Annotated in this window: 72 protein-coding genes, 1 tRNA gene, 1 rRNA gene, 4 pseudogenes and 1 riboswitch (1 of these 79 running past the window's edge); of the genes and pseudogenes, 25 read left to right on the plus strand and 53 right to left on the minus strand. The window is 39.9% G+C overall.

Annotation, left to right across the window (positions count from 1 at the left end; all coding sequences use genetic code 11):
• On the minus strand, nucleotides 1-432 hold the 5' portion of the coding sequence (locus D0T85_RS17290) for a translocation/assembly module TamB domain-containing protein (protein ID WP_203558517.1). Its footprint begins 3,882 nt before the window's first position; only the first 432 of its 4,314 coding nucleotides appear in the window; it begins with the start codon at nucleotides 430-432; its stop codon lies beyond the left edge, outside the window.
• A 191-nt stretch (nucleotides 433-623) separates the two neighbouring features.
• A pseudogene (locus D0T85_RS17295) lies at nucleotides 624-752 on the minus strand (transcriptional regulator); the annotation flags it as partial.
• Nucleotides 753-1,161: 409 nt separating this feature from the next.
• Here D0T85_RS17295 and D0T85_RS17305 point away from each other — a divergent pair.
• Nucleotides 1,162-1,686, plus strand: coding sequence for a hypothetical protein (locus tag D0T85_RS17305; protein WP_163214781.1), 525 nt, complete (start codon nucleotides 1,162-1,164; stop codon nucleotides 1,684-1,686).
• 34 nt (nucleotides 1,687-1,720) lie between these two features.
• Here the strand turns inward: D0T85_RS17305 and D0T85_RS17310 are convergent, their stop codons facing one another.
• The 8 genes from D0T85_RS17310 to thiD all read right to left on the minus strand — a co-directional run bounded on the left by D0T85_RS17310 (nucleotide 1,721) and on the right by thiD (nucleotide 8,669).
• Entirely contained in the window at nucleotides 1,721-2,419 is a 699-nt protein-coding gene (locus D0T85_RS17310; protein ID WP_163214782.1) for a HesA/MoeB/ThiF family protein, read from the minus strand.
• Complete coding sequence (thiH, locus tag D0T85_RS17315) at nucleotides 2,403-3,521, minus strand: 2-iminoacetate synthase ThiH (RefSeq protein ID WP_163214783.1); 1,119 nt, start codon at nucleotides 3,519-3,521, stop codon at nucleotides 2,403-2,405. Before thiH ends, D0T85_RS17310 begins: the two co-directional genes overlap by 17 nt.
• A gap of 93 nt (nucleotides 3,522-3,614) precedes the next feature.
• Nucleotides 3,615-5,321 carry a phosphomethylpyrimidine synthase ThiC gene (gene thiC / locus D0T85_RS17320; protein ID WP_163214784.1) on the minus strand — a complete coding sequence of 569 codons (1,707 nt, stop codon included), beginning with the start codon at nucleotides 5,319-5,321 and terminating at the stop codon, nucleotides 3,615-3,617.
• A 100-nt stretch (nucleotides 5,322-5,421) separates the two neighbouring features.
• Nucleotides 5,422-6,189, minus strand: coding sequence for a thiazole synthase (locus D0T85_RS17325; RefSeq protein WP_163214785.1), 768 nt, complete (start codon nucleotides 6,187-6,189; stop codon nucleotides 5,422-5,424).
• Nucleotides 6,190-6,406: 217 nt separating this feature from the next.
• Nucleotides 6,407-7,024 carry a thiamine phosphate synthase gene (locus D0T85_RS17330; protein ID WP_163214786.1) on the minus strand — a complete coding sequence of 206 codons (618 nt, stop codon included), beginning with the start codon at nucleotides 7,022-7,024 and terminating at the stop codon, nucleotides 6,407-6,409.
• A 13-nt stretch (nucleotides 7,025-7,037) separates the two neighbouring features.
• The gene (locus tag D0T85_RS17335) at nucleotides 7,038-7,658 is read right to left on the minus strand and encodes a thiamine phosphate synthase (protein ID WP_163214787.1); all 621 of its coding nucleotides are present in this window, start codon (nucleotides 7,656-7,658) and stop codon (nucleotides 7,038-7,040) included.
• Complete coding sequence (gene thiS / locus D0T85_RS17340) at nucleotides 7,639-7,839, minus strand: sulfur carrier protein ThiS (protein WP_163214788.1); 201 nt, start codon at nucleotides 7,837-7,839, stop codon at nucleotides 7,639-7,641. The genes D0T85_RS17335 and thiS overlap by 20 nt, the downstream gene beginning before the upstream one ends.
• Nucleotides 7,836-8,669 carry a bifunctional hydroxymethylpyrimidine kinase/phosphomethylpyrimidine kinase gene (gene thiD, locus D0T85_RS17345; protein WP_163214789.1) on the minus strand — a complete coding sequence of 278 codons (834 nt, stop codon included), beginning with the start codon at nucleotides 8,667-8,669 and terminating at the stop codon, nucleotides 7,836-7,838. Before thiD ends, thiS begins: the two co-directional genes overlap by 4 nt.
• Nucleotides 8,660-8,752: riboswitch (TPP riboswitch) on the minus strand. It overlaps the preceding gene by 10 nt.
• A gap of 116 nt (nucleotides 8,753-8,868) precedes the next feature.
• Here thiD and D0T85_RS17350 point away from each other — a divergent pair.
• Nucleotides 8,869-10,011: pseudogene (locus D0T85_RS17350) on the plus strand (AAA family ATPase); the annotation flags it as partial.
• Nucleotides 10,012-10,074: 63 nt separating this feature from the next.
• Here the strand turns inward: D0T85_RS17350 and asnS are convergent.
• The 3 genes from asnS to purB form a co-directional block, all read right to left on the minus strand.
• Entirely contained in the window at nucleotides 10,075-11,478 is a 1,404-nt protein-coding gene (gene asnS, locus D0T85_RS17355; protein ID WP_163214791.1) for an asparagine--tRNA ligase, read from the minus strand.
• Nucleotides 11,479-11,633: 155 nt separating this feature from the next.
• A complete protein-coding gene (locus D0T85_RS17360; protein ID WP_163214792.1) occupies nucleotides 11,634-13,304 on the minus strand; it encodes a pseudouridine synthase in 1,671 nt (556 codons plus the stop codon).
• Nucleotides 13,305-13,356: 52 nt separating this feature from the next.
• Nucleotides 13,357-14,703: an adenylosuccinate lyase gene (gene purB / locus D0T85_RS17365; RefSeq protein WP_163214793.1), complete on the minus strand. Its 1,347-nt coding sequence runs from the start codon at nucleotides 14,701-14,703 to the stop codon at nucleotides 13,357-13,359.
• 108 nt (nucleotides 14,704-14,811) lie between these two features.
• Between purB and D0T85_RS17370 the strand changes: the two genes are divergently transcribed.
• A complete protein-coding gene (locus D0T85_RS17370; RefSeq protein WP_163214794.1) occupies nucleotides 14,812-15,606 on the plus strand; it encodes a triacylglycerol lipase in 795 nt (264 codons plus the stop codon).
• A gap of 312 nt (nucleotides 15,607-15,918) precedes the next feature.
• Here the strand turns inward: D0T85_RS17370 and D0T85_RS17375 are convergent.
• Together D0T85_RS17375 and D0T85_RS22555 are read right to left on the minus strand one after the other, a co-directional pair.
• Nucleotides 15,919-15,991: transfer RNA gene (locus tag D0T85_RS17375), tRNA-Met, on the minus strand.
• A gap of 125 nt (nucleotides 15,992-16,116) precedes the next feature.
• Nucleotides 16,117-16,284, minus strand: coding sequence for a hypothetical protein (locus tag D0T85_RS22555; protein ID WP_203558518.1), 168 nt, complete (start codon nucleotides 16,282-16,284; stop codon nucleotides 16,117-16,119).
• Nucleotides 16,285-16,461: 177 nt separating this feature from the next.
• On the opposite strand from D0T85_RS22555, the gene D0T85_RS17380 reads away from it, so the two are divergent.
• From D0T85_RS17380 to D0T85_RS17390, 3 genes are all read left to right on the plus strand, one after another.
• The gene (locus tag D0T85_RS17380) at nucleotides 16,462-17,055 is read left to right on the plus strand and encodes a TetR/AcrR family transcriptional regulator (RefSeq protein WP_163214795.1); all 594 of its coding nucleotides are present in this window, start codon (nucleotides 16,462-16,464) and stop codon (nucleotides 17,053-17,055) included.
• Between the two features lie 96 nt (nucleotides 17,056-17,151).
• Nucleotides 17,152-17,898, plus strand: a complete 747-nt coding sequence (gene fabG, locus D0T85_RS17385) for a 3-oxoacyl-[acyl-carrier-protein] reductase (protein ID WP_163214796.1) — start codon at nucleotides 17,152-17,154, stop codon at nucleotides 17,896-17,898.
• A gap of 1 nt (nucleotide 17,899) precedes the next feature.
• Complete coding sequence (locus D0T85_RS17390) at nucleotides 17,900-18,562, plus strand: RluA family pseudouridine synthase (protein WP_163214797.1); 663 nt, start codon at nucleotides 17,900-17,902, stop codon at nucleotides 18,560-18,562.
• A 557-nt stretch (nucleotides 18,563-19,119) separates the two neighbouring features.
• Here the strand turns inward: D0T85_RS17390 and D0T85_RS17395 are convergent.
• Entirely contained in the window at nucleotides 19,120-20,472 is a 1,353-nt protein-coding gene (locus D0T85_RS17395) for a sigma-54 dependent transcriptional regulator (RefSeq protein WP_163214798.1), read from the minus strand.
• 88 nt (nucleotides 20,473-20,560) lie between these two features.
• Here D0T85_RS17395 and D0T85_RS17400 point away from each other — a divergent pair, with 88 nt between their 5' ends.
• The 4 genes from D0T85_RS17400 to D0T85_RS17415 all read left to right on the plus strand — a co-directional run bounded on the left by D0T85_RS17400 (nucleotide 20,561) and on the right by D0T85_RS17415 (nucleotide 26,503).
• Nucleotides 20,561-21,388 carry a peptidylprolyl isomerase gene (locus D0T85_RS17400; protein WP_163214799.1) on the plus strand — a complete coding sequence of 276 codons (828 nt, stop codon included), beginning with the start codon at nucleotides 20,561-20,563 and terminating at the stop codon, nucleotides 21,386-21,388.
• Entirely contained in the window at nucleotides 21,385-22,626 is a 1,242-nt protein-coding gene (locus tag D0T85_RS17405) for a pitrilysin family protein (protein WP_163214800.1), read from the plus strand. Before D0T85_RS17400 ends, D0T85_RS17405 begins: the two co-directional genes overlap by 4 nt.
• Nucleotides 22,610-23,956 (plus strand): MATE family efflux transporter, encoded by a 1,347-nt coding sequence (locus tag D0T85_RS17410; protein ID WP_163214801.1) that lies wholly within the window; start codon nucleotides 22,610-22,612, stop codon nucleotides 23,954-23,956. Before D0T85_RS17405 ends, D0T85_RS17410 begins: the two co-directional genes overlap by 17 nt.
• A 258-nt stretch (nucleotides 23,957-24,214) precedes the next feature.
• The gene (locus D0T85_RS17415; RefSeq protein ID WP_163214802.1) at nucleotides 24,215-26,503 is read left to right on the plus strand and encodes an ATP-binding protein; all 2,289 of its coding nucleotides are present in this window, start codon (nucleotides 24,215-24,217) and stop codon (nucleotides 26,501-26,503) included.
• A gap of 25 nt (nucleotides 26,504-26,528) precedes the next feature.
• Here D0T85_RS17415 and D0T85_RS17420 read toward each other — a convergent pair whose 3' ends face one another.
• Complete coding sequence (locus D0T85_RS17420) at nucleotides 26,529-27,428, minus strand: YeiH family protein (RefSeq protein ID WP_163214803.1); 900 nt, start codon at nucleotides 27,426-27,428, stop codon at nucleotides 26,529-26,531.
• Between the two features lie 77 nt (nucleotides 27,429-27,505).
• On the opposite strand from D0T85_RS17420, the gene D0T85_RS17425 reads away from it, so the two are divergent.
• Nucleotides 27,506-27,943, plus strand: coding sequence for a DUF6078 family protein (locus tag D0T85_RS17425; protein ID WP_163214804.1), 438 nt, complete (start codon nucleotides 27,506-27,508; stop codon nucleotides 27,941-27,943).
• 333 nt (nucleotides 27,944-28,276) lie between these two features.
• Nucleotides 28,277-29,725, plus strand: a pseudogene (locus D0T85_RS17430) (BT4734/BF3469 family protein); the annotation flags it as partial.
• 30 nt (nucleotides 29,726-29,755) lie between these two features.
• Here the strand turns inward: D0T85_RS17430 and D0T85_RS17435 are convergent.
• The 7 genes from D0T85_RS17435 to D0T85_RS17465 form a co-directional block, all read right to left on the minus strand.
• Nucleotides 29,756-32,728, minus strand: a complete 2,973-nt coding sequence (locus D0T85_RS17435; RefSeq protein WP_163214805.1) for a glycoside hydrolase family 3 N-terminal domain-containing protein — start codon at nucleotides 32,726-32,728, stop codon at nucleotides 29,756-29,758.
• Between the two features lie 75 nt (nucleotides 32,729-32,803).
• Nucleotides 32,804-35,797, minus strand: a complete 2,994-nt coding sequence (locus D0T85_RS17440; protein ID WP_163214806.1) for a glycoside hydrolase family 3 N-terminal domain-containing protein — start codon at nucleotides 35,795-35,797, stop codon at nucleotides 32,804-32,806.
• A 132-nt stretch (nucleotides 35,798-35,929) separates the two neighbouring features.
• The gene (locus D0T85_RS17445) at nucleotides 35,930-36,787 is read right to left on the minus strand and encodes a bifunctional UDP-sugar hydrolase/5'-nucleotidase (RefSeq protein ID WP_163214807.1); all 858 of its coding nucleotides are present in this window, start codon (nucleotides 36,785-36,787) and stop codon (nucleotides 35,930-35,932) included.
• 21 nt (nucleotides 36,788-36,808) lie between these two features.
• Entirely contained in the window at nucleotides 36,809-37,576 is a 768-nt protein-coding gene (locus tag D0T85_RS17450) for a 5'-nucleotidase C-terminal domain-containing protein (RefSeq protein ID WP_163214808.1), read from the minus strand.
• A gap of 256 nt (nucleotides 37,577-37,832) precedes the next feature.
• A complete protein-coding gene (locus tag D0T85_RS17455) occupies nucleotides 37,833-38,735 on the minus strand; it encodes a sugar phosphate nucleotidyltransferase (RefSeq protein ID WP_163214809.1) in 903 nt (300 codons plus the stop codon).
• A 95-nt stretch (nucleotides 38,736-38,830) separates the two neighbouring features.
• On the minus strand, nucleotides 38,831-39,604 hold the full coding sequence (locus D0T85_RS17460; protein WP_163214810.1) for a hypothetical protein: 774 nt from the start codon (nucleotides 39,602-39,604) through the stop codon (nucleotides 38,831-38,833).
• 133 nt (nucleotides 39,605-39,737) lie between these two features.
• Nucleotides 39,738-40,652 (minus strand): endonuclease/exonuclease/phosphatase family protein, encoded by a 915-nt coding sequence (locus D0T85_RS17465; protein WP_163214811.1) that lies wholly within the window; start codon nucleotides 40,650-40,652, stop codon nucleotides 39,738-39,740.
• A 186-nt stretch (nucleotides 40,653-40,838) separates the two neighbouring features.
• Between D0T85_RS17465 and D0T85_RS17470 the strand changes: the two genes are divergently transcribed.
• The 4 genes from D0T85_RS17470 to D0T85_RS17485 are packed head-to-tail and all read left to right on the plus strand — an operon-like array spanning nucleotide 40,839 to nucleotide 43,680.
• The gene (locus tag D0T85_RS17470; protein ID WP_163214812.1) at nucleotides 40,839-41,498 is read left to right on the plus strand and encodes a redox-sensing transcriptional repressor Rex; all 660 of its coding nucleotides are present in this window, start codon (nucleotides 40,839-40,841) and stop codon (nucleotides 41,496-41,498) included.
• A complete protein-coding gene (locus D0T85_RS17475) occupies nucleotides 41,495-42,136 on the plus strand; it encodes a fumarylacetoacetate hydrolase family protein (protein ID WP_163214813.1) in 642 nt (213 codons plus the stop codon). The genes D0T85_RS17470 and D0T85_RS17475 overlap by 4 nt, the downstream gene beginning before the upstream one ends.
• Before the next feature lie 37 nt (nucleotides 42,137-42,173).
• Complete coding sequence (gene ispF, locus D0T85_RS17480; protein ID WP_163214814.1) at nucleotides 42,174-42,653, plus strand: 2-C-methyl-D-erythritol 2,4-cyclodiphosphate synthase; 480 nt, start codon at nucleotides 42,174-42,176, stop codon at nucleotides 42,651-42,653.
• 25 nt (nucleotides 42,654-42,678) lie between these two features.
• On the plus strand, nucleotides 42,679-43,680 hold the full coding sequence (locus tag D0T85_RS17485; RefSeq protein WP_163214815.1) for a metallophosphoesterase family protein: 1,002 nt from the start codon (nucleotides 42,679-42,681) through the stop codon (nucleotides 43,678-43,680).
• 303 nt (nucleotides 43,681-43,983) lie between these two features.
• Here the strand turns inward: D0T85_RS17485 and D0T85_RS17490 are convergent, their stop codons facing one another.
• Together D0T85_RS17490 and D0T85_RS17495 are read right to left on the minus strand one after the other, a co-directional pair.
• Nucleotides 43,984-44,643, minus strand: coding sequence for a DUF4276 family protein (locus D0T85_RS17490; RefSeq protein WP_163214816.1), 660 nt, complete (start codon nucleotides 44,641-44,643; stop codon nucleotides 43,984-43,986).
• Nucleotides 44,640-45,734 (minus strand): AAA family ATPase, encoded by a 1,095-nt coding sequence (locus D0T85_RS17495; protein WP_163214817.1) that lies wholly within the window; start codon nucleotides 45,732-45,734, stop codon nucleotides 44,640-44,642. The genes D0T85_RS17490 and D0T85_RS17495 overlap by 4 nt, the downstream gene beginning before the upstream one ends.
• Nucleotides 45,735-45,919: 185 nt before the next feature.
• Between D0T85_RS17495 and metF the strand changes: the two genes are divergently transcribed.
• From metF to D0T85_RS17515, 4 genes and pseudogenes are all read left to right on the plus strand, one after another.
• On the plus strand, nucleotides 45,920-46,873 hold the full coding sequence (gene metF / locus D0T85_RS17500; RefSeq protein ID WP_163214818.1) for a methylenetetrahydrofolate reductase [NAD(P)H]: 954 nt from the start codon (nucleotides 45,920-45,922) through the stop codon (nucleotides 46,871-46,873).
• 1 nt (nucleotide 46,874) lies between these two features.
• On the plus strand, nucleotides 46,875-47,999 hold the full coding sequence (locus D0T85_RS17505; protein ID WP_163214819.1) for a DNA polymerase III subunit: 1,125 nt from the start codon (nucleotides 46,875-46,877) through the stop codon (nucleotides 47,997-47,999).
• An 83-nt stretch (nucleotides 48,000-48,082) separates the two neighbouring features.
• Nucleotides 48,083-49,387: pseudogene (locus D0T85_RS17510) on the plus strand (stage 0 sporulation family protein); the annotation flags it as partial.
• 5 nt (nucleotides 49,388-49,392) lie between these two features.
• Nucleotides 49,393-49,881, plus strand: coding sequence for a gliding motility lipoprotein GldH (locus D0T85_RS17515; RefSeq protein WP_163214821.1), 489 nt, complete (start codon nucleotides 49,393-49,395; stop codon nucleotides 49,879-49,881).
• A gap of 2 nt (nucleotides 49,882-49,883) precedes the next feature.
• Here the strand turns inward: D0T85_RS17515 and D0T85_RS17520 are convergent, their stop codons facing one another.
• Nucleotides 49,884-53,906, minus strand: a complete 4,023-nt coding sequence (locus tag D0T85_RS17520; protein WP_163214822.1) for a two-component regulator propeller domain-containing protein — start codon at nucleotides 53,904-53,906, stop codon at nucleotides 49,884-49,886.
• A gap of 286 nt (nucleotides 53,907-54,192) precedes the next feature.
• Between D0T85_RS17520 and D0T85_RS17525 the strand changes: the two genes are divergently transcribed.
• Nucleotides 54,193-56,451, plus strand: a complete 2,259-nt coding sequence (locus tag D0T85_RS17525; protein ID WP_239060760.1) for a GH92 family glycosyl hydrolase — start codon at nucleotides 54,193-54,195, stop codon at nucleotides 56,449-56,451.
• 99 nt (nucleotides 56,452-56,550) lie between these two features.
• Here the strand turns inward: D0T85_RS17525 and rodA are convergent, their stop codons facing one another.
• The 7 genes from rodA to D0T85_RS17560 all read right to left on the minus strand — a co-directional run bounded on the left by rodA (nucleotide 56,551) and on the right by D0T85_RS17560 (nucleotide 66,913).
• Complete coding sequence (gene rodA, locus D0T85_RS17530) at nucleotides 56,551-58,008, minus strand: rod shape-determining protein RodA (RefSeq protein WP_163214824.1); 1,458 nt, start codon at nucleotides 58,006-58,008, stop codon at nucleotides 56,551-56,553.
• Nucleotides 57,989-59,887: a penicillin-binding protein 2 gene (mrdA, locus tag D0T85_RS17535; RefSeq protein WP_163214825.1), complete on the minus strand. Its 1,899-nt coding sequence runs from the start codon at nucleotides 59,885-59,887 to the stop codon at nucleotides 57,989-57,991. The genes rodA and mrdA overlap by 20 nt, the downstream gene beginning before the upstream one ends.
• Nucleotides 59,888-59,889: 2 nt before the next feature.
• Complete coding sequence (mreD, locus tag D0T85_RS17540; protein ID WP_163214826.1) at nucleotides 59,890-60,387, minus strand: rod shape-determining protein MreD; 498 nt, start codon at nucleotides 60,385-60,387, stop codon at nucleotides 59,890-59,892.
• Nucleotides 60,384-61,250 (minus strand): rod shape-determining protein MreC, encoded by an 867-nt coding sequence (mreC, locus tag D0T85_RS17545; protein WP_163214827.1) that lies wholly within the window; start codon nucleotides 61,248-61,250, stop codon nucleotides 60,384-60,386. Before mreC ends, mreD begins: the two co-directional genes overlap by 4 nt.
• A gap of 8 nt (nucleotides 61,251-61,258) precedes the next feature.
• The gene (locus D0T85_RS17550) at nucleotides 61,259-62,281 is read right to left on the minus strand and encodes a rod shape-determining protein (RefSeq protein WP_163214828.1); all 1,023 of its coding nucleotides are present in this window, start codon (nucleotides 62,279-62,281) and stop codon (nucleotides 61,259-61,261) included.
• Between the two features lie 116 nt (nucleotides 62,282-62,397).
• Complete coding sequence (purH, locus tag D0T85_RS17555; RefSeq protein WP_163214829.1) at nucleotides 62,398-63,921, minus strand: bifunctional phosphoribosylaminoimidazolecarboxamide formyltransferase/IMP cyclohydrolase; 1,524 nt, start codon at nucleotides 63,919-63,921, stop codon at nucleotides 62,398-62,400.
• Between the two features lie 1,042 nt (nucleotides 63,922-64,963).
• Nucleotides 64,964-66,913, minus strand: coding sequence for an ABC-F family ATP-binding cassette domain-containing protein (locus tag D0T85_RS17560; RefSeq protein WP_163214830.1), 1,950 nt, complete (start codon nucleotides 66,911-66,913; stop codon nucleotides 64,964-64,966).
• Nucleotides 66,914-67,081: 168 nt separating this feature from the next.
• Between D0T85_RS17560 and D0T85_RS17565 the strand changes: the two genes are divergently transcribed.
• Nucleotides 67,082-67,834, plus strand: coding sequence for a CDGSH iron-sulfur domain-containing protein (locus D0T85_RS17565; protein ID WP_203558519.1), 753 nt, complete (start codon nucleotides 67,082-67,084; stop codon nucleotides 67,832-67,834).
• 17 nt (nucleotides 67,835-67,851) lie between these two features.
• On the opposite strand, the gene mutL is transcribed toward D0T85_RS17565, so the two are convergent.
• From mutL to tig, 11 genes are all read right to left on the minus strand, one after another.
• Nucleotides 67,852-69,711 (minus strand): DNA mismatch repair endonuclease MutL, encoded by a 1,860-nt coding sequence (gene mutL, locus D0T85_RS17570; protein WP_163214831.1) that lies wholly within the window; start codon nucleotides 69,709-69,711, stop codon nucleotides 67,852-67,854.
• 21 nt (nucleotides 69,712-69,732) lie between these two features.
• Complete coding sequence (locus D0T85_RS17575) at nucleotides 69,733-70,029, minus strand: hypothetical protein (protein ID WP_163214832.1); 297 nt, start codon at nucleotides 70,027-70,029, stop codon at nucleotides 69,733-69,735.
• 2 nt (nucleotides 70,030-70,031) lie between these two features.
• Nucleotides 70,032-71,654 carry an OstA-like protein gene (locus tag D0T85_RS17580; RefSeq protein ID WP_163214833.1) on the minus strand — a complete coding sequence of 541 codons (1,623 nt, stop codon included), beginning with the start codon at nucleotides 71,652-71,654 and terminating at the stop codon, nucleotides 70,032-70,034.
• A gap of 19 nt (nucleotides 71,655-71,673) precedes the next feature.
• Nucleotides 71,674-73,038 (minus strand): peptidylprolyl isomerase, encoded by a 1,365-nt coding sequence (locus tag D0T85_RS17585; protein WP_163214834.1) that lies wholly within the window; start codon nucleotides 73,036-73,038, stop codon nucleotides 71,674-71,676.
• A 3-nt stretch (nucleotides 73,039-73,041) separates the two neighbouring features.
• Nucleotides 73,042-73,893, minus strand: a complete 852-nt coding sequence (locus D0T85_RS17590) for a peptidylprolyl isomerase (RefSeq protein ID WP_163214835.1) — start codon at nucleotides 73,891-73,893, stop codon at nucleotides 73,042-73,044.
• An 80-nt stretch (nucleotides 73,894-73,973) separates the two neighbouring features.
• Nucleotides 73,974-75,422 (minus strand): peptidylprolyl isomerase, encoded by a 1,449-nt coding sequence (locus tag D0T85_RS17595; protein ID WP_163214836.1) that lies wholly within the window; start codon nucleotides 75,420-75,422, stop codon nucleotides 73,974-73,976.
• A 168-nt stretch (nucleotides 75,423-75,590) separates the two neighbouring features.
• Nucleotides 75,591-77,066: an IMP dehydrogenase gene (guaB, locus tag D0T85_RS17600; protein ID WP_163214837.1), complete on the minus strand. Its 1,476-nt coding sequence runs from the start codon at nucleotides 77,064-77,066 to the stop codon at nucleotides 75,591-75,593.
• Between the two features lie 111 nt (nucleotides 77,067-77,177).
• Nucleotides 77,178-79,358: a DNA helicase RecQ gene (gene recQ, locus D0T85_RS17605; RefSeq protein ID WP_163214838.1), complete on the minus strand. Its 2,181-nt coding sequence runs from the start codon at nucleotides 79,356-79,358 to the stop codon at nucleotides 77,178-77,180.
• A 158-nt stretch (nucleotides 79,359-79,516) separates the two neighbouring features.
• On the minus strand, nucleotides 79,517-80,782 hold the full coding sequence (gene clpX, locus D0T85_RS17610; protein WP_163214839.1) for an ATP-dependent Clp protease ATP-binding subunit ClpX: 1,266 nt from the start codon (nucleotides 80,780-80,782) through the stop codon (nucleotides 79,517-79,519).
• 89 nt (nucleotides 80,783-80,871) lie between these two features.
• Nucleotides 80,872-81,546, minus strand: coding sequence for an ATP-dependent Clp endopeptidase proteolytic subunit ClpP (gene clpP / locus D0T85_RS17615; protein WP_163214840.1), 675 nt, complete (start codon nucleotides 81,544-81,546; stop codon nucleotides 80,872-80,874).
• A 277-nt stretch (nucleotides 81,547-81,823) separates the two neighbouring features.
• Nucleotides 81,824-83,185 (minus strand): trigger factor, encoded by a 1,362-nt coding sequence (gene tig / locus D0T85_RS17620; protein ID WP_163214841.1) that lies wholly within the window; start codon nucleotides 83,183-83,185, stop codon nucleotides 81,824-81,826.
• Nucleotides 83,186-83,538: 353 nt separating this feature from the next.
• On the opposite strand from tig, the gene D0T85_RS17625 reads away from it, so the two are divergent.
• Complete coding sequence (locus D0T85_RS17625) at nucleotides 83,539-83,784, plus strand: RNA-binding protein (protein ID WP_163214842.1); 246 nt, start codon at nucleotides 83,539-83,541, stop codon at nucleotides 83,782-83,784.
• A 221-nt stretch (nucleotides 83,785-84,005) separates the two neighbouring features.
• Here D0T85_RS17625 and lptB read toward each other — a convergent pair whose 3' ends face one another.
• Nucleotides 84,006-84,767: an LPS export ABC transporter ATP-binding protein gene (gene lptB / locus D0T85_RS17630; protein ID WP_163214843.1), complete on the minus strand. Its 762-nt coding sequence runs from the start codon at nucleotides 84,765-84,767 to the stop codon at nucleotides 84,006-84,008.
• A gap of 103 nt (nucleotides 84,768-84,870) precedes the next feature.
• Here lptB and D0T85_RS17635 point away from each other — a divergent pair, with 103 nt between their 5' ends.
• Together D0T85_RS17635 and D0T85_RS17640 are read left to right on the plus strand one after the other, a co-directional pair.
• Nucleotides 84,871-85,614: an ABC transporter permease gene (locus D0T85_RS17635; RefSeq protein WP_163214844.1), complete on the plus strand. Its 744-nt coding sequence runs from the start codon at nucleotides 84,871-84,873 to the stop codon at nucleotides 85,612-85,614.
• A complete protein-coding gene (locus D0T85_RS17640; RefSeq protein ID WP_163214845.1) occupies nucleotides 85,611-86,381 on the plus strand; it encodes an ABC transporter ATP-binding protein in 771 nt (256 codons plus the stop codon). The genes D0T85_RS17635 and D0T85_RS17640 overlap by 4 nt, the downstream gene beginning before the upstream one ends.
• A 66-nt stretch (nucleotides 86,382-86,447) precedes the next feature.
• Here the strand turns inward: D0T85_RS17640 and der are convergent, their stop codons facing one another.
• From der to rrf, 7 genes are all read right to left on the minus strand, one after another.
• Nucleotides 86,448-87,761 (minus strand): ribosome biogenesis GTPase Der, encoded by a 1,314-nt coding sequence (der, locus tag D0T85_RS17645; RefSeq protein WP_163214846.1) that lies wholly within the window; start codon nucleotides 87,759-87,761, stop codon nucleotides 86,448-86,450.
• A gap of 93 nt (nucleotides 87,762-87,854) precedes the next feature.
• Nucleotides 87,855-88,739, minus strand: coding sequence for a GTPase Era (era, locus tag D0T85_RS17650; protein WP_163214847.1), 885 nt, complete (start codon nucleotides 88,737-88,739; stop codon nucleotides 87,855-87,857).
• An 84-nt stretch (nucleotides 88,740-88,823) separates the two neighbouring features.
• A complete protein-coding gene (locus D0T85_RS17655; protein ID WP_163214848.1) occupies nucleotides 88,824-89,834 on the minus strand; it encodes a beta-ketoacyl-ACP synthase III in 1,011 nt (336 codons plus the stop codon).
• Nucleotides 89,835-89,941: 107 nt separating this feature from the next.
• Nucleotides 89,942-90,127: a 50S ribosomal protein L32 gene (gene rpmF / locus D0T85_RS17660; protein WP_163214849.1), complete on the minus strand. Its 186-nt coding sequence runs from the start codon at nucleotides 90,125-90,127 to the stop codon at nucleotides 89,942-89,944.
• Between the two features lie 12 nt (nucleotides 90,128-90,139).
• Complete coding sequence (locus tag D0T85_RS17665; RefSeq protein WP_163214850.1) at nucleotides 90,140-90,712, minus strand: DUF177 domain-containing protein; 573 nt, start codon at nucleotides 90,710-90,712, stop codon at nucleotides 90,140-90,142.
• 146 nt (nucleotides 90,713-90,858) lie between these two features.
• Nucleotides 90,859-91,932 (minus strand): hypothetical protein, encoded by a 1,074-nt coding sequence (locus D0T85_RS17670; protein ID WP_163214851.1) that lies wholly within the window; start codon nucleotides 91,930-91,932, stop codon nucleotides 90,859-90,861.
• 65 nt (nucleotides 91,933-91,997) lie between these two features.
• Nucleotides 91,998-92,108: ribosomal RNA gene (rrf, locus tag D0T85_RS17675) — 5S ribosomal RNA — on the minus strand.
• Nucleotides 92,109-92,254: the final 146 nt, after the last annotated feature.

The raw sequence follows: 92,254 nt of genomic DNA on the forward strand, positions 1-92,254 counted from the left end.
ATCTACCAGTTGTTGTGACAGGTTTATTACCCGTGTATCGAGGTAAAAGCGTCCAAGGGTCCCTTTGAGTTGCATTGTTGGTAGCATGTTTGCTGTATTTACATGTACATTTTCAAGAAATACACCATGAGCTTCGATATTACCACTCATTAAAGGACGTAGTTTTACTTTTAACCCAAGACTTTCGAGGGCAAGTATAGTGTCGGGTGCCTGTATAATTCTTACGTTTTTGGCAACAAGGTCAAGCGGAAAGCGAAGATTAACACGATCAATGCTTATGTCCATCCCAGTAGTTTGGGATACATAAGCTGTGACTTTTCTCTGCAAAAAGTTCTGTACGGCAGGTATGTATAATAGAATAATGATTATTAAAAGAATAGCTATTGGGGTTGATAAACCAATAACTATTCTCTTTATCCACTTTTTAGTCATGTTAAATTGTTGCTAATGATGTTATACAAAAGAAACAAAATTTAGGCTGAAAAGATCGGTGTTATTCTATAATAACTAAAAAAGCCACTAAAAAGTGGCTCAGGCTATCCAAGAAAGGATAGCGGGTCTTTAATTATAGTATAAATATAATATGTTTCTGCAATGTATGCAAGTTATTCTTTAATTATCTCTTCTTTTTTTGCTTCAAGGAGTATTTGTTCAGTATAGAAAGCATATGCCTCTTCATTAAATTTTTCTCGCTCTGGTGTGGCATGTGCACCAAATTCTTTTTCAAGTTCTGCACTTATATCAGTTAGCATGTTCTTTTTTATATAACAAAAGTAATATTAAATTCTGTTTTAGACAAATCAAGAAACAAAATAGACAAATCAAGAAATCATTTAACTTATCTGTATATACTTTTGATGCATAATTCCCAAGATAGTAAATCTTTTATTAAACATTTAAATTTAGAATTATGAGACAAAGAAAAAGGCAATTATTTCTATCCATGGTCCAGATCCCTCTGAGATGTCTTATATATATACACATGAAGAGTTTCAGTATTCATCAGAAAGATTCCACATGAATTGGGGTTGGAATGGAACTAATGATGGTTTTTATTCTGATGGAAGTCTAGGACTTTACCTTGATAATAAATATTACAATTTTGATAATGACAGGCAGGAAATTATAAATATATATCCTCCAAGATAATTATATGGTATAATGAAAACTCAAATTATTCTAGTTGCTATCCTAGCTATTTTATCGGTTAACCCAATAAAAGCACAAATCAAAGAGAAAGGTTTTCTCATAGAAGGAACAGTCTCTTATGCTGATACTCATAATGGTAATTATATTATTATTACACCAACTATTGGTTATCAATTTAATAAGTATATAATAGGAGGATTTAAGGTGGGTTTTGAAACTCGTGACTATCCATACACAATGTATACGCCATTTGTACGTTATAACTATTTGACTATTTCAAAATTTCAGTTATTTATTGAAGCACAGTTCAATATTGCAGAACGAGATGTATCTGGAGGACAAAGTGGCTACAGCGAAGGGGGCTTTACTTTTGGAGCAACATATCCTATCTGTAAAAACGTTAAAATATCAGGGCAATACTTGTTTTTGGGCTGGAGTGAAAATAATAGAAAAGAGGGAGCTTGGCTTAATAAGAGTAAATTTGGCTTGGATGCTAATATACAACGGCTTCATCTGGGAATACAGATTATTATTTAAGTAATTATTAAAGGCTGATTCCTCATATCAGCCTTTACTCTTTCCTAACCCTCAGCATTTGAAACCCCATTGTCCTCCCATCAACAATAAGCAAGCGATTAACAAGTAATTCTCCTATCCCTGTTATATACTTAATAGCTTCTGTTGCCTGAATAGAACCAACTATTCCGGCAACAGCACCCAATATTCCCACTTGTGAGGAAGTAATCGCTTCGGCATCATCGGGTGGCGAACCAAACACATCCCGGTAACACGCATTACCGGGAATATATGTCATTACTTCGCCCTGCATGGCTACTACCGAGGCATGACAATAGGGTTTATGCAATTGTACACAGATATCATCAATCAGGAACTTGGTAGCATAATTATCAGCACAATCTAATATAAAATCGTAAGGTTCAATGAGCGCTTCTGCATTGTTGTTGCAAAAACGTTCGTTATGGGTTATGATATTGATATCCGGATTCAATGCCTGTAGCTTTTCCCGGATAGATACTACTTTAGGTTTTCCTACATCTTCGGTAAAATGAATAATCTGGCGTTGCAGATTGGTGATATCAACAGTATCGTAGTCAATAACTCCTATTGTACCTATTCCTGCGGCAGCAAGGTAGTACAAGGCGGGTGAGCCTAATCCACCGCCACCGATAACCAGAACTTTAGATGCTTTCAATAAGGCCTGACCTTCCTGGCCAAGACCATCTATAACTATATTACGGTTGTATCGCATGATCCCAATCTTTCCAGATTACTTCATATCCCTGACCTTTAACTGCCGAGAATACCTCTGCCGGAGAACGATCATCGTTCACAGCAAACTGTTCCAGTTCTTGTTTATACACCGCATAACCTCCCGGGTCTGTTTTAGACCCCGCACTGAGCGAAGTAACCCCAAGCGTTGTCATATTATCTCTGAACAACTGATTCTCTCTTGTAGATAGCGCAATCTCAATATCATGATCGAACAACCGATAAGCAAATATTATCTGTGCCAGTTCCTTATCCGACATAATAACATTGGGCTGAAACCCTGCACCCACATGCGGACGCATACGGGGGAAGGAGATGGAATACTTTGTTTGCCAGTATGTTTTTTGCAGGTAACGAAGATGCAGAGCCATAAAGGTTGCATCCGTGCGCCAGTCTTCCAACCCGATTAATACACCCAGACCTATTTTATGAACCCCAGCCTTTCCCATACGGTCGAAGCCATCTAAACGCCAGTCGAACTTAGACTTCATACCTTTTGGATGGTAAATTTTGTAACGTTCGCGGTTGTATGTTTCCTGATAACAGTACACAGCATTCATGCCGGCCTTTGTTAATAGGGTGTATTCGGGTTCTTTCAAAGGCTGTACCTCGATAGATATGGATGCAAAATAAGGCTTTACCAGGTTTATAGCATTCTCTATATAATCCGCTCCTGCAGCACGCGGATTCTCACCAGTAACCAGAAGAATGTGCTGGAAGTCGCCAATCTTCTTGATGGCCTCTACTTCCTGCAATATCTGATCGTCGGTAAGAATGATGCGGTGTATATCGTTGTTATGATTGAAACCACAATACACACAGTGGTTTACACATGAGTTTGTAAGATAGAGAGGTACATAAAACTGAATGGTTTTACCGAAGCGTTGCTGTGTGTACATACGGCTTAACCTTGCCATCTGTTCCAGATATGGTAGGGCGGCAGGCGATAGTAATGCCATAAAGTCCTCAATATCGAGTCGTTTGCCAGAGAGGGCAAGTTCAACATCGGCCGAGGTTTTGGCGTATATCCGGGATCTGATATCATCCCAGTTATATTGGTTTATTTGTTCTGTAAATAGCATAAATTTTTCTTTTAAGGAGGTAAAGGAGGTAGAGGTGAGGTAAAGGAGGTAAAGAAGCGATGCCGCAGGAAAACTTTACCTCCTTTACCTCCTTTACCTCACTTTACCTCCTTCACAATCATTCATTTCCTTCGTTAACTTCATCGCGCAAAAATTCGGCCCACACATGGTACAATGCCCGCTTTCATCATCCAGCCTTCCGGCTTTGTAGTACTCCAAAGCTCTTTCCGGGTCTAAAGACAGATTAAACTGATCCTTCCAACGGAAGTCGAAGCGTGCCTTGCTCAACGCATTATCTCTTACCTGCGCTCCCGGATGGCCTTTCGCCAGATCGGCCGCATGAGCCGCAATTTTGTAAGCAACCACACCGGTGCGCACATCTTCCTTATCCGGTAAAGCCAGATGCTCCTTAGGCGTTACATAACAAATCATAGCTGTACCATAGCGGGCAATCTGTGCCGCACCAATGGCCGAGGTAATATGATCGTACCCCGGTGCAATATCCGTAGTTAAAGGACCTAATGTATAAAAAGGGGCACCGTGGCAATGTTTGAGCTGCTCATCTATATTCGGCTTGATTTTGTGCATAGGTACATGACCCGGCCCTTCAATCAACACCTGTACATGATGCTTCCAGGCAATCTCTGTAAGTTCACCCAGAACCGACAGTTCGGCAAACTGGGCAGCGTCGTTAGCATCGGCAATAGAACCCGGACGCAAACCATCTCCCAACGAAACCGCCACATCGTATTGCTTCAAAATGAGGCATATCTCTTCAAAATGGGTATAGAAAAGATTCTCTTCGTTGTGTTGAGTCATCCAGTTGGCAATGATTGAACCTCCCCGCGAAACGATTCCCGTTACACGGTCTTTCACCAGTGGCAGATGGGCACGCAACAGCCCTGCATGAATAGTAAAATAATCAACTCCCTGTTCGCACTGTTCTATCAGGGTGTCGCGGTATATCTCCCAGTTCAGTGCAGCGATTTGGCCGTTCACTTTCTCCAATGTTTGATACAATGGAACAGTACCCACCGGAACAGGTGTGTTACGGATAATCCATTCGCGTGTTTCGTGAATGTGATCGCCGGTAGAGAGGTCCATCAGCGTATCTCCACCCCATTTGCAACTCCAGAGTGCCTTCTCTACTTCCTCGTCAATACCGGATAACAAGGCCGAGTTACCAATATTGGTGTTAATCTTTACTAGGAAGTTTGTGCCGATAATCATCGGTTCGGCTTCGGGATGGTTAATGTTAGCCGGGATAATGGCTCGTCCGCTTGCCACTTCTTCACGCACAAACCCGGGCGTAATATGGCTTTCTATGCCCAGTTCCTCGTTTTGAAGATTCTCGCGGATAGCTACATATTCCATCTCCGGGGTAATAATTCCCTGTTGAGCATAGTACATTTGCGATACGGTCTTGCCCGGTTTTGCCCTTCGGGGATAGTTGATAAGTGGGAAGCGAATACTATCCAGAGAAGAATTTTGTAGTCGCTCGTTGCTGTAACAGGATGTAAATTCGGTAAGTTGCACTGTATCCTCCCTGTTTTCAATCCATTGTTCGCGCAAGCGGGGCAAACCTTTGCTGATATCTATTTCTATATCCGGGTCGGAGTAAGGGCCGCTTGTATCATAAATGGTTACGGTAGGATTCTCTTCTACCAACCTTTTTCCGTTTTCTATTTTAATGGTATCCAGTTGCGAAACGGCACGCATGCCAACAGCCACCGGATGTATTTTCCCCTTCACATAGATTTTATTAGAAGAAGGATATGTTATACGTTGATTTAATTTCATAAATGATAATGTGTTAATGTGCCAATATGCCAATGTGCCAATTAACAATGCGCAGCCAATTGGCATATTGTCGCATTGGCATATTGTCGGATTAGTTAGGTTACATCAGAAATGAAGTTAACGGACTACTCGCATCGGCCACCGGTGTTTTCCCCGCCAATCGTGCCTCATGAGCCATTCGACCAGCCTCAACGGCAAGGCAGAAAGCACGGGCCATGGCTACCGGATCTCCCGCTATAGCTATAGCTGTATTTACCAATACTGCATCAGCACCCATCTCCAGTGCTTCGGCTGCATGCGATGGAGCACCTATGCCCGCATCTACAACCACTGGTATATTGCTTTGCTCAATAATGATTTCCAGCAGATCGCGCGTAAGCAATCCCCGATTTGTTCCTATGGGAGCGCCCAGCGGCATTACCGTAGCCGCCCCGGCACCTTCAAGCAATTTGCACAATACCGGATCGGCTTGTATGTATGGTAAAACCACAAAACCAAGTTTGGCAAGTTCTTCAGTGGCTTTAAGTGTCTCTATCGGGTCGGGCAGCAAATAGCGCGGATCGGGATGAATTTCTAGTTTCAGCCAGTTTGTTTCAAAGGCTTCGCGTGCCAGTTGAGCAGCAAAAACAGCCTCTTTAGCATTCCGAACGCCCGAAGTATTGGGTAATAATTGAATGCCGGGCTTTTGAATATGCACCAACATATCGTCTTCTTTGTTCTCTAAGTCGAGGCGTTTCATGGCTACAGTAACCATTTGAGTTTGTGATACCGCAATGGCTTCACGCATTACGGTATTGGAACTGAATTTCCCAGTTCCTAAAAAGAGCCGTGAATCGAACTCTTTTCCTGCAATAATTAACTTCTTCATATCTTTTATACTATAAGTTTAGTGTTTATAAAGCATTGCATTTGGCTTATGAACACCCGGGTGTTCACTCTTTGTACACCCGGATGTACGGTGCTTGTACACCTGGGTGTACAGACCGTGTACACCCGGGTGTTAGCATGTCGTACACCCGGGTGTTCCGAAACAAAATGCAATAGCATTCAAAAGGAATACCATTATGTATTGAACGTGATGCTACTTATATGAAAGTTAAAATCCGGTTTGTTTCCATTATCGGGTCATCAGCTTGTAATATGGTTGATGATAAAGCAATACCGGCAATACCAGTGCGCATCAATACTGGGATATCGTTCAATGTAATTCCGCCAATAGCCAGAATGGGGATATCTATGCTGTGCAGCCTGCATTGGGCTATTATCTCCTGATAACCGGATAGTCCGAGAACGGGACTAAGATTCTTTTTGGTGGTTGTGAAACGGAATGGTCCCAGCCCAATGTAATCTACTCCCTGCGAAACAAGGTGCCGGATATCTTCGAAAGTATTGGCTGTTCCACCAATCACAAAATTGTTTCCCAGTATTTTTCTGGCTTCGGCAGGTGGCATATCCAGCTTACCAAGGTGAACGCCGGTAGCTTTTACATTCAGGCAAACCTGTACATGATCGTCAATGTAAAGTTGGGCACCGTAAGCATCGCACAATTCTTTGGTTTTGATGGCTGTTTGTTCTACTTCGGCAACTGGTGAGTCTTTCATCCGGAGCTGTATATTTTTGCAACCTCCTTTCAATGCAATTTCTGCCGATTGCAGATAGGTATATCTATCAGTACAATGGGTGATAAATAATAATCCGTTCATATTGTGTTCTTTTTCATAACTTGTTTTGTAATCTATAAAACCGGGTAAGCAGTGCATCTATATCCCCATCCAGGTGAAAATTACCCCAAAGTGAACCCAGAACAGCCACCCCTCCAAAACCATAACCGGCTACCAGCGGAATTTTATCTATTGATATTCCGCCTAATGCGTATATCCGGTGATTAATAATCCCTTTATCCCTTGCAGCAATTAACTCGCTGTTTGTGAATGCTTTATTATATCCTGTTTTAGAGATACTATCGAATATAGGACTCAGAAAGCCATACTCCCAGTTGTCCGTATCGGTTAATTCACTCAAGGAATGAAACGATTTACTAATCGTTAGAGACTCTTTTTGCGGAGGCTCCGGGTTTCTTCGGTTAAGATGTACTCCTTTTATTGTATATTCTCCGGCAAGCGAAAAATGATCGTGCAGCATAATCCGGGTACGATACTCCGGTTTAATTTCTTCCAGAATAGCGGCCAGTTGTTGTTGGGTGGAGTAAGGTTTCCGCAGATGCAAAGTCTCTAACCCTTCTTTAAACAACAGGTTTATGATGGCCGCTTCATTATACAACTCCTTTTCGGGCGTAATAACAATTAGTTTCATCTGGCTATCCTCCCGATACGGCATGGATTAGCATCAGTTCTACTCCATCAGTCAGTAGTACTTCTGTCCATCGGGCTTTGGGTATTACTTCATAATCAATAGCTACGGCAATTCCAAGTAGTTTAATGCCTGTACTCTCCATAAAATCGGCAAGGGATATGCCTTCTTTAACCTCGTACGGTTTTTGGTTTACATAAACAGTCATATCTTTTTTGTTTTTAGTGGTTGCGGCGAAAAGAAGTGATTTAGCGGTCCGTTTCCTTGTCCGGTGGTGATATCTTTTCCGGCTTCAATGGCAGCAGTTATGTAACTCTTTGCCATCTCCACCGATTTAATCAGCTCGTACCCTTGCGCCAAACAGGCCGTTATGGCCGATGCATACGTACAACCGGTACCGTGCAGATTGTTCGACTTTACAAACGGTACAGAAAAAGAAACGGGAGATTGATTGGGGGTAAAAAGAATATCGGTAGATTGTTTGCCTGCCCGATGGCCTCCTTTAATTAAAAGAGCACAACATCCCTCGGCCAGCAATACATCGGCTGCCCGGTGTATATCGTTTTCGTTGTTTATCTCAATGCCCGATAGCCTGGCTGCTTCGGGGATATTGGGAGTTATCAGCGTTGCTCGCTTGTATAATAATGAGCGAAAGGCAGAGATAGCCTTATCCGAAGTCAGTTGCGAGCCGCTGGTTGAAACCAGTACGGGATCAACAACCAGATTCGGCAGCTTGTACTGGTCTATGGTTTGGGCAACTACCTCAATGATTTCGGCATTGGGCAACATTCCGGTTTTAACGGCATCAATAGTGATGTCGCTTAATACAGTTTGCAGTTGTGTGCGTATAATTTGGGGGGATAATACTTCTACCGAACGGACTTCGTGCGTATTTTGAGCGGTAATAGCTGTTATTACAGATGTTCCGAATATGCCCAGAGCGGCAAAGGTTTTCAGATCAGCCTGAATGCCTGCCCCACCTCCACTATCGGAGCCGGCAATAGTTAATGCGGTAAAATATCTTTGTTTTGGTTCCATAATCTCATTCCTACGGCGGCATTATCCGCATCAGGTTATAAGGGTTTAATCTCAGCCATAAGTAGGCACCCCTTGATGATGGTGGCAAAGGTAAGTATTTTAGTTGAAAGATGAAAGATGAGTATTGAAAGTTAACTCTAAATGATTACATTTGTGTTTTAGAGTAAACTGTAATGCTCGAATAACTGTTATAGATAGTATGAATAATTCAGCCGATACCCGTTTCCCCCGTCGTTATCCCATAGGTATACAAAGTTTTGAAAAACTTCGTAGCGAGGGCTATCTGTATGTAGATAAAACATCACAGATGTATAAACTGATTCAGATGGGCAACCCTTATTTCCTGAGCCGTCCTCGTCGGTTTGGTAAAAGTTTGATGCTTTCTACTTTAGAGGCTTACTTTCTGGGAAAGAAAGAACTTTTCAAAGGGCTCTTTATTGAAACAGTAGAAAAAGACTGGAAAACATATCCTGTAATTAAGCTCAGTTTGAATGCGGAAAGGTATGAAAACCGACAAAGCTTGTATGATATACTTGAGCGGAAACTCCTTGAATGGGAAGAGTTGTACGAAACCGGTGGTAAAGGAATTACTCATTCCGGACGCTTTATGGAAGTAATTAAAAGTGCTTATGAAAAGACAGGGCTTCGTGTTGTGGTACTAATTGATGAATATGATAAACCTCTCTTGCGTAGTTTCCATGATGAAAAACTTCAAGATGATTTCCGTGAGATACTAACTGCTTTTTACACAGTACTTAAAGATGCTGATGAATGGATTCAATTTGTTTTTATTACTGGGGTTACTAAATTTGCTCAGGTAGGGATATTCAGTAATCTTAATCAATTAATGGATATCAGTTTCGATCCGCGCTTTGCCGATCTTTGTGGATTAACACAACAGGAAATAGAAGACAATTTTGCACCTGGATTAGAAACGCTTGCCCAAAACAATAACATATCTCGTGAGATGGCTGTACAAAGGCTTACCCGCATGTACGATGGTTATCATTTCAGTTACAACAATATGGTAGGAATGTTTAACCCGTTCAGTGTGTTGAATTGTTTGTCTTCGGGTATGTTTGAGCATTATTGGTTTGCCAGCGGTACACCTACTTTTCTGGTCGAAATGTTGAAGAAAACCGATATGGATTTGCGTGGACTTGAAGATATTGAAGTGTCAACTGTATTTTTAGCTTATGACCAGACAAATTGGGGAAATACTACACAAATGCTTTATCGAATGGGATATCTAACAATTAAATCGTATGATGAACGGTTTCGTATGTGTAAATTGGGATATCCGAATGAAGAAGTAAAATCAGGTTTATTACATTATACTACACACATAGCATAAAAAAGGGATACCCCCAAGAGTATCCCTCACATATATATTCAATACTTTTACTTAGAATTCCGCATTATTCGGTGTACGTGGGAAAGGAATCACATCACGAATATTGCTCATGCCTGTAACAAACAGTAATAAGCGTTCAAACCCAAGTCCGAAGCCAGAGTGGGGTGCAGTACCGTAACGGCGTGTATCCATGTACCACCAGATATCTTTTTCGGGTACTCCCATTTCTTTGGCACGACGCGACAGTTTCTCGTAATCCTCTTCACGTTGCGAACCACCAATAATTTCGCCAATCTTAGGGAACAGTACATCCATGGCACGAACTGTTTTACCATCTTCATTCTGTTTCATGTAGAATGATTTGATTTCTTTTGGGTAATCAGTCAAAATAACCGGCTTCTTGAAGTGGTTTTCCACCAGGTAACGTTCGTGTTCCGAAGCTAAATCGGCACCCCAGAATATTGGGAATTCAAACTTATGACCATCGGCTACAGCCTTTTCGAGTATTTCTACCCCTTCGGTATAAGTAAGACGTACAAATTCGTTTGAAAGAACAAAGTTCAAACGGTCAATCAATTCTTTGTCGAACATGTTGTTCAAGAACTGAATATCATCCATACAGTTATCTAATGCCCACTGCAAACAGTACTTGATGAAATCTTCGGCCAGTTGCATGTTGTCCTCAATTTCATTGAAAGCAACTTCCGGCTCAATCATCCAGAACTCTGCCAGGTGGCGTGGAGTATTTGAGTTTTCGGCACGGAATGTAGGACCAAATGTGTAAATCGCTCCCAATGACATTGCAGCCAACTCTCCTTCCAACTGACCGGATACTGTCAGGCTGGTTTGTTTTCCAAAGAAATCGTTCTTATAATCTATTGCTCCTGTTTCGTCGTGTTTCAGATCGTACAGGTTCATGGTAGTAACCTGAAACATTTGTCCGGCGCCTTCACAATCCGATCCTGTAACGATAGGAGTATGGAAATAGAAGAATCCCCTGTCGTGAAAGAACTTATGTATGGCAATAGCCATGTGGTGACGAATACGGAAGATAGCTCCAAATGTGTTGGTACGTGGGCGCAAGTGAGCCACTTCGCGTAGAAATTCCATCGAGTGACCTTTCTTTTGCAAAGGATAAGTGTTATCGGCTGCACCAAGAACTTCGATTTCGGTAGCTTGTACCTCAGCGCTTTGACCAGAGCCTACCGACTCTGTCAATGTACCATTTACACTAATACATGCACCAGTAGTAATAAGTTTCAGCATCTCTTCGTCGAAGTTTGCCAAATCAACAACTACCTGTATATTATTTATTGTAGAACCGTCATTTAATGCGATGAAATTCACTTGTTTACTTCCTCTACGGGTGCGTACCCAACCTTTCACATTGATTGTTGTTCCAAATTTATCGGAAGCCAACAAATCGATAATCTTTGTTCTACTAATCTTTTCCATAAAATTTTTAATTTACGATTTACAAATTTACGATTTACGATTGAAATTACATTGTAAAATCAATTGTAAACCGTAAATCTGCAAATCTGCTCTTGTTATAATTGGTGATTCACGATGTTATTTTGATCGTAAATCGTAAATCGTCAAATTGTAAATCAAGTAAACGATCCCATTCTGAGGTAGCTTACTTCATTTTCGGTTAAATAACGCCAGTCGCCACGTCTTAGTCCCTTTTTAGTGAGTCCGGCAAAATAAACGCGGTCGAGCTTGATAACTCTGTAACCTAATGATTCGAATATACGACGAACAATACGATTTTGACCGGAGTGGATTTCGATTCCTACCATATCACGTTTGATATCGTCGACATAACTAATAGCATCAGCTTTTATTTCGGTTTCTTCGTCCAACTTAATACCGGCAAGTACTTGCTCCATATCAGCTTTGGTTACGTTCTTATCAGTTGTTACCTGGTATATTTTCTTTTTCAGGTATTGAGGGTGAGTAAGTTTTGATGCCAAGTCACCATCATTTGTTAACAACAGAACACCTGTAGTATTACGGTCGAGACGTCCAACAGGATAAATACGTTCAGTACAGGCTCCTTTTACAAAGTCCATTACTGTGCTACGTTCTTGTGGATCATCTGATGTTGTTACACAGTTCTTAGGTTTATTTAAAAGGATATATACCTTACGTTCAATACTTACAGCCTCATTGTGAAACTTAACAAGGTCTGTACGTTTGATTTTTGTTCCTAATTCTGTTACTACTTCATCATTTACAGTTACTACTCCTGAGGTGATAAATTCATCGGCCTCACGACGCGAACATACTCCGGCATTAGCCAGGAATTTATTTAAGCGGATTGGCTCATTAGGATCGGTGAACTGCTCCTTATATTCAATTCGTTTCTTTTGACTGTATTTAGCATTCGGATCATAATCTCCGGTACGGCGAACCGGACGCGAATATCCTCCTCCTTGCTGTCTGTAACCACCGCCGTTGTTATAACCACCGTTGTTGTAACCACCGCCATTGTTGTAATTGTTGCTTCCTCCGTTTGGAGTAAATCTAGGCCGGCGTGGACGATCGCTGGAGTTTCTGTTTCCATAACCACCGCTGTTTCCATAGCCACTATTGTTACCATAGTTGCTGTTTCCGTAACCGCCTCTGCTATTTCCATAGCTATTACCACTGTTTCCGTATGAATCACCGCTACTGTTAGGGTTGTATGAATTGCTTGTGATTTTACGTCTTGGCTTTTCAGTACCATCAGTGCTTTCGGCATTATTAGTACGGCTGTAGTTAGATGAACCTCTGTTGTAATCTGAATTCCTGTTATAATTGGAATTATAAGAACGTTGTGGACGATCACCTGTGTTGCGGTTGTATCCGCTACGGTTGTCGCTACCTTCTTCACGATTAAAACGTGGGCGATACTGACGTTCTCCACCTTCCCGGTTATATCCCGAGTTGTTGTCGTCCCTGTTATAGGAAGATCTTTGTGGACGATCGCCACTATTGCGGTTGTAGTTCGAAGAACGGTCGTTGCTACCATACCTATTGTACGAAGTGCGTTGTGGTCTGTCGCCATACGATGATCTTTCGCCATACGATGATCTTTCACCATACGGTCTGCTTGGGCGGCTTTCACGGTTATAGCTACTGTTATTGTCGCGATTATAGCTACTACTGTCTCGGTTATAGGAACGGTTGTTGTCATCCCGACGGTTGTACCCGTCTCTGTTGTAAACTCTGTTACCATCACGGCTGGCGTCTTCTTCATTGGAATTTTCGCGCCAAGATTCATTTTCTGTATTCATGCCTTTATTCGAATAAAATTATAACTAGTGGCCTCACGGCCTTTAATTCAGACTAGATTCCCGTATAATTGCGGGGATTTATAGCTCTCAATTCTTTTTTAATATCTTCATTTACGTTTAATCCCTCAATAAATTCTTTTATCGACTTTTCGTTGATAGCTTCGTTTGTACGGGTTAACGCTTTTAATGCTTCGTAAGGGTTAGGATAGGCTTCTCTACGTAAAATGGTTTGAATTGCTTCGGCAACAACGCTCCAGCAATTATCCAAATCGTTGTAAATGGCAGCCTCGTTCAACAATAATTTACGCAATCCTTTCAGCGAGCTTTGTATAGCTATCGAAATATGGCCTAATGGCACGCCTACGTTGCGCAACACAGTTGAGTCTGTAAGGTCGCGTTGTAAACGGGATATGGGTAATTTAGCCGATAGATGTTCCAGTAATGCACTGGCTATTCCCAGATTACCTTCGGCATTTTCAAAGTCAATAGGGTTAACCTTATGAGGCATGGCACTTGAACCTACTTCGCCTGCTTTGATTTTTTGCTTGAAGTACTCCATTGAGATATATTGCCAGAAATCCCTGTTCATATCAATCATAATGGTGTTGATGCGTTTCAGTGCATCAAAAACAGCCGACAGATTGTCGTAATTGGATATCTGGGTAGTATATTCTTCGCGTTCTAAGCCAAGGTTTTCTTTCACAAACCGATTGCCAAAAGCTTTCCAGTCAATTCCGGGATAGGCCACATTGTGTGCATTGAAGTTACCTGTTGCGCCTCCAAATTTGGCTGTAAACGGAATGTTGTTCAGTATTTCCATTTGCTTTTCCATGCGGTATGCAAATACCATCACTTCCTTGCCTAAGCGGGTTGGTGATGCTGGCTGACCGTGGGTTTTTGCAAGCATAGGAATATCTTTCCACTCATTAGCATATTGCTTAAGTTGGTCGATAAGTTCGTTCATCAACGGATTGTACACTTCTTGAATTGCATCTTTTACCGAAAGCGGTACAGAAGTATTATTGATATCCTGCGATGTAAGTCCGAAGTGTATAAACTCTTTATACGCATCCAGTCCACCCAGTTTGTCGAATTCCTCTTTCAGGAAATATTCTACAGCTTTTACATCGTGATTGGTTACACTCTCTATGTTCTTAACACGTTGAGCATCTTCTTCTGTAAAATTGCGATAGATGTTTCGGAGTGATTCGTATGTTTCGGGTTTGAGCCCGGTTAATTGCGGCAAGGGAAGATTGCATAGTGCAATAAAGTATTCCACTTCTACCTGTACCCTGTATTTAATAAGAGCAAATTCAGAGAAATAATTAGCAAAAGCTTCAGTTTTGCCTCTATATCGACCGTCAATAGGAGATATTGCGGTAAGTTGATCCAGTTTCATAGTTTGATTGATGTATTATCAGACTGCAAAAATAACTATTTTTATTGACTCTGGGGATATGTTCGACATAAAGTTTGTATCTTGCCCCTTAAAATAATAAAAATAACTTTGAAAAGTTTATTCTATTACATGAGTGTTACACTAAAATATCCTTTAATTCTTGTACATGGTATTGCAGCGAAAGACAATACTCTTTTTTGGGGACGGATTCCCTCTGTATTGAAACGTAGTGGAGTTAATGTGTTTTGGGGAAATATGGATTCGTGGGGAAATATTGAAACGAATGCGCAGTCTCTTCAAAAGTCTGTTGATGCAGTTTTAAATCAAACAGGAGCTTCTAAAGTAAATATTATTGCACATTCAAAAGGCGGAATTGATGCACGGTATCTTATCAGTAGTTTAGGATATGCAAACAAGATAGCAAGTTTAACAACAGTTTCTACTCCTCATCGGGGAGTAGAAATTGTAGATTATATTCTTGGATTTAAGCAAATACAGACACCTCTGGCGCGCAAGATAGCAGAGTTTCTTGCGAAACTGTATGGCGATAAAGCTCCCAATCCATATGGAGCAACTATCGATTTATCGACAAAAAGCATGAAAGAGTTTAATTTGAAAAATCCGGATAGTACAGACGTTTATTACTGCAGTTGTTGTGCTGTATTGAAGAATAGTTTTGATGATCTCTCTTATTTTCTTACCTATAATTATATAAAGAAGGTTGCCGGACACAATGATGGTATCATAAGTGCCCAATCGGCCGAGTGGGGCGAGAATTTCTATCTGATACATGGTGCCTCGCATGCAGAAATTGTCGATATTAAAAGAAAAAGCATTTCGGGTTTAAATATTCCGGGAGAATATATGAAAATGGTGGAAGATTTAATATCGAAGGGATTCTGATTACGCAACGAATGGTGTTGTAAAAGCCAGACCTCCCAGTAAATATTTTATTTTCATGATAATAGGTTGTCGATATCACCAACGTTAATATAAAAAAAAGGTAGACGAATACAACCGTATGTCAAATTTCATCCATTCATAAATCAGTACTAATTTTTATGCTGCAAATCGTGATTTCAAAATGCTGCATTTCACACTTTCAAAATGCAGCATTTCGATTGAACGAAATGCAGCATTTTAGCATCTGGGGTCAGCCCCATAACCCTATTAACTAAAAAAGCGCTTAAGGATTCCTTAAGCGCTTTTTCTAAGTTGCGGAGGCAAGACTCGAACTTACGACCTTTGGGTTATGAGCCCAACGAGCTACCAACTGCTCCACTCCGCGATGTTTTGTGAGTGCAAAGGTACTGCTTTTTTTATAAGAAACAAATAATTCGATAATTATTTTTATTTATTTCTGGTCGACAATTCGTAATTTGCTGATATATAGTATTGTATTAAGTTGTTTTTTTAATCATTATTATCGTCCTCATCAACGAAATTATTTAAGTCGAAGGATAATTGCACATATTCATCTTCCAGAATCTTCTTAATATTTGTCGGAGTATCTGCCGGCATATTTTCCAACCGTTCTTTGGCCAGTTGTACTTCTTGTTCTAATCTATCTCTATTACTCATAATTATATGTTTTATAAATTAAACACCTGTGTTGGCAAAGTTGTTCATACGTAACTTAATGCAACTTGGCGTTTCAACTGTTGTTAAGTTTTAAATGTTAATAATAACCCTGTTTTTTTTGTATTGTATAAAATAAAAAAGTATTTTTGCTCACATTATTAAGCAATGTGCAATTTTATGCCTGTATCAAAAACAAGAGCCAAGTTAGTAGATATTGCCCGTCAGCTTTTTGCTAAGACGGGAGTAGAAGGTACTACCATGAATGACATCGCCGTTGCTTCAAAAAAAGGAAGAAGAACACTCTATACCTATTTTAAAAGCAAAGACGAGGTTTATCTTGCTGTAGTACAGTCTGAACTGGAAATCCTTTCCGAAACATTGACGCGTGTTGTGGAACGAAGCATATCGCCCGAACGCAAAATTGTGGAACTGATTTATACACGTTTGGACGTAGTGAAAGAAGTAGTGTATCGTAATGGTACATTAAGAGCCGATTTTTTCCGCGATATATGGCGTGTGGAAAATGTGCGTAAGAGATTTGATTGCAAAGAACGACAATTGTTCCGCAAAGTATTGCAAGAAGGACAGGAAAAAGGCGTTTTCCATGTTGACGATGTGGATATGACTGCCGACCTGATACATTATTGCCTGAAAGGAATTGAAGTTCCTTATATCCGCGGACGTATTGGCGAAGGACTTGATTTATCAACTAAAAAGAAATATGTGGCCAACATAGTGTTTGGTGCACTGCATGCAACGAAAAAACAATAATTAGAGTACTGAGTTTTAAGTTGTGAGTTTTGAGTTCTATGCAGCATCAAAACTCATTACTCAAAACTCATTACTCAAAACTTTAAAACTTAAATTATGGGATTATTAGAAGGAAAAACTGCAATCGTAACCGGTGCTGCTCGTGGCATTGGTAAAGCTATCGCTTTGAAATTTGCTTCGGAAGGAGCTAATATTGCATTCACAGATTTGGCAATAGACGAAAATGCGTTGAATACAGAAAAAGAAATTGCCGCTTATGGTGTAAAAGCAAAAGGATATGCATCGAATGCAGCTGATTTTGAAGATACAGCTAAGGTAGTAGCTGAAATACATAAAGAATTTGGTCGCATAGATATCCTGGTAAACAATGCAGGTATCACCCGCGATGGTTTAATGATGCGTATGAGCGAGCAACAATGGGATATGGTTATCAATGTAAACCTCAAATCGGCATTTAACTTTATCCATGCTTGTACACCTGTAATGATGCGTCAGAAGGGTGGTAGCATTATCAATATGTCGTCGGTTGTGGGTGTATCGGGTAATGCCGGACAATGTAACTATTCGGCATCAAAAGCTGGTATGATTGGTTTGGCTAAATCTATAGCAAAAGAATTAGGCTCACGCGGAATCCGTGCCAATGCTATTGCTCCCGGATTTATTATCACTGAAATGACCGACCAACTTACCGATGAAGTAAAAGCCGAATGGGCAAAAACAATTCCTTTACGTCGTGGAGGTACTCCCGAGGATGTTGCAAATGTAGCAACGTTCCTTGCATCTGATATGTCGTCGTATGTTTCGGGCCAGGTATTGCTTTGCGATGGCGGTATGAATATGTAATATGACTGTTGTTTACGAAGACAACCATATAGTAGTTGTAAATAAAGCACCCTCGGAAATAGTTCAGGGTGATAAAACAGGAGATATTCCTTTATCGGAAACGGTAAAGGAATATTTGAAAGAGAAATATCAGAAACCGGGAAATGTGTTTCTTGGAGTTACCCATCGGTTAGACAGGCCTGTTAGCGGATTAGTGATCTTTGCCAAAACCAGCAAAGCGCTTTCGCGCCTCAACGAAATGTTTAGAACCGGTGACGTTAAAAAGACCTATTGGGCCATTGTTAAAAACGCTCCCGAGCATACCGAGGGTGAGTTGGTGCACTATCTGGTGCGAAACGAAAAGCAAAACAAAAGCTATGCTTATCCTAAAGAGGTACCCAACTCTAAAAAAGCTATCCTTGATTATAAACTGATTGCCCGATCGGATAATTACTATCTGCTTGAAATTGATTTGAAAACAGGACGGCATCATCAGATACGTTGCCAACTTGCTAAAATGGGGTGTCCCATTAAAGGAGATTTGAAGTATGGGTTTCCACGCTCAAATCCGGATGGCAGTATCAGTTTGCATGCGCGAACAGTAAGTTTCATTCATCCGGTTTCGAAAGAAAAGATAGAACTTGAAGCACCTGTGCCTGAAGATAATCTTTGGAAGGGTTTCTAATGTGTCAATGTGCAAATATGCCAATATGCCAATTGGCTGCGCATTAAAATTGGCACATTAGAAATTGGCACATTGACATATTAGCATATTGGCACATTAAAAAAGCTGCTCCCAGAATAGACAAGGGGGAACAGCTTTCTTAAATGTGCTTAATACATTCAGCAAAATTGGCCGCTAGGTACCACACCCAGCGGCTCAACTGCCAATTCTCTGTCTCAAGGCTCTCTAGCCGTAGATTTTGGGGTCACACTTCATCTCCATTTTTATGCACTCTGTTTTCTCTCTCTTATTGATCAACCATTTGGGGTTTCGAGATAAAAGTGTGTAACCACCGACACAAACATTCACAATGTAGTTAACAGCTTTTTTATAGTTAAGGTTTATTATTATGTCTGTTAACCGAAGTTTTTCACACTTAATATATGCCAAAGCTTGTGCCAAACTGGGCGGAAAAAGTTTGTTCGTTGATATTCAGTGGGTTAGGTAGAGTGGGGAAGTGTGCCAAAGTGTGGACCTGTGTGGAAACTGTGGAAACAACTGTGGAATTTTTCCACAGTTTACACATCAAGACCGTATAGCTTTATTTTATTGTAGAGGGTTTTTCTGTCTATATTCAAAAGTTGCGCAGCTTTACTTTTATTATATCCGGTGCGCTTTAATACTTCCAGAATATGTTCTTTCTCAGTATTTTCGTCGTGTAAAGCCAGGTTATTGGTAGCAGGAGCAGTAACGGTAGGAGTGGAGGTAGCCGTTAACTCATCATCTAAATCGTTGGTAGTGATGTATTCGCCCTGTGCCAACAATGTTGCCCGCTTTATAATATTCTTCATTTGGCGCAGGTTGCCTGGCCAGTGATATTCTAAAATAGTTGATGAGGCTTTATCATCGAAACCTTTTATGTCTTTGTGGAACTCTTCTTTTGCATGTTCAAGAAACAAGTTTGCAAATAACAGAATATCTTCTTTTCTCTCCTTCAGTGCAGGTATATGAAGCGTAAACTCATTGATACGGTGATATAAATCTTCCCTGAAGTTCCCTTTCTCAATGGCCTGTTCCAGATTCTCGTTAGTGGCCGATATCAACCGGATGTCAACCTCTACTTCTTTGTTCGATCCAATTGGACGAATTCTTCGTTCTTGCAATGCCCGCAACAATTGTATCTGGATTTCGTATCCCAGATTACCAATCTCGTCGAGAAAGATAGTGCCGCCGTTTGCTTCAATAAATGCACCGGTTTTATCGGCTAAAGCACCAGTGAACGAACCTTTCATGTGGCCAAAAAATTCGGATGCAGCCAATTCCTTTGGAATAGCTCCACAGTCAATAGGGATAAAAGGTTTGTCTTTGCGATTGCTGAGTTCGTGTATTCTGCGTGCCACATATTCTTTACCTGTTCCACTTGCTCCGTTTATAAGCACAGACATATTGGTGGGTGCAACCAGTGCCACATAATTGTATAGCTTTTGTGCTGCCTCACTATCGCCTTCCAGATAAACAGTTGAACGTGGCGGACTTGTTACTCCTGTTGTTACAATTGGTTTCTTTTCGGTAGGAACAGACAATGCTTCGTTAATTTTATTCAGAAGTTCTTCGGGGTTTACTGGCTTGGCTATGTAATCGTTAGCGCCCAGCTTCATTGCTTGAACAGCCGATTGAATATCGGCATAGCTTGTCATAATGATAATTGGAATCTGCATTCCATTATCACCAATCCATTTCAGAAGAGATATACCATCACCATCCGGTAAACGTAAATCGGATAGTATAATATCAATCTTCTTCTTTTCAATACATTTCCTTGCGCGGGCAATATTACTTGCTGATGATACTTGAAAACCTTTTTTACTCAACCATGTTTCCAACATCATACCAAAAGTAATATCATCTTCGACAATCAGCAGAGATCTCATTGGCAGGTTTTTACTACTTTTACCACACAAAGGTAAAACTTTTATAATTAAATCGTACTTTTGCTGCAAATTATTAAAGAATTACGCAATGAAAACGAAATTATTCACACTATTATTTATTGCGGCTGCTGTATTTACAGCATGCCAATCAAACAAAAAACATAACTATATGGTAACGATTGAAACTACTATGGGTAATATCGTAGTGAAACTATACGATGAAACCCCTAAACACAGAGATAATTTTGTCAAATTGGCAAAAGAAGGAACTTACGAAGGCACCTTGTTTCACCGGGTTATAAAAGATTTCATGATTCAGGCCGGCGATCCGGATTCCAGAACAGCTACAAAGGGACAGATGCTAGGCAGTGGTGATGTTGGCTACACTATTCCTGCCGAGTTTGTGTATCCACAACTTTTTCATAAAAAAGGAGCACTGTCGGCTGCCCGTATGGGTGATAATGTAAATCCTGACAAAGAATCATCGGGCTGTCAATTTTATATTGTAACCGGTAAAGTGTACGATGAGGAAACTTTGTTGTCAATGGAAGCCAATAAGAATAACATGAATGCAAAGATTAACTCGTTATTCTATTCGTTGGCAGGCGAACACAGGGACGAAATCCAAAAGATGCAGCAGGCTAACGACACTGCCGGCTTGCAGAAACTGCAGGATAAACTGGAAGCAGAAGCTAAAAAGAAAGCTGCTAAAATGCCTGAATTCAAATTTACTCCCGAACAGATTAAAGCATATACTACAGTAGGAGGAACCCCTCATCTGGATAACGAATACACTGTGTTTGGCGAAATAGTAGAAGGCATGGATGTAGTAGAAAAGATTCAGGAGGTAGAAACCAACTCGCAGGATCGTCCGGAAGAAGATGTAAAAATCATCAAAGTAACTGTTTCAGAATGAAGATAAAGAAGCATACTCTGTCCAACGGATTGAGGCTTGTACATTCAGAGGATTTGAGCACACAAATGGTTGCCCTTAACATTTTATACAATGTGGGCGCCCGTGATGAAGACCCGGAGCATACCGGGTTTGCTCACCTTTTTGAGCACCTGATGTTCGAAGGGTCGGCTCATATACCCGATTATGATGAACCATTGCAGCTAGCCGGAGGAGAGAATAATGCATGGACCAATAACGACATCACCAACTACTACCTCACCATCCCCCATCAGAATGTAGAAACTGGCTTTTGGCTGGAGTCCGACCGCATGTTAAGTCTCGACTTCAACCTTAAAGGCCTTGATGTTCAAAAAGGAGTAGTGATGGAAGAGTTTAAGCAAAGATGTTTGAATCAGCCTTATGGCGATGTTGACCATCTAACCCGGGCGCAGGCATACAGTGTGCATCCTTATCAGTGGCCAACAATCGGAAAAGAATTATCGCATATTGCGAATGCTACACTCGATGAAGTAAAAGATTTCTTTTTCCGCTTCTATGCTCCCAACAATGCAATAATTGCTGTTACCGGAAATATATCTTTCGAAAAAGCTGTGGCACTAACCGAAAAATGGTTTGGACCCATTTCGCAGCGCGAGATTGCCAAAAGGAAACTACCACAAGAACCCCGGCAAACCGAACAAAAACGTATGGAAGTGTTGCGCGATGTTCCTGTCGACTCTTTGTTTATGAACTTTCACATGAGCGATAGGTTAAGCCCCGATTATTATGCTTTCGATATTCTATCGGATATATTAAGCAATGGTCAATCGAGCAGGTTGCAACAGCACTTGGTAAGAGATAAACGGATATTCTCGAGTATCGATGCCTATATATCGGGCAGTATAGATCCCGGTTTGTTTCAAATTAGCGGAAAACCCAACACAGGCATATCGCTGGAGCAGGCCGAACAAGCAGTTTGGGATGAATTGCAGATACTTCAAACCGAATTAATAAACAATCAGGAACTGGAAAAAGTAAAAAATAAGTTTGAATCGGGCCACATTTTCGGAAACATAAACTACCAGAGTGTTGCAACAAATCTGGCATGGTTCGAGTTGATTGGCAAAGCCGAAGATTTGGAGAAAGAAGTCGATAACTACCGTTCGGTAACCGTTTCCCATCTCAGGGATTTGGCCGGAAGAGCTTTCCAACCATCAAGCAGTTGTATATTATATTATAAAAATGGTAAGGTTAACTGAATATAAAGGACACTATAAAGCCCTTTTTGTTTTAGGAGTACCCATCGTGATTGGACAACTGGGGATGATTATCCTCGGCTTTGCCGATACACTTATGATTGGGCAACACAGCACAAACGGACTGGCAGCTGCCTCTTTTGTGAACAATCTTTTTAATCTCGCAATTATTTTCAGTACAGGTTTCTCCTATGGATTAACTCCCATAGTGGGTGGCATGTATGGACAAAAAAAACTAACCTCGGCCGGGCAGGCATTAAAAAACAGTATATTGGCAAACATGCTGATAGCATTGTTGCTCACATTAATAATGTTTTTGCTTTATCTTTTTATTGATAAACTAAGGCAACCCGAAGAACTTCTTCCTTTAATTAGACCATACTACATAATTCTTTTAATATCACTGGTGTTTGTAATGCTCTTTAATTCTTTCAAGCAATTTGCCGATGGCATAACAGATACCCAAACAGCCATGTGGATATTACTGGGAGGCAATACCTTGAATATTATTGGTAACTATGTGTTGATTTACGGTAAACTGGGTTTCCCCGAACTAGGATTGGTAGGTGCAGGAGTCAGCACATTGATTTCGCGCATTCTAATGGTAATGGTTTTTGCTTTCATCTTTTTTACAGCAAAAAGATTCGCCGAATATCGTGTAGGATTTAAACGTTTGAGCATCTCAAAAGCACTGTTTAAACAACTAAATAGCCTGGGATGGCCCATTGGCTTGCAGATGGGGATGGAAACAGCCTCTTTCAGCCTCAGTACCATAATGATTGGGTGGTTGGGAACAATTGCATTAGCCTCTCATCAGGTAATGCTTACCATATCTACCTTTGCTTTTATGATGTATTACGGTATGGGAGCCGCAATAGCCGTAAGAGTAAGTCATTTCCATGGGCAGAACGATTGGAAAAACGTTCGGCGGTCGGCCTTTGCCGGTTTCCACATCATCATGTTAATGGCATTGGTTTTTTCTACATTGTTGTTTTTGTTACGTTATCAATTAGGCACCTGGTTTACCGAGAGTGACGATGTTGTACTTACTGTAGTTTCGTTAACAGTGCCGTTATTACTCTATCAGTTTGGAGACGGTTTGCAAATTACCTTCGCAAATGCTCTGCGTGGAATTTCGGATGTAAAACCAATGATGTTGTTTGCGTTTATTTCTTATTTTCTTATATCATTGCCAGCCGGCTATTTCTTCGGATTTGTACTTGAATGGGGAACCTTGGGCGTTTGGATGGCATTTCCTTTTGGCTTAACCACAGCCGGCGTTTTATTCTGGCTCAGATTTAATAAAAAAACATTGAAGAAATTCAAACGCTAAGTTGCGCTAAGTTACGCAGAGTTTTTATTTCGATGCCGCAGGAAAACTAAAACTCCGCGTAACTTAGCGTAACTCAGCGTTTCAAAATTTCAACCACTAACTGAACCAGACAAGGTGTTCAATCTATCGACAATAAATATAATACGAACTAATTATGAACACTTAAAAAATAAATTATTATATTAGCGCATTGGAATATTTGACACATTAAATCACATTTTCGTATCGGCACATTGGCCGTATTCACATTAGAACCCTATGAGCAAACCTACCCGTTTTACGAAATTCAAAGTAGCTATTGGCTACTTAGTGTTATTAGGAATCATCTTTTATTCTTTACGCTATATCGAAAGAGAGTTGAATAATATGTCGGTTGTGGATAACAACCAATTGCTGCAAACCGATAGCTTATTGAATTTAATACGGGCAAAAGACGAAAATGCCCTGAGCATGTTACAGGATATTACTATTATAAATGATAGTATGATAACTGTAACAGAGAAAGAAGAAACAATTGCCATAAGAGATTCCATCATAGAACTGCAACGTGTACAACATAATGTAGTTGAAAGTCGCGACTCTATTGTAACCACACGAGCCAAAAAAGGATTCTTTAAAAGAGTAGCCGAAGTATTTGTACCATCGAACGATACCACCGTAACTGTAAAAAGCCAGGTGCAACAATCAACAGATACGCTGTTAAGCGATTATAAACCCCAAATAGCCCCTCAGCTGGTAAAAAGAGTTACCCGAACAAGAGAAGACACTCCTTTAAAAGCACTGAGACGAGGAAACGCCCGGTTGCGTCAAATTAACAATGTGATAAACGTTCAGATTGATAGTTTGATAAACGATTATAAAGAAGAAGTGTTTTTGCAAGCCAGGCGAGAAGCCGAAAAGCAACAAGAAGTACGCTTGCGTTCAACTAAAACAGTAACAGCAATAGCAGTAGGTGCCATTATGCTTGCTGCAATATTCCTGATAATTATTTGGTTTGATTTGCAACGCAACGCCAGATACAGACGAGAACTGGAAATTGCCAATAAACGAGCATCCGATTTGTTGAAAGCACGCGAAAACTTAATGCTTACCATAACACACGACTTTAAAGCTCCGCTTGGGTCTATTATTGGTTATATTGATTTGCTGGGCGATTCTATGGATGCCAACAATCAGCAACAGCTTTTCCTGAGCAATATGAAAAGCTCGTCCGACCATTTATTGAAGCTGGTGAACGATCTGCTTGATTTCCATCGATTGGATTTAAACAAGGTTCAGATTAATAAAACAACATTTAATCCGGCAGAGCTATTCGATGAAGTACGCATCAGTTTCGAGCCATTAACCACAAGCAAAGGGCTATACTTTAAATACGATATCGACCCACAACTAAACGGATATTATAACAGCGACCCATTGCGAATACGGCAGATAGTAACCAATCTGCTATCTAATGCAGTAAAGTTCACACCCAAAGGGAGTGTAGCTTTAACAGCTCAGTATCAGGCATCGTATGTAACAATAACTGTTTCGGATACCGGAAAAGGTATGAAACAGGAAGATAAAGAACGAATTTTTCAGGAATTTACCCGTTTGCCGGGTGCACAAGGCGAAGAAGGATTTGGGCTTGGTTTGTCTATTGTGCATAAACTGATTTATTTGCTTGGAGGTACCATTAAGGTTGAAAGCGAAATAGGAAAAGGTAGTAGCTTTACTGTTAGATTACCACTGGAAACGGCTCAATCTAAAGTACAGCAAAAGAACAGCAAACAACTTCCGGCTGAAAAAAGTATCCAATCTTTAAAAGTATTATTGATTGATGATGATAAACTTCAGTTAGACATGACCACTGCCATGTTGAAAAACAAAGGAATTACCGCCGTTGGTTGTGATCAACTGGATGATTTAACCGATTATTTGCGCAAAGAAAGATTCGATTTATTGCTAACCGATGTGCAAATGCCGGCAATGAATGGATTCGATTTGCTAAAATTGCTTCGTAATTCTAACATACCTCAGGCACAAACCATTCCGGTTATTGCAGTAACTGCCCGTAGCGAAATGAGTGGAGAAGACTACTGCAAACATGGCTTTAGTGGGTTTTTAAACAAACCATTCTCGGTAAACGATCTTCTGCAAGTTGTTGGATTAGGAAAGAAGGAGAGTAATAAAAAAGCTTCGCGAAAATCCAATAAACTAAACTTTGAAGCCTTAACAGCCTTCTCGGTCGACGATGAGAAAGCCGGAAAAGAAATAATCGAAAGCTTCATTACAGAAACAAGAAAGAATACCGAGAAAATGTGGCAAGCGCTTGTGGCAAAAGATGTAAATGGTGTAGCTGCTATGGCACATAAAATTGTTCCCTTGTTTACATTGGTAGGATCGAAAGATACAACCGATATTCTACTGGTGTTGGAAGGTAAAAAGGATACCAGTTTTACACCTGCAATAAAGCAACAAACAGAGGATGTTATACAAATGATCTACTCTGTTGTTAATCAGGCAGAACAATATCTTATACAGTTAAAAGAAAAAGGAAAGAGTTAATTATAGGAGTTAAAGCTAATTTTAATTACACAACAAATAAAGTTGTTACCGATATAATAATCCATAACACAACCCCCATAACCACTGGCTTTACACCAACAGCTTTTATAGCTTGTATAGAAAGTGAACTACCAATGAGGAATAGAGTCATTGACAGAAACTTATGCGATGCTATTGATATTATACTCAGTAGTGTTTGCGGAATACTTAGGTAGGTATTGGCAATCATTGCCCCTATAAACAAAAAGATAAACCAGGGAATTGATATCTTTTTATTGCCGTTTTTGCGAAATAACACCATTGTAACAAATAATAGTGGTATAATCCAGAGGGCACGCGTAAGTTTAACTGTAGTGGCAAGTGCCAGCGCCTCGGGCCCGTAAGCAAACCCGGCCCCAACAACAGAACTAGTGTCGTGTATGGCAATGGCAGCCCAGATACCAAATTGTTCTTGCGAGAGTCCCAAGAGATGTCCTAAAGGGGGAAAAATAAAAAGAGCAAGTGCATTAAGAGTGAAAATAACAGCTAACGATATAGACGTTTCGTTATCATCAGCCTCAATAACCGGCGCAACAGCTGCAATGGCGCTTCCGCCACAAATTGCAGTTCCAGAAGAGATGAGGTATCCCAATTTATGTGGTATTTTAAGCCAACGTCCCAGAAAATATCCAATAACTAATACACCCACTACAGAAACAATGGTAAAAAGCATTCCATCCCGTCCGGTGGCAAGTGATTGGTGAAGATTCATGCCGAATCCAAGTCCTACAACAGCAACCTGCAAAAGATATTTGGATACCTTTTTACTTGCTTTGGAGTAAGGATTAGCAAATAAAAGTGCAAAGACTATTCCTGCAAATAGTGATATGGCAGGGGCAACAAAAGCAGAACCAATGAAAAGGAGAATAAAAAGGAATTGAATCATTTTGATTGTTATTTTTGTACAAAGATAGGATGTAAGGTTGATAAAACTCTTATATTTGTATTACTAATTACAGACTTATGGAAAACAAATTCGACTATCAATCAGTACCCGCCAATTATAACCATTGTTTCAATGAACAATGTAGTCGTAAAAACCAATGCATGCGCTATCTGGTTGCGCAAAACAGCACATCGCAATACCCTAGCCTGCACATTGTAAACCCAAAGTGCATCCCCAATGATGTTGCCAATTGTCCTTTTTTCAAGAGCTTTAGTAAAGTGCGGCTGGCCTGGGGCATCAAGCACCTATTAGATAATGTGCCCTACAAAGACGGTAGCATTATGCGAAAACAACTAATTAGCTACTTTGGAAGAAACATCTATTACCGCATCTACCGATCCGAACGTGGGCTGCTCCCCGAAGAGCAGGAGTACATCCGGCAATTATTTCATAAGAACGGTATTGAGAAGGGGCCGGAGTTTGAAAGATACACTGACGAATATTATTTTGGATAAGAACCCTCTACACAAGTTTTAATTTTCGTATTTTACTCGTCATTCAACACGGAGCGTGGTTATTCGCTTGATTGCAAGCATGTTAGGGCGTGACGAAAACCCGTGTTGAATGCGTGACGACAAAATTTTCGTCACGCGCAAATCTCGGTAGAAAGCCGACAGTTTCATGGTAGAAAGTCAACCGTTTCACGGTAGGAAACCAATTGTTTCTCGGTAGGAAACGAGTTGTTTCCTATGTAGAATACCAGTTGTTTTCTATGTAGAAAACAAGTAGTTTCCTATATAGAAAACAACTTGTTTCATTGGTAAAAAATTATATAAAACTAATATGTTATGAAGATCACTCAACAGAGATATACTGATACAGGTACAATACTAAGCACAATGGATATCAATACCTTTGTGTAAAAAATAGAGACAGAAGCCAAGGCACAGCCCGTTTCCGGTTTTCGCGAACAACTAAAAGGTATATTACCCGATATGTCTATTGATGAGGAACACAAGCCGCCCCGGATATTGCCTGCGGCAGAATTTCGCAAAGTAAATAACCAAAAACAGTTGAAGGCATATAATGGTATAATAGAGTTAACTGTTGGTCCCTTATCAGGTAAAGCAGAAATTGCACTTGTAAAGCGTATTGCATGGGATCAGCCGCAAACACGGTTGGTATTTACTGGTTCGAGCGGACGAACAGTGAAGATATGGACAACTTTTACCCGCCCCGATAATTCGCTTCCAACCACCTATGAATCGGCAGAAACCTTTCATGCACATGCTTACCGATTGGCGGTGAAATGTTATCAACCCCAAATACCTTTCGATATATTGCTTAAGGAGCCCAAACTGGAACAATATTCGCGACTTTCTTTCGATCCCGAACCAATGTATCGTCCGGATTCTATTCAGTTTTATTTGGCACAACCAGTTTCAATGCCCGATGAACAAACGCATCGGGAAGCAAAACTGGCCGAAAAGTCGCCTCTGGAACGTGCCGTTCCGGGGTATGAAACCGAAGAAGCCTGCATAATGCTGTTCGAAGCCGCCGTGCAGAAAACATATACCGAACTAACCGCAGCCGAGAACAGTGGGGCAATTCCTATGGGCCAAGATCTGCAACCCATAGTTACCCGTTTGGCCGAGAACTGTTTCCTTTCCGGTATTCCTGAGGAAGAAACGGTTAAACGCATAAGTTATCATTATTACATGCGGCTAAAAAGCGATGTTATCCGTCAGATAGTGCGTAGTGTTTATCAGGAATACAAGGGTTTTGGTACACAAGACTCCATGAGCAAAGAACAGCGATTGGCTTTGCAAATAGACGAATTTATGAAGCGCCGTTACGATTTTCGTTACAACACACAAGTGGGCGATGTAGAGTATCGCGAACGGCATTCTTTCCGTTTTCGCTTTTCGCCTATCGACAAACGTGCCATGAATAGCATTGCAATCGATGCCCAACACGAAGGTATCCCGCTGTGGGACAGGGATGTAAATCGGTATATTTACTCCAACCGGGTGCCGGTATTCAATCCGCTAACAGATTATCTCTATAACCTTTCGCGTTGGGATGGAGTAGATCGCATAGGTCCGCTGGCACAAACAGTTCTTTGTGCCAATCCACATTGGCCTGCGCTGTTTCATCGTTGGTTTCTTAACGCGTGGTACGAAAACGAAAAGACAAGGAAAGCCTTTCAACGAAGCACTGCATATCAGGTCATTAGCAGTAACGATCAAAAGATCAAAAAATCTGAGTTAAGATATTCGCTGGAAATACCAGAAATAGGGAAATAGGAAATAGGAAGATTCGGAGAGTTACTTCATCGCCTTATAAATAACCTCTTGTATCTGCCCCCGGATATTCATCTGCCCCAGCTTATTGTTCCATGGTTCGGGATATGTGCGGTTACTAACAAAAACATATACAATCTTGTTATCCGGATCAACCCAGGCTCCGGTACCAGTAAATCCGGTATGGCCATAAGCCGACCATGGGGTGGAAGAACTGCATGGGCTTTTGGCCGGATTCTTTCTGTCGGGTTTATTATACCCTAATCCCCGGTGACTGAGTTTAGACTTATCGGTAGTAAATACATGGCAGGTTTCTTTGCTCAGGTAGCGTCTGCCATTGTATTCGCCTCCGTCCAATATCATTTGATGGATAGCAGCAATATCTCTGGCGGTTGAAAATAATCCGGCATTTCCGGATACCCCACCTTGGAATGCAGCAGTTTCATCATGAACATATCCCTGCAAAGTTGTTTTCCGGATAAAGTTATCGGTTGCCGACGGAACAATATCATCTTTCTTAAAGTACCTCAATGGCAGGAAAGCGGTGTGAGTTAGCTTCATGGGGTTATAGAATTCTTTCATCAGGTAATCGTCTAACGACATTCCGCTAAGTTTTTCTACCAATTTCTGCAAAACAACAAAACCTACACAACTGTATCTGTAGCGCTTGTCACCCAGTTTAGCCTCCTTAATGGTGTTGACAACCGTATCGCTAAATGCTTTACTCAACCAAAGGTTTTCGGATACCTGAAGCGGGTGTTCATTATCCGGTTTGGATGAAGTAAGCCCTTTGATAAACTTAAAATTGGGCTGCCCATACATCTTGGCATCAATCTGGGCAGTGTGTAATTCGTCACTGCCTTGGCGAAGCAAACGCCCCGGATAGCTGCTCTTATCAATTGCGCGTTGGTAAAAAGCAATCGAAGAAGGTAGTCCGGATTGATGATACAACAGTTCCCGTATTGTAATATCTTCCTTATCTGTACCTGTAAAATACTCAAGATGCTTGGATATCTTATCCGAAAGGTTAAACAATCCCTTATCGTATAGTTTCATTACAGCCAGCAAAGTAGCACTTGTTTTGGTTAACGAAGCAATATCGTAAATGCTTTCGGGGGTAACAGCAGTGCTTTTACTATCCGTGGTAAATGTACCAAATGCTTTATCGTACATTGCTTTACCGTTTTTCAGGATAACCACCTGAGCACCCGGAAACGCTCCTTCTTTAATCCCTTTACTAACAATAGAGTCGATATTTTGCAGCACTTTCGAACTTAATCCATACTCTTCCGGAATGTACACCTGCGGCTTGGTTGGAATGGTATATCCTACCCCTGCCTTAAATGCATTGCCTATGCTGGCAGATAACCGTCCGTTGATGGTAGCTTCGCCAAACACTGCATTGGCGGTGTACTCTTGAATATCCCTGTCGTTAACATGACAAAGAATAACACCGGCAGCATTATACAAAGGAACTTCAATCTGTGTAAGTTGTTTCATGGGGATGAAACACACATAAATCACTTGCGCTTCTTTAGCAAATTCGGCAAAGAAAGCCTGATAAGGTGCTAGCTGGCGCTCGTTGATGTTAACAATAATCCGTTTAAATGCAGCCAGTTTACTATGCAATGCTTTCCGTTCGGCAGCAGGCATATTGGCTTTTAAGTCGAATATTGTAGGAGTAGCATGTTTCTTCAAAGTCTGGTTAAAGGTGCTTCCGTTTCCTACATTTATTACTGCTACCTCTTTTACATCCTTGTCGATAGGCAATACACCATTCTTGTTGCTTAACACAGTTAGGGCACCTACTTTTAAACGAATGGCCAGTTCGCGGGCGTTTTGTGTATTGATGCGGTTGCTCAACCCCGATATTTGTATCTTACCCTGATCGGCAACCCCCAGAATGTATTTGTAGGTTAGTACCTTTTTACACTTCTGATCTATATCTGTTTCGGTGATTTCTCCTTTTTTAACTGCTTCGAGTACTGCGTCGATTTCGGCCTTCAGGTTACGTCGGGCCAGTACCATGTGGTGTCCGGCCTTGAGTGCATCTAACGATACATTCTTGAACGAGGCTACACCCTTCATTTCCAAAGCATCGGTAAAGATAAGCCCCTGAAAGCCGAGTTCTTCGACCAACAAATTGTGTGTTATGGCTCTTGATAGTGAAGCCGGAACGCCTTTGGTTGATTCTAATGCAGGAACTTCTAAGTGTCCTACCATCATACCGCTTACCCCGGCGTTGATTGCTTCCTTAAAAGGATAGAGTTCAACAGTATCCAAACGCGCGCGTGGAAAAGATAATACCGGAAGCGCATGATGCGAATCTACATCCGTATCACCGTGTCCTGGAAAGTGTTTGGATACGGATAATACGCCGCCACTTTCCAAACCGAGTGAATAGGAGATTACTTTATCGGCTACATCCTTGGGAATCTCGCCAAACGAGCGGGTGTTAATAACCGGGTTCCGTGGATTGATATTCACATCGGCCACAGGCGCAAAGTTAACATGTACGCCCAGCTCGCGACATTGACGGGCTATTTCTTGTCCGTACTCGTAGATCAGTTTATCATCCTGAATACAACCCAACACCATATTGCGTGGATAGACCGGAGTATCTTTCAGGCGCATAGAGAGCCCCCACTCACCATCAAAAGTAATCATTAATGGTACTTTGGCTTCTTCTTGGGCCAGGTTAATAAGCCGGGCCTGATTCTCTAATACCCCACCCGAGAACAAAAGTCCGCCAACTTTATTGGTCGACACGGCATTCTTCAGGTTATTAATATTGGCCTGACTTTCCAGCGGTGCAATGGTATGGATAAATAACTGCCCAACCTTTTCTTTTAAAGATAGCTTGTTGAACACCGAGTCTACCCATTGTTTGCACTCTACATCCTGCGAGGCTTTATAAAGCAGTAGAGGCTCGGTTTGCGCATTAAGGTTTAAAAGACATAATAGTAAGCTCAGGCTAATTAAAAATTTTCTGATCATTATTGCTTTGGTTTAATTTTACATCTGGAAAGTGTGCTAGTTACTAACTACTAGCTACTAACTACTAGCTACTAACTACTGAATTGATTTATACAACTGTTCTTGAATATTTTGCAAGAGATTCATTTGAATAATCTTATCATTCCAAACATCAGGGCATACCCGGTTGCTCAGGAAGATATAAATCAGATTGTTTGTAGGATCTACCCATGTGCAAGTGCCTGTAAATCCGGTAATACCATAAGTTTCTAATGGAGCTGATGGTGAGCACGGATTGGCTATTGGTGCTGCCGGATCAAAAATACTGGGCTTATCGAATCCCAATCCCCGGCGACTGATAGTAGATTTCAAACTTGTAAACAGCTCACAGGTTTCTGCACTGAGATAGCGTTTGCCATCCAGTTCGCCCCCATTCAATAACATCTGGTAGATGCGGCCTACCTCATGAGCAGTAGAGAATAAACCGGCATTACCCGAAATACCTCCCTGGCAGGCGGCCAGTTCATCGTGAACATATCCACACAAATCCTGACGGCGGAAATATTCATTGCTTGCAGTTGGCATAATTTCTTCTTTGGTAAAATAACGTAGCGGCAGATATTTTGTTCTGTCAAGCTGCATAGGAGTAAAGAATTCCATTTCAAGATATTCGTCCAAAGGTTTTTGGGTAATTGCCTCAACCACCAGTTGTAGCAATATAAAACCTGCCGGACTGTATATGTAACGTTTGTTATCCATTGGCGATTGGTTAATAACCTGCAACATGGTATTTTTAAACGAGTTAGTAAGCCACATATTATCGGCCACATGCAATTGGTGGGTAGCAGTCTGGGTTTCGGAGAATAAGCCTGTCTTAAATTTGAAATCGGAACATGCCCATGTAAACTCTCCGATACGTGTGTAATGCCACTCGTCAATCCATCCTTGGGTAAAAGGACCGTTTACACTATTGTCGTCAATTGTTTCGCGATGGAAACGTACATTGGGGGCTAAGCCCGATTCATGAAAAAGCAAATCCTGAATGGTGATGTCTTTTTTATTGCCCGACCGGAAGTAAGGTACATATTGAGACATTTTATCGGTAAGCTTCAGTTTACCTGTATCGTATAACCGCATGATGGCAAGCAATGTTCCTGTTGTTTGAGACAAGTCGGCAAGGTCAAATAAATCAGTTGAACGTACCGGGGTCATGTCTTTATCAGAATGTACGCCGAATACCTTATCGTATATGGGTTTGCCGTCTTTCAGGATAAGTACCTGGCAACCCGGGAATGCTGCTACCTGTAAGCCAACGTTTACAATAGAGTCTATTCCACGATCGAAGACATACGATTTCATTCCGAAATCTTCGCCAACAAAGCCGATAGGTGTTTGCGGTGTAATAGCAACACCATCGCCAACAGCAAACAGTTCGCCAACAGGCATAGACATCTTACCTGTGGCAGATGCTTTGCTGTACATTATATCGGCAACTTGTTGCTGTAATTCATCATGAGCCGAATGCGCCAATATAATAGCCGAGGCTTTTCTTAAAGGAACAGCAGCAGGCAACAACTCTCTGTAGGGAGACAAGAAAGCATACACAACAGGAGCCTTGGTGTCTATCATTTCCAGAAAATCAATGTAATGTTCAATATCCAGGTTATCGGTAGTAACACTGATAATTGCTCTGCGACAATTCTTTAACTCGGACGCAATGCGTTTTTGTTCGCTTTCGCTGGCATCTATTGGCAAGTGTAATTTAGTGATTGATGCATATTTACCCAAAGCAGCAAGGAAAGCATCATCTTTTCCGGACTCGCCAATACTAACTACAGTAATATCCGATGTGTGGTTTGTTAACGGAAGCACATTACCGTAATTAGATAATACAGTAACCGATGCTTTGCGCAGGTCGGATACTAATTGTGTAGCTTCGGGAGTATTGATGCGTGTATCCAAACCGTTAACCGATACATTCATCGGCCTACTGTTAAGGCCGAACATATATTTATAAGCCAGTACTTTGCGGCATTTGTCTTCAATATCTTTTTCGGATATCTCTCCGCTTCTTACGGCTTGCATTACTTCTCTTTGAATTCTTTCAAGATCGCCATTAACCAGAATCATATCGTTTCCGGCTTTCAGTGCTTTTATTTCAAGTCTGATGGTTCCTATTACATTTCTTTTGTAAAGAGCTTCGCTGAAAATAAGTCCTTTAAAGTTGAGTTCGTCTTTCAATAATCCGGTGATAATGTTGGACGAGAAAGAAGCTCCGTTCCTTCTTTCGGGATCAAGAGCAGGAAACTTTAAATGGCCAACCATGATTCCACCAATCCCTGCATCTATTGCTTTTTTGAACGGATATAACTCTACAGTATCCAGATGTGCGCGTGGGTAAGGAATAATCGGCATGGTAATATCAGCATCGGCTTTGGTATCTCCCTGGCCGGGGAAATGTTTCAATACGGGTAGAACACCTCCTGTTTGTAAGCCCCGACTGTAAGCCAGTACTTTATCGGTAACAAGTTTGGTTTCTGCTCCAAAAGATCTTACGTTGATAGATGGGTTTTCGGGGTTGCGTTTAATATCGGCTACGGGAGCAAAGTTTACATGTACACCCAGTTCGCGAAGTTCGCGTGCTACTTCTCGCCCGTAGGCTTCAATCAGGTGATTGTCTTCAATACATCCCAAAGCTGAATTCTTTGGAAACTCCGGAGTTCCCGGTAATTGGGCTGCTATTCCCCATTCTCCTTCAAAGCAGATCAGTGCCGGCATGGCAGAGATGGATTGAATATAATTGGTAAGATTTGCCTGACTGCTAAGGGTTCCTTCGGAGAATAGTATTCCACCAGGCATAACCTTCTTTATTGTTTTAGCTATCAACTTTTTGTTGTCCGAACTGTTGTTAGCCTCAACAGAATAAACAAGCAATTGTCCAATCTGCTCCTTAAGCCCCATACCCATCATAACATTGTTTACCCATTGCTGGCATTGACTATCATCCGGATTGGGCAGGAATGATTTTTGCTGGCCATACATAAGAGCTGCACAGCAGAAAGATAGAATGGAAACGATTAGTTTTTTCATTATTGTTTTGTTGTTAGTTTTAGTAGTTAGTAGATAGTAGTTAGTAGTTAGTAGTTAGTAGATAGTAGTTAGTAGATAGTAGAACGATGCCGCATGGCTACTAGCTACTAGCTACTAACTACTATCTACTATTTACTTTTCAAAAGTTAAATCAATACGGCCTACATAGATTCCGCTTTTTCCCATTTGCGAGATGTACACTTCCTTGCCATCAAGGTTCTTATACACATGTAGTTCTTCGAGTAATGTATGTGAGTGACCTCCCAATATAACATCAATATTGCGGGTATTTTTTACCAGTTCTGTATCGCTGATTGGGTTTTTGGTTGAAGAATACATGCCCAGATGCGAAAGGCAGATAACAACATTGCAACCTTTCTGGCGAAGCAAAGCAGCTGTTTCGTTGGCCTTTTCATACGGGTTTAAGAACTTTACTCCTTCATAGTTAGATGCTTGCACCAAGCCATCGGGATCGGGGCTTAAGCCAAACACACCAATTTTCAATCCTGCTTTCTTAATGATTGTGTAGGGTTTAACAATGCCTTCAAGAACGGTTTCTGTAAAATCGTAGTTAGCACATACAACAGGGAAATTGGCCATTTTACATAACCGCATCAGGTTATCCATGCCAAAGTCGAACTCATGATTTCCTATTGCACCTGCATTGTAACCAATGGTGTTCATCAGGCTTATTTCTACATCTCCCTGAAAAAGATTGTAGTAAGGTGTGCCTTGCGAGAAATCGCCACAATCGAACACCAATAAGTTTGAAGTTTCTTTTCTTACTTCATTAACATAAGAAGCGATTCGTAAGAAACCTCCGTTTCCGGCTGATACCGGATTTTCCAGTTCCGGACTAAGTGCCTCAATACGACTATGCACATCGTTAGTGTGCAATATTGTTAATGTTTTGGTTTTCTGTGCCTGCACCGAAACAGACATGCACAACATCAGGACTAATATTTTTCCGGATAATATAGAATATTGCATAGCTAATTTTCAACTTTCAATTTACTCAATGATGATTCTTCCTTCTACTGCCGAGGTAATTTCTTTTCCCTGTTTGGTTTGCTCCACTACATAATCTAAAAAGATTTGCCGGATGGTAGCTTCGGGAATAAACTGTTTGCTTTCGGTTTTTTTAAAAGCAACCAGTCTGTCGTTGCCTTCGGCCAGATAGTCTATAGTAGCAACTTTGTAGGTCCGGTTGCGGTCGAGCGGTTCGCCACCAATGGTACAACTTATAATTTGTCCATCGTTGGTTGCGTGTAGCTTTACATTGCTAATGCCTTCGCCCTTTACGGAAACAATATTCTGCATTAATTCTTCTACCAGATCTCCTTTCATTGTTACCATACAGAGTGCGTTCAGAAAAGGAAGTATTTCGTAAATATCACCATAAGTAATATCTCCCTTTTTCAGGCTATTACGCAATCCGCCAATATTCATTACTGCTATATCGGCCGTTTCATTGAGGTAGTGGGTTGTAGATTCTCTTAAAACATCTGCTACAAGATTCGACAGTAAACTTTCCGGTCGCAAAGCGGGCATATCCATAGCACTTTTACCCACTACGGGAGTCATGATACTATCAATCTTTGCTTTGTAAGGAGCCAGTACTGCAATGGCTTTAGTATCGGGTTTGCTATCCCAGGAAGCGTTTGTTACTGTTTTTTCTCCTGTTATTGTTGTTAGTTTATAAGGTGAATTGCAGGAGGATACAATCATCAAAGACACAACACACATTCCTCTTACAACCCTTGAATATATTTGATTCATGTTTGTAACGTTACTTATATGATACAAAGATACTTTTTTTTACGCGTAATAAAAAAATCCCCGATATAAAGAGTCAATTTATATTTTAACCGCAGAGTTTCGCGGATTAACGCGGAGTTTTTAATTTCTATGCAGCATTGAATCTTAAACTCTGCGAAACTCCGCGTACTCTGCGGTTAAAAAAGAATAACCAAAAAGCCCGGACAACAAATTAATGTTGTTCCGGGCTCTATTTCTTTTTATTCAATCTTTTTATTTAGAACAATTTCTCTGGATACTCACCAGCATCAACCAGCGCCTGAATCTTATCAACTACACCTTGACGGTCGGCAGCGTAAGTTACGCCAAACCATTTAGAAGTAGTATCCAACACTTTTACGCGGGCAGTGCCATTGTTTACAAGTTTGTTTACCATCAATGGAATGAAGTATTCGCTTTTCAGGTTGTCTTTGTTTTCTTTCAGGAATTCGATGAAATCTTTTTCCGAATATTCGAAATAGTCGGGAGTGAAGCCCCACATATTCATAGATACCGGAGTGTTATCGTCGATAGTAATCAGGGTACCATTTTCGTCGGTGAACGATACTTTACCGTCGATGCGCTCAATGGCAGTACGTTCAACAACACCGGTTAAGTAACCATCGGCATCGGTTTCGCATACACCACGGGCAACAGATCCGCTTTCGCTTAAGGTGTTACCTACACGGTAGCCAATCATGCAATAATCGTTTTGCTTACCAGTCATTTCGGCAAGAGCTTTGCCTAATACAGCGAAGCTATCACGACCATAAAAATCGTCGGCATTGATTACAGCAAACGGTTCTTTAATAACATCTTTTCCCATAAGTACGGCATGGTTAGTACCCCATGGTTTTACACGGCCTTCGGGTACAGTAAAACCTGCCGGAAGAGTATCTAATGCTTGGAATACAACTTCTACAGGAATATGGTTTTCATATTTACTTATGATTTTTTCGCGGAAATCCTGTTCAAAGTCCTTACGGATAACAAAAACTACTTTACCAAATCCTCCACGGATAGCATCGAATATAGAGTAGTCCATTATTGTTTCGCCATTAGGGCCAAGTCCATCTAATTGTTTAAGACCTCCATAACGGCTGCCCATTCCGGCAGCAAGTACAAATAAAGTTGGCTTCATAATCAGGTAATTAAAGATTAGTGTTTATGATAAGGTTTGTTTACGGGGGCAAAAGTACAAAATAATAGATAAACCAGACACCTCCTGGCAACAAATTATTCTTCGGGTGCTGTCTCTGTTGTTTCGCGCGTGCTTACATATTCGCTCTCATTGAGCTCGCGTTCTTTGATAGCACGGCTTTCGCAACGGTTACACAAACTGGTAATGTTTTTATGCTCGTGTGCACCAGCAACAGTACCTTCAAATATCTCGTCGGTACGCGAGGTGTTAATATACGAACAGTCGTTATACAGGTGATATACTTTTCCCGATTTGGTCCAGTACACATTGTCTACACCTCCGTTTAGCCATTCTACACGGTTGGCTTCTTCGGTATATTGTTCTACCGAGGGCGGATTGAAATCTGTTCCTACCACTCCGGCAATAAGTAGTGCTACACCGGCAATTGCACCCAGAATACCTTTTTGTTTACCATCCAGATTTTTGCTGGTTAATATCACAACCACTAGTGGTAAAAACGCAATTACTGCTATTACCATTCCTAACTGGCTTTGCATAAAGAACTTAAATTTATTCTTCTCCAAAGCCGGATCTAGTCGGTTTGATTTTTTCCATAGGATACCACCGGTTATTGCCAGAATTAAATCAATAACAATCAGTACAATAACCCACAACATTACAACAGGTGGTCTTAACACCATAATAATAGCACCTACTTGTGCTGCTATTGCTAAAAACCATAAAACACCTGCTATTACACGCAAATTAGTAGCTTTACTTTTTGCTTCGGCCGTTGGCACAAATGTTTTTGTGGATTTAGGAAAATCTTCACTACCCTCTATACGGGTTACTTTCTTTTTTGTTGTCATAGTCACTCTTTCTCTCTATTAAATGAAACTTAATTTAATACAAATATAGTGTTTCATTTCTAAAAAAACATAGAACCTGTTTAAAAGCATATTGGAGAGGGGTATATGTTCCGATTACTCTGGAAACTCATCATCACCTATAATTCAACAAAACCTTTACCGGGTAATGATCCGATGGCATTCGAACATCAGCTTCCATAGAGAATACCTCTTTTGGAAAATCACCCACCTGTAATTGCACCGAACTATCTTTAGGTGTGCGATAGCTATCGGTAAGTATACCATAGCGGTCAACAACAAACTTATCCGAAACAAAAATATGATCAATCCGGCTGTTTGTCATCTGGTTTGCTTTAAAGGCATTGAATGTGCCATTTAATTCGTAGCGTATACGAGCTTTGACATAAGAGTCGGATAGGATATCCGAGTTTGCAAGCAATTCATAGCTTTTGTGGGTTTGATCTACATTAAAATCGCCAGTTAATATTACAGCATCTTTGCCACACATCTCTTTAATTTTCTGTAATACAAGTTTGGCACTCTGTCTGCGAGCCTCTACTCCTACATGATCCATGTGTAGATTGAAGAACCATATCTTTTTCTTCTTTTTCTTATCCCGGAACTGTGCCCAGGTACATATACGAGGCAGGGCAGCATCCCATCCTTTATTGGGATGATCGGTTTGTTCGGCCAGCCAGAAATGGCCCGAGCTTAACAGTTTAAAACGATCTTTTTTATAAAATATCGGTGCATACTCTCCTTCTGTTTTTCCATCGTCGCGGCCTACTCCAACATGCATGTATTCGGGCAATCCGTTTAATAAATCTCCCAGCTGATTGTGTAGAACCTCTTGTGCACCAACAATATCAAAGTCGTTAAATTGTATGAGGTTTACTATTACTGGGCATCGCTTGTTCCAACCGTTGCCTTTCTGGGCATCATCCTGGTTGTTGTAGCGTACATTATAACTCCCTACAGTAAGATCTTGCGCATTGATTGCACCAACACATAGCATTATACATGCTACAAGTAACATTGCTTTTTTCATTTCAAAAATCTGTTTTTGTATTTGTTTGTGAAATAATGGTGGAAAGTTAATATAAAAGTTTTATGCAAACAAAAAAAAGGGTAGACGTTTTCAGGTACAGAAAATCAAATTATAAAACTGCATTTCCAAAAAAAAAGATGTACATTTGTCAGCAATTAAAATCACTAATCCAACCATCAGGCTGCCATGAGTAATGAGATACGACATAAAGCCGACACGAAAGTACCGGAACCTACTTTACGCAGGCTCCCCTGGTATTTATCGAATGTAAAGCTGCTAAAGAAAAGGGGCGAGAAGTTCGTATCTTCCACACAAATTTCTAAAGAAATCAATATCGATGCTTCGCAAATAGCTAAAGACTTATCGTACGTAAATGTATCCGGACGCACACGCGTGGGCTACGAAGTGGATTCGTTGATTCGGGTTCTGGAAGATTTTCTAGGCTTTACCAACATTCATAAAGCCTTTCTTTTTGGTGTGGGTAGTTTGGGAGGCGCTTTACTGGGCGACTCTGGTTTGGCGCATTTTGGTTTGGAAATAGTAGCAGCATTCGATGTTAATCCATCAAAAGTAGGAACCAGTATAAATGGTATCCCTATTTTTCATTCGGATGAGTTTGCCGAGAAAATGAAAGAATACAATGTAAACATCGGAGTGCTGACTGTGCCTATTGAGATTGCCCAACAGATAACAGATACAATGATTGCAGGTGGCGTTAAGGCGGTTTGGAATTTTACTCCTTTCCGTATTCGTGTACCCGAGAATATTGTAGTGCAAAACACTTCTCTATATGCGCATCTGGCTGTGATGTTTAACCGTTTAAATTTTAATCAGGACGATAAATGAAAATTATTGCCGTTGGAATGAATTATGACCTTCACAACAAAGAACTGGGTCATACATTAGTTAACGAAGAACCTGTTATTTTCATGAAACCCGATTCGGCCATCCTGAAAGATGGAAAGCCGTTTTATATTCCGGATTTCTCCCAAATAGGCGCTTATGTGGGTAAAGACGAAGTTATTCACTACGAAACAGAACTGGTAGTACGCATAAACCGTTTAGGAAAAAACATTGCCGAACGTTATGCCAGTCGCTACTATGATGCTGTTACTGTGGGCATTGACTTTACAGCCCGCGAACGACAAACAGAGTTGCGCAGTCAGGGCAAACCTTGGGAACTGTCTAAAGCGTTCGATAATTCGGCTGTACTGGGTAAATTTGTATCAGTTAGTAATTATCCGGATCTTCAGCAATTAAACTTCAGTTTAACAATTGATGAAAAAGAAGTACAACGCGGCTATACAGGCGATATGCTTTTTAAGATTGATTACATTATTCACTACGTAAGCCGGTTTGTTACACTGAAAATAGGTGATTTAATTTTTACCGGTACACCTGCCGGAGTTGGTCCGGTTTCGAAAGGACAACATTTGAAGGGATATCTGGAAGAACAAAAACTTCTTGATTTTTATATTAGGTAAAGGAGGTAGAGTGAGGTAAAGTTAAAAAGTAAATGTTATGAATATACGTGTAGGATTTGGGTTTGATGTGCACAAGTTTGCTGAAGAACGCGATTTGTGGCTGGGTGGCATAAAGATAGACTATGAAAAGGGCTTACTGGGGCACTCGGATGCCGATGTACTGATACATGCCATTTGTGATGCTTTGCTTGGAGCTGCCAACATGCGCGATATTGGTTATCATTTCCCCGATACAGCTGGCGCTTTTAAAAACATCGACAGTAAAATACTGCTTAAAGATGTTGTTAAATTACTCACAGAAAAAGGCTATGGTATTGGTAACATTGACTCGACCATCTGTGCCGAACAACCCAAATTAAACCCACACATCCCTGCAATGCAATCTGCTTTAGCCGAGGTTATGGGTATCGATACCGAAGATATTTCCATAAAAGCAACTACAACCGAGAAACTTGGATTTACCGGCCGGCAAGAAGGTATAGCTGCTTACGCAACTGTATTAATTGAAAAAAGATAAGATATAACCCTTAAACAAATCTCTTATGAACAGATCATTAAAAGCTGCATGGATCGCATTTTCCATGCTTTTTGTTGTTGCATTCAATGCATCAGCACAAACACCCAAAACATTGAAGTTTACTAAAGAGGGTAAATTCAAAATTGTACAATTTACCGATGTACATTTTAAATACAAAAATCCGGCTTCGGATATTGCTTTAGAACGCATTAACGAAGTGCTGGAAGCAGAGAAACCCAATCTGGTTATCTTTACCGGAGATGTAATTTATGCTCCACCTGCCGATACAGCCATGCGTGTTGTGCTGCAACAAGTGGCCAACCACAAAATACCTTATGTGGTTACTTTTGGAAACCACGATGACGAACACAATATGAGCCGTCGGCAGCTATACGATGTGATAAGAACTGTACCGTATAACCTGATGCCCGAATACATTGATACCTTCGATTTTGTATTGCCTCTTCAGGCATCCGATAGTAAACAGGATGCGGCTTTACTTTATTGCCTCGATTCAAACTCGTATGCTCAACCCAAAGAGATAGGTGGCTATGGCTGGTTTTCGTTCAATCAGGTAAACTGGTATTTAAACCAAAGTAAACAATATACCGAAAAAAACAACAATACTCCATTGCCGGCACTGGCATTTTTCCATATTCCTGTACCCGAATACAACGAGGCCATGACCCAAGACAATGTTATTATGGTTGGTAAAAAAATGGAGAGAGAATGTTCTCCTAAAATAAATACCGGCATATTTGCAGCCATGAGGCTATCGGGTGATGTTATGGGTATTTTTGTTGGACACGATCACGACAACGATTATGCAGTAATGTGGAAAGACGTCTTGCTTGCCTACGGCAGATACTCGGGTGGCAATACGGTTTACAATAATATTCCGAATGGTGCGCGAGTAATCGAAATGTACGAGGGAACCCGGACTTTTAAATCATGGATACGGCAGGCAAATAACGAAATTGTTTATCCAGTTACTTACCCGGATAGTTTCAGAAAGAAGAAAGACTGATGAATATGTAAATTTTCATCCATTCATAAATCACTACTGTTTTTTATGCTGCATTTCGTGATTTCAAAATGCTGCATTTCACTCTTTCGAAATGCAGCATTTTGATTAAACGAAATGCAGCATTTCGCAAATGTAAAATGCAGCATTTTGAAAATTGCCTATAAAATAGGCTCCACAGCGCGTATAACGAGGGGTAGCTGAGTTGTTTTTCTTTTTTTGATACATTTGACGGTCGTGAAATAAGTATACAGAAAGGATGCTGATGGAAAGTTTTTTTATTTTCGTGTGGTGAAGGCTATGACACTACGATTTACATTCGATAATTAACTTATCAACCCAAGCACTAAATCTTGTGCATTTATTCATAATATTCTGAATCCCTATTTCCAAAGCTATTAAATTTCCTTCAATAACCTTATTGTAGTTGTTATTTATTGCCAGAAGCCGCTTTGATGGTGCACCTTCTGGTGTAGTATTTATTTCTTCCGGATTACAAAAACTATTTACTATTTTTTCAGTCTCAATCCACACTATTTCATTATAATAATATTCAAATCCTTTGTTATGCGAAAAAAGTAACGCCTCAAATTCATGGAGCTGTATATAGGGAATGAATCTTCTGTCGTTTATTTTTGCTGCCATACAATGTTCCAAAGCAGCAATTTGCTCTTCTCTTGTTTTCTTTGACATACACAACTCATAATCAGGCATATTATTAGGGATACGGAAGAAATCAACAAAAGTTGTTACTAAGAAATCATTCTTCTCAGATGGTTTTAATAAACCATTTATTGTTTTCTCCAGATGCAGAAAGTTTACAAATCCCCCTTTACCAGTTTTACTTGTATTAATAAGAATAGGAATAACACTGTATATATTATGAGTCTGTAAGTACGGTGCCAAAGTTTCATTTATAAATTCCTGCTCGGTTTGTCCTTCAACAACAATATATAATCTTCTCATAATTGCCCTCCTATAAGGTTCTTCTCCCAGATTTCGCCAAGTGAGTATTCATAATCATTTATCCAAACAGACAAATCTTCAATAGAAAGGTGTTTAAATACAGATTGATTATTTTCTCTGTTTACAACAATTACATCATTTGCCTCAAAACAGTTAACAAGATTGGTTGATTGAGTTGAAATTATAACCTGACTGGTTTGAGATGCCTTTTTTACTAAAGCTGAAAATTTGTTGATCGCAACTGGATGAAGTCCTAATTCGGGCTCATCAATAATTATAATTTCGGGTAAATTGGGTTGCAACAACAATGTAGCCAGAGCTATAAAGCGTATGGTACCATCAGAAAAGCTATAACCATTAAGATACATATCAGAATCGACTTCTTCCCACTCAAGATTTATTTTATTGGGAGTTATTGGGTCTGGCTTCAAATTAAATTTTTTGAAATAAGGAGCAATAGAACGAGTTACCCCTTCAATTAATCTAAATGCTTTTTCATCTGTTTTCTCTAATTTATAAAGATATGCGGCTAAATTTGATCCATTGCTCCTTAAATACTCATTATCGTCTATTTCACTGCTTCCTCTCATCGGAGATGAAAAACTGGTGTCATGAAAATGATATACAGTAAAACTACTCAAATATTTCTTCAAGTAGGATGCCCGCCATTTGGAACTATTAATCAGATTGGATTCCTCGACAGCGTTATCCCATTGAGTTCGATCCCAAGAAGAATAATCTTTCTCTTTATTATGATCATAGTTAAAAAAGTCTCCGGTTTCTTCTATATAACCCTTATTTGATTGCGTAGGCTTCAATTGAAAAAAGAACGCATTGTTATTATCGAAATCAATTAATCCCTGAATGTTTTCAGATATTTTACGCCCATGATACAACAAACTGTCAATACCACCTTTTGTTAATGTGTAACTGCCAAAACGTTGTTCGTATATTGCTTTTGTTAACTCAAAGAATGAAATGAAATTACTTTTACCTACCCCATTAGCACCAATCAAAACATTTAATTTATTGAGAGGAAGCCTCAGTTCTCGTATGGATTTATAGTTTCGTATAATAACTTGTTCTATCATATTGAATTATTTATAAAACACCTGTTACAAACTTAGATAAAAATATTCGATTATGTGTCTAACAAAAATAATAATTATAAAAAGCAATAGTAACCACCAACTTTAAACGGAAATTAAAAGCTTTTTTTGTACTTTTGTTGCATTATGCCCGTAGTTTACAACAAAAGTGGGCAACATAAAGCAATATGAAGGTAATTGATTTAATAAACAACACCAATAAAACAGCTTTTTCATACGAAATATTGCCTCCCCTGAAAGGAACAGGGATTGAGAAATTATACAAAACCATTGATGCACTGCAAGAGTTTGATCCGAAATACATCAATATCACTACTCACCGCAGCGAATATGTGTATAACGACCTTGGTAACGGAATATTTCAGCGAAACAGGCTTCGGCGGCGTCCCGGCACGGTAGCTGTGGCAGCTGCAATTCAGAATAAATATAATATTACGGTAGTACCGCATTTATTATGTAGTGGTTTCTCGGAAGAAGAAACAGAATATGTATTGCTCGATCTTCAGTTTCTTGGAATAACTGATTTACTTGTTCTTCGTGGCGATAAGGCAAAACATGAGTCTGCCTTTACACCAGAGAAAGATGGGCATCGCAATGCTATTGATCTGCAAAAACAAATCAATAATTTTAATAACGGAATATTTGTTGACGGATCGGAAATGCAGGTAACCAATACGCCCTTCTCGTATGGAGTGGCTTGTTACCCCGAAAAGCATGAAGAATCGCCCAACATTGATACCGATATTCATTGGCTGAAGCAAAAAATAGAGTTGGGGGCCGAATATGCAGTTACCCAATTGTTTTACGACAATCAAAAGTATTTTGATTTTGTGAACAAAGCACGCAATGCAGGGATTACCGTACCCATTATACCTGGGATTAAACCTTTCAAGAGGCTTTCGCATTTAACCATGCTTCCGAAAACTTTTAAAGTTGATTTACCGGAAGAGCTTACGCGGGAAGTAATGAAATGCAAAACCGATGAGGATTGCAAACAGGTTGGCATTGAATGGTGTATCCAGCAGTGTAAAGACCTGATGGCACATGGAGTACCAAGTATTCACTTCTATTCCATATCGGCTGTTGACAGTATTAAAGAAGTAGCTAAAGCAATCTATTGATATGTTTTTCAGGGATGTAATTGGACAAGACACAGTAAAGCAACGGCTTATTCAGGAAGTTCGCGAAGGCCGTATTCCGCATGCACAACTAATCTGCGGACCCGAGGGGATTGGCAAATTGCCTGTTGCCATAGCTTATGCGCGTTATATTAACTGCCAAAACCGGGGCGAAACAGATGCTTGCGGACAATGTCCATCGTGTACAAAGTTCAACAAGCTGGTGCACCCTGATGTACATTTTGTTTTCCCAATTATTAAAAGTGCCAAAGGTAAGAAAGAGGTTTGCGACGATTATATTGCCGAGTGGCGGCCTTTTGTTATCAACAATCCTTATTTTAACCTGGGGCATTGGCTAAACGAAATTGATGCCGAAAACTCACAGGCCATTATTTATGCCAAAGAGAGTGATGAGATTATTCGCAAACTCAATCTTAAATCGAGCGAGGGAGACTATAAGTTTGTAATTGTATGGCTGGCCGAGAAAATGCATCCGGTTTGTGCCAACAAACTTTTGAAATTGCTGGAAGAGCCACCCGCAAAAACTATTTTTCTTCTGATTGCAGAGGCGCCGGATATGATTCTGACAACCATACTGAGCCGTACACAACGCCTCAACATGAAGAAAATTGATGATGAAAGCATTGCACAGATTATGCAAAACAAATATGGAATAGACGCAAAGGAAAGCTATTCTATTGCTCATCTGGCAAATGGAAACTTCATCAAAGCGATGGAAACCATCCATCTGAACGAAGAGAAACAACTTTTCTTCGATCTTTTTGTAAGCCTTATGCGCTTATCGTATCAACGGAAAATAAGGGAGATGAAACTGTGGAGCGAACAGGTAGCCGGCATGGGCCGTGAACGGCAAAAGAATTTGCTCGACTACTGCCAGCGCATGATAAGGGAGAACTTCATCTTCAACCTGCATAAACCCGAATTAGTTTACATGACAACAGACGAGAACAACTTTGCAACCCGCTTTGCCCCGTTTATTAACGAACGGAATGTTATGCAACTAATGGAGGAACTTAGCGAAGCCGAAAAACATATTCAACAGAACGTGAATGCCAAAATGGTGTTTTTTGATTTCGCACTAAAAATGATTGTATTGTTAAAACAGTAGCTAGTAGTTAGTAGTTAGTAGTTAGTAGATTCTGTTCTTCTAGCTACTAGCTACTAGCTACTAACTACTAACTACTATAATATATGGAATATAAACTACATAACGGAAGTGGTAGCCTTTGTTGCAAAGGTTGCTCGCGACAAGATAAGAAACTGAATACGTACGACTGGCTGGCGGATATCCCCGGTAATGCCGAGGAAAGCGATATGGTAGAAGTACAATTCAAAAATACCCGCAAAGGATATTTTCGCAACAGTAACCGTATACCGTTGGAGAAAGGGGATATTGTTGCTGTAGAAGCTACACCAGGACACGATATTGGTGAAATAACCCTTACCGGAAGATTGGTTCCGCTACAGATGCGAAAAGCAAATCTGAAACCGGATGTTGAAATTAAACGTATTTACCGCAAAGCAAAACCGGTAGATATGGAAAAATACGACGAGGCAAAAGCTAAGGAACACGAAACTATGATTCGTTCCCGCCAAATTGCTGCAAGTCTTAATCTGGCCATGAAGATTGGTGACGTTGAATATCAGGGAGACGGCAATAAAGCTATCTTTTATTATATTGCGGATGAGCGTGTAGACTTTCGCCAACTGATTAAGGTACTGGCAGAGGTGTTCAAGGTACGTATTGAGATGAAACAAATCGGAGCACGCCAGGAAGCAGGACGTATTGGTGGTATTGGTCCTTGTGGACGCGAGCTTTGTTGTGCTGCCTGGATGACCAGCTTTGTATCTGTATCCACCAGTGCAGCAAGGTATCAAGATATATCACTGAATCCCCAAAAGCTGGCCGGACAGTGCGCTAAACTGAAATGTTGCCTCAACTACGAGATTGATTGCTATGTGGAAGCTCAGAAAAGATTGCCTTCGCGCGAGATTGAACTGGAAACAAAAGATGGTTCGTTCTATTTCTTCAAGGCAGATATTCTGGCTAACCAAATAACATATTCTACTGATAAACAAATTCCTGCTAACCTTGTTACCATCAGTGGTAAACGGGCTTTCGAAATAATCGGACTGAACCGCAAAGGAATCAGACCCGATAGCTTGCTGGAAGCCGAAAGAAAACCGGAACCCAAACAGCCTATTGACCTGCTGGAACAGGAAAGTCTTACCCGCTTTGATAAACGAAACAAGCCGGGTGGCGAAAATGGAAACGGAAATAAAAAGAAGAAAAAGAAAAGAACCAATCCGAATGGCCAAAACCAACAGCAAGAGGCTCGTCAGCAAGAGCCACGACAGGAAAGGCGCCAACAGGAATCTCGCCAACAGGAACCTCGTCAGCAAAATGGACAACAAAAGCATAGAAACGACCGGAACCGGAACAGGCAAAACAATAATAATAACAATAACAGAAATAAACCAGAGAATAAGGATCGTAAGGAATGAGTTTAGTAAAGAAAATCTGTTTACTCTTTCTTTGTGTTTTCATGGTTGCCTGTGAAAATCATATAATGTATCACTCTTATCACCACTTTACACGAGATGGTTGGAAGAAGAGTGATACTCTTTTATTTCATCTGGCTGTAAACGATTCGTTAGTTAACGATTCTACCCCAGGGTTATATGTTTTTGATATTCTGGTAAGAAACCGTACAGAGTATAATTACCAAAACCTGCTGATAGCTGTTAAGCATAACTTTCCGGATAGTATGGTGTGGAAAACCGACACACTGCAATTTCAAATTGCCGACGAAAACGGCAGATGGTTAGGAAATGGCATAAGTGGATTATATGAGAGTTCGCTGACTTTGGATGCTTCTCCGCTTGTTAACCCGCACAGGTTTACTTTTAAAGTAGTTTCGCTAATGCAAGATAGTGTGTTGGTGGGGCTGAACGATTTGGGAGTTATTGCACATAAACATAAAGAATAGAACTAAAACTTATTTTGCTCTCTATACTCCCCCGGTGTACAACCATATACCTTAGCAAAGGCTTTATAAAAACTCACCTTGTTAGCAAACCCCGATTTAAAAGCTATTTCATCAACAGTAAGTTTTGACTTTGTTAATAAATCCTTGGTTATATGTAACCTACAATCCCGAATCATATCTGCAATACTTTTATCACTTATCTCTTTCATTTTACGGTATAAGCTTCGCGAACTGATATTCATCTCATTTGCAATAAAATCTACATTCAAATCCTTATTCTGAATATTTTTATTGATAATATCAAGAATCTCCTTGATTAGTTTTTTGTGTTCTTTGTGCTTCAATTTTCCGTTGTTAAGATCATAAGCACTTTTAGGAGACGCAAAATAATCCTTGAGTGTTTTTCTCCTAGAAAGAAGCTGTTTGACAGACGTTTTCAGAAACTCTGTATTAAACGGTTTGGTGATATATAATTCGGCTCCGGCATCCATTCCTTCAATCTGTTTTTCCATTTCGTGCTTTGCCGAGATAAGTACTAAAGGAATATGTGCTGTTTCCGGGTTGTTCTTTATGTGTTTGGTAAAAGTTATTCCGTCCATGGTAGTCATCATAATATCGCATATTATAATATCCGGATAAATGTCTTTCAAAAAGCCGAAGGCGTTAGTCGTATTTTCGGCAGTGATAACATTAAAATCATCATTAAAAATGTCTCTGATCAACCATAAAATTTCAGGCTCATCATCAATAATTAATAATGTAGGTTTTATCTCATTAATACTTGACGGAACAATTGTATCTTTAGTTTCGGAAATGATATGTTTAATATCAGGAAATGTTTGGGCTTTTATTTCTCTTTGTTCACTTTGTTCGTTATGAACAAAAGGCAGTTTAACAATAAAATGAGTATATTCGTTCAAAGTACTCTTTATTTCTATTTTTCCACCTAACAAGCCAACCATGTTGTTGGAAATAGCTAAACCCAGTCCATTACGCGATGATAAATTAGATTGTTCCTGGTTTTCGAAATTCTCCAATACAGTGTAACGGTCAAATATTTTAGAAATATCTTCCTGTCTGATACCTTTTCCGGAGTTCGATACGATTATTCGCATTTCTTTCTCGTTTTTTTCAACATTGATATAAATGTTACCATTGTTGGGTGTATACTTAAAGGCATTAGATAACAGGTTTGTAATAATAGTAGTCAAGAATTCTTTATCGGAATTCCAGGAAATATCCGGGCTGGCATAACATTCCATCTGTATATTTCTGGATTCGGCCAAGTGGGTAAAGGCATTTTTTATATACTCAATCAGTTTACTGATTTCTATTTTCTCCACACAGATGTTTTTGTGACCGGTTTCAATCCGCCGGAATTCAATCAAATCCTGTATCAGCTGATTCAATCGTTCGGCATTCTGTTGTATAATTTGCGTGTATTTCACAACCGATTTATCTGTGTTTTTCAGGCTTAATATTCTGTTACAGGGCCCATATATTAATGTAAGTGGTGTACAAAACTCGTGCGCAATGTTGGTAAAGAAACGCAATTTAGATTCATATACATCTTCTTTGTGCTTCTGTTCTATAATTCTTAATGCTTTAACCTTTTTCTTCTTTTCGCGAATAACAATAAATCTAACTCCCAGAGCAACCAAACATACCACCAAGAGCCAATAGAAAGTATAAGCCAGAGTGGTTTTATACCAGGGTGGAAGTATTTTGATTTGAATTTGATGAACAGGGCTTTCCTTACCAATAGCCATGTTATGATACTTCACCAACAAGGTGTATTCGCCCGGAGTAAAGTTAGTAAGTGATATAGAACCTGAATTTCCGTTATTTACCCACTGTGAACTGATTTGGGTAAACTTATACTGATAGTTGTAGTTGCCTCCGTTCAAAAAATCGATGGCATTGAATGTTATGGAAAAGAAATTCTGATTGTGGTTAAGTGTTAATACCTCAATGTTGTTTTGCACAGAAAGATAGTCTGAAATGATGTGCTCTTGTCCGAAAATTGTAAGACCTGTAAAATAAATAGGAGGAGTATATTCATTAGCTCTGTAATCAGTGTTTTCGATAATTGAAAGAAAACCATTTGTTCCTCCGAAGTATAAACAGTGATTTTCAGAAAAACAAGCTCCATCAGCAAATTCAAAAACTTCCAATCCGTCCAGATGATTGTATTTCCGGAAAGAATCATCTTTACTGTTATAATTAACAACTCCGTTATTTGTACTTAACCAAAAAGTATCATTTTCCTCTGCCAAAATACAATGAATAATATTGCTGGAAAACCCAAAGAAATTGTTTATAATCTTGTAATCGCTCTTGCTTCTGTATTTAATGAGGCCCGCACTTGTTCCTATCAAATAATTATTCTCACTATCTTTGGTTATTGAATAAATCTCGTTCAGGGTGTTAGTATTGAATGTAATATTTTCCAGTTCATCTGTGCGGGTGTTCAGTATAAAAACTCCCGACCCTCTGTTGGCAATCCACAGTTTTTCACCATCAACAAAGAAAGAGAAAAAATAATTCGATGAAATATCGCCATCATTTATCAGAAATCGTTTTATTACTTTTAAGACAGGTGTATTTCCCTGCCAGTTTATTTTTGCTTTTATAATTCCCATACCCACACTTGCCACCCACAAAACAGAATCTTGTTCATATATATGGTGTATGTATTTAACAGGTGTATCCTGGTCTATAAGCATTGCTCTTTTTACTTGCTTTTCTGTTGAAGAATAGTAATTCAAACCTTCTTCAGTGCCAATCCATAGAATTTTTTTCTGGCTTTCGGCAAAAGAATAAACAGCATTATCCCATAAAACACTGTTATTTACCGTAATCTGTTCTGTTTTGCAATCGGAAATGTTTTTGTCAACATTGTGATTAAACACTTTGGTAATGCCATCTCCTTTGCTGCCCAGCCAAAGGGTGTTTTCTTTATCTTTATAAATAGCTCGTACCGGACGATTTATCCGGGATGTGAAACTACTGAACAGGGTAGAACGGATTGAGTAGGTGTCGTTGAAATACGAGTAAACTCCTTGTCCATCGGTTCCAATCCAAACAATGTTCTGAAACCGGTCCTTAAGCAGGCAAAAAACTCCACTGTTAATCTGTATTTTTTCTGTTGTATATCCATAAATATTACTTTTTAGCCGGTATAGGCCATCCGTGGTAAATCCGATAAAATAATCATCATGAAATTTAATAACCGATGATATTGAACCATTTCCGGCACAAAGTTCCTTTATGTTTATAACAAAGTTTACTTTTTGTTTTTCTGTATTATATTCATATAAATTATAGATGTTATCAATAAATAGGCTTCCATCTTCATTGCTGAAAGCATAAGAAATAGAGGAGGTATGCTGATATCCTTTTACGGCATTCAATACAATATTACCTTCATTGTTTGTTTGTGTACCATAATTGAGCGAAGTACCATCTTTATTAATAATCCGGATAATATTGTTTGTATCAATAAAAAAGGAGAGAATATTATTAAAAACAAGATTGGGTACAGGCTGTTGGGTAAACGAATCATCAGAAGGATTATTTATAAAAATACAACTGTCTTTTTGAATGATATAGAAATAATTACGGTTGTCTTTTTCAGTGAATAGTCTTTTAGTAAAACTACTATATTTTTCAATACTTTGTTGCTGCATATTAAATTTGTCTACTCCATAGTAAGTTTGCAGCCACAATGTGTGATTTTCGGTATTGGTTATTTTATCGATCAATGTGCCCGATAAAGCCTGATCTGGGTTAGCCGACTGATAAGGTGAAACTTTGTAGCCATTATACATGTTTAATCCATCGCATGTTCCTATCCAAAGATTTCCTTTCTTGTCCTGACACAAAGATGTAACAGAGTTGTTAGAAAGGTTTTCCATATTGGTTATCTTGCGTAAATTGTAGCTATACACAGGATGGCACAATGTGGCAAGCAGCAATACTAAAAAGTAGTAGTGTTTACGGCTGGTGGCGGAAATGTTTATCATGGAACCAGATGTTTTTGTTATCAACAAGATTTTTTCAGGAAACAATTAATGTGGTAAATGTACATAAAATCTTTTGCCCAAGAGTAAACAATAGTGCCAATACAGTAAACATTACCGCCACAGAACAAATAACAATACTGGTTTATTTTAGTTTCTTAATCTTTCCTCTACATTTGCTTACACTAATATACTTCCTTATGAGCAAGAAATTGAAAACAATGAATAACAATTAAGACAAACTGTTTTTGTATAAAATTTAATAGAAATCATGATTAACAAAAAGAAGATGCTTTTGTTTGGGTTTTCTATGCTGGCATTAGCAGCAGTTGCACAAACAAATTTAGAACCGGTAGATTATGTAAACCCACTCACCGGAACCCTTTCCAAGTTCGAACTATCCACAGGAAACAATTATCCTGTAATAGCTCGGCCCTGGGGAATGAACTTTTGGTCGCCACAAACAGGAAAAATGGGCGACGGATGGATGTACACGTATACAGCCGATAAAATCAGAGGGTTTAAACAAACCCATCAGCCAAGTCCCTGGATGAACGATTATGGTCAGTTCTCTATTATGCCTATAAGTGGAGCAATTGCATACGACCAGGATACCCGTGCCAGCTGGTTCTCGCACAAGGCCGAGGTAGCCAAACCATATTATTATAAAGTTTATCTGGCCGATCATGATGTAACTACAGAGATAACTCCTACACAGCGAGCAGCCATGTTTCGTTTTACCTTTCCGGAAAACGATTCGTATGTTATAGTCGATGCTTTTGACAGGGGATCGTATATTAAGATAGTTCCCGAAGAAAACAAAATTATTGGTTATACCACTCGTAATAGTGGTGGTGTACCGCAAAATTTCAGAAACTATTTTGTGGTAGAGTTTGATAAACCATTTACTTATAAAGCAATTGTTGGTGATAATAAGATTATAATGAATAGTAATGAAGAACAGAGAGATCATACTATTGCAATTATCGGTTTCCAAACCCAAAGAGGAGAAGTTGTTCATGCACGGGTAGCTTCATCATTTATCAGTCACGAACAGGCAGAATTAAATTTAAAAGAGTTAGGTACAGATACTTTTGACAAGTTGACACAAAAAGGCAGGAATGAATGGAATCAGGTATTAGGTAAAATTACGGTAGAAGATGACAATGTGGATAATCTCCGTACATTCTATTCCTGCCTGTATCGCTCGGTACAATTTCCACGCAGTTTCTACGAGATTGATGCCAAAGGCGAAGTGGTGCATTACAGTCCGTTTAATGGACAGGTATTGCCGGGCTATATGTTTACCGATACTGGTTTCTGGGATACTTTCAGGTGTTTATTCCCCTTCCTGAATTTGGTATATCCTTCAATGAACGAGAAAATTCAGGCCGGTTTGGTGAATGCTTACAAAGAAAGTGACTTTTTACCAGAATGGGGAAGTCCCGGTCACCGCAATATTATGATTGGTCAGAATTCTGCATCCGTAGTAACCGACGCATTTATTAAAGGATTAAAAGGATACGAAATAGAAGAACTCTGGAAAGCCGTAACCCGTGGGGCCAACGATCATCTTAAAGGCACAGCCTCGGGAAGAGTTGGATACGAGTATTATAACAAACTAGGCTATATCCCCAATAATGTAGGAGTGGGACAAAATGTGGCTCGCACACTTGAGTATGCATATAACGATTGGGCCATCTATAAACTGGGGCAGGCACTAGGAAAATCCGAAGCCGAACTGGCGCAGTACAAAAAACATGCTTTCAACTATAAGAACGTATATAATCCCAAACATAAATTGATGGGCGGACGTGAAGATAACGGAACCTTTAATCCTACCTTTAAACCCGAAGACTGGAGCGGTGAGTTCTGCGAAGGCAATAGCTGGCATTGGAGTTTTTGTGTATTCCACGATCCTCAGGGGTTGATTAACACCATGGGCGGACAACAAGATTTTAATCAGATGATGGATTCCGTATTTGTGATTCCCAGCCACCTGGGGCTTAACAGCCGTGGGGTAATACACGAAATGCGCGAAATGCAGGTAATGGATATGGGGCAGTATGCACATGGCAATCAGCCAATACAACACATGATTTATATGTATAACTATTCCGGTCAGCCCTGGAAAGCACAATACTGGGCACGCGAGATTATGGAAAAACTGTACAATCCTAATCCTGATGCATATTGCGGCGATGAGGATAACGGACAAACATCGGCCTGGTATGTATTCTCTTCTATGGGATTCTATCCGGTATGTCCCGGTACAAACGAGTATATACTAGGATCGCCACTATTTAAAAGTATGAAAGTACAATTAGAAAACGGTAAATCCATTACAATAAAATCTTTAAATAACAACAAAGCAAACCGGTATGTAAAATCGGTTAAACTAAATGGAAAGAATCATTCTAAAAACTACTTTACACACGAAGATTTATTGAAAGGGGCTAATATCGTTTACGAAATGTCACCCACACCAAATACAATAAGAGGCACACAAGCGGCAGATACCCCATATTCTTTCTCAACAGAGAAATAGAAATATCACCACCACATATATAAATACATCATCATATCCCCCAGTCGAGCACAAAAGCAAAAGCAGCTGGGGGATCAACTACTTAATCGTTTAGCTTCATTAAAACCTTCGACCTCTTCCCGCATCAATCCTGAGGAATACAAATAGCAATATTGTAAAGCCCCACAGCGAAGAGCCACCATAACTAAAGAACGGTAGCGGTATACCAATAACCGGAGTAAGCCCCAAAACCATACCAATATTTATAAACAGGTGGAAAAAGAATATACTTAGTACCGAATAGCCGTACACACGCCCAAATGTATGACTCTGCCTCTCGGCTAGCATAATAAGCCGCACAATCAACATGCCATACAGAATCAGCACCGCAACCGAACCGGCAAAACCTTGTTCCTCGCCAATGGTGCAGAAAATAAAGTCGGTATCCTGTTCGGGTACATATTTCAGTTTGGTTTGGGTACCATTCAGAAAACCTTTGCCTGTTAAGCCACCCGAACCAATTGCTATTTTAGACTGGTTTACATTGTATCCTGCTCCTGCAAGATCTTCTTCCATGCCTAAAACAACCTTTATTCTCACCCGTTGATGCGGTTCAAGTATCTTATCAAAAACATAATCGCTGGAATAAAGAAATATGGCCGACCCGATTGTAAACACAGCAATCCAAAAGAATGTCCATTTACGGTCTTTGATTGCCATGAAAGCAAGATATCCAACTACTAATATGGTAAGTCCCCATAATACCTTCGATACATCGAACACCTCAACATTCTTTAGTACAAACACAGATATTGTTAGCACTGATACACATACCAGAAGAAGATTCCGGGTAACATCCCATCTTCGCATGTATGTCCACACAAACATAATTGTGAACAACAATATTAAGCAGAAAACAGTAAAAACACCAACCGAAGTTGGTGATTCCATAAACGGAACCTCGTCGTACTTAATACCAACAATGAAATAAACAACTGCACACACACCCAAGAAAAGTACTATACCCGACATTCCTTCTCTATATAATACCAGAAAAAAAGCCAGATACACCAAGGCCGAACCGGTTTCTTTTTGAAGTATAATAAGCATCATCGGCACAATGAAAATAAGCACTGTGGGAACAAGGAATTTCAGTTGCTTTATATCGTAGGAGTATGAATTCATGTACTTTGCCAAGGCCAAGGCTGTAGCAAACTTGGCAAACTCTGCCGGCTGAATACTCACAGGACCCATTTGAAGCCAGGAGCGGGAGCCTTTAACATCGGGAGCAATAAATATGGTGACTATTAAAAGCAGAATCATCCCAATGTAGATGATATATGAAAACATATCGTACATTGTATCTTCCAGCATCATCAGGATAAATGCCAAACCAAACGAACAAACTATCCATATAAACTGCTTACCCGAGCGGGTTGAGAAGTCCAGAAAATCTCTTTCGCCGTAATCGTAACTGGCACCACACACGGTGAACCATCCTGCAACAATAAGTATCAGATAGATACAGATTGTTATCCAGTCAATATTCTTCCAAAGTTTAGCGGTTCTGGAGCTCATGAGGTAAAAAGTTTGGTTTCAGATTAGGCATAAGATTTGCATTACTAATCTGATCAATTAAATATTGTCTTTCGGGGGCTACACTACCCTTCTGGTATTTCTCAATTAAGAGTGCACCAATAGGCACCCCGTATGTTGCACCAAAACCACCATTTTCTACATATACACAAATGGCTATATCAGGATTGTTCATTGGGGCAAAGCCCATAAATATGGAGTGGTCTTTTCCGGTATTCTGGGCTGTTCCGGTTTTACCGCAAATCTCCAGCCCCGGTATATTAGCTCTTCTACAGGTTGATCCAAAAGGGCTACCGATAACTGCCCCACGCATTCCTTCAACTACATATTCGTAGTATTTAGGATCAACCATTGTATGCCGCCAGGTTGTGTACAAGCTATCCAGTTGGTCGTTTTCAATCTCTTTCACAATATGTGGAGTAATAAAACGCCCCCGGTTACCGATAGTCGCAGCCAGATTTGCTATTTGCATGGGGGTTAATAAAACTTCACCCTGCCCGATAGCGGTAGATATAATACGCAAGGCTCCCCAGTTTTCTGTTTTGAATGCTTTGGTATAATATTCTGAATTAGGAATCAGGCCTCTCTTTTCACCAGGCAAGTCTACTCCCAATGGATAACCAAAACCTTGCGAAACCATGTAGTCCTTCCATCTGTCTAATGCCACATGCGAGGAGCCGTATTTCTTTTTATTATCAATCATCCTATATAAGCCCCAACAATAATAGGCATTACAAGAGGTTGAGATAGATGGGATGAAAGGTACAGGTGAACCATGTGGATGGCATCCAACGCGCAAACCGGCATGAACAAAACCACCATAGCAAGGGAATGATGTGGTTACATCAATGATCCCTTCCTGTAAAAAAGTCAGTCCTTGTGCGGTTTTGAATGTTGATCCCGGAGGATATGCACTCATTATAGCACGATTAAATAAAGGAGTAAACGGATCTTGATTTAATAACATTTGGTTTGCTCCACGCTGTCTCCCTACCATTAAAGCAGGGTCGTAGGATGGTGCAGATACAAAACAAAGTATTTCTCCGGTTCTTGGATCAATCGCCACAATCGCTCCTCGTTTATTCTGCATCAACTGTTCTGCCAGCATTTGCAGCTCAATGTCCAATCCTAATGTCAGGTTTTTGCCTGGGATTGGTTTCTTATCAAGAGCACCATCCATGTATTTCCCTTGAATACGACCATGTGCATCGCGCAACAACACTTCTACACCTTTTTCACCACGAAGTTGCTTTTCGTACGAATGTTCTACACCCAGTTTGCCAACATATTCGCCTTGGGTATAATAACCTTCTTCATCTTGTTCCAACTCTTTTTTTGAAATTTCGGCAATATCACCTAATGCATGGGCAGCAGAGTTATAAGAATACTTTCGTATGGTAGCTCTTTCTACTTTAAAGCCGGGAAACTTAAAAAGCTTTTCCTGAAACACACCTACCTCTTCGGGCCGGAGTTGACTCATAAAACTTTGTGGGGTATACCGGGAATAACCTGGATTGGTACGTTTGTTTTTAATTTCCTCCATGCGTCTGCGAAAGAATTCCGGAGTTATGTCAAGGGTTCGACAAAAATCCAATGTATCCAGATTTTGTATTTCGCGTATTGTAACAGTAATATCATAAGCCGGCTGATTAAATACCAGCAATTTACCATTACGATCGTATATTGCACCACGGGCAGGTTTTAAAACATGTTTAAAGAATGCATTACTATCCGCATTTTCTTTATAATGGTTGGAGAGTACTTGTAGTTCGAACAAACGACCACAATACAACAGAATGGCTATAATAACAATTGCCCCAATAATATACTTACGATTCTCAAATGTATAATTCTTTGCCATAATTACTTCTTCACACTATCAATTGCTAAAATACAAGCAATAGATAGAATAGTGCTACTCACAATCTTTATCAACAACGTCTGAATATCGGCCAGAGAGTAAAAGGACAAGCCAAATACAATTATATGATGTGTCAGTATTGTCCCCATAAGGTATTTCAGAAACGAGAAGAAACCCATGCTCCGGATGGAAGGTGCAATGGTATCCTGATTATCGCGTGGAATAAATAAACGCAGATACGGCGTACGTATAAATGCCAGAAAAACAGTAGCAGCTGTATTTATACCCGGGGTATCCGAGAATATATCTACAGCCAATCCTAAAAAGAATCCCCACATCAGCAATCCGTTTCTGGATGTTGAGATGTCGAGCTTAAGGATTAAATAAACATATATAAAAGGGGTTGCATATCCGGCAATATGCACATTATTCAAGATTAATACCTGTAACAATACTAAACCTATAAACCACCCTATTTTATGGAAAATATTCATTGTCATTGGTATCTAGTTGCAGGATGCTGTATATTAGGTTCTTCTTCCAATTCTCTTTGCTCTTTCTGTCCAACTCTGGATACAACTCTAACATTGCCAAGCTTACCAAAGTCGGCAGCCAGTTTTACTTTCAGGTTGTAAGATAATCCATCGTCAGAGTCTTCCATATCGTCAACTATTCCAACAATCAACCCTTCGGGGAAAACAGCCGAGTGTCCGCTTGTAATCACCGTATCGCCCAGATTAAATTCTGCATGGCGGGGCAAGTCTTTCAGGTAGGCATATTTTGAGTTCATTCCTTCCCAGCGGAGATAACCAAAGTATTCGCTCGACTTGATTTTACAGCTTATGCTCGATTTGGAGTTCAGCAAAGAAATCACCAATGAATAGTGAGAAGATGTGAGATAAACAATTCCAACTACTCCTCTTCCGTCAACCACTCCCATTTCGGGCCTGATGCTATCATTTGATCCCTTGTCGAGTGTTATGTAGTTATCAGCTTTGTTTATACTGTTTTTAGTAGCATAAGCTTTAAAAACAGTATAGTCGCTCTTGGTCAGGTTCAATTTATCAATCATTGCAACAGAATCCGGTTCGTATTGGCGCAATGTTTTTTCAAGTAAAGAGATTCGCTGTTCGAGCATCATATTCCGCTCCAACAAATCTTCGTTGTTCGATTTCAGATGGAAGTACGATGAGGCTTTACCCGATAGTTCATAAACTTTTCCAACAACTACATTGGCAGATGTGAAAAAAGCACCTTGCTGGTACATATTGAAACGAACCAGCAAGGCGAACGCTATTAATTCCAGAAAAATAAAAAGGAACCAATAGTTATATTTAATAAGAAACCTGAGAAGATAGCGCATTCAATTTATTATCGCATTAAGAAAGAAAATCTGTCTACATTCTTTAGCGCAATTCCTGTACCTTTAGCCACTGCATGAAGAGGATCTTCGGCAATATGGAAAGGAATATTTATTTTCTCGGTTAAACGTTTATCCAATCCACGGAGTAACGCTCCTCCACCCGAGAGATAAATACCATTGTGTACAATATCTGCATAAAGTTCGGGCGGTGTGCTTTCAAGGGCACTTAATATGGCAGTTTCTATTTTTGAAATAGATTTTTCCAAACAGTGCGCAACTTCCTGATAACATACCGGTACTTCCATTGGAAGTGCAGTAATTCGATTCGGTCCGTGTACTATATAATCGTCCGGAGCATCTTCGCCCAATTCGGTTAGGGCGGCACCAACGTTTATCTTGATACGTTCGGCCATACGCTCGCTTACTTTTACGTTATGCTGGCGGTTCATGTACTCCTGAATATCAGCAGTCAGATCGTCGCCGGCTATACGGATGGAGTTGTTGGATACGATACCACCTAACGAAATAATAGCAATTTCGGTTGATCCACCACCTATATCAACAATCATGTTACCTTCGGGAGCCTCTACATCGATACCAATACCTATTGCGGCTGCCATTGGTTCAAATATCAGGTAAACATCACGACCGTCGGCATGCTCGGCCGAGTCGCGAACAGCACGAAGTTCAACTTCGGTACTTCCCGATGGAACACCAATTACCATTCTGAACGAGGAGGCAAAAAGGCTTCTACGGATATTTACCATTTTTATCAGTCCGCGTATCATTTGCTCGCAGGCATAGAAGTCTGCAATAACACCATCGCGTAGAGGACGTATTGTTTTTATATTGTCGTGGGTTTTCTCATGCATCATCTTTGCCTTTTCCCCCACTGCTATCATCTTGTCTGTACGACGGTCTAACGCAACAACCGATGGTTCATCTACTACTATCTTACCATTACTTATAATAATGGTATTAGCAGTACCAAGGTCCATTGCGATTTCCTGTGTAAAAGAGAATAATCCCATTTCTTTAAGTTTTGAGTTATGAGTTTTGAGTTATGAGTAGTGAGTTTTGAGTAGTGAGTTTTGAGTGCCATGCGGACTCGTTACTCACTACTCAAAACTCATAACTCATTACTTTTTTAGTGTTTGAAATGCCGTATCCCTGTAATCACCATAGCCATACCATGCTCGTTTGCATAATCAAAGCTAAGTTGATCTTTTACAGAGCCACCCGGTTGAATAACTGCTGTAATTCCGGCCTGATCGGCAATTTCTACACAATCAGGGAACGGGAAGAAGGCATCGGATGCCATTACGGCTCCCTGCAAATCAAAGCCAAATGTTTTTGCTTTCTCAATTGCTTGTTTCAATGCATCAACACGCGAAGTTTGTCCAACTCCACTGGCTAAAAGTTGCTTGTCTTTTACTAGAACAATCGAATTGGACTTACTGTTCTTGACAATCTTGTTTGCGAACAACATATCTTCTACCTCATCGGGTGTTGGTTCCCTGTCGGTAACAACTTTCAGGTCGGCAATTGTTTCAATATTTACATCTCTGTCCTGTACTAAAACTCCATTCAGTAAGGAGCGGAACTGCTTTTTCTGTAGGTTAGCAGGTTTGCGAACAAGGATAATCCTGTTCTTTTTCTGTCCCAGAATTTCCAATGCGTCTACATCGTAATCGGGTGCAATAATAACTTCAAAAAATATTTTGTTTATTTCTTCGGCAGCCTCTTTGTCAATCACGCCATTGGTAATTAATACTCCTCCGAATGCCGATACGGGGTCACCGGCTAAAGCTTCAGTCCATGCTTCGAGTACAGTTGGGCGCGATGCTAATCCGCAAGCATTGTTATGTTTCAGGATAGCAAAGGTTGTATCTTCGAATTCGTCGATAAGTTCAACGGCTGCATTTATATCGAGCAGGTTGTTGTATGATATTTCTTTTCCATGAATCTGGTCGAACATTGCATCCAGATCGCCATAAAAATAGCCCTTCTGATGTGGGTTCTCACCATATCGAAGAGCTTTCTGGTCGTTAGCCGAACTGCGGAAGGCTGATCCTTTTTCGGCATCGAAATAATTAAAAATAGCTGAATCGTAATGAGAGGATACTGCAAATGCTTCTTTAGCCATCCAACGACGTTCTTCGAGCGTGGAAGTAGCTCCATGCTCCATCAACATATCGAGCAATGGTTTGTACTGTTGTTGCGAGGCTACAATAATTACGTCGTTATAGTTTTTTGCTGCTGCACGGATAAGTGATATACCGCCTATATCTATTTTTTCGATTATTGCAGCATCGTCGGCTCCCGAAGCTACGGTTGCTTCGAAGGGGTAAAGGTCTACAATTACAAGATCTATTTCGGGGATTTCGTACTTTTCAATTTGCTGAATATCCTGTTCGTTTGAGCGACGACACAGTATTCCTCCAAATACTTTGGGATGCAGTGTTTTAACTCTTCCTCCAAGAATCGAAGGATAGGTTGTAAGGTCTTCTACTGCCTTACATGGATATCCCAATGATTCAATAAATTGCCGGGTCCCTCCGGTTGACAAAAATTCTACTCCCTCTTCATGCAGTTTGGTTATAATTTCATCCAAACCTTCTTTATGATAAACCGATACCAGAGCGGTTTTTATCCTCTTAGTTTCAGACATTTAATTCGTATTTTTAGATAGATGTGCAAAGTTACAAAATATTGTTTTATAACGCATAATAAAAACAATGTGAATTAATAATAAAAACAAGGGATTTTTTAAGACTCAACTACTTTACTTCCTCTACCTCACTTTACCTCCTTTCCCTACACAGAAGTTTAAAATGCAAAATTTGTCGTCATTCAACACGCAGAGGCTCTATTTTATTGATTAACAATACGTTAAACGCGTGTTGAATGCCGTGTTGAGAAACATTATTACAGATTTGTCGTCACGCTTTGATGAGGGTAAAAGTTATAGTATTATTTGATCTCTAAAGAACGTCGACAGTTTCACGGTAGGAAACCAACGGTTTCACGGTAGGAAACCAACGGTTTCACGGTAGGAAACCAACGGTTTCACGGTAGGAAACCACTTGTTTCCTATGTAGGAAACGACTTGTTTTCTACGTAGGAAACAGTTGGTTTTCTATATAGAAAACTACTTGTTTCACTGCACAAAACAAGAATGAAACTAGTTGTCTCATGCACATCTCGCGTGCTGACAATGTTGTAATGATATTTGCCAGCACACTTTGCCAGCACGCTTTAACAAACTAATAATCAAACAGATAAACCGTTGTGTGCTGGCAGTGCTGGCAAATTTTGCATTTTAAACTTCTGGGAGGAGGTAAATTAAAGTGTTTTGGGTTCAGTTAGTGGCGGAGTATACGGACCCCTCCGCCCTTTGGGCTGTTAAGTTCTAATATTTTAACCGCAGAGTTTCGCGGATTAACGCGGAGTTTTTAATTTCTATGCAGCATTGAATATTAAACTCTGCGAAACTCTGCGTACTCTGCGGTTAAAAAAAGAATAGTTAAATGTGGGTGCCCTGATGATGGTTTGCAATGTATTATTCCATGCGGCACACATCAGGGCACCCACAAGGGATGCCCCTACATTGTGTACCCATTCTGAAATGTTTTTTTTGAATATTTTGAATCACGAGAGTTCCTGTCGCATCGAAATAAAAACTCCGCGTAACTTAGCGTTTCATTTTCCCTTTATTGCATTTTACCAACCTCTTCCAAATCCATAGAAACGTTTTCCCACTCTTCAACAATTTTATCAAGATGTTGCTTAAGTTCACGATGTTTCTCATAAAGTGTCATATCCGAAGCACCTTCGGCTGTTGCCATTTTCGCTTCAATTTCGGCTATGGCTAACTCTGTTTTCTCAATGTTTGCTTCACAATCGGCAACTTGTTTCTCCAGTTTCTTTTGTTTCTTATTCAGTTCTTTTCTGGCTTCATAAGATAATTTGTTATCAACCGGAGGTTGAGAGTTGTTGGTTGAGGGTTTCTCTTCCGGTCCTCTGTTCTTGCTGAGGTTAAGTTCGTTGAGGTTATCTATCTTCTTTTTTTGCAGGAAGTCGTAAATACCACCCAGATGTTCTTTAACCAAGCCGCCACCAAATTCATACACTTTGGTTACCAAGCCATCGAGAAACTCACGGTCGTGGCTAACAATTACTACAGTGCCATCGAAATCGCGGATGGCTTCTTTCAATACATCTTTCGAACGCATATCAAGGTGATTGGTAGGCTCGTCGAGAATGAGGAAGTTAACCGGTTCCAGCAGAAGTTTTATCATGGCAAGGCGGGTGCGTTCGCCACCCGAAAGTACTTTTACTTTCTTGTCGGATGCTTCGCCACCAAACATAAATCCACCCAGAATATCGCGTATTCTTGTACGGATATCACCAACGGCAACGCGGTCTATTGTATCGAATACGGTTTGATTCTCGTCCAATAGCTGTGCCTGATTCTGGGCAAAGTAACCAATTTGTACATTGTGGCCAATGGTTAGTTTACCCTCGAAATCGGTTTCGCCCATAATACACTTCACCAAAGTGGTTTTACCTTCACCATTCTTTCCTACCAAAGCTACTTTTTCGCCACGGTTAATAGTGAGGGTAGCATTGTGAAAAACAACATGGTTGCCGTAAGCTTTGGTCACATCTTCGCAGATTACAGGATAGCTACCCGAACGCGATGCCGGTGGAAATTTCAATCTGAGCGATGAGTTATCTTCATCGTCTATCTCAATCCGTTCTATTTTATCCAGTTGTTTGATGCGGCTTTGCACCTGTACGGCTTTGGTTGCTTTATACCGGAAACGCTCTATAAAATCTTCGGTGTCCTGTATTTGCTTCTGTTGGTTTTCGTAGGCACGAAGTTGCTGTTCGCGACGTTCTTTTCGCAAAACTATAAACTGGTCGTAGGCTACTTTGTAATCGTATATCTTTCCGCACGATATTTCAATGGTGCGGGTAGTGACATTATTTATAAAGGCACGGTCGTGACTAACCAACACCACAGCGTTGGCCCGTGTTGCCAAGAATGTTTCCAACCACTGGATAGACTCTATGTCGAGGTGGTTAGTAGGCTCATCAAGCAAGAGCACATCTGGCCGGCGAAGCAGTAGTTTTGCCAGCTCAATACGCATACGCCAGCCTCCACTAAACTCGGAGGTAGAACGGTTGAAGTCTTCGCGTCTGAATCCTAACCCCATAAGTGTACGTTCTATTTCGGCCTGAAAGTTGGTTCCGCCCATCATCAGGAAACGTTCATTCTCCTGCGTAAAACGGTCGATAAGTTTATGATAGTCGTCGGATTCGTAATCGGTACGCGATGCCAGCTCGTTGTTCATCCGCTCTAGTTGGGCTTGCATTTCAAAAACGTGTTCGAAAGCTTGTTCGGCTTCCTGCATCACTGTACGGCTATCGGTTAGTTTCATTACCTGCGGCAGATAACCGATAGTGGTATCGCGGGGCACAGATACATTACCTGATGTGGGCAATTGTAATCCGGCAAGTATTTTAAGCATGGTCGATTTTCCGGCGCCGTTTTTGCCTACCAGAGCAATGCGGTCTTTTCTATTTATAACATACGAAACATCTTCGAACAGAGGCGTTGCGTTGAATTCTACTTTGAGTTGTTCTACTGAAATCACTTTATTCTAATCTAAATAGTTCTAAATTTTAACCCTACAAAGATACTAAAGCAAAAATTAGCGGGATGCAGGTTTGGGTAAAATTATTAAAACTCTGCGAAACTTAGCGTTTTATAATAAACAAAACCTTCCTCAATACCGTTCTGTTATCAGTTAAAACATAAAATTATGGCTGATAAGAAAGTATTTACAGAAGTTGGAAGCAAGCAAGCTCCGGAGAAGTTTTATATCAAAATTACGGCTGATGGACCGTATTTAGTATATGGTCAACCTCCAATTGACCAAGAGATTATTGTTCAAAATAAAGAAGGTGCTTCTTGGGAATACAAGAAAGGATTGAAGTTTGACAGTGATAGGGAGCCTGTTGCACTTTGCCGATGTGGTGCATCGAAAAATGCACCTTATTGTGATGGTTCGCATACCAAGTTTCGCTGGGACCCAAAAGAAACAAGTTCTAAACGTCCGTTGCTTGAAAATGCGGAGGCATTTGAGGGTCCAACCATGATATTGGCCGATAATGAGAAGTATTGTGCTTTTGCTCGTTTTTGCGATGCGCATGGAAGAATCTGGAATATCGTTCGGAAAGCACAGACTGAAGAAGAAAAAGAATTGGTACGTCATGAAGCAGGGCACTGTCCGGCAGGGCGTTTAGTGGTTTACGATAAAGAAAAGAAAGAGGTTTACGAACCTGAGTTCGAACCATCGATCAGTGTGCTTGAAGATCCGGGAATCAAGGTTAGCGGCCCATTGTGGGTAAAGGGTGGTATTCGTATCGAAAGTGCCGATGGAACAAGTTACGAAATAAGGAACAGGGTAACACTGTGCCGTTGTGGCATGTCGGCCAACAAACCTTTTTGCAATGGGGCACATGCTTCTATTCATTATAAGGATGGGCTGCCTTGGGAGATTGAGAAGGAGTAATCATTCCAGGGAATGAACTACCTGAATAACCGTTCTATATCTTCTTCTTTTATTGTAGCCAGAATTGTATGTCCATCGGGTGTATGATTAGGAGCAGGTGTAGCAAACAGATTATCTACCAGGCATCGCATCTCTTCGTCCGAAAGAACCTGTCCATAAACAATTGAGGCAGAACGGGCCATGGTCAATGCCAACATATTCTGTATTTCTTCTTTCACATCGTTGCCTTTTTCCATGGCTGTATGCACCATGTTGCGCACTAAATCTACCGGATTAAGCCCGTCTATGCCCGATGGTATTCCATTGATAGCATAACTGCCTCCACCCAGATTGGTTACTTCGAAGCCTATGGCCGAAAGATCGTCCATAATAGATTGCAAAACCGCAGCCTCGGAAGAAGGTAACTGAAAGATTTCGGGAAACAACACCCCTTGAGAAACACCTTGCTTCTGTCTGATCTGTGAAATATACTGTTCGAACAGCACCCTGATATGGGCACGGTGTTGGTCTATCAACATTAACCCGGACTTTACAGAGGTCAGTATATAGCGCCCTTTGTATTGAAAATGCTGATTGCTTTTTTCTAAACCGGAAGAGTTGCCATAAAGCGATGTGGCAGGTTTACTATCAACCTCATCGGTAGCAGAAGGAATGATTAAGTTATCTTCATCGTCATCCGGTTTACAAACCTCATTGGTATCGTTCCTTTCTAATCCGGCATACAGGTCTTCCCAATCTACTTTGGACCGGCTGTAGCTATTTCCGGAAGTTTTAAAAGGGTTATAATCACTGTTGACATGAACTTTGGGCGGTTCAATTGGTTTATCGGCCCCAATTATTGGGATATCGGGCATGTCGTCTGTATCGAAATCGATAGAGGGTACAGCATTAAAACGCCCCAATGCTTCTTTCACTGCTGCCGAGAGAATCTGCCAGATTGCCTGTTCATTTTCGAACTTAATTTCTGTTTTAGTGGGGTGTATGTTTACATCAATATTGGCAGGATCAACATTGAAATACAGGAAGAAAGATACTTGTTCGCCAACCGGGATAAGTTGCTCGTAAGCATCGGTTACTGCTTTATAGAAATAAGGATGGCGCATGTAACGGCCATTCACAAAGAAATATTGATGAGCACCTCTTTTTCTTGCTGTTTCGGGTTTACCCACAAATCCGCTTATTTTGGCCAAGGTGGTTTCTACATCAACAGAGAGTAATTGCTGATTCTGTTTTTTACCAAAGACTGCAATAATACGTTGCTTCAGCGATGATACTGGCAAATTGAACAGCTCGGCATCATTGCTATGTAGGGTGAAAGCAACCTCAGGATGCACTAGTACAATACGTTCAAATTCAGTAAGTATATTGCTTAATTCGGTTGAATTGGCTTTCAGGAATTTACGCCGAACGGGTATATTAAAGAAGAGGTTTTTTACGGAGAAATTTGTTCCTTTGGGACACGATACCGCCTCCTGGCTTTCGACAGTTGAGCCTGATATCTCAATCCGGGTACCTAGTTCGCTATGTTCCTGACGTGTTTTGAGTTCTACTTGGGCAACAGCAGCAATAGATGCCAATGCTTCGCCACGGAATCCCATGGTACGCAAAGCAAACAAATCGGCTGCATTGCTGATTTTAGATGTGGCATGTCGTTCAAATGATAAACGGGCATCCATTTCAGACATACCTTTACCATCATCAATTATCTGGATATTGGTTCGTCCGGCGTCGGTGATTAATACGTGTATATTTTCTGCGCCTGCATCAATTGCATTTTCTACTAACTCCTTAACTACGGATGCAGGACGTTGTATTACCTCTCCGGCGGCTATCTGGTTAGCAACCGAATCGGGTAACAAATGAATAATATCAGCCATTAAATTTACGATTTTAACAATCTAAAAACTCCAATTTCCTGTAACCAGGTAATGCCATAAAAACACAAGTAGTATAATAAAAACAATGAGTAGCATGGCCGAAAGCGGTTTCTTTCCTTTTTCTTTTCTACGCTTAAGGTGTGTTGTTCCTTCAACAAACTTTCCACGGATGCTTTCAGGTTTTACCTCTTCGGGAGGTGCCATTCCCAATTCTCGCTTGGCAGCTTCTTCCATCTTTGCCAGCTTCTCTTTCCGCTCGTCTACATAGATATATTGATGATTAAAGCGGCGTGGTTTTCTTACACTAAACATTCCCATAGCTACATTGGATTTACTAGTTCTCGTTTAGGCGAAGTTACAGGTTTTCTTGTACTTTTCCGTAATGTTTCGCTTGCTTTTTTTCCTCGCCAGTTAAAAATATCATCTTTATTCAGCGGACGTATATAATCGAACCAGGCAAAATTAGGCAGGCGTAATTTGTCGGGTGGAATCTGGTCCATGGGGTATATTACTCCGTTAGATTTAGGACTCATTACCATTTTATCCATCTTACGGTTACTCAGGTACATGTTTAACAAACTTGTTTCGGAACTGTTTAAGCCCATCATTGCTCCATCCTTTTCTTCGGGATAGTAGGCTACAAGTACATTACCTATTACATCAACCTTTCTGGCTTCACCATCAATAAAGTATGCTTTTATTTCTTTACCTGCTACCTGATTATAACTAACCGAGTCTTTTCGCTCTACTGTTAGTGCCTGATTGATAATATGAGCCCAGTCGATAGTACTATCGTTCATATATACACGGATTTCCTCGCCCAGTAGTTGTTGCGGTCCGTTCCATATAATAGGATCGGTGTACATGTATAAACAAGAATCTTTTGAGCTATACAACAATGAGTCGCAAACTGCCTGAATATCTGTACGGTACACTCTAACTTTATGATAGGCCCTGACTTCGCGGTGCACACTGTCTGTTTTGGGGTTATAGGTAATCATTTTCAGTGTATCGGCATGCATATACAAGCTATCTGCTTGTTGCGAATAATCTATCACAACTGCGCGATCGGTAGCAAAAGCATAATCGGTTCGTTCGTTATAAAAACAATAATTGCCTTTAAGCATGTTTTTGTTTATGGTATCTGTCATTACCACATTTTGGAATGCTTCGCCATACCCACCTTTGCGGTTGTAATATAAACTATCACCAGTTAGTTTTTTTCCCTGATTGGTTAGGATAGAGCGGTCCATCAACTCGCCTACATCGTTCGAAGTATCATAAATTCCTCTTTCGGAATAGATGTGGTTTTGATCGCTAACAATATTCGAAGGTCCCAGAATAGTTGCAATCTTTGATTCTGTACTATACTTCAGGGTATCGGAGTAAAGAGTAAACTGTGGATTCTCTAACACTACTTCGTGATTGAAAACTGCTATTTTGGTAGATGGGCTATACTCGCCCCAATCCGAAGTCAGAATGTTTTGTTCGTCGGTAAGCATACCGCCCTCAAAGTAATATCCAAAGTTAAAGAGGCGGTCGTAGTTTAAGCTATCTGTTGTAAGGGTGGTGTTGCGGTTAATCATCTTCACATTGTTACGAAGCTCGGCCAGTTGCGACATGCCATCGTAATACAGATAATCACCATATATAAATAATGTATCGCCTTGTTCCATCCGAACATTATCGAAGGCCTCGAAAGAGTTGGTCATTTCATAAATCAATGCACTATCACAATACATATACATGCTATCATGCAGAAACACTACCGATCCTACAAGCACTTGTGCATCCGGATGGTTCTGTTTATCTACTTTGTATTCATCGGCATGAACCAAATCGACCCGCGTTTTTTTCTTTTGTTGGGGCGACTGTCCTGCCGAGGTTTGTGCAGTAATTATTGTAAAACCAAACAAATATAGAATTAAAAAGAGCCTTTTCATTTACTATTTACAAATCATTTTAGTCTTTAATCCAACCTGTGTATTTGAATTCACAGCCCTTCCAATCATCGTTTATACGTACATAAGTATTTCTTAGTTTATCAACAATCCATTTCTCAAGCATTTTTTCCTGTTTGCTTTCTATCACAATTTCTTTTAACCGTTGATAGTCTTCGGCAATGGTAGCTTTATGACCGTTGATTCTTGCTTTGAGTTTTACAACAGCACAAACTTCTTTTCCGTCTTTTTGATTTACCATGGTAAAAGCATCCGAGATCTCGCCTATCTTCATGTTTTCTACCACTTTAGCAATTTCCTGTGGCAATTGCTGCATTTCGAAACGCGAAGTATTATTGTAAGGGTTAGGAAGCAATCCATTGTTATTACGGGTATCCTTATCGTGCGAAAGAGCTGATGCTGCCTGATCGAAAGTAAATTTCTCGCTGCGGATATCGTTGGCAATAGAGTCGAGCCGGGATGTTGCTGCTGTAAGTTCGGTATCAGATACCTTAGGTTTAAGTAATATATGACGGGTTTTAATACGGTCGCCACGTTTTTCTATCAACTGAATAATATGAAAACCATATTCGGTTTCTACAATCTTCGATACTTTATTGGGGTCTTGAAGGTTGAAAGCAACTGCAGCATACTCGGGCACCATATTACCTCTACCCCAGAAAGGAGTTTCGCCACCATTCAATGCCGAACCTTTATCTTCGGAGTAAAGACGAGCCAATGTTGCAAATTCTATATCTCCGGAGTTTACACGGTCGGTATATTCGCGCAACCGGCGTTTTACATCGTCAATTTCTTCAATTGGAATTTTGGGTTGTTGGGTAATGATTTGTACTTCTACCTGAGTAGGTACAAAAGGAATACTGTCTTCGGGCAGGTCTTTGAAGTAGCGGCGAACTTCGGAAGGAGTTACTTTTACTTCACCGATAAGCTTTTGCTGCATTTTTTGTACAGTTAATCCATCGCGCACATTCTCGCGCATGGCTTCACGTATCTGGGTCGATGTTTTATTGAAGTACTCTTCGAGTTTCTCGCGCGAGCCTACATCTTCAATATACATATTCATCTGGTACTCTACGCGTTGAATTACTTCGCTTTCGCTTACATCAATACTATCCAGTTTGGCCTGGTGAAGATACAGTTTCTGAACCGCCAGTTCTTCTGGTATAATACAATAAGGGTCGCCCTGGAATCTACGGCCTGAATATTGGGCATTCAGCCGGTATTCTTCCACATCCGACTTCAAAATGGCATCGTCACCTACCACCCAAACCACTTCATCGATAACATTATCTTGCCCATAAATTGTGCCGGCACATAATACAAACGCCAGCAGGAACATTAATTTCAAGTTAGCAAATTCCTTCATGCTTTATTCTAAATAATTGGATTTAATCTTATTCTTCCGTATAGCTTCATTAAACATATCTGTTTTTTGATTTCTCATGAAGTCTATCTTCTTTATATTAATCAGCATATCTTTAGCTTCAAGTCTTGCAAAATCATAGGGTTCCTGATCGCCCTCGTTCAAATACTCAGTTACATTCAGGAAATAATAGAATTCAGTATCTTGCAGCTCAATATGTCTGTTTTTATTTATATACTCTTCGGGTTTGTTCCCTTTCAATGGCATTTTTGCCAGGATATCAGACACCAGTGTCCATTTATCATAAAAATAATCATAGCTTACTGCATTGAGCAAACTATACTTTTCGAGGTTTTCAACCGCATCATAGGTTTCGGTTCTATACCAATCGCGTACGTCGTTTAAACGGGGAGCATTAACAGGTACTTTTATGAACAGCCCTTTAATCAGTGGCGTTTTTACAACAAAGGCTTCTTTGTTATCTTCATAATAAGCAGCTATTTCATCTTCGGAGATATTTGTAGAGACTCTTTGGTTCACTAATTCTTGCTGATATGAATGAACAATCAACGATCTGCGGTAATTCTCAACCAGTTCATCCACTTTAAGATTGTCTTTTATATTCTCTTTGGCAACATCATACAATAATATATTTTCTGCCCAGTTACGAATATAGTTTCTGGCAAACATTACACTGTCATCATAAGATAGGCCATAAGGCAGTGCTGCTTGCAAATCGTCCTTGTATAAGAAGTTACCGTTAACTTCTGCAAGAACATTAGCCTCTGCGGATGTTTTAGAATCACTGCATGAAGCATATATTAGTGAAAAAAGCAATAGAAAAACTATTGTTCGCATAGTAAATGTTCTTATACTTAGACTTTATAGAAGAATAAATATTGTTTTAAGGTACGAAGATAGCGTAATATTCAATTACATCAGTGATTATTAACTGTTTTTAAAACCTCTTGGTTAATTTCAACCTTACTTTTTTTGCGTAAATGCGATAGCCAACGTTCTTCCCAATCTTTTTGATAGTCGGAAATCACCACTTCCCGAACCTCTTCGTAACTTTCGGGACCTTTTACTTTTCGCCCTACCAGCACGGTAAAGGGATGTGTTTTTATTGGAGTATAGCTACCAACTTTAAAAACCATTTTGTCGACAAAGCCATTCTGTGCCACAGCAAAAGTTCCTTGTTCGGCAATTATAGTTCCGTTATATGTTCTTTGTAAAAAAGCCATTTGTTCTTTCTCCGGAATTTTACGTAGTTGTTTCTTTATCTTTTTTCCGGTTTTCTTGTCTTGGGTATGTATTACTAACCCCTTGTAACGGGGTAGTTCCCAACGATAGTGCTTTTTATGATCAGAGAAATAAGCTTCTATTTCTTTTTCGTTACGTATGTTCTCTGATATTCTGCGATTTATACCCGATAAAAGAAATACATCACTGTACGCTTGTATTGCTTGGCTGAATTCTAAATCCAATCTACTGTTTTCATAACTGTACAATGATTTACGGACGAAGTCATTTATCCGTAATTGAATACTCCGGGTATTATCCTGCGAGAAGTAAGCAAAATCATTTCCGGTATAGGACTTACCAGCAATGGTGAAAAGTGTTTTCTGGGTTTCGCCTTTAGCCAACAGTTCATCAAAAGCGTTCTGATTGGGAGCATAGCCCGATGCTGCTTTTATTCTATTCAAGAAAGCATCGTCCTGAATATCTCTGGAATATGCTTCGGTAATGTTTTTCTTTCTATCCAGAACCTTTACGATATGTATTCCTTGCGGAGTAAAGAATGGGGCAGAAACCTCGCCTTTGTTCAAATTAAAAGCAACTTTCTCAAATTCTTCGGGCATCTGTAGCCGGCATACACAAAAAGTATCTGTGTCATGAGAGTATTGATTAACTAATGTTGTAAAATCAATAGAAGGATTTGTTTTAATAGCCCGGTGCAGCGAATCCATTTGCTGCTCAATTTTACTCACTTGTTTGATTGGGGTATTCTGTGGCAGGTATTTGTAGATATGCAATCCTTCGATGTATGTATTTTCTTTGCTTTTCCCTGTGGGCTGTAGTTGAGCATTATTAAGAAAATACGATTTGGACATTTGACGCCGATAGGCTTTTAGTTGGGATACGAAGGCGGTGGTTGTATCAATTCCCAGTGTTCTGGCTTCTGATATTTTTAGCTGATTATCAATAAAAAGATCAAGATACTCATTCAGAGGCATCCTGTTTGCGTTCTTATTATATTGAGATTGAAATTCGGAGAGAGATATTTCCTTACCGTTTATTCTCATCAATACAGGATTGCGCTGTACTTGTGCACAAACGGTTAAGCTGAATAAGACCACTGGGATCAGGGCGAAATATCTTTTCATAATTACATATTTTAGACACGGATTGCACAGATGACACGGATTTAAAACACGGATTATTCTTTAAGTAATCAACCCACTTCGGGGTTATGAATTGTTTTGAACTTAAAGTTAAAGAATAATCCGTGTTTTTAAATCCGTGTCATCCGTGTTATCCGTGTCTAATTAAAACTATTGTGGACGGCTATAATTCGGCGATTCACTTGTTATAGTTACATCGTGCGGATGACTTTCCATTACACCGGCATTGGTTATACGAGTGAACTTAGCTTCATGAAGTTTCTCAATGTTTGCAGCTCCGCAGTATCCCATACCAGCACGTAAGCCACCAGTTAATTGATATATTACTTCATAAAGAGTGCCTTTATAAGGAACACGGGCAGCAATACCTTCGGGTACCAGCTTCTTTACATCAGCTTCGCCACTCTGGAAATAGCGGTCTTTCGATCCGTTCTCCATCGCTTCGAGCGAACCCATTCCACGGTATGACTTGAATTTACGGCCATTGAAGATGATTGTATCGCCGGGGCTTTCTTCGGTTCCTGCAACCAACGAACCAATCATAACCGAACATCCACCGGCAGCCAATGCTTTAACAACATCGCCCGAGTAACGTAAACCACCATCGGCAATTAATGGAATTCCGGTTCCTTTAAGTGCTTTTGCTACATCGTAAACAGCCGATAGCTGAGGTACTCCTACTCCGGCAACAACACGTGTTGTACAAATTGAACCTGGACCGATACCTACTTTAACGCCATCGGCACCTGCTTCAACAAGCATTTTAGCTGCTTCGCCAGTGGCTATGTTACCTACAACAATATCTATTTGTGGGAATTCTTTTTTGGCTTCTTTCAACTTTTCGATAACAAAAGCCGAATGTCCGTGAGCGGTATCAATTACAATGGCATCTACACCTGCATCGACCAAAGCTTTGATACGTTCCATTGTATCGGCAGTTACCCCTACTCCGGCAGCAACACGCAAGCGTCCTTTAGAATCTTTGCAAGCCATGGGTTTATTCTTGGCTTTGGTAATATCTTTATAAGTAACAAGACCAATCAGTTTTCCTTCTTTATCAACTACAGGAAGTTTTTCTATCTTATACTTCTGAAGAATATCGGCTGCAGCTTCAAGATCGGTAGACTGGTTTGTTGTTACCAGGTTATCTTTTGTCATTACCTCATCAATTCGCTTATCCATGTTTCTTTCGAAACGAAGGTCGCGATTGGTTACAATTCCAACAAGCATTCTATTATCGTCGACAACAGGAATACCACCAATTTTGTATTCGGCCATTATACCTAAAGCATCGCGAACGGTTGAACCTTTTTGAATGGTTACAGGATCGTAGATCATACCATTCTCGGCTCTCTTCACAATGGCAACTTGTTTAGCCTGATTCTGGATCGACATATTCTTGTGAATAACGCCAATACCACCTTCGCGCGCTATAGCAATAGCCATTTTAGCTTCTGTCACTGTGTCCATAGCAGCAGTAACAAAAGGTATTTTTAACTCAATGTTCTTGGAAAATTTTGTCGTAAGCTCGACTGTGCGGGGTAATACTTCGGAGTAAGCGGGAATAAGCAAAACGTCGTCATAGGTCAACCCGTCCATGACTATTCTATCAGCAATAAATGACATAAAGATATATGATTAAAATTTATTGCGTGCAAATATAGTTATAAGTTTTGAGTTATGAGTTATGAGTGATGAGTTTTTAAGACTCATTACTCAAAACTCATTACTCAAAACTTAATTGGCCATTTCGGAGATAAATTTGATACGTACCAAACGGATTTCATCTTCTGTATAATCTTCGCCTAATTCGTCCATAGCATCTTCCAGTTTATCGGTTGTTGATTCGCGGAAGTAATCGTAGATGTCTAACAGGTGGTCTTCGTCCATGATTTCGTTCAGGAAGTAATCTATATTCAACTTGGTTCCTGAATATACAATAGCTTCTACTTCATCTAACAACTCACTGAATTCTATTCCTTTGGAAAGAGCAATGTCGTCTAAAGCAACTTTACGGTCGATAGATTGTATAATTGAAACTTTCAGTTTTGATTTATTAGCTACTGTACGTACACGAAGGTCTTCGGGACGTTCTATTTCGTTTTCTTCGCAGTGTCTTTTTATCAGAACGCAGAATTCGGCTCCATATCTTTTTGCTTTACCTGCTCCTACTCCGGGAATGTTTTGTAGTTCGTCTAATGTTACCGGATAAATAGTAGCCATTGCTTCGAGCGATGGATCCTGGAATATTACATAAGGAGGAACTTCCAGTTTCTTTGATAATTTCTTTCTCAGGTCTTTCAACATTGAGAAAAGAACCGGGTCTACTGCACAAGAGCCTCCCGAGCGTGCGGGTGCTTCTTCTTCTACTTCTTCAAAATCATTGTCTTCGGTTATCTTGAATGATTTAGGCGACTTCAGGAATTTCTTTCCACTATCGGTAACTTTAAGTGTACCGTAGTTTTCTACATCCTTACTTAGATATCCTGCTATAAGGGCCTGACGGATAACAGCGTTCCATACTTTGTCGTCCTCGCCCATTCCGGAGCCAAACACTTCCAGATCTTCGTGCAAATGAGCCTGCACTTCGGAAGTTTCTTTTCCTTGTAGGATATCGATAATATATTCTGCTTTAAAATTTTCTTTGACTGCAATAACAGTTTCTAATACTGAACACAATAATTCTTGAGCTTCCACTTGTTTTTTAGGGTTTAAACAGTTGTCACAATTTCCACAATTTTCTTCCGTATATTCTTCTCCAAAATAATGTAATAATGACCTACGCCGACATACGGATGATTCGGCATAAGCCGCAGTTTCTTGCAATAGTTGTTTGCCTATTTCCTGTTCAGCCACAGGTTTTCCTTGCATAAATTTTTCAAGTTTTTGCAAGTCCTTGTTAGTATAGAAAGTTACACATTTGCCCTCTCCACCGTCGCGACCTGCACGACCGGTTTCCTGGTAGTACCCTTCCAGGCTTTTAGGAATATCATAGTGAATTACATACCGAACATCGGGTTTGTCGATACCCATTCCAAATGCAATGGTAGCAACAATAACTTCGATTTTCTCCATCAAAAAATCATCCTGGTTCTGGCTGCGGGTGGCAGAATCCATACCGGCATGATAGGCACGGGCATTTATGCCGTTGGCCTGAAGTATTTCGGCTAGTTCTTCTACTTTTTTACGACTTAAACAGTAAATAATCCCCGACTTTTCCGGATTATTCCTGATAAACTTAATAATATCCCGGTCTACATTATTGGTTTTTGCTTTTACCTCATAATATAAGTTAGACCGATTAAAGGACGACTTAAAGACGATTGAGTCCGCCATCCCCAGATTTTTCTGGATATCATGCTGAACTTTTGGCGTTGCAGTAGCTGTAAGCGCAATAACGGGTGCCGATCCTATTTCATTTATAATTGGACGAATCCGCCGGTATTCCGGACGGAAGTCGTGCCCCCATTCGGATATACAGTGTGCCTCGTCTACTGCATAAAATGAGATTTTTACATCCTTCAGGAAATCAATATTCTCTACTTTCGTTAACGATTCGGGTGCTACATACAGCAGTTTGGTTCTTCCACTTAATATGTCCGTTTTTACCTGATCAATGGCGCTTTTATTCAATGATGAATTAATGAAATGTGCTATTCCATCTTCTTCGCTGAAGTTACGCATTGCATCAACCTGATTCTTCATTAAAGCAATCAGTGGTGAAATAACGATGGCTGTACCTTCCATTAGCAATGAAGGTAACTGATAACATAATGACTTCCCCCCTCCTGTTGGCATCAATACAAAGGTATCATTTCCATTAAGCAAATTCAAAATGATTGCTTCCTGATTACCTTTGAACTTGTCAAACCCAAAATGTTTTTTTAACTGGCTTGTTAAATTTATAGTTCCTGCCATTGTTTTTTATATGTGCTTTATTCAATTCACTGTCTTACCAGCTCATAGCGATATGGTTCAAACAAAGTTAGAAACAAGTTCTAATATAACAAGTAAATTTCGACTAATATTTTGAGAAAAACTGTACACACGTTGCTTTTATGCCGCTTTTATGAGTTTTAAGCAGTATGTAAGCCGGCAAAATTAGCTTTTTCGAGCTGTTGTTTTGCGTAATCGAGTGTAACTTCATACTCCTGAATGTCCTGGGTAGGTATTACAAACATTATATCCATCATAATGGTTTCGATAATCGAACGTAATCCACGTGCACCCAATTTGTATTCTACTGCTTTGTCTACTACATAATCGAACACTTCGGGCTGAAAGGTTAACTCTACATTATCCATTGCCAGCAATTTGGTGTATTGTTTGATTATTGAGTTTTTAGGCTCTGTAAGTATGGCACGCAGTGCAGCATGATCGAGCGGTTGAAGGTATGTTAGTATAGGTAAACGTCCTATGATTTCAGGAATAAGTCCGAAGGATTTTAAATCCTGAGGGGCGATGTATTGCATCATGTTGCTGCGGTCGATGTTTCCGGTTTTCTTTGCCGCACCAAACCCAACAACGTGTGTATTAAGCCGTTGAGCTATTTTTTTCTCAATGCCATCGAAAGCTCCTCCACAAATAAAGAGAATATTCTTAGTGTTTACCTGAATCATTTTTTGCTCAGGATGTTTCCGGCCTCCCTGAGGGGGTACATTAACAATTGCTCCTTCCAGTAGTTTCAAGAGTCCTTGCTGTACACCTTCGCCGCTAACATCGCGGGTTATAGAAGGGTTGTCGCTTTTGCGGGCAATCTTATCAATCTCGTCGATAAACACAATGCCTTGTTCGGCTTCCGGAACATTATAATCGGAAACCTGCAACAAACGGGTAAGTAGGCTTTCAATATCTTCGCCCACATAACCTGCTTCGGTAAGAACTGTGGCGTCGACAATAGTAAAAGGTACACGCAACAGTTTGGCAATAGTACGTGCAAGCAGGGTTTTACCTGTACCTGTATTACCTACCATTATAATGTTCGATTTTTCAATCTCAACATCATCTTTGGTATCTTTTTGTAGTAGCCTTTTATAATGATTATATACCGAAACGGATAAATAACGTTTTGCATCTTCCTGGCCAATAACATATTGATCAAGGAAGTCTTTTATTTCGGTGGGTTTGGGTAGTTGTTTGAGCGACAATTTAGAGAAACCACTTGTTGAAGTCTGGGTTTCGCCCAAAGCCTCTTGTGTTATTTCGTATGCTTGTACAGAACAGCTGTCGCAAATAAAACCGTTCACTCCTGTTATCAGGAAGCCTACTTCGTTTTCAGGACGTCCGCAAAAGCTACATTGCCGTTTTGTTGTTTTTCTTGTTGTTTTCTTTGAGTCTTCCATCTTTTGAGTTTTGAGTTTTGAGTTTTGGGTTTTGAGTGATGAGTTACCGCATGGATAACTCATTACTCAAAACTCAATACTCAAAACTATTAAAGTGGTTTACGGATAAGCACTTCATCAACCATTCCATAATCTTTAGCTTCCTGAGCAGTCATCCAGTAATCACGATCCGAATCGGCCCAAACTTTATCGAAATCAGTGCCCGAGTGGTCTGCAATGATTGTATAAAGTTCTTTTTTGAGCTTTTGGATTTCGCGGGCTGTGATTTCAATGTCCGAAGCCTGTCCTTGTGCTCCACCCATAGGCTGATGAATCATAACCCTTGAGTGTTTCAATGCAGAACGTTTGCCTTCGGCACCTGCCACTAAAAGTACGGCAGCCATTGAAGCAGCCATACCTGTACAGATAGTAGCTACATCGCTTCCAATAAATTGCATTGTGTCATAGATTCCTAATCCGGCATATACCGAACCACCGGGAGAGTTGATGTATATTGAAATATCTTTTCCCTGATCTACAGAGTCAAGATACAGCAACTGTGCTTGTAAAGTGTTGGCTGTATAATCATCTACCTGTGTTCCAAGGAAGATAATACGGTCCATCATTAATCTTGAAAACACGTCTAACTGTGTTACGTTGAGTTGTCTTTCTTCCAGGATGTAAGGATTAACCGGATAGTACATTTGTTGTGACTTGATCACTTCATCTAAAGCTAAACCATTCATTCCTAAATGTTTGGTTGCATATTTTCTAAAATCGTTCATTTTTCTCTTTCTTTTAAATTAAAACAAAAGAGGTTTTCAAACCTCTCATTTTTTCAAGTAAACAAAACTACAAAAATAAATCAATTTATTGCCTACATTGTTTATGCCAAAACTTGAAAACTCAGATTAAAAAGTAGCTGTTTAGGTAAATTTAAGACGAAGTGACAGAGAAAGGAGGTAAAGTGAGGTAAAAGGAGGTAGAGTGAGGTAAAGGAGGTAAAGTAACTATTGCATGGATACTTTACCTCCTTTTACCTCACTCTACCTCCTTACTTCTTTACTTCTCTTCAAATAATTTATTGAATTCGTCGAGTGATACAGTTTTATCTTGCAATTTTACTTTTGCTTTCAAAGCGCCTGCAAGTTTAGACTCAACTGCACGATTTACCAAGCCATCTACGCTTTCTTTCTTTTTCAACATTTCTTTAGCGTAATTGTCAAGGATATCATCTGGAACAGTCATCATGCCATATTGTGCAAATTGAGCTCTGGTTGCTTCTTTTGCCATATTGATAACATCTTCCTGCTCTACTTTAATTTCGTATTCTTTTACCAGCTTTTCTTTAATCAGATGCCAGGTTAATTCTTCAAGGCTCTTTTCGTAGTTTTCATCTACAAAGCTTTCGCCTTTATCTTCGTTATTTAAAAGCATTACTCGTTTAAGCAGTGCATCGGGGAATTCCAGTTTACCCACCTTTGTTTCCAACATTTCACGGGCATCCAACAAGAAGCGGTAATCGCTATCGGCAACAAACTGAGAAGCAACGGCTTCTTTTATTTTGTTACGAAATTCTTCTTCGGTTTTTACTGTACCTTCACCAAATACCTGATCAAAGATATCCTGGTTCAGTTCGCCATCAACAAAACGGGTGATTTCTTCTACCTGATAGCTGAAATCTGATTTTAGTTCGGCAACTTGTTCTTTTTCTACATGTAACAGAGAAGCTATTTCGGCTTCATGACCATTAAATGCGTTGAATGGATTGAATACGATCACATCATTTACTTTTGCATCGTTAAATAATGCTTTCTGATCGTCGTTCTTCATGTAAGCAGGCATAATAACTGCGCCTTCTACCTGAATGCCACCTTCTTTAGTGCTTCCGTTTTCATCTAATTCAGCAATAAGACCTTTCAGCATGTCTTTATCCTGATAAGTATCTACCTTTTCATAGTTTCCGCTACGTTGAGTGTAATTTTTGATTTGGCTATCAACCATTTCATCTGTAACGTCTATATTATAATAAGGAACTTTGTCTTTATTGGTAGCTTCTACTGTAAATTCGGGAGCCAATGCTATATCGAACAGGAATTCAAATTCTTCCATTGTATCGAAGTCAATAGCTGCCTGTTTTTCTTCGTTAGGTAGTGGCTCGCCTAACATATTTATGTTATTATCTTTGATATAAGCAAAGAGTTTATCCGAAATTATTTTGTTTATCTCTTCGCCCATTACCGACTTTTCATACATCTTTTTTACAAGGCTCATCGGAACCATTCCTTTACGAAATCCCGGCATCTGTACTTTTTGGCGTAGTGACTTCAGAGATTTCTCTACTTGTTCCTGATAATCAGATTTCTCAATCTTTAATGTAAGCAATGCGCTCACTTTGTCAATGTTTTGCAATGAAATGTTCATTCCGACAGTTATTTAATTGTTTATTAGTAGCTAGTAGTTAGTAGATGGTAGTTAGTACTACATCTATCAATTTAGCGTGCAAAATTAGTGTTAATCTTTTAATTATCAAATAACATGCACAATTTATTCCTTCATCGGAAACACAGGACAGAAAAAAAGAATAAAAAAAATTGTTATATCAGAATTAATGCGTTTCTTTGTCGCGGAATAATGGCGTAATAGCAGTATGATTTCTATTACAAGTTTTTACTTTCCGTTTAGAACGCATTTGTAAACTCTCTGTTTTTAAATCCCTCTTCTTGCCATACTTCCGGAGAGTTTTTTTATTTAATTATTTATTTTTTTATTTCACTATGAACATTTATGTAGGAAACCTTAACTATCGTGTTAGGGAAGCAGATTTGCAGCAAGTATTAGAAGATTATGGTACTGTAACTTCAGTTAAAGTTGTTACTGACCGCGAAACTGGCAGATCTAAAGGTTTTGGATTTGTTGAAATGGCTGACGACCAAGAAGCTGCAAAAGCTATCTCTGAACTTAATGGTGCCGAATTTGAAGGACGCACTATGGTAGTAAAAGAAGCAAGACCTAAATTCTAAATATATTTTTAGAAGCTATGTTATTTTAAAGCCCCTGCCGGAAACGGCAAGGGCTTTTGTCTTTTTAAAGCTAGAGGTGGTTGATTGTGCTGTTTTATCCTACTGGGATAAAGGCTTTCGCCTACCGGGATAAACCGTTTATCCTACCGGGATGAAGACTTCATCCTACCGGGAGAAAAGCGTTATCCTACCGGGATGAAAATAATTACAAAATTACTTTATTAATCATTGAGCTGGAAATCCTTTCTGCGCAAAACAAAGCTGTTACTTAAGTACTTCTCGCGCACAATTTGGTTTTCGGCCAATTCTTCCGGAGTACCTTGGAAGAGGATTTTACCTTCGAACAACAGGTATGCTCTATCGGTAATGCTTAGCGTTTCCTGCACATTATGGTCGGTAATTAAGATACCGATATTTTTATCTTTCAGTTTCCACACAATTTGCTGAATATCTTCTACGGCAATAGGGTCTACTCCGGCAAAAGGTTCGTCTAACATAATAAATTTGGGGTCGATAGCCAAACAACGGGCTATTTCTGTACGGCGCCGTTCGCCCCCCGAGAGTTGGTTACCTTTGTTTTTACGCACCTTCCCAAGACGGAATTCTGCAATAAGGCTTTCAAGTTTATCTTTCTGATAATCTTTGGGTTTATTGGTCATTTCAAGAACAGAGGCAATATTATCTTCTACAGTCATCTGCCTGAATACGGATGCTTCTTGCGCCAGGTATCCAATACCGGTACGGGCTCTTTTATAAACAGGATAGTTGGTTATTTCAAGATCGTCAAGGAAAATACGCCCTTCGTTGGCAATAACCAAGCCTACTGTCATGTAAAAAGAAGTTGTTTTACCGGCACCGTTGGGTCCTAGTAATCCTACAATTTCTCCCTGTTTCACATCGAAAGAAACATGATTAACAACAGTTCGTTTTCCGTATTTTTTTACCAGGTCTTCTGCACGAAGAACTATTCTACTCTCTTCCATATCCTCATTTATTTGCTTTCATTATATTGGGCAAATGTAGTAAAAATCGGCTAAAATAATGTACATTTGCGTGCAAATAGTATAGTTGTAACTCGTAATTAACATGTTCAAAGCACTTAAAACAGTTGGAAGATATATTTTGTTAATGAAACGCACTTTTGCCCGTCCAGAAAGGTTGCGAATGTATTTTAAACAATATATTAAGGAGATTGATCAGCTGGGTATTAACTCGATAGGGATTGTATTATTGATTTCTTTCTTTATTGGCGCAGTTATTACCATACAGATTAAATACAATATTGAAAGCCCGTGGATGCCGCGGTGGACGGTTGGGTATGTAACCCGTGAAATCATGTTACTTGAGTTTTCGTCTTCTATTATGTGTTTGATTCTTGCTGGTAAGGTAGGGTCGAACATTGCCTCCGAGCTGGGTACCATGCGCATCACCCAACAAATTGATGCACTGGAAACGATGGGAGTAAATTCGGCTTCTTATCTTATACTACCCAAAATTGTTGCGATGCTTACAATAATTCCTGCCCTGGTAATCTTTAGTATTTTTGCTGGGGTTATCGGTGCTTTTGCAACCTGCTGGTTTGGAGGGATTATGATGGCAACCGACCTGCAATATGGTTTACAATATATGTTTGTAGAGCGGTTTATATGGGTTGGCATTATTAAATCTGTTTTCTTTGCACATATTATTGCCAGTGTATCGGCATTTTTTGGCTACACGGTCGAAGGTGGTTCTATCGAAGTGGGAAAGGCTTCAACAAATTCGGTAGTATCTAGTAGCGTTTTGATATTATTTGCCGATTTAATTTTAACCAAACTCTTAACAGCATGATCGAAATTAAAGGATTATATAAGTCATTTGAAGACAAGAATGTTTTATCGGATATCAATGCAGTATTCGATGATGGCAAAACAAACCTGATTATCGGACAGAGCGGATCGGGAAAAACTGTTTTACTAAAATGTATAGTAGGCTTGTTGCAACCGGAAAAAGGAGAGATTCTATACGATCATCGTAACTTTCTGGGGATGAGTAAAAAGGAAAAGAAAAAGCTTAAAGTAGAAATGGGAATGATTTTCCAGAGTGCGGCTTTATTCGACTCCATGTCTGTTCTCGACAATGTAATGTTTCCATTGGATATGTTTAGCAACGAAACATTAAGAGAACGCAAAAGAAGAGCAATGCTCTGTTTGGATCGTGTTAACTTATCGGATGCACACAATAAATTCCCCAATGAGCTAAGTGGTGGTATGCAGAAACGTGTTGCCATAGCCCGTGCCATATCATTGAAACCTAAATATTTGTTTTGCGATGAGCCGAACTCGGGTCTTGACCCCAAAACATCTTTGGTTATTGATGAACTAATACATGATATTACCCTGGAATTCAATATGACTACCATTATTAATACGCACGACATGAATTCTGTGATGGGTATCGGAGAGAATATTATCTTTATTTATGAAGGGAACAAAGAGTGGTCGGGAAGTAAAGACGATATATTCACCTCAAGTAATGAGCGTCTAAATAACTTTATATTTGCTTCCGACTTGTTTAGAAAGGTAAAAGAAGTAGAGATTCACAATATTGAGGGATAGCATCAATGCCACTTAACCACAGATTAACAGATTATAATCTGTGGTTAATATTGACACTTTTTACATTTACTTCTGACGGATATAAATATGAATCGGAGTTCCTGTCAGGTTCCACTTTTCCCGGATCTTATTTTCCAAAAAGCGTTTATAGGGCTCTTTTACATATTGTGGAAGATTGGCAAAGAACACAAAAGATGGCACCTGGGTATTAATCAGCTGGGTTATATACTTTATTTTTATATACTTACCCTTTACCGAAGGTGGCGGATATGCTTCTATCAGAGGTAGCATTTCTTCGTTCAACCGTGCAGTTGGTATCTTCATGTGGCGGTTGTCGTACACCTTTTTAGCTTCTTCAAGTATTTTCAGGATTCTCTGTTTGGTTGTAGCCGAAGAGAATATAATAGGAAAATCAACAAACGGGGCAAAACGGGTACGGATGGCATTTTCGAACTCCTTAATTACCTTATTGCTTTTATCTTCAACCAAATCCCATTTATTGATTACTACTACCAGCCCTTTGGCATTTTTTTGTATCAGCGAGAATATGTTCAAATCCTGACTTTCAACGCCTCGTGTAGCATCAATCATAAGCACACATACATCAGCACCTTCGATTGCACGTATGGAACGTACTACCGAATAATATTCAAGGTCTTCGTTCACCTTGCTTTTCTTGCGGATTCCGGCTGTATCAACCAGATAGAAATCAAAGCCGAATTTGTTGTAACGGGTGTAGATTGAATCCCGGGTTGTACCTGCTATTTCGGTTACAATATTACGTTCTTCGCCTATAAATGCATTAATCAATGAGGATTTACCTGCATTGGGGCGGCCTACTACAGCAAAACGGGGGATATCATCGTCAAGCAATTCGGATGCTTCTTTACTGAACTTGCTTACAACCAAATCCAGCAGATCGCCTGTACCGCTTCCGCTTACTGCTGATATGCAATATGGATCGCCTAATCCGAGACTGTAAAATTCGGGGGCATTATATTGTAAATCGTGATTGTCGGTTTTATTTGCTACTACAATTACCGGCTTCTGTGTTCGGCGTAAAATAGTGGCTACCTGCAAATCAAGGTCGGTAACACCATTCATTACATCAACAACAAACAGTATTACATCGGCTTCTTCTACTGCCATCAGTACTTGCTTGCGAATTTCTTCTTCAAATATATCGTCAGAGTTTACAACCCAACCACCGGTATCAACCACAGAGAACTCTTTACCTATCCATTCGGTTTTTCCGTATTGTCTGTCACGCGTTGTGCCGGCTTCATCATTTACAATCGCCCTGCGACTTTTTGTCAGCCGATTAAACAATGTAGACTTTCCTACATTAGGTCTTCCAACTATTGCTACTAAGTTTCCCATAAAAAACAAGTTTTTTTATTTACGATTTTACATTGTATGATCTACAGACTAACTTCAATCGTAAATCGAAAATCGTCTAATCGTAAATTATTATTAGTCCAATTGATATCCAAAATTGCGCAATTGCTTATCTGAACTGCGCCAATCTTTATCAACTTTCACATAAGTTTCCAGAAATATTGTTTTTCCGAAAAATCGCTCCAACTCCTTGCGGGCTTCGGTAGCTACTTTCTTTAATGCTTTTCCTTGCTTGCCAATAATAATGCCTTTTTGCGAATCGCGTTCAACATAAATAACAGCATGGATATTTATTTTCTTTGTTTCTTCTTTGAATTGTTCAACAACAACTTCTACCGAGTAAGGTATTTCCTTGTCGTAATACAACAGTATCTTTTCGCGGATAATCTCGGTTACAAAAAAGCGTGCCGGTTTATCCGTCCACTGATCTTTATCGAAATAAGGAGGCGAATCGGGCAGAAGCTCTTTAATGCGCTTCATTATATATTCGACATTGAATTTAGCCGCTGCCGAGATTGGGATGATTTCGGCCTGCGGCAGAAGTTCTTTCCACGCTTCGACTTTCGCTGTCAGCTCATCCTGATTACTCAAATCAATCTTATTAATTAATAATAAGATAGGGATTTTCAATGATCGTACTTTATCTATAAATTCATTGTTCTTGTCGGGGGTTTCAACAACATCTGTCATATAGAGCAAGATATCCGCATCGGTTAATGCTGATTTAGAGAAGTTCAGCATCGACTCCTGAAGCTTATAAGTTGGTTTCAACACCCCAGGTGTATCAGAGAATACAATCTGCATATCATCGGTATTGTATATCCCCATAATGCGGTGACGGGTGGTTTGTGCCTTAAAAGTGGCAATGGATACCCTTTCGCCTACCAAGGCATTCATCAGTGTAGATTTTCCTACATTGGGGTTTCCTACTATATTCACAAATCCTGCTTTATGACTCATATTGTTCCTAACAAGACAAAAAAACGCACCGAAATAATAGGATGCGTTTCTTAGTTATTCAATGTTCTATTTTTATATTCAATTCTATTCGACAGCCTTTTTGCCGTCGTAACCCCATTTTACATACACGGCTCCCCAGGTAAATCCGGCACCGAATGCTGTAAAAATCAGGTTATCACCTTTCTTCAACTTGTCTTCGTAATCCCATATACATAACGGTAATGTTGCTGCACTGGTATTTCCGTAGCGTTGAATATTTACCATCACTTTTTCCATAGGAAGTTCCATTCTATGGGCAACAGCATCAATGATGCGCATATTTGCCTGATGGGGTATTATCCAATCCAGATTATCTTTGGAAAGATTGTTTTTCTTTGCAAGGAATTCTGATATATCAGACATGTTTGATACTGCATATTTAAACACAGTTCTTCCTTCCTGATAAACACAATGCATGTGATTGTTTATGGTAAAATAAGAGGGAGGGCATACCGAACCACCTGCTTTCATATGTAGAAAAGGTAAACCTTTACCGTCTGTTCTTAATGCCGAATCAAGAACACCATATTCTTCTGTAGTAGGTTCGAGCATAAATGCTGCTGCACCATCGCCAAAGATAGGACATGTTGCGCGGTCGGTATAATCTGTTATAGATGACATTTTATCTGCGCCAACAACAATAACCTTTTTATATCTGCCGGAACGAATAAAGCTGGCACCGGTTTCCATCAAAAAAAGAAAGCCACTACATGCTGCAGACATATCGAATGCATAAGCGTTCTTTAGTCCGACTTTCTCACACAAAATAGATGCTACGGATGGAAATATATAATCCGGCGTGCTTGTTGCAACAATGATAAGATCAACGTCTTCCGGGTTTGTGTTTGTCTTCTTTATCAGCTGTTTTACAGCTTTGCGGGCCATATAGGAAGTTCCTAAACCTTCTTCGTTCAGTATTCTTCTTTCCTTAACCCCGATACGAGTCATAATCCATTCGTCGGTGGTATCAACCATTCTTGATAGTTCTTCATTGGTGAGAACATAATCCGGAACATATCCGCCAACTCCTGTGATTACTGCGTTTATTTTATCCATTAGATACGATTTTGGTAGAAAAACACTCTATTACAAATTTACCATTTACTATTCACCATTTTAATGCTGGTTAGCAAATGGTAAATGGTAAATGGTAAAATGGTAAATTATAGAGCTACTTCTTTCTCGATAGCTATTTTTCCTCTGTAGTAGCCGCAAGCGCCACAAACAGTGTGGTAAACATGCCATTCGCCACAGTTAGGGCAAATTGCAAGAGTTGGAGCTACTGCTTTATCGTGAGTTCTTCTTTTTGCAGTTCTTGTTTTTGACTGTCTTCTTTTAGGATGTGCCATTTTCTTATTTATTTAATTATTATCTAATATTTTCTTTAATTCATTCCATCTCGGATCGGTTGGTGCCTCGTTATCATCTTCAACTACAATATCATCAGCGGATTCAAATTCGGTATCACCTTCGTCGTCGTTACTGGTACGTAAATGCTTATTGAGTTTGCCAGTCATTGTTTTGTTACATTTACCTGGTGCATGCACATGTTTCATTGGAACTGCTAAAGCTATAAACTCATACATAAACCATGCTACATTAATGTCACCATCTTCTTCGGGTATAACAATGATGTCGCCATCTTCTCCGTAGTCGCGTCCAAACTTTACCATTATTTTATCGGTACTGGCAACTGGTTGTTCCATATCATCCAAACACCGATCACAAGGAACCCACACAATGCCTTCAGTTTGAAAGTTCAATTCAAAGGCACGCGATGTTTTCTTCACATCCAACTTCACATTAACCTTTCCTTTTTGAACTTCAGGACTGTCAATATTCGCAAAAAAGATATTATCAAGCAGGAACTCAAAGTCCATTTTATCTGCCTGCATACCTTTTAAGTCTATTCTGTATTTATCAAACTTTCCCAAAACTAGTTTCCTTTTTTTAACGGAATAAAATTGAGACATCTTCTAAAAAGAAAATGAATTCGGCCGACAAAGATACAAATAATAATACTTATTACACAGTCTTTTTAAAAAAACTTAGTTCATTCCAATTATGAATTGCCCGAATCTTAATCGCACACAATGATCTGTTCCAGTATTTTCTGATATTTCCCTTTGTATACCTTATAAATTTCATACTGACTCCAGGCGCCTTCGCCGCAGCTAGCATAATCCACATACAAAAACTGTTCTTTGTTTATACTAAACGGATATGTTCTGCGATCGCAATAAATGCCCTGTATGGCTTCATCGGCTTCTTGTTCTAAGGCCTCTTCATCCAGAACAAATTCATTGGCAGAAGGAAAGCTTATTTCGTTTTCCATAATATGTCCGCCAATTGCAAAGTCGTAATCATCGGTTATGGATTCATTAAAAATTGTTTGTGGAAAACAGGTTTCTATTTCTTCATCTAATTCAGAAGGGGAATTATTGGTAGTAACATGAATGAGTTCTTTCTTTTCAATATTTACCAGTGTCCATTCTGTATACGAATTATTTGCTTCGGCCAATCCTGCATACTTAATATCTTCAGCCCATACGGTACTCGACAAATAAATGCCAAATTCATAAGAGGACTGCTGCTCTTTATGTTCAATGTATGTCAGATAGGTATCGACTTCTTGTTGGAGGGGTTGAGCGTTTTCATAATGGATATGATAAACAAACTGGCTACTGGGAATTTCATAATAAACAGGAAGGTGTTGTGAGTTGAATAATAGTTTTTGCTCATATCCAAGCTGCGTAATAAAAACTGTATCGGCTCTGGAAGCTAAAACATATTTTTGTGGAAAGTTTAGTGCATCACGAACAGTATTTTTAATTTCAGAAAGCACTAAAGGGGCCGCCAATGCACGATCGGGGTGCCTGTATTCTTTGCCGTCGATAAATATCCGTAGTATTTCGCCATCCATATCTTCGCTCACTACGCCTTGTTTATTATTGTAGGTAAGTAGTTTTTCGCGAAAGGTAGAGTGATAATCCACTCTTATTGTTTGATCGACCGTATACTGAAATAGTTCTGTTTGAGTTATTGCTTTCTGAAACTCTGTCAGTATCTCCTTAGGATCCGACTTTTGCGGTGCTTTTGGTGAGTGACAAGATAGGATTAAAAGTAGTAAACAACTTAAGGATATGTTTTTCATACTATTCAGTTATAAAAATACAAAGAAATCCCTCTCAATCTTTCGACTAAGAGGGATTCTCATTAAAACGGCAACTACCTACTCTCCCACTATTACGCAGTACCATCGGCGTGACAAGGCTTAACTTCTCTGTTCGGAATGGGAAGAGGTGGAACCCTTGTGCTATAGTCACCTAAATAAGTTAGACACGAAGCAAAGCAAAAAATAAATAGAATATTATAGCGTTTTGTTGATTATCAACTAAACCAAAAGTATCACTCAACCAATAAAAAAAGTGACCGGGCAATTAGTAACGCTCGGCTAAACACATCTCTGTGCGTAC

The organism is Bacteroides sp. 519 (genome assembly GCF_010500955.1).
Taxonomy (GTDB): domain Bacteria; phylum Bacteroidota; class Bacteroidia; order Bacteroidales; family Bacteroidaceae; genus Bacteroides.

What these genes read in the sequence shown, in the direction of transcription:
- D0T85_RS17305 (WP_163214781.1), top strand. Translation starts at nt 1,162, where the DNA reads ATGAAAACTCAAATTATTCTAGTTGCTATCCTAGCTATTTTATCGGTT.
- D0T85_RS17310 (WP_163214782.1), bottom strand. Translation starts at nt 2,419, where the DNA reads ATGCGATACAACCGTAATATAGTTATAGATGGTCTTGGCCAGGAAGGT.
- thiH (WP_163214783.1), bottom strand. Translation starts at nt 3,521, where the DNA reads ATGCTATTTACAGAACAAATAAACCAATATAACTGGGATGATATCAGA.
- thiC (WP_163214784.1), bottom strand. Translation starts at nt 5,321, where the DNA reads ATGAAATTAAATCAACGTATAACATATCCTTCTTCTAATAAAATCTAT.
- D0T85_RS17325 (WP_163214785.1), bottom strand. Translation starts at nt 6,189, where the DNA reads ATGAAGAAGTTAATTATTGCAGGAAAAGAGTTCGATTCACGGCTCTTT.
- D0T85_RS17330 (WP_163214786.1), bottom strand. Translation starts at nt 7,024, where the DNA reads ATGAACGGATTATTATTTATCACCCATTGTACTGATAGATATACCTAT.
- D0T85_RS17335 (WP_163214787.1), bottom strand. Translation starts at nt 7,658, where the DNA reads ATGCCGTATCGGGAGGATAGCCAGATGAAACTAATTGTTATTACGCCC.
- thiS (WP_163214788.1), bottom strand. Translation starts at nt 7,839, where the DNA reads ATGACTGTTTATGTAAACCAAAAACCGTACGAGGTTAAAGAAGGCATA.
- thiD (WP_163214789.1), bottom strand. Translation starts at nt 8,669, where the DNA reads ATGGAACCAAAACAAAGATATTTTACCGCATTAACTATTGCCGGCTCC.
- asnS (WP_163214791.1), bottom strand. Translation starts at nt 11,478, where the DNA reads ATGGAAAAGATTAGTAGAACAAAGATTATCGATTTGTTGGCTTCCGAT.
- D0T85_RS17360 (WP_163214792.1), bottom strand. Translation starts at nt 13,304, where the DNA reads ATGAATACAGAAAATGAATCTTGGCGCGAAAATTCCAATGAAGAAGAC.
- purB (WP_163214793.1), bottom strand. Translation starts at nt 14,703, where the DNA reads ATGAAACTGGATCAACTTACCGCAATATCTCCTATTGACGGTCGATAT.
- D0T85_RS22555 (WP_203558518.1), bottom strand. Translation starts at nt 16,284, where the DNA reads ATGAGTAATAGAGATAGATTAGAACAAGAAGTACAACTGGCCAAAGAA.
- D0T85_RS17380 (WP_163214795.1), top strand. Translation starts at nt 16,462, where the DNA reads ATGCCTGTATCAAAAACAAGAGCCAAGTTAGTAGATATTGCCCGTCAG.
- fabG (WP_163214796.1), top strand. Translation starts at nt 17,152, where the DNA reads ATGGGATTATTAGAAGGAAAAACTGCAATCGTAACCGGTGCTGCTCGT.
- D0T85_RS17390 (WP_163214797.1), top strand. Translation starts at nt 17,900, where the DNA reads ATGACTGTTGTTTACGAAGACAACCATATAGTAGTTGTAAATAAAGCA.
- D0T85_RS17395 (WP_163214798.1), bottom strand. Translation starts at nt 20,472, where the DNA reads ATGAGATCTCTGCTGATTGTCGAAGATGATATTACTTTTGGTATGATG.
- D0T85_RS17400 (WP_163214799.1), top strand. Translation starts at nt 20,561, where the DNA reads ATGAAAACGAAATTATTCACACTATTATTTATTGCGGCTGCTGTATTT.
- D0T85_RS17405 (WP_163214800.1), top strand. Translation starts at nt 21,385, where the DNA reads ATGAAGATAAAGAAGCATACTCTGTCCAACGGATTGAGGCTTGTACAT.
- D0T85_RS17410 (WP_163214801.1), top strand. Translation starts at nt 22,610, where the DNA reads ATGGTAAGGTTAACTGAATATAAAGGACACTATAAAGCCCTTTTTGTT.
- D0T85_RS17415 (WP_163214802.1), top strand. Translation starts at nt 24,215, where the DNA reads ATGAGCAAACCTACCCGTTTTACGAAATTCAAAGTAGCTATTGGCTAC.
- D0T85_RS17420 (WP_163214803.1), bottom strand. Translation starts at nt 27,428, where the DNA reads ATGATTCAATTCCTTTTTATTCTCCTTTTCATTGGTTCTGCTTTTGTT.
- D0T85_RS17425 (WP_163214804.1), top strand. Translation starts at nt 27,506, where the DNA reads ATGGAAAACAAATTCGACTATCAATCAGTACCCGCCAATTATAACCAT.
- D0T85_RS17435 (WP_163214805.1), bottom strand. Translation starts at nt 32,728, where the DNA reads ATGATCAGAAAATTTTTAATTAGCCTGAGCTTACTATTATGTCTTTTA.
- D0T85_RS17440 (WP_163214806.1), bottom strand. Translation starts at nt 35,797, where the DNA reads ATGAAAAAACTAATCGTTTCCATTCTATCTTTCTGCTGTGCAGCTCTT.
- D0T85_RS17445 (WP_163214807.1), bottom strand. Translation starts at nt 36,787, where the DNA reads ATGCAATATTCTATATTATCCGGAAAAATATTAGTCCTGATGTTGTGC.
- D0T85_RS17450 (WP_163214808.1), bottom strand. Translation starts at nt 37,576, where the DNA reads ATGAATCAAATATATTCAAGGGTTGTAAGAGGAATGTGTGTTGTGTCT.
- D0T85_RS17455 (WP_163214809.1), bottom strand. Translation starts at nt 38,735, where the DNA reads ATGAAGCCAACTTTATTTGTACTTGCTGCCGGAATGGGCAGCCGTTAT.
- D0T85_RS17460 (WP_163214810.1), bottom strand. Translation starts at nt 39,604, where the DNA reads ATGACAACAAAAAAGAAAGTAACCCGTATAGAGGGTAGTGAAGATTTT.
- D0T85_RS17465 (WP_163214811.1), bottom strand. Translation starts at nt 40,652, where the DNA reads ATGAAAAAAGCAATGTTACTTGTAGCATGTATAATGCTATGTGTTGGT.
- D0T85_RS17470 (WP_163214812.1), top strand. Translation starts at nt 40,839, where the DNA reads ATGAGTAATGAGATACGACATAAAGCCGACACGAAAGTACCGGAACCT.
- D0T85_RS17475 (WP_163214813.1), top strand. Translation starts at nt 41,495, where the DNA reads ATGAAAATTATTGCCGTTGGAATGAATTATGACCTTCACAACAAAGAA.
- ispF (WP_163214814.1), top strand. Translation starts at nt 42,174, where the DNA reads ATGAATATACGTGTAGGATTTGGGTTTGATGTGCACAAGTTTGCTGAA.
- D0T85_RS17485 (WP_163214815.1), top strand. Translation starts at nt 42,679, where the DNA reads ATGAACAGATCATTAAAAGCTGCATGGATCGCATTTTCCATGCTTTTT.
- D0T85_RS17490 (WP_163214816.1), bottom strand. Translation starts at nt 44,643, where the DNA reads ATGAGAAGATTATATATTGTTGTTGAAGGACAAACCGAGCAGGAATTT.
- D0T85_RS17495 (WP_163214817.1), bottom strand. Translation starts at nt 45,734, where the DNA reads ATGATAGAACAAGTTATTATACGAAACTATAAATCCATACGAGAACTG.
- metF (WP_163214818.1), top strand. Translation starts at nt 45,920, where the DNA reads ATGAAGGTAATTGATTTAATAAACAACACCAATAAAACAGCTTTTTCA.
- D0T85_RS17505 (WP_163214819.1), top strand. Translation starts at nt 46,875, where the DNA reads ATGTTTTTCAGGGATGTAATTGGACAAGACACAGTAAAGCAACGGCTT.
- D0T85_RS17515 (WP_163214821.1), top strand. Translation starts at nt 49,393, where the DNA reads ATGAGTTTAGTAAAGAAAATCTGTTTACTCTTTCTTTGTGTTTTCATG.
- D0T85_RS17520 (WP_163214822.1), bottom strand. Translation starts at nt 53,906, where the DNA reads ATGATAAACATTTCCGCCACCAGCCGTAAACACTACTACTTTTTAGTA.
- D0T85_RS17525 (WP_239060760.1), top strand. Translation starts at nt 54,193, where the DNA reads ATGCTTTTGTTTGGGTTTTCTATGCTGGCATTAGCAGCAGTTGCACAA.
- rodA (WP_163214824.1), bottom strand. Translation starts at nt 58,008, where the DNA reads ATGAGCTCCAGAACCGCTAAACTTTGGAAGAATATTGACTGGATAACA.
- mrdA (WP_163214825.1), bottom strand. Translation starts at nt 59,887, where the DNA reads ATGGCAAAGAATTATACATTTGAGAATCGTAAGTATATTATTGGGGCA.
- mreD (WP_163214826.1), bottom strand. Translation starts at nt 60,387, where the DNA reads ATGACAATGAATATTTTCCATAAAATAGGGTGGTTTATAGGTTTAGTA.
- mreC (WP_163214827.1), bottom strand. Translation starts at nt 61,250, where the DNA reads ATGCGCTATCTTCTCAGGTTTCTTATTAAATATAACTATTGGTTCCTT.
- D0T85_RS17550 (WP_163214828.1), bottom strand. Translation starts at nt 62,281, where the DNA reads ATGGGATTATTCTCTTTTACACAGGAAATCGCAATGGACCTTGGTACT.
- purH (WP_163214829.1), bottom strand. Translation starts at nt 63,921, where the DNA reads ATGTCTGAAACTAAGAGGATAAAAACCGCTCTGGTATCGGTTTATCAT.
- D0T85_RS17565 (WP_203558519.1), top strand. Translation starts at nt 67,082, where the DNA reads ATGGCTGATAAGAAAGTATTTACAGAAGTTGGAAGCAAGCAAGCTCCG.
- mutL (WP_163214831.1), bottom strand. Translation starts at nt 69,711, where the DNA reads ATGGCTGATATTATTCATTTGTTACCCGATTCGGTTGCTAACCAGATA.
- D0T85_RS17575 (WP_163214832.1), bottom strand. Translation starts at nt 70,029, where the DNA reads ATGGGAATGTTTAGTGTAAGAAAACCACGCCGCTTTAATCATCAATAT.
- D0T85_RS17580 (WP_163214833.1), bottom strand. Translation starts at nt 71,654, where the DNA reads ATGAAAAGGCTCTTTTTAATTCTATATTTGTTTGGTTTTACAATAATT.
- D0T85_RS17585 (WP_163214834.1), bottom strand. Translation starts at nt 73,038, where the DNA reads ATGAAGGAATTTGCTAACTTGAAATTAATGTTCCTGCTGGCGTTTGTA.
- D0T85_RS17590 (WP_163214835.1), bottom strand. Translation starts at nt 73,893, where the DNA reads ATGCGAACAATAGTTTTTCTATTGCTTTTTTCACTAATATATGCTTCA.
- D0T85_RS17595 (WP_163214836.1), bottom strand. Translation starts at nt 75,422, where the DNA reads ATGAAAAGATATTTCGCCCTGATCCCAGTGGTCTTATTCAGCTTAACC.
- guaB (WP_163214837.1), bottom strand. Translation starts at nt 77,066, where the DNA reads ATGTCATTTATTGCTGATAGAATAGTCATGGACGGGTTGACCTATGAC.
- recQ (WP_163214838.1), bottom strand. Translation starts at nt 79,358, where the DNA reads ATGGCAGGAACTATAAATTTAACAAGCCAGTTAAAAAAACATTTTGGG.
- clpX (WP_163214839.1), bottom strand. Translation starts at nt 80,782, where the DNA reads ATGGAAGACTCAAAGAAAACAACAAGAAAAACAACAAAACGGCAATGT.
- clpP (WP_163214840.1), bottom strand. Translation starts at nt 81,546, where the DNA reads ATGAACGATTTTAGAAAATATGCAACCAAACATTTAGGAATGAATGGT.
- tig (WP_163214841.1), bottom strand. Translation starts at nt 83,185, where the DNA reads ATGAACATTTCATTGCAAAACATTGACAAAGTGAGCGCATTGCTTACA.
- D0T85_RS17625 (WP_163214842.1), top strand. Translation starts at nt 83,539, where the DNA reads ATGAACATTTATGTAGGAAACCTTAACTATCGTGTTAGGGAAGCAGAT.
- lptB (WP_163214843.1), bottom strand. Translation starts at nt 84,767, where the DNA reads ATGGAAGAGAGTAGAATAGTTCTTCGTGCAGAAGACCTGGTAAAAAAA.
- D0T85_RS17635 (WP_163214844.1), top strand. Translation starts at nt 84,871, where the DNA reads ATGTTCAAAGCACTTAAAACAGTTGGAAGATATATTTTGTTAATGAAA.
- D0T85_RS17640 (WP_163214845.1), top strand. Translation starts at nt 85,611, where the DNA reads ATGATCGAAATTAAAGGATTATATAAGTCATTTGAAGACAAGAATGTT.
- der (WP_163214846.1), bottom strand. Translation starts at nt 87,761, where the DNA reads ATGGGAAACTTAGTAGCAATAGTTGGAAGACCTAATGTAGGAAAGTCT.
- era (WP_163214847.1), bottom strand. Translation starts at nt 88,739, where the DNA reads ATGAGTCATAAAGCAGGATTTGTGAATATAGTAGGAAACCCCAATGTA.
- D0T85_RS17655 (WP_163214848.1), bottom strand. Translation starts at nt 89,834, where the DNA reads ATGGATAAAATAAACGCAGTAATCACAGGAGTTGGCGGATATGTTCCG.
- rpmF (WP_163214849.1), bottom strand. Translation starts at nt 90,127, where the DNA reads ATGGCACATCCTAAAAGAAGACAGTCAAAAACAAGAACTGCAAAAAGA.
- D0T85_RS17670 (WP_163214851.1), bottom strand. Translation starts at nt 91,932, where the DNA reads ATGAAAAACATATCCTTAAGTTGTTTACTACTTTTAATCCTATCTTGT.